General features: G+C 54.8%; 120 protein-coding genes and 1 tRNA gene (2 of these 121 cut by a window edge). 74 read left to right on the top strand and 47 right to left on the bottom strand.

Annotation, left to right across the window (positions count from 1 at the left end; genetic code table 11):
• Positions 1–242 carry the final stretch of an autotransporter assembly complex family protein gene (locus tag ACAM29_RS07860; RefSeq protein ID WP_369623781.1) on the top strand. Its footprint begins 1501 nt before the window's first position, so the window shows 242 of its 1743 coding nt (coding positions 1502–1743); its start codon lies beyond the left edge, outside the window; it ends in the stop codon at positions 240–242.
• On the top strand, positions 239–3466 hold the full coding sequence (locus ACAM29_RS07855; RefSeq protein ID WP_369623780.1) for a translocation/assembly module TamB domain-containing protein: 3228 nt from the start codon (positions 239–241) through the stop codon (positions 3464–3466). Before ACAM29_RS07860 ends, ACAM29_RS07855 begins: the two co-directional genes overlap by 4 nt.
• Before the next feature lie 61 nt (positions 3467–3527).
• Here the strand turns inward: ACAM29_RS07855 and ACAM29_RS07850 are convergent, their stop codons facing one another.
• Entirely contained in the window at positions 3528–4388 is an 861-nt protein-coding gene (locus ACAM29_RS07850; protein WP_369623779.1) for a universal stress protein, read from the bottom strand.
• A 12-nt stretch (positions 4389–4400) separates the two neighbouring features.
• The gene (locus tag ACAM29_RS07845) at positions 4401–5891 is read right to left on the bottom strand and encodes a SulP family inorganic anion transporter (protein WP_206840852.1); all 1491 of its coding nucleotides are present in this window, start codon (positions 5889–5891) and stop codon (positions 4401–4403) included.
• Between the two features lie 144 nt (positions 5892–6035).
• Here ACAM29_RS07845 and cysP point away from each other — a divergent pair, with 144 nt between their 5' ends.
• From cysP to ACAM29_RS07825, 4 genes are read left to right on the top strand one after another with little or no spacing between them, the layout of a single operon-like run.
• Positions 6036–7031, top strand: coding sequence for a thiosulfate ABC transporter substrate-binding protein CysP (gene cysP, locus ACAM29_RS07840; RefSeq protein WP_091827099.1), 996 nt, complete (start codon positions 6036–6038; stop codon positions 7029–7031).
• A gap of 9 nt (positions 7032–7040) precedes the next feature.
• Complete coding sequence (cysT, locus tag ACAM29_RS07835) at positions 7041–7931, top strand: sulfate/thiosulfate ABC transporter permease CysT (protein WP_091827100.1); 891 nt, start codon at positions 7041–7043, stop codon at positions 7929–7931.
• A gap of 6 nt (positions 7932–7937) precedes the next feature.
• On the top strand, positions 7938–8801 hold the full coding sequence (gene cysW / locus ACAM29_RS07830; protein WP_206840854.1) for a sulfate ABC transporter permease subunit CysW: 864 nt from the start codon (positions 7938–7940) through the stop codon (positions 8799–8801).
• On the top strand, positions 8798–9892 hold the full coding sequence (locus ACAM29_RS07825) for a sulfate/molybdate ABC transporter ATP-binding protein (RefSeq protein WP_091827101.1): 1095 nt from the start codon (positions 8798–8800) through the stop codon (positions 9890–9892). Before cysW ends, ACAM29_RS07825 begins: the two co-directional genes overlap by 4 nt.
• Here the strand turns inward: ACAM29_RS07825 and ACAM29_RS07820 are convergent.
• The 9 genes from ACAM29_RS07820 to ACAM29_RS07780 are packed head-to-tail and all read right to left on the bottom strand — an operon-like array spanning position 9886 to position 18204.
• On the bottom strand, positions 9886–10737 hold the full coding sequence (locus ACAM29_RS07820; protein WP_369623778.1) for a metallophosphoesterase: 852 nt from the start codon (positions 10735–10737) through the stop codon (positions 9886–9888). The genes ACAM29_RS07825 and ACAM29_RS07820 overlap by 7 nt on opposite strands.
• Positions 10734–12128, bottom strand: a complete 1395-nt coding sequence (locus ACAM29_RS07815; protein WP_369623777.1) for a sodium:proline symporter — start codon at positions 12126–12128, stop codon at positions 10734–10736. The genes ACAM29_RS07820 and ACAM29_RS07815 overlap by 4 nt, the downstream gene beginning before the upstream one ends.
• A gap of 1 nt (position 12129) precedes the next feature.
• Positions 12130–12930, bottom strand: coding sequence for a DUF3047 domain-containing protein (locus tag ACAM29_RS07810; RefSeq protein ID WP_369623776.1), 801 nt, complete (start codon positions 12928–12930; stop codon positions 12130–12132).
• Positions 12927–13553 (bottom strand): TIGR04282 family arsenosugar biosynthesis glycosyltransferase, encoded by a 627-nt coding sequence (locus tag ACAM29_RS07805; protein WP_369623775.1) that lies wholly within the window; start codon positions 13551–13553, stop codon positions 12927–12929. The genes ACAM29_RS07810 and ACAM29_RS07805 overlap by 4 nt, the downstream gene beginning before the upstream one ends.
• A complete protein-coding gene (locus ACAM29_RS07800) occupies positions 13550–14236 on the bottom strand; it encodes a TIGR04283 family arsenosugar biosynthesis glycosyltransferase (protein WP_369623774.1) in 687 nt (228 codons plus the stop codon). The genes ACAM29_RS07805 and ACAM29_RS07800 overlap by 4 nt, the downstream gene beginning before the upstream one ends.
• 1 nt (position 14237) lies before the next feature.
• Entirely contained in the window at positions 14238–16388 is a 2151-nt protein-coding gene (locus tag ACAM29_RS07795) for an FAD-dependent oxidoreductase (protein WP_369623773.1), read from the bottom strand.
• Positions 16385–17347 (bottom strand): arsenosugar biosynthesis radical SAM (seleno)protein ArsS, encoded by a 963-nt coding sequence (gene arsS / locus ACAM29_RS07790; RefSeq protein WP_369623772.1) that lies wholly within the window; start codon positions 17345–17347, stop codon positions 16385–16387. The genes ACAM29_RS07795 and arsS overlap by 4 nt, the downstream gene beginning before the upstream one ends.
• A 57-nt stretch (positions 17348–17404) precedes the next feature.
• Positions 17405–17611, bottom strand: a complete 207-nt coding sequence (locus ACAM29_RS07785) for a zf-HC2 domain-containing protein (protein WP_175527667.1) — start codon at positions 17609–17611, stop codon at positions 17405–17407.
• Entirely contained in the window at positions 17608–18204 is a 597-nt protein-coding gene (locus tag ACAM29_RS07780; RefSeq protein WP_369623771.1) for a sigma-70 family RNA polymerase sigma factor, read from the bottom strand. The genes ACAM29_RS07785 and ACAM29_RS07780 overlap by 4 nt, the downstream gene beginning before the upstream one ends.
• A gap of 192 nt (positions 18205–18396) precedes the next feature.
• Between ACAM29_RS07780 and ACAM29_RS07775 the strand changes: the two genes are divergently transcribed.
• The 7 genes from ACAM29_RS07775 (at position 18397) to ACAM29_RS07745 (ending at position 26815) form a co-directional block, all read left to right on the top strand.
• On the top strand, positions 18397–19185 hold the full coding sequence (locus tag ACAM29_RS07775) for a metalloregulator ArsR/SmtB family transcription factor (RefSeq protein WP_369623770.1): 789 nt from the start codon (positions 18397–18399) through the stop codon (positions 19183–19185).
• A gap of 26 nt (positions 19186–19211) precedes the next feature.
• Positions 19212–20537: a permease gene (locus tag ACAM29_RS07770; RefSeq protein WP_369623769.1), complete on the top strand. Its 1326-nt coding sequence runs from the start codon at positions 19212–19214 to the stop codon at positions 20535–20537.
• Positions 20538–20580: 43 nt separating this feature from the next.
• Complete coding sequence (locus ACAM29_RS07765; RefSeq protein WP_369623768.1) at positions 20581–20811, top strand: thioredoxin family protein; 231 nt, start codon at positions 20581–20583, stop codon at positions 20809–20811.
• A gap of 113 nt (positions 20812–20924) precedes the next feature.
• Positions 20925–21926: an ArsJ-associated glyceraldehyde-3-phosphate dehydrogenase gene (locus ACAM29_RS07760; RefSeq protein ID WP_369623767.1), complete on the top strand. Its 1002-nt coding sequence runs from the start codon at positions 20925–20927 to the stop codon at positions 21924–21926.
• Positions 21927–23168 (top strand): organoarsenical effux MFS transporter ArsJ, encoded by a 1242-nt coding sequence (arsJ, locus tag ACAM29_RS07755; protein ID WP_369623766.1) that lies wholly within the window; start codon positions 21927–21929, stop codon positions 23166–23168.
• 122 nt (positions 23169–23290) lie between these two features.
• Positions 23291–24907 carry a methyl-accepting chemotaxis protein gene (locus tag ACAM29_RS07750; RefSeq protein WP_369623765.1) on the top strand — a complete coding sequence of 539 codons (1617 nt, stop codon included), beginning with the start codon at positions 23291–23293 and terminating at the stop codon, positions 24905–24907.
• Positions 24908–25039: 132 nt separating this feature from the next.
• Complete coding sequence (locus tag ACAM29_RS07745; protein WP_369623764.1) at positions 25040–26815, top strand: SLC13 family permease; 1776 nt, start codon at positions 25040–25042, stop codon at positions 26813–26815.
• Positions 26816–26845: 30 nt separating this feature from the next.
• Here the strand turns inward: ACAM29_RS07745 and nhaB are convergent, their stop codons facing one another.
• Positions 26846–28357, bottom strand: coding sequence for a sodium/proton antiporter NhaB (gene nhaB / locus ACAM29_RS07740; RefSeq protein ID WP_091827115.1), 1512 nt, complete (start codon positions 28355–28357; stop codon positions 26846–26848).
• A gap of 195 nt (positions 28358–28552) precedes the next feature.
• Here nhaB and ACAM29_RS07735 point away from each other — a divergent pair, with 195 nt between their 5' ends.
• A complete protein-coding gene (locus tag ACAM29_RS07735) occupies positions 28553–29005 on the top strand; it encodes an NfeD family protein (RefSeq protein WP_206840995.1) in 453 nt (150 codons plus the stop codon).
• 60 nt (positions 29006–29065) lie between these two features.
• Positions 29066–29905, top strand: a complete 840-nt coding sequence (locus tag ACAM29_RS07730; protein WP_369623763.1) for an SPFH domain-containing protein — start codon at positions 29066–29068, stop codon at positions 29903–29905.
• 1 nt (position 29906) lies between these two features.
• On the opposite strand, the gene ACAM29_RS07725 is transcribed toward ACAM29_RS07730, so the two are convergent.
• Positions 29907–32165 (bottom strand): EAL domain-containing protein, encoded by a 2259-nt coding sequence (locus tag ACAM29_RS07725; RefSeq protein ID WP_369623762.1) that lies wholly within the window; start codon positions 32163–32165, stop codon positions 29907–29909.
• Positions 32166–32320: 155 nt separating this feature from the next.
• Here ACAM29_RS07725 and ACAM29_RS07720 point away from each other — a divergent pair, with 155 nt between their 5' ends.
• A complete protein-coding gene (locus ACAM29_RS07720) occupies positions 32321–33310 on the top strand; it encodes an amidoligase family protein (protein ID WP_369623761.1) in 990 nt (329 codons plus the stop codon).
• Positions 33283–33963, top strand: coding sequence for a gamma-glutamyl-gamma-aminobutyrate hydrolase family protein (locus tag ACAM29_RS07715; protein WP_369623760.1), 681 nt, complete (start codon positions 33283–33285; stop codon positions 33961–33963). Before ACAM29_RS07720 ends, ACAM29_RS07715 begins: the two co-directional genes overlap by 28 nt.
• 56 nt (positions 33964–34019) lie before the next feature.
• On the opposite strand, the gene ACAM29_RS07710 is transcribed toward ACAM29_RS07715, so the two are convergent.
• Positions 34020–34103, bottom strand: a tRNA-Tyr gene (locus ACAM29_RS07710).
• Positions 34104–34540: 437 nt separating this feature from the next.
• Here ACAM29_RS07710 and nrdA point away from each other — a divergent pair.
• The 3 genes from nrdA to yfaE all read left to right on the top strand — a co-directional run bounded on the left by nrdA (position 34541) and on the right by yfaE (position 38299).
• Positions 34541–36805, top strand: coding sequence for a class 1a ribonucleoside-diphosphate reductase subunit alpha (nrdA, locus tag ACAM29_RS07705; RefSeq protein WP_091827120.1), 2265 nt, complete (start codon positions 34541–34543; stop codon positions 36803–36805).
• Positions 36806–36890: 85 nt separating this feature from the next.
• Positions 36891–38021, top strand: a complete 1131-nt coding sequence (gene nrdB, locus ACAM29_RS07700; RefSeq protein WP_206841000.1) for a class Ia ribonucleoside-diphosphate reductase subunit beta — start codon at positions 36891–36893, stop codon at positions 38019–38021.
• A gap of 11 nt (positions 38022–38032) precedes the next feature.
• The gene (yfaE, locus tag ACAM29_RS07695; RefSeq protein ID WP_091827122.1) at positions 38033–38299 is read left to right on the top strand and encodes a class I ribonucleotide reductase maintenance protein YfaE; all 267 of its coding nucleotides are present in this window, start codon (positions 38033–38035) and stop codon (positions 38297–38299) included.
• Between the two features lie 288 nt (positions 38300–38587).
• On the opposite strand, the gene nth is transcribed toward yfaE, so the two are convergent.
• From nth to cysD, 11 genes are all read right to left on the bottom strand, one after another.
• On the bottom strand, positions 38588–39226 hold the full coding sequence (nth, locus tag ACAM29_RS07690; protein WP_369623759.1) for an endonuclease III: 639 nt from the start codon (positions 39224–39226) through the stop codon (positions 38588–38590).
• A gap of 32 nt (positions 39227–39258) precedes the next feature.
• Entirely contained in the window at positions 39259–40233 is a 975-nt protein-coding gene (locus tag ACAM29_RS07685) for a diguanylate cyclase (protein ID WP_369625126.1), read from the bottom strand.
• Positions 40233–41297 carry a response regulator gene (locus ACAM29_RS07680; protein WP_369623758.1) on the bottom strand — a complete coding sequence of 355 codons (1065 nt, stop codon included), beginning with the start codon at positions 41295–41297 and terminating at the stop codon, positions 40233–40235. The genes ACAM29_RS07685 and ACAM29_RS07680 overlap by 1 nt, the downstream gene beginning before the upstream one ends.
• Before the next feature lie 84 nt (positions 41298–41381).
• Entirely contained in the window at positions 41382–42083 is a 702-nt protein-coding gene (locus tag ACAM29_RS07675; RefSeq protein ID WP_206841004.1) for an electron transport complex subunit E, read from the bottom strand.
• Entirely contained in the window at positions 42080–42736 is a 657-nt protein-coding gene (rsxG, locus tag ACAM29_RS07670) for an electron transport complex subunit RsxG (protein WP_354411763.1), read from the bottom strand. The genes ACAM29_RS07675 and rsxG overlap by 4 nt, the downstream gene beginning before the upstream one ends.
• Positions 42733–43788 (bottom strand): electron transport complex subunit RsxD, encoded by a 1056-nt coding sequence (rsxD, locus tag ACAM29_RS07665; protein WP_369623757.1) that lies wholly within the window; start codon positions 43786–43788, stop codon positions 42733–42735. Before rsxD ends, rsxG begins: the two co-directional genes overlap by 4 nt.
• Before the next feature lie 34 nt (positions 43789–43822).
• Complete coding sequence (rsxC, locus tag ACAM29_RS07660) at positions 43823–45742, bottom strand: electron transport complex subunit RsxC (protein ID WP_369623756.1); 1920 nt, start codon at positions 45740–45742, stop codon at positions 43823–43825.
• Positions 45742–46338 carry an electron transport complex subunit RsxB gene (gene rsxB, locus ACAM29_RS07655; RefSeq protein ID WP_091827130.1) on the bottom strand — a complete coding sequence of 199 codons (597 nt, stop codon included), beginning with the start codon at positions 46336–46338 and terminating at the stop codon, positions 45742–45744. The genes rsxC and rsxB overlap by 1 nt, the downstream gene beginning before the upstream one ends.
• Positions 46339–46351: 13 nt before the next feature.
• Positions 46352–46933 (bottom strand): electron transport complex subunit RsxA, encoded by a 582-nt coding sequence (rsxA, locus tag ACAM29_RS07650; RefSeq protein WP_091827131.1) that lies wholly within the window; start codon positions 46931–46933, stop codon positions 46352–46354.
• A 129-nt stretch (positions 46934–47062) separates the two neighbouring features.
• Positions 47063–48718 carry a sulfate adenylyltransferase subunit CysN gene (gene cysN, locus ACAM29_RS07645; protein ID WP_369623755.1) on the bottom strand — a complete coding sequence of 552 codons (1656 nt, stop codon included), beginning with the start codon at positions 48716–48718 and terminating at the stop codon, positions 47063–47065.
• Between the two features lie 43 nt (positions 48719–48761).
• Positions 48762–49670 (bottom strand): sulfate adenylyltransferase subunit CysD, encoded by a 909-nt coding sequence (gene cysD, locus ACAM29_RS07640; RefSeq protein ID WP_217633015.1) that lies wholly within the window; start codon positions 49668–49670, stop codon positions 48762–48764.
• A 252-nt stretch (positions 49671–49922) separates the two neighbouring features.
• Here cysD and ACAM29_RS07635 point away from each other — a divergent pair, with 252 nt between their 5' ends.
• The 3 genes from ACAM29_RS07635 to ACAM29_RS07625 are packed head-to-tail and all read left to right on the top strand — an operon-like array spanning position 49923 to position 52686.
• A complete protein-coding gene (locus ACAM29_RS07635; RefSeq protein WP_369623754.1) occupies positions 49923–51581 on the top strand; it encodes a nitrite/sulfite reductase in 1659 nt (552 codons plus the stop codon).
• Positions 51565–52041 (top strand): DUF934 domain-containing protein, encoded by a 477-nt coding sequence (locus ACAM29_RS07630; protein WP_369623753.1) that lies wholly within the window; start codon positions 51565–51567, stop codon positions 52039–52041. The genes ACAM29_RS07635 and ACAM29_RS07630 overlap by 17 nt, the downstream gene beginning before the upstream one ends.
• A gap of 21 nt (positions 52042–52062) precedes the next feature.
• Positions 52063–52686 (top strand): phosphoadenosine phosphosulfate reductase family protein, encoded by a 624-nt coding sequence (locus tag ACAM29_RS07625; RefSeq protein WP_206841019.1) that lies wholly within the window; start codon positions 52063–52065, stop codon positions 52684–52686.
• A gap of 120 nt (positions 52687–52806) precedes the next feature.
• Here ACAM29_RS07625 and ACAM29_RS07620 read toward each other — a convergent pair whose 3' ends face one another.
• Positions 52807–53298 carry a phage integrase N-terminal SAM-like domain-containing protein gene (locus ACAM29_RS07620; RefSeq protein ID WP_369623752.1) on the bottom strand — a complete coding sequence of 164 codons (492 nt, stop codon included), beginning with the start codon at positions 53296–53298 and terminating at the stop codon, positions 52807–52809.
• 235 nt (positions 53299–53533) lie between these two features.
• Between ACAM29_RS07620 and ACAM29_RS07615 the strand changes: the two genes are divergently transcribed.
• The 16 genes from ACAM29_RS07615 to ACAM29_RS07540 all read left to right on the top strand — a co-directional run bounded on the left by ACAM29_RS07615 (position 53534) and on the right by ACAM29_RS07540 (position 64026).
• Positions 53534–55153, top strand: a complete 1620-nt coding sequence (locus tag ACAM29_RS07615) for a reverse transcriptase domain-containing protein (RefSeq protein WP_369623751.1) — start codon at positions 53534–53536, stop codon at positions 55151–55153.
• 523 nt (positions 55154–55676) lie between these two features.
• The gene (locus ACAM29_RS07610) at positions 55677–56000 is read left to right on the top strand and encodes a VOC family protein (RefSeq protein ID WP_369623750.1); all 324 of its coding nucleotides are present in this window, start codon (positions 55677–55679) and stop codon (positions 55998–56000) included.
• Positions 56001–56115: 115 nt separating this feature from the next.
• Positions 56116–56571 carry an NUDIX hydrolase gene (locus ACAM29_RS07605; protein ID WP_369623749.1) on the top strand — a complete coding sequence of 152 codons (456 nt, stop codon included), beginning with the start codon at positions 56116–56118 and terminating at the stop codon, positions 56569–56571.
• 92 nt (positions 56572–56663) lie between these two features.
• Positions 56664–57044 (top strand): hypothetical protein, encoded by a 381-nt coding sequence (locus ACAM29_RS07600; protein ID WP_369623748.1) that lies wholly within the window; start codon positions 56664–56666, stop codon positions 57042–57044.
• A 94-nt stretch (positions 57045–57138) separates the two neighbouring features.
• Positions 57139–57507, top strand: coding sequence for a hypothetical protein (locus tag ACAM29_RS07595; RefSeq protein WP_369623747.1), 369 nt, complete (start codon positions 57139–57141; stop codon positions 57505–57507).
• Between the two features lie 114 nt (positions 57508–57621).
• Positions 57622–58092, top strand: coding sequence for a hypothetical protein (locus tag ACAM29_RS07590; RefSeq protein ID WP_369623746.1), 471 nt, complete (start codon positions 57622–57624; stop codon positions 58090–58092).
• Between the two features lie 73 nt (positions 58093–58165).
• Positions 58166–58741 (top strand): hypothetical protein, encoded by a 576-nt coding sequence (locus tag ACAM29_RS07585; RefSeq protein ID WP_369623745.1) that lies wholly within the window; start codon positions 58166–58168, stop codon positions 58739–58741.
• Positions 58742–58938: 197 nt separating this feature from the next.
• Complete coding sequence (locus tag ACAM29_RS07580) at positions 58939–59586, top strand: class I SAM-dependent methyltransferase (RefSeq protein WP_369623744.1); 648 nt, start codon at positions 58939–58941, stop codon at positions 59584–59586.
• Between the two features lie 107 nt (positions 59587–59693).
• A complete protein-coding gene (locus tag ACAM29_RS07575) occupies positions 59694–60572 on the top strand; it encodes an alpha/beta fold hydrolase (RefSeq protein WP_369623743.1) in 879 nt (292 codons plus the stop codon).
• 103 nt (positions 60573–60675) lie between these two features.
• On the top strand, positions 60676–60918 hold the full coding sequence (locus ACAM29_RS07570; protein ID WP_354412235.1) for a type II toxin-antitoxin system Phd/YefM family antitoxin: 243 nt from the start codon (positions 60676–60678) through the stop codon (positions 60916–60918).
• Positions 60915–61178: a Txe/YoeB family addiction module toxin gene (locus ACAM29_RS07565; RefSeq protein ID WP_354412233.1), complete on the top strand. Its 264-nt coding sequence runs from the start codon at positions 60915–60917 to the stop codon at positions 61176–61178. The genes ACAM29_RS07570 and ACAM29_RS07565 overlap by 4 nt, the downstream gene beginning before the upstream one ends.
• Before the next feature lie 143 nt (positions 61179–61321).
• Positions 61322–61579, top strand: a complete 258-nt coding sequence (locus ACAM29_RS07560; protein ID WP_369623742.1) for a type II toxin-antitoxin system Phd/YefM family antitoxin — start codon at positions 61322–61324, stop codon at positions 61577–61579.
• On the top strand, positions 61567–61983 hold the full coding sequence (locus ACAM29_RS07555) for a type II toxin-antitoxin system RelE/ParE family toxin (RefSeq protein ID WP_369623741.1): 417 nt from the start codon (positions 61567–61569) through the stop codon (positions 61981–61983). Before ACAM29_RS07560 ends, ACAM29_RS07555 begins: the two co-directional genes overlap by 13 nt.
• Before the next feature lie 26 nt (positions 61984–62009).
• Entirely contained in the window at positions 62010–62333 is a 324-nt protein-coding gene (locus ACAM29_RS07550; protein ID WP_369623740.1) for a transposase, read from the top strand.
• A complete protein-coding gene (locus ACAM29_RS07545) occupies positions 62284–63165 on the top strand; it encodes an IS3 family transposase (protein WP_369623739.1) in 882 nt (293 codons plus the stop codon). The genes ACAM29_RS07550 and ACAM29_RS07545 overlap by 50 nt, the downstream gene beginning before the upstream one ends.
• A gap of 48 nt (positions 63166–63213) precedes the next feature.
• A complete protein-coding gene (locus tag ACAM29_RS07540; protein ID WP_369623738.1) occupies positions 63214–64026 on the top strand; it encodes a DUF4375 domain-containing protein in 813 nt (270 codons plus the stop codon).
• 87 nt (positions 64027–64113) lie between these two features.
• Here the strand turns inward: ACAM29_RS07540 and ACAM29_RS07535 are convergent, their stop codons facing one another.
• Complete coding sequence (locus tag ACAM29_RS07535) at positions 64114–64623, bottom strand: transposase (protein WP_369623737.1); 510 nt, start codon at positions 64621–64623, stop codon at positions 64114–64116.
• Positions 64624–64786: 163 nt separating this feature from the next.
• On the opposite strand from ACAM29_RS07535, the gene ACAM29_RS07530 reads away from it, so the two are divergent.
• The 18 genes from ACAM29_RS07530 to ACAM29_RS07445 all read left to right on the top strand — a co-directional run bounded on the left by ACAM29_RS07530 (position 64787) and on the right by ACAM29_RS07445 (position 75880).
• Positions 64787–65362 (top strand): hypothetical protein, encoded by a 576-nt coding sequence (locus tag ACAM29_RS07530; protein WP_369623736.1) that lies wholly within the window; start codon positions 64787–64789, stop codon positions 65360–65362.
• 95 nt (positions 65363–65457) lie between these two features.
• Entirely contained in the window at positions 65458–65616 is a 159-nt protein-coding gene (locus ACAM29_RS07525) for a hypothetical protein (protein ID WP_369623735.1), read from the top strand.
• A gap of 155 nt (positions 65617–65771) precedes the next feature.
• Positions 65772–66152, top strand: a complete 381-nt coding sequence (locus ACAM29_RS07520; RefSeq protein WP_369623734.1) for a hypothetical protein — start codon at positions 65772–65774, stop codon at positions 66150–66152.
• 600 nt (positions 66153–66752) lie between these two features.
• On the top strand, positions 66753–67076 hold the full coding sequence (locus ACAM29_RS07515) for a transposase (protein ID WP_369623733.1): 324 nt from the start codon (positions 66753–66755) through the stop codon (positions 67074–67076).
• On the top strand, positions 67027–67728 hold the full coding sequence (locus ACAM29_RS07510; RefSeq protein WP_369623732.1) for an IS3 family transposase: 702 nt from the start codon (positions 67027–67029) through the stop codon (positions 67726–67728). Before ACAM29_RS07515 ends, ACAM29_RS07510 begins: the two co-directional genes overlap by 50 nt.
• 10 nt (positions 67729–67738) lie before the next feature.
• Entirely contained in the window at positions 67739–68182 is a 444-nt protein-coding gene (locus ACAM29_RS07505; RefSeq protein ID WP_369623731.1) for a hypothetical protein, read from the top strand.
• Positions 68183–68266: 84 nt separating this feature from the next.
• Positions 68267–68686: a hypothetical protein gene (locus ACAM29_RS07500; RefSeq protein ID WP_369623730.1), complete on the top strand. Its 420-nt coding sequence runs from the start codon at positions 68267–68269 to the stop codon at positions 68684–68686.
• A gap of 74 nt (positions 68687–68760) precedes the next feature.
• Positions 68761–69354, top strand: coding sequence for a DUF4304 domain-containing protein (locus ACAM29_RS07495; RefSeq protein WP_369623729.1), 594 nt, complete (start codon positions 68761–68763; stop codon positions 69352–69354).
• A gap of 78 nt (positions 69355–69432) precedes the next feature.
• Positions 69433–69717, top strand: a complete 285-nt coding sequence (locus ACAM29_RS07490) for a hypothetical protein (RefSeq protein ID WP_369623728.1) — start codon at positions 69433–69435, stop codon at positions 69715–69717.
• A 91-nt stretch (positions 69718–69808) separates the two neighbouring features.
• Entirely contained in the window at positions 69809–70276 is a 468-nt protein-coding gene (locus ACAM29_RS07485) for a DUF4279 domain-containing protein (protein WP_369623727.1), read from the top strand.
• 102 nt (positions 70277–70378) lie between these two features.
• Positions 70379–71008: a LysE family translocator gene (locus ACAM29_RS07480; RefSeq protein WP_369623726.1), complete on the top strand. Its 630-nt coding sequence runs from the start codon at positions 70379–70381 to the stop codon at positions 71006–71008.
• Between the two features lie 272 nt (positions 71009–71280).
• A complete protein-coding gene (locus ACAM29_RS07475; protein WP_369623725.1) occupies positions 71281–71706 on the top strand; it encodes a DUF3995 domain-containing protein in 426 nt (141 codons plus the stop codon).
• Positions 71707–72303: 597 nt separating this feature from the next.
• Positions 72304–72783: a hypothetical protein gene (locus ACAM29_RS07470; RefSeq protein WP_369623724.1), complete on the top strand. Its 480-nt coding sequence runs from the start codon at positions 72304–72306 to the stop codon at positions 72781–72783.
• Between the two features lie 36 nt (positions 72784–72819).
• Positions 72820–73359, top strand: a complete 540-nt coding sequence (locus tag ACAM29_RS07465; protein ID WP_369623723.1) for a hypothetical protein — start codon at positions 72820–72822, stop codon at positions 73357–73359.
• A 182-nt stretch (positions 73360–73541) separates the two neighbouring features.
• Positions 73542–73901, top strand: a complete 360-nt coding sequence (locus ACAM29_RS07460) for a hypothetical protein (protein WP_369623722.1) — start codon at positions 73542–73544, stop codon at positions 73899–73901.
• Between the two features lie 73 nt (positions 73902–73974).
• Positions 73975–74466 carry a hypothetical protein gene (locus ACAM29_RS07455; RefSeq protein WP_369623721.1) on the top strand — a complete coding sequence of 164 codons (492 nt, stop codon included), beginning with the start codon at positions 73975–73977 and terminating at the stop codon, positions 74464–74466.
• An 89-nt stretch (positions 74467–74555) separates the two neighbouring features.
• Entirely contained in the window at positions 74556–75215 is a 660-nt protein-coding gene (locus tag ACAM29_RS07450) for a hypothetical protein (RefSeq protein WP_369623720.1), read from the top strand.
• A gap of 254 nt (positions 75216–75469) precedes the next feature.
• Positions 75470–75880 carry a VOC family protein gene (locus ACAM29_RS07445; protein ID WP_369623719.1) on the top strand — a complete coding sequence of 137 codons (411 nt, stop codon included), beginning with the start codon at positions 75470–75472 and terminating at the stop codon, positions 75878–75880.
• A gap of 34 nt (positions 75881–75914) precedes the next feature.
• Here ACAM29_RS07445 and ACAM29_RS07440 read toward each other — a convergent pair whose 3' ends face one another.
• Positions 75915–76301, bottom strand: a complete 387-nt coding sequence (locus ACAM29_RS07440) for a universal stress protein (RefSeq protein ID WP_369623718.1) — start codon at positions 76299–76301, stop codon at positions 75915–75917.
• 123 nt (positions 76302–76424) lie between these two features.
• Between ACAM29_RS07440 and ACAM29_RS07435 the strand changes: the two genes are divergently transcribed.
• The 3 genes from ACAM29_RS07435 to ACAM29_RS07425 all read left to right on the top strand — a co-directional run bounded on the left by ACAM29_RS07435 (position 76425) and on the right by ACAM29_RS07425 (position 78418).
• A complete protein-coding gene (locus tag ACAM29_RS07435; RefSeq protein ID WP_091827569.1) occupies positions 76425–77288 on the top strand; it encodes a PA4780 family RIO1-like protein kinase in 864 nt (287 codons plus the stop codon).
• Between the two features lie 92 nt (positions 77289–77380).
• Positions 77381–77698 carry a quaternary ammonium compound efflux SMR transporter SugE gene (gene sugE, locus ACAM29_RS07430; protein WP_091827570.1) on the top strand — a complete coding sequence of 106 codons (318 nt, stop codon included), beginning with the start codon at positions 77381–77383 and terminating at the stop codon, positions 77696–77698.
• 129 nt (positions 77699–77827) lie between these two features.
• Positions 77828–78418 carry a helix-turn-helix domain-containing protein gene (locus ACAM29_RS07425; protein ID WP_369623717.1) on the top strand — a complete coding sequence of 197 codons (591 nt, stop codon included), beginning with the start codon at positions 77828–77830 and terminating at the stop codon, positions 78416–78418.
• Here ACAM29_RS07425 and ACAM29_RS07420 read toward each other — a convergent pair.
• Positions 78396–78806 (bottom strand): VOC family protein, encoded by a 411-nt coding sequence (locus ACAM29_RS07420; protein ID WP_206841052.1) that lies wholly within the window; start codon positions 78804–78806, stop codon positions 78396–78398. The genes ACAM29_RS07425 and ACAM29_RS07420 overlap by 23 nt on opposite strands.
• A gap of 146 nt (positions 78807–78952) precedes the next feature.
• Between ACAM29_RS07420 and ACAM29_RS07415 the strand changes: the two genes are divergently transcribed.
• Positions 78953–79417: a hypothetical protein gene (locus tag ACAM29_RS07415; RefSeq protein ID WP_369623716.1), complete on the top strand. Its 465-nt coding sequence runs from the start codon at positions 78953–78955 to the stop codon at positions 79415–79417.
• 71 nt (positions 79418–79488) lie between these two features.
• On the opposite strand, the gene minE is transcribed toward ACAM29_RS07415, so the two are convergent.
• From minE to minC, 3 genes are read right to left on the bottom strand one after another with little or no spacing between them, the layout of a single operon-like run.
• Entirely contained in the window at positions 79489–79737 is a 249-nt protein-coding gene (gene minE / locus ACAM29_RS07410; RefSeq protein ID WP_091827573.1) for a cell division topological specificity factor MinE, read from the bottom strand.
• Positions 79737–80549, bottom strand: coding sequence for a septum site-determining protein MinD (gene minD, locus ACAM29_RS07405; protein ID WP_091827574.1), 813 nt, complete (start codon positions 80547–80549; stop codon positions 79737–79739). The genes minE and minD overlap by 1 nt, the downstream gene beginning before the upstream one ends.
• A gap of 33 nt (positions 80550–80582) precedes the next feature.
• Positions 80583–81338, bottom strand: coding sequence for a septum site-determining protein MinC (minC, locus tag ACAM29_RS07400; protein ID WP_369623715.1), 756 nt, complete (start codon positions 81336–81338; stop codon positions 80583–80585).
• Between the two features lie 176 nt (positions 81339–81514).
• On the opposite strand from minC, the gene ACAM29_RS07395 reads away from it, so the two are divergent.
• On the top strand, positions 81515–81886 hold the full coding sequence (locus ACAM29_RS07395) for a glutathione S-transferase N-terminal domain-containing protein (protein WP_354410693.1): 372 nt from the start codon (positions 81515–81517) through the stop codon (positions 81884–81886).
• Between the two features lie 102 nt (positions 81887–81988).
• Positions 81989–83392 (top strand): siroheme synthase CysG, encoded by a 1404-nt coding sequence (gene cysG, locus ACAM29_RS07390; RefSeq protein ID WP_369623714.1) that lies wholly within the window; start codon positions 81989–81991, stop codon positions 83390–83392.
• 21 nt (positions 83393–83413) lie between these two features.
• Here cysG and nhaD read toward each other — a convergent pair whose 3' ends face one another.
• Entirely contained in the window at positions 83414–84658 is a 1245-nt protein-coding gene (nhaD, locus tag ACAM29_RS07385) for a sodium:proton antiporter NhaD (RefSeq protein ID WP_369623713.1), read from the bottom strand.
• 109 nt (positions 84659–84767) lie between these two features.
• Between nhaD and ACAM29_RS07380 the strand changes: the two genes are divergently transcribed.
• On the top strand, positions 84768–85037 hold the full coding sequence (locus ACAM29_RS07380; protein WP_309546613.1) for a GIY-YIG nuclease family protein: 270 nt from the start codon (positions 84768–84770) through the stop codon (positions 85035–85037).
• On the opposite strand, the gene purT is transcribed toward ACAM29_RS07380, so the two are convergent.
• From purT to ACAM29_RS07365, 3 genes are all read right to left on the bottom strand, one after another.
• Positions 85038–86219 carry a formate-dependent phosphoribosylglycinamide formyltransferase gene (gene purT / locus ACAM29_RS07375; protein ID WP_369623712.1) on the bottom strand — a complete coding sequence of 394 codons (1182 nt, stop codon included), beginning with the start codon at positions 86217–86219 and terminating at the stop codon, positions 85038–85040. It abuts the gene before it with no gap.
• Between the two features lie 203 nt (positions 86220–86422).
• Positions 86423–88171 carry a DEAD/DEAH box helicase gene (locus ACAM29_RS07370; RefSeq protein ID WP_206841065.1) on the bottom strand — a complete coding sequence of 583 codons (1749 nt, stop codon included), beginning with the start codon at positions 88169–88171 and terminating at the stop codon, positions 86423–86425.
• A gap of 120 nt (positions 88172–88291) precedes the next feature.
• Positions 88292–89062 (bottom strand): hypothetical protein, encoded by a 771-nt coding sequence (locus ACAM29_RS07365; protein ID WP_369623711.1) that lies wholly within the window; start codon positions 89060–89062, stop codon positions 88292–88294.
• Positions 89063–89200: 138 nt separating this feature from the next.
• On the opposite strand from ACAM29_RS07365, the gene smrA reads away from it, so the two are divergent.
• The 3 genes from smrA (at position 89201) to ACAM29_RS07350 (ending at position 92667) form a co-directional block, all read left to right on the top strand.
• Positions 89201–89785, top strand: coding sequence for a DNA endonuclease SmrA (smrA, locus tag ACAM29_RS07360; RefSeq protein WP_206841069.1), 585 nt, complete (start codon positions 89201–89203; stop codon positions 89783–89785).
• Between the two features lie 78 nt (positions 89786–89863).
• Positions 89864–90577 (top strand): hypothetical protein, encoded by a 714-nt coding sequence (locus ACAM29_RS07355; RefSeq protein WP_091827583.1) that lies wholly within the window; start codon positions 89864–89866, stop codon positions 90575–90577.
• A complete protein-coding gene (locus ACAM29_RS07350) occupies positions 90574–92667 on the top strand; it encodes a tRNA(Met) cytidine acetyltransferase TmcA (protein WP_369623710.1) in 2094 nt (697 codons plus the stop codon). Before ACAM29_RS07355 ends, ACAM29_RS07350 begins: the two co-directional genes overlap by 4 nt.
• Here the strand turns inward: ACAM29_RS07350 and ACAM29_RS07345 are convergent.
• Positions 92637–94055: a methyltransferase gene (locus ACAM29_RS07345; RefSeq protein WP_369623709.1), complete on the bottom strand. Its 1419-nt coding sequence runs from the start codon at positions 94053–94055 to the stop codon at positions 92637–92639. The genes ACAM29_RS07350 and ACAM29_RS07345 overlap by 31 nt on opposite strands.
• A 101-nt stretch (positions 94056–94156) precedes the next feature.
• On the opposite strand from ACAM29_RS07345, the gene ACAM29_RS07340 reads away from it, so the two are divergent.
• A complete protein-coding gene (locus ACAM29_RS07340; protein ID WP_369623708.1) occupies positions 94157–94693 on the top strand; it encodes a hypothetical protein in 537 nt (178 codons plus the stop codon).
• Positions 94694–94766: 73 nt separating this feature from the next.
• On the opposite strand, the gene ACAM29_RS07335 is transcribed toward ACAM29_RS07340, so the two are convergent.
• The 4 genes from ACAM29_RS07335 to ACAM29_RS07320 form a co-directional block, all read right to left on the bottom strand.
• On the bottom strand, positions 94767–96167 hold the full coding sequence (locus ACAM29_RS07335; protein ID WP_091827587.1) for a sigma 54-interacting transcriptional regulator: 1401 nt from the start codon (positions 96165–96167) through the stop codon (positions 94767–94769).
• Between the two features lie 3 nt (positions 96168–96170).
• Positions 96171–96671, bottom strand: a complete 501-nt coding sequence (locus ACAM29_RS07330; RefSeq protein ID WP_369623707.1) for a hypothetical protein — start codon at positions 96669–96671, stop codon at positions 96171–96173.
• Positions 96672–96674: 3 nt separating this feature from the next.
• Positions 96675–98090: an ATP-binding protein gene (locus ACAM29_RS07325; protein ID WP_369623706.1), complete on the bottom strand. Its 1416-nt coding sequence runs from the start codon at positions 98088–98090 to the stop codon at positions 96675–96677.
• 155 nt (positions 98091–98245) lie between these two features.
• Positions 98246–98452, bottom strand: a complete 207-nt coding sequence (locus ACAM29_RS07320) for a dodecin (protein WP_091827590.1) — start codon at positions 98450–98452, stop codon at positions 98246–98248.
• Between the two features lie 146 nt (positions 98453–98598).
• Here ACAM29_RS07320 and ACAM29_RS07315 point away from each other — a divergent pair, with 146 nt between their 5' ends.
• Positions 98599–99594: a hypothetical protein gene (locus ACAM29_RS07315; protein ID WP_369623705.1), complete on the top strand. Its 996-nt coding sequence runs from the start codon at positions 98599–98601 to the stop codon at positions 99592–99594.
• On the opposite strand, the gene ACAM29_RS07310 is transcribed toward ACAM29_RS07315, so the two are convergent.
• Both ACAM29_RS07310 and ACAM29_RS07305 read right to left on the bottom strand, forming a co-directional pair.
• Complete coding sequence (locus ACAM29_RS07310; protein WP_091827592.1) at positions 99595–100071, bottom strand: hypothetical protein; 477 nt, start codon at positions 100069–100071, stop codon at positions 99595–99597.
• A 59-nt stretch (positions 100072–100130) separates the two neighbouring features.
• The gene (locus ACAM29_RS07305) at positions 100131–101861 is read right to left on the bottom strand and encodes a lysophospholipid acyltransferase family protein (protein WP_206841081.1); all 1731 of its coding nucleotides are present in this window, start codon (positions 101859–101861) and stop codon (positions 100131–100133) included.
• Between the two features lie 91 nt (positions 101862–101952).
• Here ACAM29_RS07305 and dinB point away from each other — a divergent pair, with 91 nt between their 5' ends.
• A complete protein-coding gene (gene dinB, locus ACAM29_RS07300) occupies positions 101953–103032 on the top strand; it encodes a DNA polymerase IV (protein ID WP_091827594.1) in 1080 nt (359 codons plus the stop codon).
• On the opposite strand, the gene ACAM29_RS07295 is transcribed toward dinB, so the two are convergent.
• The gene (locus ACAM29_RS07295) at positions 103033–103374 is read right to left on the bottom strand and encodes a HopJ type III effector protein (protein WP_369623704.1); all 342 of its coding nucleotides are present in this window, start codon (positions 103372–103374) and stop codon (positions 103033–103035) included.
• 36 nt (positions 103375–103410) lie between these two features.
• Positions 103411–104367 (bottom strand): ketopantoate reductase family protein, encoded by a 957-nt coding sequence (locus tag ACAM29_RS07290; protein ID WP_369623703.1) that lies wholly within the window; start codon positions 104365–104367, stop codon positions 103411–103413.
• 106 nt (positions 104368–104473) lie between these two features.
• On the opposite strand from ACAM29_RS07290, the gene ACAM29_RS07285 reads away from it, so the two are divergent.
• Complete coding sequence (locus tag ACAM29_RS07285) at positions 104474–104791, top strand: DUF6482 family protein (RefSeq protein ID WP_369623702.1); 318 nt, start codon at positions 104474–104476, stop codon at positions 104789–104791.
• 188 nt (positions 104792–104979) lie between these two features.
• Here the strand turns inward: ACAM29_RS07285 and metG are convergent, their stop codons facing one another.
• Positions 104980–107022, bottom strand: coding sequence for a methionine--tRNA ligase (gene metG, locus ACAM29_RS07280; RefSeq protein ID WP_091827598.1), 2043 nt, complete (start codon positions 107020–107022; stop codon positions 104980–104982).
• A 132-nt stretch (positions 107023–107154) separates the two neighbouring features.
• Between metG and trmA the strand changes: the two genes are divergently transcribed.
• From trmA to ACAM29_RS07265, 3 genes are all read left to right on the top strand, one after another.
• Positions 107155–108240: a tRNA (uridine(54)-C5)-methyltransferase TrmA gene (gene trmA, locus ACAM29_RS07275; RefSeq protein ID WP_091827599.1), complete on the top strand. Its 1086-nt coding sequence runs from the start codon at positions 107155–107157 to the stop codon at positions 108238–108240.
• A 25-nt stretch (positions 108241–108265) separates the two neighbouring features.
• Positions 108266–108709: a DMT family transporter gene (locus ACAM29_RS07270; RefSeq protein ID WP_354410648.1), complete on the top strand. Its 444-nt coding sequence runs from the start codon at positions 108266–108268 to the stop codon at positions 108707–108709.
• Between the two features lie 122 nt (positions 108710–108831).
• Positions 108832–110073 carry an OmpP1/FadL family transporter gene (locus ACAM29_RS07265; protein WP_369623701.1) on the top strand — a complete coding sequence of 414 codons (1242 nt, stop codon included), beginning with the start codon at positions 108832–108834 and terminating at the stop codon, positions 110071–110073.
• On the opposite strand, the gene ACAM29_RS07260 is transcribed toward ACAM29_RS07265, so the two are convergent.
• On the bottom strand, positions 110061–111098 hold the 3' portion of the coding sequence (locus tag ACAM29_RS07260) for an ABC transporter substrate-binding protein (RefSeq protein ID WP_369623700.1). 477 nt of this gene lie beyond the right edge of the window; only the last 1038 of its 1515 coding nucleotides appear in the window; its start codon lies off the right edge, out of view; the stop codon is at positions 110061–110063. The two genes, ACAM29_RS07265 and ACAM29_RS07260, sit on opposite strands and share 13 nt — an antisense overlap.

Here is a 111098-nt window from a genome sequence, read left to right as displayed (position 1 = left end):
TTGGCGGGCGCTATCTGGTGACCGGCAGCGTTGAAGTCGACTATCTAATTCGTGAAAACTGGCGCGTGGCGGCTTTTATCGATACTGGTAACGCCTTTGACGACGCCGATACAGAGCTCAAAACCGGCGCAGGTTTCGGTGCCCGCTGGCAGTCGCCGGTGGGGCCGGTGCGCCTTGATCTGGCCATGCCACTGGACGAGAGCGGCTGGCGCATACACTTTACTCTGGGGCCTGATTTGTGAGACCGCTGTTACGCTGGAGTCTGGGTACACTGCTGATTTTTCTGCTGGGCATCCTGCTGATGCTGGCGGCCATTTTGTTTCTGCCCTCCGGTACCCGTTTTGCGCTCAACCTGAGTGCCAATCTGCTGCCCCAGCTTGAACTCAGGGATATTGATGGCACCTTGACATCCGAGCTGCAGATTGGATACCTGCGTTTTGCTCAGGATGGGCTGGGCATCGAAATAGAGCAGCTGTCTCTGCACTGGCACCCCTGGTCGCTGCGCGAGCCACGCCTGAAAGTGTATGGGCTCAGTGCAGCGTCTGTGAACGTTGCCTTGCCGGCATCGGCTGAGGAAGAGGCTCCGGTGCAGGAAACAGGCACTTTCCAGCTGCCGGAACTGCCTACAGTGGAGTTGCCGCTGCAGCTTGAGTTGGATCAGGTTAGTGTAGGGCATATACGCATTATCCAGGGAGAGCAGCGGTTGCTGGACGAGCTGGGAGTGAGCCTCGCACTGCACAGTGATGGTCAGCTGCTTGTGATTGACTCACTGAAACTGGAACAGCCCGGCAGCCAGTTGCAGTTGAGCGGCTGGACCGAACCGGCGCGGCAGTTCCTGAGCTACTTTGAGTTGCAGGGCTCAACCGATCTGACCCGCTGGGTACAGCTTGATCACTGGCCGGAGTCACTGCCTCTGAGTGCTGATCTGGTACTGGATCTGGATGGCGCCCAGCGTCAGCTGGAGTTGCAGCTTCAGGCACAGCAGGGTGAAACAGTGTTGCGGTTGCAGTCACAGGTGGACGCCAGCGAAACGATCCAGCTTGATTATCAACTGAGCGCTGAAGGCATCAACCCGGCACTGGCAGCTGCTGACTGGCCGGGTCAGTTGGAGCTGTCGGCCAACGGCCGCGTTGAGCTGGGGGAGCAGCTGCCTCAGCTGTCGCTTCAGTTGCAGTCATTGCAGGGTCAATTGCGACAGCAGCCGATCAGTTTGAGCGCCAGCGTGGCGAGTGATACCCGGCAGTGGCAGATTGATGCGCTGGATCTTCGCTACGCGGGTGCGAGGGCACAGGCAAAGGGTGCGATCAACGATCGTCTGGATTTAAGCTGGGAGCTGCAGGCACCCAATCTGGCTCGGCTGCTGCCTGACGCGCGTGGGCAACTGTCACTCAGTGGGCAGTTGAAGGGCGCATTGCTGCAGCCTGCCGTGACGGCCCGTATTCGTGCCAGTGGGCTGGGCTATGCCGATCAGGCCAGCCTGGAGCGCTTGAGTGGAGACGTGTCGCTGGACCTGTCCGGTGGCAGCGACTGGAAGGCAGACCTGCAGCTGGATAATGCCGCTGCAGCTGGCCAGACCATTGAACAGGTCAATTTGAACCTCAATGGCAAACCGGAGCAACACCGCTTGAGCCTGTCTGCAAACGGCTCGCCGGGTCAGCTGGAGCTGACCGCCGCCGGTGGCTGGAGCCCGGATCAGCAGCGCTGGCAGGGGCAACTCAATCGACTGGAGCTGCTGCCCGAACCATTCAGCCAATGGCGCTCGGTGGCACCTGCGGGTCTCATGATCTCAATGAAAGACTATCGCCTGGAACGTTTCTGCCTCGATGAGCAAAGTGCCGGAGGGCGTTTGTGCCTGCAGGCAGACGGTGATTTTGCCGGCCGTACGCAGGCAAGGGCCGAGCTGGACGAGCTGGCACTGAGCATGTTGGAGCCACTGCTTAATGGCATGCAGCTGACCCCAACGCTCTCGCTGCAGGCAGACTTCACCCAGCAACCCGGTGGCCTGCCAAAACTTGATGCAACACTGACAACCACGGCCGGTGAGCTGACCCCGGCGCAGGCGGACCAATCAGTTGCTTTGGCGCCACTGACTGCGCGTATTGCCTTGGCTGAAGATCGGTTGCAGTTGACGGCAGATACGCTGCTGGAAATGGTAGCTGGTGAGTTGGCGCTTGAACTGGATGTCACGGGCCTGAGCCAGCAACAGCGATTACGTGGACAGCTGCGTCTCAGTGCAGATGATCTGAGTGATGTGCAGGTGCTGATACCGGATCTGCAAAACCTGAAGGGTTTTGTCCGTGGCGAGCTGAGCCTGGCGGGTACACTGGCAAAGCCGGAGCTGGCAGGAGAGATCAGCTATCGAGAGGGCAGTGTAGAGCTGCCGGCGATGGGGCTGCTGATCGCGCCGATTGAGCTGCAGTTGGCACAGGCCGAATACCCCGGTCTGATCCGCTTTACGGGGTCAGCGCGCTCCGGTGACGGAAAGCTGCAACTGGACGGGGAATATGATCTGGAACAGCGTACCGGTGAGCTGACGCTGAATGGCGAGCAATTTACCGCCATGAACACACAGGAGATTCATGCCCAGATCAGCCCCGACCTGACCCTGAACCTGTCACCTGAAGCGGTCCGTCTGGGAGGGACCCTGCGTGTGCCCCAGACGCTGATATCCACGCCCAAGTCCCGTGAAAGTGCCGTGCAGCCCTCATCTGATGTGGTTATTGTCAAGGATGGAGAAGTCGTCGAAAAAGACCCCGCCATTCCTGTGTATGCTGACATTCGCATCGAACTCGGTGACGATGTGCGGGTCGATGCGCTGGGCTTCAAGGGGCGTCTGCTGGGAGCACTGCAGATCGAGGAATCGCCGGGCCGGACCACGCGGGCAACTGGCAGCATCCAGGTGGAAAGCGGTCAGTACCAGCTTTATGGTCAGGATTTGCAGATCAGACGTGGCAGTCTGGTATATGCTGCCGGCCCGGTCGATAACCCGGGACTGGATCTGCGTATCGGCCGCCAGGTAGACGACGTGATCGTAGGTGCCAATGTCAGTGGCACCTTGCGTGAACCGCGCATGGACCTCTATGGTGAGCCGGCCATGCCGGACAGCAGCGTGCTGTCCTACCTGTTGCTGGGCAAGGCTCCTGGCGAAAGTTCCGCAGGTGAGCAGCAGGTGATGCTGCAGGCGGCATTGGCACTGGGCATGAACCAGGGCAACAAAATTACCGGTAACCTGCGTGAGGCCTTTGCTCTGGACGAGTTCGGCTTTGACAGCGATGCGAGCGGTGAATCGGCCTTTTTCATTGGCAAATACCTGTCACCCCGACTCTATTTGCGTTATGGCGTAGGCGTGATGGAGGCCGTCAACACACTTAGCCTGAAATACAAGTTGAGTGAAAAATGGCGTGTTGAAGCGCAAAGCAATGAACTGGGCAGTGGTGCAGATCTGCTCTATACCTTGGAACGTTGAATACTTTGAATCTGTTGAAAACGGGGCCCTGATACATAACAACAGGGCCCCGGCGCACTGATCAGCGCAACAGCAGCAGCGGAACCTTGCTGTTATGCAGCATCCAGTGGGTCATGCTGCCCAGCAGAAACTGGCGGATACGGGAGTGGCCCCAAGCCCCCATCACCAGCATGTCGATCTGCTGTTCTTCGACGTAAGCCAGTAATGCCGTACGCACCTCTTCCTGCTCCAGCTCGGCGGTTGTTACATCAAACCCCGCTCCTTCCAGCATGGTTTTGGCATTGGCCAGCTGCTCACGCTGACGCTCAAGGCGTTTGCCTGCCATTACCAGGTGGCAGGGAATGCCTTTGAACAGCGGGCTTTGGGCAACCATTTTCAGCGCCTTGTTGGCCGTTACACTGCCGTCATAGGCGAGCATAAAGCGTTCGGGGGCCTTGAAGTTGTCCAGTGCCACCAGAATCGGTTTTTGCAGCGTACGGGTGACATTTTCCAGATGGCTGCCGACGGCATCACTGGCGCTGTCATGGGCTTCACCCTGACGTCCCATCACCAGCAGGCGGGTATCCGGCTCGAACTCCAGCAGGGTATCGACCAGAAAATCGTGGCGTTGCAGCTCGCTGATCTGTTCATTGGATACACCGGCTTCTTCCACCTGCTTGCGGGCTTCGGCCAGCATGAAACGGCCCTGCTCCAGCATCAGGCGGCTGCGTTTGCCATCCAGCTCGGCCAGCTCTTCCAGCAGATGCTCACGAGTCCCAAGGCCAATGTTGCCGCTCATGTTGCCTTCGGCCGGGTAGTCGGTTTTTTCCAGCACATGCAGCAGCTCCAGCGGTGCGTTCAGTTGCTGCTGGGCCCAGGCGGAGGCTGCACACACGTTGATGGCGGCCCGTGAGCCATCGATACACGCAATAATCTTGCTCATGGTCAGTATCCCTTAATGCCCGGACATGAATTTTTCGACCGCTTCAGGCTTGTTGTGGATCGCCTGTTTGTCGACGATGGTGCGGCTGGCCTCATTGAGGCCAATAACGTCGACCTCAACACCTTCGCGGCGGAACTTGAGCACGACCTTGTCCAGTGAACCAACGGCCGTAATATCCCAGAAATGAGCCTGGCTCAGGTCGATTACGACCTTATCAAGCGCTTCCTTGAAATCAAAGGAAGTGATGAATTTTTCCGCCGAGGTGAAGAATACCTGTCCGACCACTGTGTACGTACGGGTGGCGCTGGCATCGTCCTTGTGTGAGCGGATTGCCATGTGCTGACCCACCTTGTTGGCGAAGAACAGCGACGCCAGCAGTACCCCAACGAACACACCGATTGCCAGGTTGTGTGTTGCAACCACTACGGCGACGGTGGCGATCATGACCACGTTGGTCGACATCGGGTGTTTCTTCAGATCCCGAATCGATGCCCAGGAGAAGGTGCCGATCGACACCATGATCATTACGGCTACCAGGGCCGCCATCGGGATCTGGCTGATCCACTCGTCCAGAAACACCACCAGAATGATCAGGAACAGACCCGCCACAAAAGTGGAGAGGCGTCCTCGACCACCGGATTTTACGTTGATGATCGACTGGCCAATCATGGCACAGCCGGCCATGCCGCCGAGCAGGCCCGAACCGATATTGGCGATGCCCTGACCCTTGCACTCACGGTTGCGGTCGCTGCTGGTGTCGGTCAGCTCATCGACGATGTTGGCGGTCATCAAGGACTCCAGCAGGCCGACAACGGCCAGGCCAAGGGAGTAGGGCAGGATGATCATCAGAGTTTCAAGGTTCAACGGCACTTCAGGCCAGAGGAAAATCGGCAGGGTGTCCGGTAACTCGCCCATGTCGCCAACGGTGCGAATATCGAGGCCGAAGATCATGGCCACAGCGGTCATGGAGATGATGCAGACCAGAGGGGAGGGCAGGTTCTTGCCCAGTACCGGCACATAGGGGAAAAGATAGATGATGCCCAGACCGGCGGCCGTCATGGCGTAGACATGCCAGGTCACGTTGGTCAGCTCGGGCAGCTGAGCCATGAAGATCAGGATGGCCAGCGCGTTGACGAAGCCGGTTACCACCGAGCGCGATACAAAGCGCATCAAGTCACCCAGCTTGAGAAAGCCCGCCAGAATCTGAATCACGCCCGTAAGCAGAGTCGCGGCAAGCAGATACTGCAGACCATGTTCCTTAACCAGCGTCACCATCAAAAGCGCCATGGCACCGGTGGCGGCCGAGATCATCCCGGGGCGACCGCCCACAAAGGCGATGATGACGGCGATACAGAAAGAGGCATAGAGGCCAACCTTGGGATCGACACCGGCAATGATGGAGAAGGCGATTGCCTCGGGAATCAGGGCCAGTGCCACAACCGTTCCCGCAAGCAAGTCGTTGCGGATATTGGAGAACCAGTCCTGTTTGATTTTTTGCAGCATTACAGCGCTCTCAAGATCGATGAATATTAGCAGGGGCGCGATTATAGCAAATTTCTATATGGCTATAAAATTATAAGATTTGGATTATTGATTTCCTTTTGTTATAAAGAATCCATTCTTAAGACCCTGACGAAAGGTGCAATGATGAAAAACTGGATCAAGGCGGCTGCTTTGGGCGCTGCCCTGCTGTCGCAGCCGGTACTGGCTGAAGAGCGTGAACTGCTTAACACATCATACGACATTGCCCGTGAGCTGTTCGCTGACTACAACGAGCATTTCAAGGCTCACTGGCAGGCAAAAACCGGTGAAACCGTTGCCATCAAACAGTCCCATGCGGGCTCTTCCAAGCAGGCCCAGGCCATTCTGCAGGGACTGCGTGCAGATGTCGTTACCTTTAACCAGGTGACTGATATCGACATCCTGCATGAGCGTGGCAATCTGATTCCGGCAGACTGGTCCGAGCGTTTGCCCAACGCCAGTTCTCCCTACTACTCCACCATGGCGTTTCTGGTTCGTGAAGGTAACCCGAAGAACATTCAGAACTGGGATGACCTGATTCGTGACGATGTGGCACTGGTAATGCCGAACCCGAAAACGTCCGGCAACGGTCGCTATACCTACTTGGCCGCACTGGGTTACGCCCAGAAAGTGTTCGGCGGTGATCAGGAAAAAATCGACCAGTTTCTGGCCAAGTTGCTGCGACAGGTAAAAGTGTTCGATACCGGCGGCCGCGGCGCCACCACCACTTTTGTTGAGCGTGGCATTGGTGACGTGCTGCTGACCTTCGAGAGCGAAATTCTGAACCTGGCCGACAGCCATAAGGGTGCCTATCAGGCGGTGACACCGAAAGTCAGCTTCCTGGCCGAATTCCCGGTGACCTGGCTGGAAAGCAATAACGAGCGCAATGGCACAACCGATCTGGCCAAGGCCTATCTGGAAGAGCTGTACTCCGAAGCGTCTCAGCGTCTGTTGGCCGGCTATAACTACCGTGTTCACAACGATGTCGTGAAAGCCGAAACAGCGGATCGTTTCCCTGAAGTTGAGCTGCTGCCGATTCAGGCCATTACCGGCAGCTGGCAGAAGGCGATGGACGAACATTTTGCCAGCGGTGGCAAGCTGGACCAGCTGCAGCGTCGCTAGGAGCCCCACGTGACCTCACGGCAACACTCAGTACCACAATCATCAGGCGCCCCCTTTGGGGGGCGTCTTTTTGGCAGCAGAAGCAAGCGGGTGCTGCCCGGCTTTGCACTGAGCCTTGGCATATCCCTGTTCTTCGTCAGCCTGGTGCTGTTGCTGCCCATCAGTGGACTGGTGATGGAAACCTCGGGGATGGGTTGGGCGCGTTTTTGGCAGGTCATAACCGACCCGCGCGTGATTGAGTCCTACAAGGTAACGCTCTGGACCGCCCTGGCGGCTTCACTTTTCAACGGCGCGTTTGGTCTGTTGCTGGCGTGGGTGCTGGTACGGTACGAGTTCCCGGGCAAGCGGCTGGTGGATGCGATGGTCGATCTGCCCTTCGCGTTGCCGACGGCGGTTGCCGGCATTACGCTGGCGGGCCTGTTCTCACAGAACGGCTGGTACGGTCAGTGGCTGGCACAGCTGGGGATCGATGTGGCCTTTACGCCGCTGGGTATTGTGGTCGCCATGTCGTTCACCAGTATCCCCTTTGTGGTGCGTACCGTTCAGCCCGTGCTGGAAGATATGGCCCCTGAGGATGAAGAGGCCGCCATTACACTGGGAGCCACCGATCTGCGCGTATTCAGACAGGTGGTGTTTCCGGCGATCTGGCCGGCACTGGTGACCGGTATTGCGCTCTCTTTTACCCGCAGTCTGGGTGAATTTGGCGCCATCATCTTTATTGCGGGCAACATGCCCTATGTGAGTGAAGTGACCAGCCTGATGATCTTCATTCGGCTGCAGGAGTTTGACTACGCCGCCGCCAGTGCCATCGCATCCGTGGTGCTGCTGGTATCGCTGGTCCTGCTGTTTTCAATCAACCTTTGGCAGGCGCGGTTTCTGCGCCGGCTGGCAGGTCGGTAATTGATCATGAGACGTGCACAACATAACCGCATTGGTGATCAGCCCTGGGTGAAGTGGCTGTTGGTCGGGTTGACCCTGACGCTGGCTGTACTGCTGTTACTGGTGCCGCTGGTGATGATCTTTGCCCAGGCGTTCAGTGCCGGTGTCGCCGGCTATATTGAAAACCTGAGCGACAGTATTACCCTGCACGCCATCGGCCTGACCTTGCTGGTAGCGGCACTGACCGTGCCGCTGAATCTGGTATTTGGTACCGCACTGGCCTGGGCCGTGACCCGGTTCAATTTTCCGGGTCGCAAGCTGTTGATCACGTTGATCGATATTCCCTTTGCGGTCTCCCCGGTGGTGGCAGGTTTGCTCTACCTGGTGCTATATGGCAACAACGGCTGGGTGGGCAGTTGGCTCAGTGACTACGATGTTCAGCTGATGTTTGCCTGGCCGGGCATTGTCATGGTGACCGTGTTCGTGACCTGTCCCTTTGTTGCCCGTGAGCTGATCCCGCTGATGCAGCAGCAGGGCAGTGAAGAGGAAGAGGCTGCAGTGGTGCTCGGTGCTTCGGGCTGGCGGCTGTTCCGCAAGATCACGTTGCCCAATATCAAATGGGCGCTGATTTACGGCGTGGTACTGACCAACGCACGGGCGGTGGGCGAATTCGGCGCCGTGTCGGTGGTGTCCGGCAATATCCGTGGCGAGACCAATACCTTGCCGCTGCATGTGGAGCTGCTGTATCAGGATTACAACATCGTGGGGGCCTTTGCCAGTGCCTCCCTGCTGGCGGGCATCGCGGTGCTGACGCTGGCGGTAAAAGGGTTTGTGGAGTGGCATCAAAGCCGCGAAACCGTGGAAACACCGAGTGACAGGACCGGCGCATGACCATCAGAATTGAACGGGTAAACAAGTTCTTCGGCAACTTTCAGGCGCTGCATGACGTGAATCTGGAGATTCCCGAAGGCCAGCTGACGGCCCTGCTGGGACCATCCGGTTCCGGCAAGACGACGTTGCTCCGCATCATTGCGGGACTTGAAAGCAATGATCAGGGCCGCATTCTGTTTGGTGATCAGGATGTGAGCAAACTGCATGTGCGCGATCGCAATATCGGTTTCGTATTCCAGCACTATGCCCTGTTTCGCAACCTGACGGTGGCGCAAAACATCGCCTTTGGTCTGGAATCGTTGCCGCGCCGCGAGCGGCCGGCAAAAGCTGAAATCGCCAAGCGGGTGAAGGAGCTGCTGGAGATGATTCAGCTGCCGCAGCTGGCGGATCGCTATCCCGCCCAGCTCTCCGGTGGACAGAAGCAGCGTGTGGCCCTGGCACGGGCGCTGGCCACTCGGCCGCGGATTCTGTTGCTGGATGAACCGTTCGGGGCGCTGGACGCGAAAGTGCGCAAGGACTTGCGCCGCTGGCTGCGCAGCCTGCATGACGAATTCCACTTTACCAGCATCTTCGTGACTCACGATCAGGAGGAGGCGCTGGAGCTGTCCGATCAGGTCGTGGTAATGAGTCATGGTCGGGTGGAGCAGGTCAATACACCCACAGAACTCTATGCCCGACCGGAAAGCCGCTTCGTGTTCGATTTTCTGGGGCATGTGAATGTACTCTCGGGACAGATCGAAAGCGATCGACTGAGTCAGGGGGACGCTTGGGTCAGGCTGCCGCAGGCCGCACAGCAAGGCGAGGCACAACTCTGTCTTCGTCCGCATGAGGTCAGGCTGGTCGAGCAGCCATCCGAACATGCCTACCTGCCGTTCAACATCGAGGCCGTCAGCCTGATCGGCTCTGAGGTTAGGGTTGAGCTGCGCCCTGATGGCTGGGCCGGTGACGAGATCTGGGAAGTGGGTATCAGCCACGCCGAATTCAACCGGCGTCAGCCCAAGCGTGGTGACCGCTGCTACGCGGTGCCCGATGTGGGGCACCTGTTTGTGGGAACCGACAGCAAACCCAGGACACTGGCCTGGGCTCAGTAACTCAGGCGCAGCGTCTGAGGCTTCAGCGGGGTGGCTGGCTCCAGTCGATCTGCCTCCGGCAGAATATCGGTACTGGGCCAGCGCCCGCTTGTCAGTGCCTGCGCGTATGCATCACACAAGTCCGCCTGTTGCATCCGTTGCCGGCTTGTCTGGGCCTGATACGGCAGTCGGTGCCAATGGGCCATGACGCCATCGCTGTCGGGTTCCAGCAGCAGATACCAGCCATCCCGAGTCCCGTCATTGGCGGGCATGCCGATCACACCGGCGTTAAGCCAGTAGCCACACTCAAGCCGCTCGCCAAACGGAATACCGCAATGTCCCCCGACCACTGCATCGGCAGTGGTGGCTGACAGACGTGCCTGCTTCAGTGACTGCGCAGTACCCGGGAAGATGAACTCGTTGATGCTTTGAGTGCTGCCGTGTACCACGCTGAATTGGAGCGGGCCCAGCTGAAAATCCAGCTGCCCCGGCAGCTCGGCCATCCAGCGCTGCTGCTCCGGGCTGACCCGTTGGCTGGCGTAGCGATACCACTCGATCGACAGCAGTGAGCAGCTGCTGTCGGCGTCAAATCCGCAGCCGCAGTCGGGCGCGCCGGCCCCCAATGACTGCTCACAGTTGCCCTGTACCACATGGATGCCCCAACGCCGGATCAGCTCAAGGGTTTCCACGGGCTCGGCGCAGTAGGCGATGATATCGCCGGTGCAGATGATCCGCTCGGGCGGAATTTGCAGCCGCTGTGCTTCGGCCTGCATCGCTTCGGTGGCGGCCAGGTTGCTGTAGGGACCACCAAACAGCAATACAGGCCCGTTCAACTGTTCCAGATCCCTCTTCCGATTGATCATCATGGCTGTACCTGCATCCGGCTGTCCGCTGGTCGGGGGCGGCGGGCACTCAGGCTGCCGATCTGGAACATCAGGCAGCCGATGATCAGCACGGCCAGTGAGATCCACAGCAGCTTGGTGTACTTGTGCGACTCGCCCAACAGAGCGCTGTAGCCCGAGGACTCGGTGAAATAGAGCACCGCGCCCCCAAGGGCTACAACAAAGCTGCCCAGATAGCTCCATAGCGGAATGTCGCGTTGATTGCCCCACAGGCTGAAAAAGATGACCGGGGCCAGGTACATGGACGCGGTACCGCTGACCGCCACGGCGCTGAACAGATCCTTGTTGCCCCAGAACACCAGCGCCAGCCCCAGCAGCATGAACAGCACCATGGCGATACGGCCGTTGTTCACCTGTGCCGGGACCAGCTTCATGTCCATCACTACCAGTTTGGCTGAACTGGACAGGGTGCTGTCCAGGGTCGACATGGCCGAAATTACCAGCGTGGCGCTGAACAGCAGCATGGGCCATTCACCCAACAATCGCGTCAGCGCCTGGTTCATGTCTTCACCACTAAAAGCACCGGCACCGGCAATAACGCCCAGTGAACCAAAGGCGAGAATGCACAGGGTGCTGATCCAGCCGGCATGGATGAAGCTGCGCCAGGTGGTGCGGCGGTCGGCAAGGAAGCCACGATCCATCATCACCGGGTCGTGCATCGGGTAGCTCCACACCTGCAGCAGGGCGACCAACAGCAAAATGGGGCCGGGATCACTGATCTCAAAGGGCTTGAAATCGAGCAGGGCGACAGAAAAGTGACCTCCGGCCACGGCAAAAATCAGCAGCAGCCCCAGCACTGCAAGGAACACCAGCATCTGGAACAGGTCGGTGCGCAGGCTGGCGTGCAGGCCACCGAGCATGGAATAGATCAGGGTCACAAGCGACACGGCCAGTACCGCCAGGGTATAGGCCTGAGAACCGGCCACACCGAACAGAATGCCGATTACCAGCAGGTTGGCGAACACCTCGCTGATCAGACGTACGCCGATCACCAAGTTGTAGCAGCGGGTGCCCCAGTGACCAAAGCGTTCATGCAGGAAGGCCTGAATGCTCGCGTGCCCCTGCCGAAAGCGCAAGTGGTCGATGATCAGGGCGCCGGTAAAAAACGACAGGTAATAGGCGGCGTAGGCAAGCGTGCCCCAAATACCGTAATAAAAGCCCAGAATGGCGGCATTAAGCAGCGAACGGGCAAAGATCCAGGTGGTGACCTGAGAGAAAATCAGCGTGATTAGCCCCGGTGCATCGCCTTCGGCAGAGCGGCCATGGAAAAAGCCGTTTTCCTGTGTCCTTTGGCGGGACAGATACAGCGAGAAGGCAGCCACGATCATAATCAAAACAGCCAGCGGAGTGTTCATCTCAGTTCCCGTTCGTGTCAGTCAGGTTGTTGGAGTTAGACGGTGAGGCTGCAGCGGCAGGAAACCGGCACGGCGCCTCGGCGGTAACCAGATGGAGATCCGCAAACAGGGCGCCGGTTTGAACACCGGTATTGTCGCTGTCAGACGCTATGGCCAGTTGCAGCGTGCGGGCCGAGTCGGCACCAAAGAGTTGCTGCAGATCTTTCAGCAGATTGCGACGCTCTTCCACCCAGCGGCCGGTGTCGTCCCTGCCGCTGCGCAGTACCAGCATCCGGGCGCGGTCGGTATAGGCGTTATCCGCCGTTGTGCCGATGGGATGGCGGTTGTCCCAGATATAGTTGATGGCGGCATCCGGCAGGTCATCGCCGTGCACCGTGCGGGCCAGGCCCAGCTTCATGCGTGTGCCGAGGCTCATGGCACTGTCGGGCAGGTCAAAGGTGACGTAGACACGGGCGGCATAATCATCGCCCGCCTTGGTGGTCATATCAGCCTGCTCGATGGGGCTGTCGACCCACCAGCGCCAGCAGAGCACTGGTGTTTGATCCAGGTCTGCTTGCAGTGGCCTCGCCAGCAGCGCCATGGCGGCTTCGGCACTGGCTTCAACAGCTGCAACCCCATGATGTTGGCGCAGGCCATATTGAGTTGCCGGGATGTTGTCCTCGAAACGTACCAGCTGCCAGGGTTCCTGCGGCAGGCTGCTGTAGCGGCTGAAATCACCCAGCATGACGACTTCAGCCCCCGACAGGGCTGGCGTACACAGCGATGCGCTCAAAACAGTGGCACACAGCAAGCAGCTTCTCATATCGAATGTCCTGACAGTGATGGATAGTGTTGCAGTCGCACCAGATCGTCGGGCTCGTCCAGATCCCAGAGCGGCTCACTTTCATGCCAGCGCCAGCCCAGTTGCCTGAGGCGATCACGGGTCAGCGTTGTTACCTGATCCGTACTCCATGGCATATCGCTGAACAGGGATGCATCAAATCGGCGCAGCCCCAGCAGGGAGTAGCCGCCATCCAGCACGGGGCAGAGGCAGGCATCTTGTTTCATCAGCGTGGTAGCCATGGCCTGCAGCTTTGGTGCTTCCAGCTGCGGGCAGTCGGTGCCGATCAGCATCACCGGCAGTCCTGATGCCAGCCCCCGTTGAGCGGCTGTGGCCATGCGCTGACCCAGATCACCATCGGATTGTTCGGTCAGTTCGATCCGGTCATTGTTATGCCAGTGGTGCCAATAGTCGGCATGCCGATCCGGAGTCACACACAGTTCCACCGGCCCCAGATCCGCCGCCAGTGCCTGTGTTACCGCGTGGTGTAATAGCCGGTCGGCCAGTTCGGCGGCCCCCTGCGCCCCCAATGCCGGAATCAGCCGGGTCTTGGCAAGGCCTGGCCGGGGTTCCTTGGCGATGATGATGATGCGTAGTGCGTTCATCGATAGCGCTCCGCCAGTTGTTGTGCCGGGGTGCCACGCCAGTAGGCCCAGCGCAGTTGCCACATCAGCAGGATGGTGCGCCAGCTGCCACGGCTGTCCCAGCGCCGGCCGGAGGTGATGACGGTCTGGCGCAAACAGATGGGGGCGACGACCGACTTCAGGCGTTTGCTGATCTCGATGTCTTCCATCAACGGCTGCTCGGGGAAGCCGCCGACCCGCTCGAACAGCTCACGGCTCATGAACAGTGCCTGATCGCCTGTGGCGATGCCGCTCAGGCGGGAGCGCAGGTTCATCAGGCGGGCGATCAGCGGCAACATGCGTGAACGTCCTTCAATTTGCACATCGAAGCGACCCCAGGCATGAGGGAGATTGGCAAGCGCAGCCAGTACCGCTTGATCCGCCCCGTCCGGCAGGCGGGTATCGGCATGCAGGAACAGCAGATTGTTGGCCGTGCAGGCTCGTGCGCCGCTGTTCATTTGAGTGGCGCGACCGCGCGCGGCATCCAGTACTCTGAAGTCCAATGCCCGAGCGGTTTCGGCGGTGTGATCACGACTGCCGCCATCGACCAGCAGCACCTCGACACCGCGCTGCTGCCAGTGACGCAGATGCTCCAACAACAGGGGCAGTGTCTCGATCTCGTTCAAGACCGGCACCACGATCGCCAGATCGGCCCGGGAGGACATCTCAGCCCCTCCTCCAGCTGTGGTAGCGCTGCAGCCATTTCATGGCGGCTTCGGGGGCGTGTGCTTTTTTCCATTCACCGGCCGCATACTTGTTGGCTTCGGCCCAGGTGGGGTAGGTATGAATGGTGCCCAATACCTTGTTCAGGCCCAGCCCGTGTTTCATCGCCAGCACAAATTCGGCCAGCAGTTCACCAGAATGGCTGCCGGCGATACAGACGCCGAGAATGCGATCCTTGCCCGGTGCCGTGAGCACCTTGACGAAGCCGGTGCGTTCGCTCTCGGCAATGGCGCGATCCAGGTCATCCAGATCGTAACGGGTCACCTCATAGGCGATGCCCTGTTCAATCGCTTCCTGCTCGCTCAGACCCACCCGTGCCACTTCAGGGTCGGTGAAGGTCGTCCAGGGGATCACGCGGTAGTCGGCGCGAAAGCGCTTGAACTGCCCGAACAGGGCATTGACGGCGGCGTACCACGCCTGATGGGCCGCCGTATGGGTGAATTGATAGGGTCCGGCCACATCGCCGACGGCATAGATATTGGGGTAGAGGGTTTCCAGATAGTCGTTGGTGACGACCGTGCGCCGGGTTTCAATCCCCAGTGTCTCCAGCCCATAGCCTGTGAGGCGTGGCTGTCGGCCGACGGCGATCAGCAGCTCGTCGAATTCCAGCGCGGTCTCCTGTTCCTGGTGCTCACAGATCAGGAACTTGCGACCTTCTCGCCACTCGGTGCGCAGGGCGGCGTGTTCGGTCAGAACCTGAACGCCGTCGGCCTGCATGGACGCTTGCACCAGCTGGGCCACCTCTTCATCCTCACGCGGCAGCAGGCGTGCGCCACGCTGTACCTGTGTCACGTCTGATCCCAGACGCGCAAAGCCTTGTGCCAGCTCACAGCCGATGGGGCCGCCACCCAACACGATCAGCCGCTGCGGTGGGGTATCCAGTTCAGCAAACCTGTCCCACAGGGTATCGCTGGTGACATAGCCGGTCTCGTCCAGTCCCGGCAGTGGCGGCACGACCGGGCTGGCGCCGGTGGCGAGAATGATGCTGCGGGCAGTCAGACGCTGGCGGCTGCCATCGTGCAGGCGGATCTCCACCGTCCAGGGATCAATCAGGCTGGCATGCCCCTGAAGGACTTCGACACCCAGCCCGGTATAGCGCTCAACGCTGTCATGAGGCTCTACCTGACGGATCACCTCATGGATACGTGCCATGACGGTACGGAAGGAAAAACTCGGGTTGGTCGCTTCAAGACCATAGCGCTCGGCGTGCTTCATCTGATGGGCGACACGGGCGCTCTTGATCAGCGCCTTGCTGGGGACGCAGCCGTAGTTGAGGCAGTCGCCGCCCATTTTGTGGGCTTCGATCAGGGTCACTTTGGCGTTCACGGCGGCCGCGATGTAGGACGACACCAACCCCCCGGCGCCCGCGCCGATCACGATCAGGTTACGGTCAAAGCGCGCCGGTTTTTTCCAGCGGGCATAAACCCGGCGGCGCTGAATCAATCCAGTCACCTTCTTCGCCAGCAGCGGGAACAGGCCCAGCAGCGCGAAGGAGATCAGCAGATCAGGCGAGAGAATGCCGGACAGGCTTTCAAGCTGGGCAATCTGGGTGCCGGCATTCACGTAGACCAGCGTGCCGGCCAGCATGCCGATCTGGCTGACCCAGTAGAAGGTCCAGGCCTTGATCGGCGTGAGGCCCATCAGCAGGTTGATCAGGAAAAAGGGAAATGCCGGTACCAGCCTCAGGGTGAACAGGTAGAACGCCCCGTCTCGCTCAATACCGCGATTGATGGCTGCCAGTCGTGAACCGAAACGTTGCTGTACCGCATCACGCAGCAGATAGCGCGACACCAGGAACGCCAGGGTGGCGCCGATGGTGGATGCAAAGGATACCAGCAGTGTGCCTTGAAGCAGGCCGAACAGAGCGCCGGCAGCAACGGTCATGACGGCGGCACCGGGCAGTGACAGCGCGGTCACGACCACATACAGAAGAAAGAAACCGCCGGCCATCAACAGCGGAAACTGACTGCGCCACTGTTCAAACTGGCCCAGACCCGACTTGAGCCCTTCCAGTGTCAGCCAGTGGTGCAGGTCCAGCATAAAGAAGGCACCGGCAACGGCTGCAAGGATGGCCAGTATCAGCAGCTTTTTCATCCCTTGTCTCCGATAGCGCCACCACAGCTGCTGCCCTGACCCGCCGTGCAACCATAGCAGTGATCGCCGGTACAGATCGGGTTGTGGATCAGATCGGTGTCGAGCAGTTCCTTAAGGCTGCGCCGCTTGCCCGGTATGGGCATCTCCAGTTGCTGGTTGAAGTCGCAGTCATACAACCGGCCCTGCCAGTCCACGCTGATGGTGCTGCGGCACATCAGGTTATCCAGATTGGTCTGGCTGAAGTTGTCCTTCAACAGTTGCATGTAGGGTTCAAACTGGCCTTTGGATAACAGCATTGAGCCGAATCGCTTGATCGGCATGTTGGTGATGGTAAACAGCTGATTGAAGACAATACCGAAGTGTTCGGCCAGCTCACGTGTGTAGTCGGCCTCCAGTGCCTGCTGCGGCGGCGGCAGCGAAGGGCCCTGCGGGTTGTAGACCAGGTTGAGCACCAAACCGGAACCGGGCTGGCCATAACCAAGTGCGTTCAGTTTCTGCAGCCCTGCAATGCTCAGGTCAAACACTCCCTTGCCGCGCTGTTTGTCCACGTTTTCAACCGAGTAGCAGGGCAGGGAGGCCACGATCTCCACCTGCTGTTCGGCGAGAAACTCGGCCAGGCCGGTCTGATCATCTTCAAACAGAATGGTCAGGTTGCAGCGGTCGATCACCTTCACGCCCAGCGCACGCGCAGCGCGTACCAGTTCGCGAAAGCGCGGGTGCATTTCCGGTGCGCCGCCGGTCAGATCCAGAGTGTCGATTTTGCGTGTTTTCAGTACCTGAGGGATCAGGTCAATCAACGCATCGCTCATCATCTCGGTACGATTGGGGCCGGCATTGACGTGGCAATGCACACAGGTCTGGTTACAGCGATAGCCCAAATTGACCTGCAGGGTCTGTGTTCTGTCGCGGCGTATCGTGGGAAAGTTGGTCACTTCCAGCAGTTCTATGGTCGACAGCATGTGTCAGCCCCCTTTAAAAGGTGTGTTTTGATATTAGTCGCGGCTCGGGCTGGAATATTACAGCTCGTCATCACAGTTTTTTTCAGTGGAGCTGCCCTTTGCGTACAGTCGAGTGATGTCGCGCAGTTCATGCATCTGTTGTCCAAAATTGCGGCAACCGGAACACATCATCAGGTGGACTTTCAGCTCGGCACGTTCTGCAAGGGTCAGCTCTCGATCCAGTGCCTGTGACAGCAGTGCAGTAGCCTGTCTGCAGTTCATCATGGTGTGTCTCCTTTCTGAAACCAGCCGTTATCGAGACATTGACGCAGCTTCATGCGCGCCCGATAGAGTGTTACGTTCAGGTTGTTTTCGCTGATTGACTCGGTGTGACAGATTTCGGTCGTGGACAGTTCAAGAAATTCGCGCATCATGAAAAAACGGGCAGAGTGCTCGGGCAAGGCGTTCAGGCAGATGTCGAATACCCGCCAGAAGTGGCTTCTCTCAATGTCCAGGTCAGGCTGCTGCCATTTAACCGGCCGCTGGGCGCGATGCCAGTGCCCGCGAGCGTTGAACAGGCTATCCATCCAAGCCTCATCGTTTGTATCGGTATCCTTGTCCTGACTGACATAGCGCTGTTGCTGCCGCAGCAGATCAACAATCTTGTGCTTGAGAACGGCAAACACCCAGGTTTTGAGGGCGGCCTGACGCTTGAAGGCCGAACCATTCTTGAGTGCGCCGAGCATGGCTTCCTGCACCGCATCCTCAGCCAATATCACGTCCTTCAATTGCAGAGTGGCAAATTTCAGCATCTGAAGGCGCAACTCTGCGAGGAATTCGGGATCTTGCAGCCCCAACAGGGCACTTTCATCTGACATGTCGGTATCGGCTCAATTAAACAACCTGCGTTTACGGTCTTTAGTCGTGCAGTAGTCGAAAAACTTACACATTATTTGAGATTAGCATGGCTGGTGATGCGGTTTCCCGTGACAATCCTCCCTATTGCCATATGAAACTTTACATATCCGTTTTTTCATATATTATGTTTTTTAAATGAAGACGGGGTAGATATGAAAACACGTGTCCTTTTCCTTTGCTCGGCCAACTCCGCCCGCTCACAGATGGCTGAAGTGCTGCTGCGTCATTTCGGCGGTGATCGATTTGACGTATTCAGTGCCGGCACAGAGCCCTCAACGGTCGATCCCCGTACCCTGGAGGCGCTGAAGGGCTTCGGACTGGAGGCTCAGGGGCTTGTCTCAAAGTCGGTTGAGAGCCTTGGAGATCAGCATTTCGATTATGTGATCAGCCTGTGCGACAAGGCGCATCGTGAGTGTCGATACTGGCCCGGCGGTGGTGTGGTGATGGCCTGGGATTTCCCGGATCCCAAGGCGAGCAATGATCCGAAAGCGTTTGAACGTACCCTGCAGGAGATCAGCGAGCGAATCCGTCTGTTCATGCTGGTGAACAGCAAGGACGTGAACTCGCAGGTGAAGGTGTTGCAGCCGCTGGAGTTCTACAAGTCACTGGCGGATGAAACGCGCCTGCTCAGCCTGCTGCTGATCGAGCAGGAAGGGGAGCTGTGTGTCTGCGAGCTGATGACTGCCCTGGACCTGCCACAGCCGAAAATTTCACGCCATCTTGGCCAGCTGCGCAAGGCAGGGCTACTGCTGGATCGCCGCCAGGGTCAATGGGTGTTTTACCGGTTGCATCCCCTGCTGCATGACTGGATGCGGGATGTGCTGCGCCAGACACGTGAGCACGGCACTCGCATGCTGCAGCAGCCACTGGCGCGTCTGGAGGCGATGGGAGATCGCCCAAGCAAGGGTGGCAATGTCTGCGGTACGGCGTTGGCCGGTTAATACATCTGAATACAGAGGTACCTGTCGTGTACAAGCAACTGTTAGGGCTCTATGACAGTAACCGGCGCGAGGGCAATCTGCTGTTTCTCATGCTGGCGGCCTTTCTTGCCATCTATTTTGTACCGGCGGGTACCGCGCGCTTTGACAACGCCGTACTTGAGGCAGTGCGTCTGACCAACTGGTATGCGCGTGAGCATGTCATCCTCTGTCTGCTCCCCGCGTTTCTGATCGCCGGCGCCATGGCGGTCTATATCAGTCAGGGTGCCGTGATGCGTTACCTCGGGCCTGATGCATCCAAGCCGGTCGCGTTCAGCGTGGCCTCCGTTTCGGGCACCTTGCTGGCGGTGTGCTCCTGTACGGTACTGCCGCTGTTCGGCGGCATCTACAAGCGGGGCGCGGGTCTTGGGGCCGCGATCGCCTTTCTCTATTCCGGCCCGGCAATCAATGTGATGGCGGTGGTGGTGACGGCCAAGGTACTCGGTGCCGAGATCGGTATCGCCCGTGCTGTGGGTGCCATTCTGTTTGCGCTGGTGATCGGCACCATCATGCATCTGATTTACCGCAGGGAAGAAGCCGAGCGCTCAGTGAAGAGCAGCCGAGGTTTTGAGGGCGAATCGAGCGATCGCCCTATGGGGGTTATTGTCGGCTTCTTTGCCCTGATGGTCGGTATTCTGGTCTTTGCCAACTGGGCGGCGGCCGACAGTGAGGCCTGGATGGCGGTGTATGAATGGAAGTGGCCGATCACCGCCGTACTGGCATCACTGCTGGCGGCTCTGCTGGTCTGGCGTTGGCACTGGCCGGCTCATCAGTTGCTGCTGTTGGGGGGCGTGGTCGTGACGGCGGCCTGGCTGGTGCCCGCGGCTCCCGAGCTGCCGTTTGCCATCGGTATTGCCGGCTTGATGATCATTGCAAGCCTGCGTGAGCAGGATCGGGAGTGGGCCGCACAAAGCTGGGACTTTGCCAAACAGATTTTGCCCCTGCTGCTGGCCGGGGTGTTTGTCGCCGGCTTTGCGCTGGGACGCCCGGGCAGTGAAGGCATCATCCCGTCACAATGGGTGGCGGCCGCCGTGGGTGACAACAGCTTGATGTCTACCATTCTCGCCTCTTTCCTTGGTGCCCTGATGTACTTCTCGACACTGACTGAAGTGCCGATTGTGGAGGCGTTGATGGGGGCCGGAATGGGCAAGGGGCCGGCGTTGGCACTTCTGCTGGCCGGTCCGGCATTGTCACTGCCCAACATGCTGGTGATCCGCACCATTCTGGGCACCGAGAAAACACTGGTCTACTGTGCACTGGTTGTCGTGATGGCCACCATCACCGGTTATGTATACGGCAATCTCTGGCATGCCTGAACAGGTCAGGTTGATCTGAAACGTTGAATATGAGGAAGACAGGATGAAATTCACCATTTACGGCAGTGGTTGTGCCAAATGCAAACAGTTGACCGAGAATGCCGAGCAGGCGGCGAACGCCAAGGGAATCCACTTCGAGATCGAAAAGGTCACCGATACCAATGCCATCATTGACGCAGGGATCATGCGTACCCCGGCATTGGCGATTGACGATGAAATTCTGGTCGAGGGCAAGGTGGCCAGCGCGGACGAGATTCAGAAACTGTTGGGATAAGCAAAAACGAAATGGGCATTTTTGAACGCTACATGACCCTTTGGGTCGGCCTTTGCCTTCTCGCTGGTAGTGCTGGGCAACCTTAAACCGATTTTCAATGAGGGAGTTACACCATGACCATGAAGGTGGGGATCAATGGTTTTGGGCGCATGGGGCGCCTGACCATGCGGGTGCTGTTTGAGCACAGCGACATCGAAATCGTACAGGTCAACGATCCGGCCGGTGATGCCACAACCCTGGCTCATTTGATGAACTTTGATTCAGTGCACGGACGTTGGCAGCACGAGGCGCTGGCCGAAAACGACGCCATGCTGATCGGTACGCAGCGTATTGCGATCAGCCGTAACAAGAGCATCGAAGAGACCGACTGGTCCGGCTGCGATCTGGTGATCGAAGCGTCCGGCAAGATGAAAAAGAAAGAGGTACTGCAGGCCTATCTGGATCAGGGCGTGAAGCGGGTAGTAGTCACCGCGCCGGTGAAGCAGGAGGGTGTGCTCGATCTGGTGATGGGGGTGAACGATCACCTGTTTGACCCGGCACAGCACCGGATCGTGACGGCCGCGTCCTGCACCACCAACTGTCTGGCGCCGGTGGTGAAGGTGGTTCACGAGCAGTTGGGGATCAAGCACGGCTCCATGACCACCATCCACGACATCACCAACACCCAGACCGTTCTCGACGCGCCGCACAAGGATCTGCGCCGTGCTCGTGCCTGCGGCATGAGCCTGATCCCGACCACAACTGGCTCCGCCACCGCGATCACCCATATCTTCCCGGAGCTGAAGGGCAAGCTGAATGGTCACGCCATTCGTGTGCCGCTGGCCAACGCCTCCATCACCGACTGTGTTTTTGAAGTCGCCCGCGAGACAACGGTGGAAGAGGTCAACGAGATATTGAAAGCCGCTGCCGAAGGTGAGCTGAAAGGCATTCTGGGTTATGAAGAACGTCCGCTGGTGTCGATCGATTACAAGACCGATCCACGCTCAGGCATCATCGATGCGCTCTCGACCATGGTGGTGAACGGTACTCAGGTGAAGCTCTATGTCTGGTACGACAACGAGTGGGGTTACGCCAACCGCACCGCCGAACTGGCGCTGAAGGTAGGACGCGCGTAAATGCTGAGCCGGCTTTCCCCCGCCATCCGCCAGTATCTGGTGGTCACCGGCAACTACTGGGCCTTTACCCTGACCGACGGTGCCCTGCGCATGCTGGTGGTGCTGCACTTTCACGGTCTGGGCTATTCGCCGCTGGAGATCGCGCTGCTGTTTCTGTTCTACGAAATCTTCGGCGTGATCACCAATCTGGTGGGGGGCTGGCTCGGAGCCCACCTGGGTCTCAACCGCACCATGAATATCGGTCTGGCGCTGCAGGTGATCGCCCTGACGATGCTGCTGGTGCCGGCCGCCTGGTTCACCGTGCCCTGGGTGATGGCGGCGCAGGCGCTGTCCGGCATCGCCAAGGATCTGAACAAGATGAGCGCCAAAAGCTCGATCAAGCTGCTGGTACCGGCGGATGCGCAGGGCACACTCTACAAATGGGTGGCGCTGCTGACCGGCTCGAAGAATGCGCTCAAGGGCGTGGGCTTTTTCCTCGGTGGTGCGCTGCTGATGTGGCTGGGTTTTGCCGGTGCCGTGGCGGCAATGGCCGTTGCGCTGGCCCTGGTGTGGCTATTGAGTCTGGTGCTGCTGAAGCAGGATCTGGGCAAGGCGAAACACAAGCCGAAGTTTCGCGACATCTTTTCCAAAAGCCGCGCCATCAACATACTGTCAGCGGCACGGATGTTCCTGTTTGGGGCTCGTGATGTCTGGTTTGTGGTCGCCCTGCCGGTGTTTCTGTCGCAGACACTGGGCTGGAATCACAGCCAGACCGGTGGCTTTCTGGCGCTCTGGGTGATCGGTTACGGCATGGTGCAGGCGCTTGCTCCCCGGCTGACCGGCAAGGCGGCCGGGAAGGTGCCTGACGGCGCTGCGGCGGTTGTCTGGGTCGCACTGCTGGCGCTTTTGCCGGCCATGATAGCGTTGGGACTCCTGTACGAACTGAATCCTGATGCCGTGCTGATCGGCGGCCTGTTGCTGTTCGGTGCAGTCTTTGCCGTCAATTCGTCGCTGCACAGTTATCTGATTGTGAGTTACGCAGGCAGTGACGGCGTATCGCTGGACGTGGGTTTTTACTACATGGCTAATGCCATGGGGCGTCTGATCGGTACGCTGCTGTCCGGCTGGGTATTCCAGTTGGCAGGTATGGGTAGCAGCGGTTTGCAGGCTTGCCTCTGGATTTCGACCGCCATGCTGGTCACGACGCTATTGATCTCCCTTGGTTTGCCACGGTTAAAAGGGCCTGACCTCGCACGCCGTTGAGCGTTATCAAGTACTGATTGAGCGCTGCAGCCGGTGAGTTAATAGACCCGTCGGTGGTGCTGTCATCAAACAGTCATCCCTCAGACATATCCTGCCGAGCGTAGTATGCATTTGGAGTCATTATGCTTGGCACAGTCCGTTTTCGTATTCTGTTTTTTGCCTTCCTCTGCGTGCTTGCGCTGGCCGGTCTGGCTACGCTGGCCTGGAGTATCATTATCAAGGCTGAAGAAGCCTCCAATAACCTGATCCACACCAGCTTGGAGGAAACCTGGCTGCTGGTGGATCTTGAGCAGGATCACCGCAAGCTGCAGGACCTGTCCTATAAAACCAAGGCCCAGCTGTTGCTGTGGGATGAAATTGAACCAATCCATGCCGAGTTGAAGCAGGCGCTACCTAGCCATTGGAAACGTATCGAAGACAATGCCGGGCTCAATGACTGGGCTCAAGCGCATCAGGCCGAGTTTGATCGGGTAATGTCCTACCTGGACTCCATGGCCAAGGGCATCGGTGAAAAAAGCTACTACCGCGTCGGACAGGTGGTGGACTTTGATCTGGTACCGGCACTGGAGCCCATGCTCAAGGCGATTGCTGAGCGCCAGCAAACCAGTCGCGATGGACTGTCCCTGGCCGCAGAGGAACTGTTGACGTTTCTTGCAAGTCAGCAGAATTATCTGTTTGGGGGCTCAATTCTGTTTCTGGTGATCGTTGCCAGCATGACGCTTTGGCTGCGTCATACCGTCATTCTGCGGCTGCAGCGCATGGAGCGGGACCTGAGCGCCATGGATCGCAACAGTGACTTGAGCGGTGTGCCAATGGTCGATGGCAATGATGAAGTGGCCGGCGTGAATCGGGCGTTAAGTGGTTTGGTACAACGCTTTGAGCACTTTGTTGGTGACGTCAGAACGGCTGCCAGCGGTTTGACCGAACGCTCCGCCCAGCTGGATCGAGAGGCGGAAACCCTGCACAGCACGTCAACGCAAACGCGTCGATTGATTGATGATGTAAACCAGTCCATGAACAACATTGCGAATCAGTCCACCGCCATCGAAGCGGCCAGCGAGCAGTCCGCCAATACAGTCCGTGAAGCACTGGCAGCCAATACGGAAGCACAGCAGGGCATCCTCAGCAGCGAGCAGGCAGCAGATCACGCGGTCAGTATTATCAACCGGGTCAGCGAGTCGATTACGACCCTGACCGAATCCAGTGGCCGAATCAGCCAAGTGATCAGCATCATTGCAGATGTTGCCGAGCAGACTAACCTGCTGGCCTTGAACGCTGCCATTGAGGCTGCTCGTGCCGGTGAGCATGGGCGAGGCTTCGCCGTGGTTGCAGATGAAGTCCGGGTACTGTCACAGCGCACCTCGGATTCCACCCGTGACATACGTCAGTGGGTTGAAGAGCTGGTGGCCGGTGTAAAAGAGGTTGAGCAACAATTGGGTGGCATGCGTGATGCCGGTAGTCAAAACCGATCCCATATTACGGCTCTGCGCGCGTTCCTGGAACGGCTGCAGGAGCAGTTTGTTGAACTGGAGAGTCACAGCTCCGGTATCAGTGATGCAATCGCGACTCAGCGTGATGAAACCGGCCGTGTAGGTCGCCGGGCACAGGCGCTGGAAGAGAGTGCCGATTCACTGGTGGCAAGCGTTGGCAGCGCACGGGAAGTCAGTAATGCCCTGCGTCAGGAATCGGACTCCATGCGTGGCCTGATCGCTCGTTTCAAGACGTCGGTAGATGCTTGAGATGCGTTACAGGCAGCGCGGGAAGTTGATAATTTATATTCTTTAAACGAATAAATTTGTTATTTATTATTCTTTTATAGAATCAAAATAACCCTGTATCTTGGTGGTTTTTAACGGATACGGGTTATCGCTGTGGAGTGGCAGGGCTGGTTTGCACTGAGTTTGATGGTTACGGCACTGGCCGTACTGATACTGACGCGCATAGGGCCGCACATCGTGATGATGGCGGTGCTGGCACTGCTCAGTATCAGCGGCGTGCTGAGTCCCAATGAAGCGCTGTCCGGTTTTTCCAACTCTGGCTTGATAACCGTTGCCTGCATGTTTGTAGTAGCGGCCGGAATTCACTCTTCCGGCGGTGTCGACATGCTGGTCAACCGTGTACTGGGCAAACCGAAAGGGGTGCGTGGTGCATTGGCCCGCATCTTTGCGCCGGTGGTGCTGCTCAGCGGCTTTCTCAACAACACCCCCGTAGTAGCGACCATGATTCCGGCGATCCATGCCTGGTCGCGCAAGATCAATATTCCCGCATCCAAGTTGATGATTCCGCTCAGCTACAGTGCCATTCTGGGCGGTACGCTGACGCTGATCGGAACCAGCACCAATCTGGTCGTGAACGGTCAGTACCAGGAGCTGACCGGTGAAGCCGGCCTGTCGCTGTTCTCGATTACCGCCGTTGCGCTGCCGGTGGTACTGGTTGGCCTGGCATTTATCTGGCTGGTGTTTCCGCGTCTGCTGCCGGATCGCAGTGAAAAACGCGCTTTTGCCAATCTGCGTGAGTTCACCCTTGAGGTGGCCGTGGCGCCCGGTGGGCCGCTGGTGGGCCAAAGCGTGGAGCAGGCGGGGTTGCGCAGTCTGGATAGGGTCTATCTGGTCGAAATTGAGCGCAACGGCAATATCGTGACCGCAGTGCCGTCCGAAGAAAAGCTGCGCGACGGTGACAGACTGGTGTTTGCTGGCGATACCGAGGCCATTTCAGACCTGCTGCGCATCAATGGAATCATCCCCTCGCCGGAAAACGGCCACTCCGATACGCTCAACCTGGACCGTGCCGAACGCAGTCTGGTTGAAGCGGTGGTGTCACCTCACTGTGACGCCGTCGGTCACGCAATCCGTGATGCCCGTTTTCGGGATCGCTACGGTGCTGTTGTGTTGGCAGTAGCACGCAATGGGGAACGGGTACAGGGCAACCTGGGCAATATCGTTCTGGAAGCTGGGGATACTCTTCTGCTTGAAGCACGTCCGGCCTTTGTGAGTCGCCAGCGCTACAACAAGGATTTCCTGTTGATTAACGACCTGGACAAGTCCCAGCCACGCCATGAGCGTGCCTGGCTGGCCTGGGGTATTCTGGCCGCGATTGTGCTTGCCGCCGGTACAGGTGCGACCAGTATGCTCAATGCGGCGCTGGTGGGCGCCGGTTTAATGGTAGTGACCGGTTGCTGCAGTGTATCTCAGGCAGAAAAGAGCCTCGATCTGACCGTGATTTTGACCATCGCAGCGTCCTTTGCACTGGGGGCTGCGCTGCAGAAAACCGGTGTGTCAGGCTGGATCGCCCATGCGATTGTCGACCTGAGTGCAGGAACGCCTTGGCTATTGTTGTTGCTGACTTATCTGGCTGTTTCCATCCTGACTGAAATCATCACCAATAATGCTGCTGCCGTTCTGATGTTACCGATCGTACTGGAGGTGACTGAACGTGCCGGTCTGCAACATGAGCCGTTCATTTTTGCCATCATGATTGCCGCTTCAGCCAGTTTTGCGACCCCGCTTGGGTATCAGACCAACCTCATGGTGTATGGTCCCGGTGGCTATCGGTTCAGTGATTTTCTCAAAGTTGGAGTGCCCATGAACCTGCTGATCGGTGCGGTTACGCTGACCACATTGCTGCTGGGCTGGCCGCTGGTGCGTTGATGCGCTCGCCTCAGGGCGAGCGCAAAGCCTTCAAGCCTTGATGAACAGCATCACCGACAGCAGTCCTACCCCGCCCAACACCACAGTGTAAGGCAGAGCCATGATCACCATGCGACCATATGATAACCGTACCAGTGGTGCGATGGCCGAGGTCAACAGGAACAGGAAGGCGGCCTGGCCGTTGGGCGTGGCAACGCTGGGCAGGTTGGTGCCGGTATTGATAGCAACTGCCAGACGATCAAAATGCTCGCGGCTGATAGCGCCGTTATCCAGTGCCTGCTTGATTTCGCTGATATAAACCGTGGCGACAAACACGTTGTCGGAGATCATCGACAATACGCCGTTGGCGAGGAAGAACATGCCGGGCTGTTGCTCTGGCGGCAGTGCCAGTACTGCCGCGATAATTGGACTGAACAGGTGCTGCTCGTGAATGACTGCCACAATGGCGAAGAAGACCACCAGCAGTGATGTGAAGGGCAGTGCTTCCTGAAAGGCCTTGCCGATCTGATGCTCGTCGGTTACGCCGTTAAAAGAGGTGATCAGGATGATCACCAGCAGGCCGATAAGGCCTACTTCCGCCAAGTGCAGGGCCAGTCCGACGACCAGTATGGCGGCAGCAACTGCCTGAACGATCAGTGCGGCTTTTTGGCTCTGGGTACGCTTGGCGCGCTCGGCATCGGCAAACTCCTTCAGCACCTGCAGAACGGGACGGGGCAGCTTGACGCCGTAGCCGAACAGCTTAAATTTCTCCAGCAGCACGCAAGTGATCAGCCCGGCCGCCAGTACCGGCATGGAGATAGGGGCCATCTTAATAAAGAAGTCGGCAAAATCCCAGCCGGCTGTTTTGGCAATCAGCAGGTTCTGTGGCTCGCCGACCAGCGTACATACGCCCCCCAGGGCGGTACCAATGGCACTGTGCATTAGCAGGCTGCGCAGAAAGGCGCGAAAGCCTTCCAGATCATCCCGATGCAGGTCAACCACTTCCTGATCGCTGCCGTGGTCGTGTGTATTGTGCTGATGTCCCTTGCCGGAAGCTACCTTGTGGTAAACGGAGTAGAAGCCCACCGCTACGCTGATGATGACGGCCGTGACGGTGAGTGCGTCAAGAAATGCGGAGAGCAGGGCGGCGGTCATGCTGAACATTAGCGCCAACAGGTACTTGGAGCGCACATGCAGCAGAATATTGGTAAAGGTCACCAGCAACAGGCTCTTCATGAAATAGATCCCGGCCACCATGAACATCAGCAGTAGAATGACCGGCAGATTGGTCTGAATCTCTGCATAGAGGGTTTCAGGTGAGGTCATGCCCAACAGCAGGGCCTCGGTGGCGAGCAATCCGCCAGGCAACAGCGGGTAGCACTTGAGTGCCATGGCCAGTGTGAAAATAAATTCAGCGATAAGCAGCCAGCCGGTCGCCTGAGGGCCAAACAGCCAGAGACAAACCGGATTGATGATCAGGAAGAGTACAATTGTCTGCTTGTACCAGGCAGGGGCATTGCCCAGAAAATTGTGCGCCAGCGCACCGGGTGTGCTCGTCGACATGGCAGGTTTCTCTCTCAGCCGTAAGGGCTGTCATGCAGTTTGAGTTGTTTTTATCGCGGCGAATTATACGCCGGGTTTAATAATATTGCTGCACCTGCGTAATATCAGAGCATCCTCAATTAGTGCTAATCATATCGACCTGCTATGGCAGGCGTTGCATAATCCCTTTTACCTCTTTCCATACAAGGACGCATCATGGAGTTTCAGATCGAATACTGGCACTGGGTCGTGTTTGGCATGCTGCTGATATTGGCCGAGTTGGTGGTGCCCAGCTTTACCATTTTCTGGTTTGGGCTTGGTGCTCTGCTGATGGCGCTGATGGTCTGGTTGCTGCCTGAGCTTACACTGAACCTGCAGCTGGTACTGTGGGCGATCGGGTCGGGTCTGTTTGCGCTGGCCTGGTTTCGACTGTTGCGACCCATGATGCGAGACCGAACCAAAGCCGGTATTTCACGTGAGGCGGTACTGGGTGAAACCGGGCAGGTGATAGAAGCCCCGCAAGCCGAGCGGCGAGGGCGAGTCAGATTTACCACACCGGTACTGGGTGATGATGAATGGGAGTTCATCTGTGAGCAGCCGGTCGAAGTGGGTGATCGAGTGGTGATAACGGAAATTTCCGGCAACACTCTGATTGTCAGAAAACGCTGATACAACCAAACCTTCAAGTGATTGCATGAGGATAAACGGATGCTGATCGATGGATTGACAATGGCTGGAGTATTTCTGGCTCTGGTAGTAATCACCCTGTTTCTGGGTGTCAAAATCGTGCCTCAGGGCAGTAAGCATGTGGTGCAGCGGCTGGGCAAGTACCACAAGACGCTGGGACCAGGGCTGAACATCATTTTCCCCTATATTGATACCGTGGCCTACAAGGTGACGACCAAGGATATCGTGCTGGATATTCCTTCACAGGATGTGATCACGCTCGATAATGCGGTGATCATCGCCAATGCTGTGGCCTACATTAATATCGTGTCGCCGGAAAAGGCGGTCTACGGTGTTGAGGACTACCGCTTTGCGATCCAGAATCTGGTGCAGACGTCGCTGCGCTCCATTGTAGGCGAGATGAATCTGGACGAGGCTCTGTCCAATCGTGACAGTATCAAGGCCAAGCTCAAGGGCGCGATCTCCGACGATATTGCTGACTGGGGCATTACCCTGAAAACGGTCGAAATTCAGGATATCAATCCGTCCCAGACCATGCAGACAGCGATGGAAGAGCAGGCGGCAGCCGAACGTCAGCGCCGCGCCACTGTCACCCGAGCCGGAGGCGAAAAGGCCGCCGCCATACTGGAAGCGGAAGGACGACTGGAAGCATCGCGTCGTGATGCCGAGGCCAAGGTGGTATTGGCGGAAGCCAGTCAGGCTGCCATCGAAAAGGTGACCTCAGCGATCCAGGGCAACGAATTGCCGGTGATGTTCCTGCTTGGTGAAAAGTATGTGGATGCGATCAAGGAGATGTCAGCGGGTGAGAATGCCAAGATCGTACTGCTGCCCGGCGACATCCCGGCCGCTGTCCGAGGCATTATGGGTGGCATGAGCAAATAGCTCAGATCTGGTAGTTCCACCGCTCCGGCTGCTCGGTATTGTCAAACAGATCAGGAATCTGTTCTGCCGGTACCGGGCGACTGAAAAAGTAGCCCTGATACTGATGGCAGCCAAACTCGGCCAGCATGGCCAGCTGATCGGCATCTTCAACCCCCTCGGCAATGACTGTCAGGTTGAGGTTGTCTGCCATGGAGATGATGGTGCGACAGATGGTGGCATCATCAGGATCAACACAGATTTCACGCACGAAGGACTGATCAATCTTGAGCTTGTTAAGCGGGAAACGCTTGAGGTAGCTCAGGCTTGAGTAGCCGGTACCGAAATCATCTACGCTCAGGTGAACCCCCATTTGATCCAGTTGCTCCAGCAGTCGGATGGTCTGGTCCACATGTTTCATGATGATACTTTCGGTCAGTTCCAGCTCAAGTTGGCTGGGGTCAAGACGGTAGCGTTTGAGGCAGCGTGCTACCTTGTCACAAAAATGGGCATCATCCAGCTGGGGCGCCGACAGGTTGACCGACACTCGCAGGTCCAGCCCTTGCTGTTGCCACTGCTGCAGCTGGGCACAGGCGCGCTCCAGTACCCAACTGCCGATCTCCGTGATCAGTCCGTTCTCTTCAGCCAGCGGAATGAAATTCGCGGGTGATACCATGCCGTGGCCTGGCCGTTGCCAGCGAATCAATGCCTCAACGCCGATAATGCGACCGCTCTGAATTTCGATTTGAGGCTGATAGTGCAGCTCAAATTCCTCGTGGCGCAGGGCCTGGAACAACGCATTTTCCAGCTCAACGCGTTCACTCTGCTCATTATCGAGTCGGTGATTGTAAAAGTGGTACCGGTTGCGGCCGTTCGCCTTGGCACGATACATGGCGGCATCGGCATGCTGAATCAGTGCCTGAGGCGTATGGCCGTCTTCCGGGTAAACCGCCACACCGATGCTGGAAGAAATTCTGAACTCCTGTACCCCCACCCGAAAAACCGGCACCAGTGCCGCCTGGATGCGCATGATCAGCTGTTCAATGCGGCTGCGCGGTTTGATGTCATTGAGCATGATGACAAACTCATCACCACCAATGCGTGACAGGGTACCCTGCTGCCCCACTGCCTGCCGCAGTCGCTCGGCCAGGCTGCGCAAGAGCATATCGCCTTCGTGATGACCGAGGGAGTCGTTGATGTGCTTGAAGCGATCCAGATCTACGAATAGGACTGCCAACGCGTCTTGACGGGTGTGGGCCTGTACAATTTGTTCCTCTAGCCGGCTCTCGAACAGGCCTCGGTTTGGCAGGCCTGTGAGGCTATCGTGCTGAGCCAGATGGCGGATGCGCTCTTCCGCAATCTTGCGCTCCTCTATCTCGCGGTGCAGGCTGGAGACCACCTGTTCCAGCTCACGAGTGCGTTCCTCAACTCGCTGCTCCAGCTGCTGGCGAGCGGTGACCAAAGCCGTCTCGGTCGCCTTGCGGTCGGAAATATCCATGATGATCCAGATGGCGCCCTTGCTCAGGTCGCTCGGGTCTACCGCCTTGCTGCGAACGTCACACCAGAACCGGGTACCATCCTTGCGGATCAGTTCCATCTCTGCTTCAAAGGCGCGGCCTGAAGACAGCACCGCATTGTAACGCTCTCCCGCCGCTTGCCAGATCGACTTGTCGGCGTACCAGAGCTGGGAACTGACGCTGATCAATTCGTCAGTTTCATAGCCCAGAAGCTCGGCAAAACGCCGGTTACAGCTGGCGACATGACGGTTGTGCAGGAAGACGATGCCCACCATGGCATGGTCCAGAATTAACTGTTGTTGACGCGTAATCTGTTCCAGTGAATCTGCCGCATGACGCTGCTGATCGATATCGTCAACGATCCAGATGGAGCCCTGTTCGGGACTGGAAGGGTCGATCATTTTGCCGGTAACGCGGCACCAGAACGGTTTGCCGCTGGCGCGGCGCATCTGCAGTTCGGTACTGAAACGCTTGCCTCGGGCAAGAGAGGGATAGGCTTCAACGCCGAGCTTGCGAAAACTGAGGTTATCTGGATACAGCTGTTCGCTGCTGGTGCCAACCAGTTGGTCGGCGCTGTCGTAGCCGTAAATTTCGGCAAAGCGCTGATTGCAGCGCTGAATCTGGCGCTGCAGGATAAAACAGATGCCAACACTGGCGTTGTCCAGTATGACACGCTGTTCGTTCAGAATCCTCATCAACTCCTGCTGGCTTGGCAGAGTGAGGTTGTTGCGGCTGTCGTGTGTAGGCTTGTTGTTATCGTTTGTCATTACCGTTTCAAACCGGTCCTGAATTACCTGTTAGTGCAAGACTAGCACGAAGCTGGCAGATACTGCATAGCACTAAAGCCGATTACAGAGTCTTTGCATGGAGCAATACTTGCGTTAGGGTGAAATGAACACTGCCTGACAACTGGAGGTAGCCCATGCCAACGGCGTTTCGCATGCCAGCGGTGATTAACAGGGATGACGGCCAGATGCGCCGAATCGGGTTTGAGCTTGAGTTTACCGGGCTCAATGTGGATGAAGCGCTGGTGGCGATGCAGCGGGTGCTGAAGGCCGAGGTGGAACAGGTCTCGGCTGCCGAGCGCAAGCTGAAAGCGGATTCGGGCAGCTATAATCTGGAGTTGGATTGGGCGTTGCTCAAGCGCACGGCCGCCGAGGCGCAGCAGGCCACTGATTCGGATCAGCCCGAACCCGAATGGGTCGGAATGGTTAGTCAGGCAGCTGCATTGCTGGTTCCGGTCGAGGTTGTTTGCCCCCCCTTGCCACTGGATAAGCTGGACGAGCTGGATGCACTGGTTGATATGCTGCGCCGCTCCGGAGCAAAGGGAACCAGTGACTCGCTTGTGGCGGCTTTGGGTGTGCATATTAACGCGGAACTGCCCGCGCTGGATGCCGAAACCATCACGGCCTATATTGTGGCCTATAGCCTGCTGCAATGGTGGCTGGTTGAGTCTCATGCGGTCAATATTGCCCGCAAGATCTCCCCTTATGTTGACCTGTACCCTGAAGCTTTCATTCGTGAGCTGCTGGAGGCTCCAGATACTGACCTTGACTGGCTGTTCGAGCATTACCTTACGCATAACGCTACCCGCAATCGGGCGCTTGACCTGCTGCCCCTGCTGTCGCATCTCGACGCTGATCGAGTGCAGGCGAAAGTGCCGGATGATCGCATCAAGTCTCGGCCAGCATTTCACTACCGCCTGCCCAACTGTGAGATTGAAAACCCGGCCTGGTCGTTGGCAAACGAATGGAACAAGTGGTGGGTGGTTGAGCAGTTGGCGGCGGACGCTGAAGCGAGAGCCGAGCTGAGTCAGGCCTGGTTGCAGGCTTACAGGCCTCTGCTGGGAGTCAATCGAAAACAGTGGGTTCTACAGGTGGATGGATGGCTGCAGCAACGCGGGTGGCAGTAACCGGTAACAGTCGGCGCTGGTCGCCCTCTTGGTGGTGCACCCGATTGGCGCTGCGTCTGGCAGGCGCTGAGGCGGTGCGGGTCAGTGTACGCCATGAGGTACCCGAAACTGCTGTCGATGCCCTGATCATCGGGGGCGGTGATGACATCAGCCCCGAGCATTATGGTGGTGAGCTGAGTGAGCCGGTGCGACTCGATCCGGAGCGGGATGAGCTGGAGATGCGCTGGATTCATCATGCGCTGGATACCGGTTTGCCGATGTTGGGCATCTGCCGTGGCTCTCAGCTGATCAACGTGGTGCTGGGGGGGCAGTTGTATCAGGACATTCGTCACCTGCGCCGTTTGACCTATAACCGTCCCGGGCTGTTGCCCACCAAGCAAGTACGGCTGGAACAGGGCTCGGCACTGGCGCGTATCTGCGAGCGCGAAAAGCTGCGTGTGAACAGTCTGCATCATCAGGCGGTACGCGTACCCGGAGATGGGCTCCGTGTGGTAGGGCACGATCTGGATGAGTTGACACAGGCGGTAGAGTCAACGTCAGGACAGCCGATTATCGGCGTGCAGTGGCACCCGGAGTATCTGTTTTACCTGCCGTCACAACTGCGCCTGTTTCGTTGGCTGGTTGAGATGGCACAGGTGGAAAAACAAAATTGACGGCGAAAACAAAAAAGCCCCACCGGTTAGGGCAGGGCTCTTTCGTTTGAATCAGATGGTGGTGGGAGGTGGATTCGAACCACCGAAGCTCGCGCGTCAGATTTACAGTCTGATCCCTTTGGCCACTCGGGAACCCCACCAAAGAGCTGCGCATTCTAATGATCACGCCGGTGCTTGTAAAGCCGCACTTTCCTGAGATTGATCAGGCTTTTTAGGCTATGCAGTTTTTTCTTGATGATGGTTTTTCATATGAAAAAAACTCATTTTCGAGCTCGCTCCCCTGTAGCCCCTGCCATACCGCATTTGTGGCCGCCAGCCGGCGCTGGCTACACTCCAAACGTCTGAAAATCAAGATTGAAATCTTTCCTCTAATATCTATATTTAGTGCCCTGTAAGCAGTGCCACACTATATATAGTGCTTTCCGTCTAAAAAGTGATCAGGCGTTCTCATAGAGTGCGTACTGATAGCGACACATGCTGTCACAGCCACGGGCCGGGCTGGGCGGGCTGCTTCAGGGAATACAGGCAAGCATCACGCCTGAACGACAACACTGACTGAAACTGGGATGAGCGTCATATGCAGCAGAATCTGATGGTTACCAAACGTGATGGACGCCGCGAGCCGATCGACCTGGAGAAGATCCATCGCGTGATAATCTGGGCTGCCGAAGGGCTCGAAAACGTTTCGGTTTCTCAGGTTGAGCTCAGTGCTCACCTTCAGTTTTACGAGGGCATCAAAACCTCGGATATTCATGAAACGCTGATCAAGTCAGCTGCCGATCTGATTTCGGAAGAGGCTCCCGACTATCAGTACCTGGCTGCACGTCTGGCGATTTTCCATCTGCGCAAACGGGCCTTCAACGACTTTGAGCCGCCGCATCTCTATGACCACGTTGTGCGCATGGTCGAAGATAACCGTTACGACCGTCACCTGCTTGAAGATTACAGCCGTGAAGAATTTGACGAGCTGAACGCCTATCTTGACCACAGCCGTGACATGAACTTCAGCTATGCGGCCGTGAAACAGCTTGAAGGCAAGTATCTGGTCCAAAACCGTGTCAGTGGCAAGATTTTCGAAAGCCCGCAGCAGCTGTACATGCTGGTATCGGCCTGCCTGTTCTCCAATTATCCGCGTGAAACACGGCTGGGTTACGTTAAGCGGTTCTATGACGCGACATCCCTGTTCAAGCTGTCGTTGCCGACGCCGATCATGGCTGGGGTGCGTACTCCAACACGCCAGTTCAGCTCCTGCGTATTGATTGAAGCCGATGACAGCCTTGACTCCATCAATGCCACAGCCGCGGCTATCGTCAAGTATGTGTCCCAGCGTGCCGGAATCGGTATCAATGCGGGCCGCATTCGCGCCATTGGAAGCCCGATCCGTAACGGTGAAGCATTCCATACCGGCTGCATACCGTTCTACAAGCACTTCCAGACTGCCGTCAAATCCTGCTCTCAGGGTGGGGTGCGTGGTGGTGCAGCCACATTGTTCTATCCGATCTGGCACCTGGAGGTTGAATCCCTGCTGGTGTTGAAGAACAACCGAGGTGTTGAAGAGAACCGCGTACGTCACATCGACTATGGGGTGCAGATCAACAAGCTGATGTATCAACGCCTGATTAAGGGTGGCAATATCACCCTGTTCAGTCCGCATGAAGTACCGGGGCTGTATGAAGCATTCTTTGCTGATCAGGACGAGTTTGAACGTCTCTATGTGCAGTACGAGCAGGATGAGTCGATTCGTAAGAAGACCATCAAGGCGGTTGAGCTGTTTGGGCTGATGATGTCCGAGCGTGCCTCTACCGGTCGTATCTACGTGCAGAATGTAGACCATTGCAACACGCACAGCCCGTTTGACCCGGCCGTGGCGCCGGTGAAGCAGTCCAACCTCTGTCTGGAGATTGCACTGCCGACCAAACCGCTGAAAGACGTGAATGACCCCGATGGCGAGATCGCACTCTGCACCCTGTCAGCATTCAACCTGGGTGCGCTGGCCAACCTGGATGAGCTGGAAGACCTGGCGGATCTGATCGTGCGTGCGCTGGACAGTCTGCTGGACTACCAGGACTACCCGATCCCGGCCGCCCGCAACGCTACGATGTCACGACGTACGCTGGGTGTGGGCGTTACCAACTTTGCCTACTACCTGGCCAAAAACGGTGTGCGTTACTCTGATGGCAGTGCCAACGGCCTTGTGCACCGTACGTTCGAGGCGATTCAGTACTATCTGCTCAAGGCATCCAACCAGCTGGCCAAGGAGATGGGGCCTTGCCCGAAATTCAACGAGACCACCTACGCCAAGGGGCTGCTGCCGACTGATACCTACAAGCGTGATGTCGATGACTACTGTCAGGAGCCGTTGCACTACTTCTGGGAGACGCTGCGCGAGGACATTCGCGAGTTCGGTCTGCGTAACAGCACACTGACGGCGTTGATGCCATGCGAAACCTCCTCCCAGATCACCAACTCCACCAACGGTATCGAGCCGCCACGTGGTTTTGTATCGGTGAAGGCGAGCAAGGACGGCATCATGAAACAGGTGGTGCCCGAGTATCTTGAGCTGAAAAACCAGTACGAACTGCTCTGGAGCATCCCGAACAACACTGGCTATCTGCAGCTGGTGGGTATCATGCAGAAGTTTGTTGACCAGTCGATCTCGGCCAACACCAACTACGACCCGTCCAAGTTCCCGGGCGACAAGGTGCCGATGAAGCAGCTGCTTCAGGATCTGCTGACAGCCTACAAGAACGGTGTAAAGACCCTTTACTACCACAACACCCGTGACGGTGCCTCTGATCAGGCTGACGACGGTGGTTGTGAAGGCGGAGCCTGCAAGCTCTGATCAGACCCTCTGATGTTCATGTTTCAACAGGCGCTCACAACCGGTGAGCGCCTGATCAGGTTTTGTTTTTTTCAGGAAAGCACCGATGTCATATTCCACTTTCAGTCCGAGTAACCACGACGCCACACGTGAACCGATGTTTTTCGGTCGCCCGGTCAATGTGGCGCGATATGACAAACAGAAATACCCGATCTTCGAAAAGTTGATCGAAAAACAGCTCTCTTTCTTCTGGCGTCCCGAAGAGGTCGATCTGACCAACGATCGCAAGGACTTCATGGACATGCCGGACCATGAGAAGCACATCTTTCTCAGCAACCTGAAGTACCAGACTCTGCTGGACTCGGTTCAGGGGCGCTCGCCCAACGTGGCGTTTCTGCCGGTAGTGTCTCTGCCGGAGCTTGAAACCTGGTTTGAAACCTGGGCATTCAGCGAGACCATTCACAGCCGCTCCTATACCCATATCATCCGCAACATTATTACCGAGCCGTCTGAGGTGTTTGACACCATCGTGACCAATCCGGAAATCATCAAGCGGGCCGAAACGGTTACCCGACTGTATGACGAATTTATTCAGCTGGTCAGTGTCTACTCCGTGCATGGTGCTGGTGTACACCAGATCAACGGCGTCAGCTACGATGCTTCACTGTACAACTTGAAGAGAAAACTTTATCTGACGCTGGTTTCGGTGAATGTACTGGAAGCGATCCGCTTCTACGTCAGCTTTGCCTGCTCCTTTGCCTTTGCCGAACGTGCCCTGATGGAAGGCAATGCCAAGATCATCAAGCTGATTGCGCGTGATGAGGCACTGCATCTGACCGGTACCCAGCACATGCTTAATCTGATGGCATCAGGGGCGGAAGACGCGGACTTCAAACAGATCGCGGTTGAGTGTGAGGAACAGGTTTACGCCATTTTCCGTGAGGCGGCGCAGCAGGAGAAGGAGTGGGCCGAGTATCTGTTCAGTGAAGGCTCCATGATCGGTTTGAACGCACGTATTCTGGGCGACTATGTCGAGTACATCACCAACGTACGCATGAAGGCGCTGGGCTTGAATGAAATCTTCCCGGCGCGGCAGAATCCGCTGCCCTGGATGAATGGCTGGCTGGTCAGTGACAACGTGCAGGTGGCGCCTCAGGAAGCGGAAATCAGTTCCTATCTGGTCGGACAGATCGACAATGATGTCGGCAGTGACGATTTTGACGGCTTTGACCTGTAAGCGAGGGATGCATGTCAGGTATTCCACGAATCAAGGTCAGCAATTACCACACATTCTTCTATCAGTATGAGTTTTCTCTGCTGGATGCGCTTGAGTCACAGGAGATTCCTGCCCCCTACAACTGCCGGGGTGGTTACTGTGGCTGCTGTAAAGTGCGCCTGCTGGATGGTGAAGTGGAGTATGTGCAGGATAGTCTGGTAGATCTTCAGGGCGATGAAATACTCACCTGTTGTTGCCGACCGAAGACACATATCGAGATTGAATTGCCCGAAGATTGAACCGGGTCACAAAATCGACATGAAGTGAAAGAAGCGCCTTGACAGGGCGCTTTTTTTTTGAACTTGTGCACATGCTTGAGGCACACTGACTGAGGCCGGTGCATAACCCGTTTCAGCGAAGACGTATTGCTCTATTGACATATGTAAGCTATTGTTTTTTATGGATTTGATCGAAAGCTGACGTTTTTCTTACCAATTTGCTGAAGGCCTCGAATTACGCTGGATTGAGCCATTCTTCCCAATAGTACTAACAGTTTTATCCACAGAAATTGTGGGTAACGAAAGGGGCTATTCGAGCTCCGTTTTCTGCTTGTATTCACATAAATCTTCAATCACGCAGGCACTGCAACGAGGCTTGCGTGCCGTGCAGACATAGCGTCCGTGCAGGATCAGCCAGTGGTGTGCATCCACCAGAAAGGGTTTGGGGACATGGCGCAGCAGTTTTCGTTCGACTTCCAGTACGGTCTTGCCTGGGGCGATACGAGTGCGGTTGGCGACGCGAAAAATATGGGTGTCTACCGCCATGGCGGGCTGGCCAAACGCCGTGTTGAGGACCACGTTGGCAGTCTTGCGGCCAACACCGGGCAGCTTCTCCAGCTCGGCGCGTGTCTGAGGGACTTCGCTGTTATGCTCTTCAATCAGGATGCGGCAGGTCTTGATGACGTTTTCGGCCTTGGTGTTGAACAGACCGATGGTCTTGATGTACTGCTTCACACCATCCACTCCGAGGGCCAGAATGGCTTCAGGCGTATTGGCGATGGGATAAAGCTTGCGGGTAGCCTTGTTGACGCTGACATCGGTTGCCTGTGCCGACAGCATGACGGCAATCAGCAGCTCAAAGGCGTTGCTGTATTCGAGTTCGGTTTCAGGGTTGGGGTTTTCGGCCTGCAGGCGGCTGAAAATCTGGTATCGCTTGTCGGCATTCATCGCGGTCTGTCCGGTTACGGGCAAAGCTGCGATTATTCCAGATCCTCGGCCAGGGTGGTACGGTTGCGGCCATTTTCCTTGGAGTAATACAGCGCCGTGTCGGCATCTCGCATCCACTCTTCATGGGATTGATGCTGGTTGCCAAGCTGAGAAATGCCAAGGCTGGCGGTAAACTGTATACGGTTGGGGCCGTGCCTTACTTCCAGCATCTCGATTGCACGGCGAACCCGTTCGGCGAACACCATGGCGTTGGTGGCTGTGGTGTTGACCAGCAGAACGCCAAACTCCTCGCCGCCATAACGGCCCGGCGTATCCGTGGCACGTGCATGGTGGCGCAGGGTTTCGGACAGGATACGGATGACCTCGTCACCGGCCTGGTGGCCGTAAGTGTCGTTGATCGTCTTGAAGTGGTCCACATCCATCATGACCAGGCTTGAGGGGGTCTGAGTTCGGCGGAAGCGCTCATACTCCTGTCGCAGGCACTCTTCCCAGTAGCCTCGGTTTGCAAGACCACTGAGTCTGTCTGTGCGACTCAGCAGTGCGAGCTCGGCGTTGGCATCACGCAGCCCCAACTGGCTCATGGCGGCGGCCGTCATGTCATAGATCATAATGCCGACATGGTCGATCTGGCCACTGGGAGAGGAGAGCGGAATCAATGTCACGTTCTGATACATGAACTCAGCCAGTCCCGTAATAGGGTGGTACGGCTTGAAGCGGAACAGGTAAGGGCGCTCTTCCCAGGTGATAAAGGCACGATTGCGAAGCATGAAGACGCTTTCAAGCTTGCGCTGAAACCATTGTCCAGGGAAGTCATCGAACAGGTCTTCCAGTCGTTTGCCGTAAGCAATGGCATCACGTACACCGGAATGGTTGGTCATGAAATTGTTCCAAAGGTGAACGCGGTGGTCGGCATCCAACACAATCAGGCCCACATCCAAGTGTTGCAGGAGTCCCAGTTGCCAATGGAACTCATCCACGCTCAGTATGTGCTCCGGCGGGTTGATCATCACAGATGCCTCACTAATTCATTCATGGCCGGAAGTGAATCTTCGGTAAACAGCAGCAGCAGGTCACAACTCAAATCGCGCCCCTCGATCCGGTAACCGATGTCGATGCTTAGTGTTCGCGTCCAGCGGCTGTTCTGTTGCAGGTTCGGTATACTGCAGTGCTGGCCCAGAATCAGTGGCGAGCCCTGGCCAAAACTCAGATCTAGCTGTGATCCAAGCCCGTTCAAGAAGGCACCGATCAAGAGGTTGGCGATATCCATCATCAATTCGCGTTCGACCTGGTCGGTGATTTCACCTTCATGGCCGAGCATATAAGCCAGATCCTGACTGCTGGAGTCACTGAACATCAGCAAGGCTTCACCGGCGATGCCTGGAGCGATAAAGCCCTGACAAATAGTGGTGATCGGATTGTCTCCAGTCGCCTGATGCAACGCCATGTCGAATTCACACAGCTCAACCAACTGTACGTGGGGGATTGGCAATTCGATAAAGACCTTCAACAGCCGTGCAAGGCGGTCGGCTGCCTGGCCCATAGCGACGTTAGCCAGCTCCTGGTAGCTCTCGGTCAGTTCAAATGCCTGCGATACCGGGTCGAGGCCCAGGCCGCGAGTGCGGTTCAGTGGCTGTGGACGTGCACCTTCGAGATCGGCTTCAACTGCATCATTTACGGTGTCGGCGGGGCGTTCGGCAAGTTCTTCGAGCAGGCCGTATGAGCGCAGGGATGGGGTCAGCAGGTCGGTATCCAGCGGTTTGTGGATGAAATCAAGTGCGCCGAGTTGAATCACACGCTCACGGGCTTCCGGCTGAATATCGCCGGATACAACGATGGTAAGAGTGGGCAGGTCATTGGCACGGATGCGTTCCAGTACCTGGTAGCCATCCAGCAACGGCATGTTAAGGTCGAGAAACAGCAGCTCACCCTTGCCGGCTCTGATCGCCTCAAGTGCCTCCAGGCCATGGCTGGCGTGTGTAATGTCCACATTCCATTGTTTCAGCGCTCGCTCCATCTGCTTGCGAGCGAGGCGGGAATCATCACAGATTACGACGGATAGCGGTTTGCCCACCTTGGCTCCTGTTGATCGAAAATGATGCAGGTTTGGCCGAGGTTAATGAAAAAGGGTTTGGGTTTCAATGAGTAAAAAGTGTCATCAACCGGTAACGCGTACCCTTTTGCTACCCGTCAAGGTTTTGGGAGTCTGTTGCTTGCGGCGTTCTTCCAGGCGCGCATCGATTATGTTCTTCAGCGCAATCAGCAGTCCAAGGCCAACAAAGGCACCCGGTGGCAGAATGGCAAACAGGAAGCCTGGGTAGTCCTCGAACATCAGCCACTTCCAGTTGCGTGCGGCTTCGCCGAACAGCAGGTGCATGTCACTGAACAGCGCGCCGGTGCCCAGCAACTCGCGCATACCGCCCAGCAGGACCAATACGGCGGTGAAGCCGACGCCCATCATCAGGCCGTCCAATACTGAGGCGCGCACCGGGTTTTTGCTGGCAAAGGCATCGGCACGGCCCATGATGGCGCAGTTGGTCACAATCAATGGAATGAAGATGCCCAAAATCAGGTAAAGCTCATAGGTGAATGCCTGCATCAGCAGTTCGATCGCCGTCACGAAAGAGGCAATGATCATTACGAAGATCGGCAGGCGTACGGTTTCCGGCACCAGTTTGCGGAAAGCGGATACAGTCAGGTTTGAGCTGACCAGTACCAATGTGCTTGCAAGGCCAAGGCCAAGGGCGTTCACTACGGAGGCGGTGACGGCCAGCAGGGGGCAAAGGCCCAGTAGTTGAACCAGTGCCGGATTGTTGGTCCAAAGGCCGTCCAATGTAATCTTGCGGTAGTCGACGCTCATTGTGTGACTCCTGCCGCAGAAGCGGCGTCAGCAGTAACGGGTTGCAGCAACTGTGCGCGGTGAGCCCGGAAAAACTCGATTGTGCGGGCGGTGGCGTTTACGATCGCACGTGGCGTGATAGTCGCACCGGTGAACTGATCAAATCTGCCACCGTCTTTTTTTACCGCCCAGTTCTCGTCACGATTAACCGCCATGTGAGCCCCCTCAAAAGCCAGAATCCAGTCGGATTTGGCCAGCTCGATCTTGTCACCCAGCCCCGGTGTTTCCTTGTGGCTTAGGACGCGTACACCGGCGAGCGAACTGTCGGCATTCACACCGATCAGCAGCTCGATGTTGCCGCTGTAGCCATCCGGTGCAATCACCGGAAGCAGTACAGTTACCACCTCGCCGGAATTGATTGCCTGCCAGCCTGTGCTGCCGGAAGGGTAGCCCAGCTCAGGCGCGGCACTGAGCTGAATCTCATGCGACAGCAGATCGGGATCTATCTCGCGAGGCACGATTTCATACAAGGCACGGGCCTGAAATTCGGCCTTGTTGTGCGCGATTCTTTCGCGTGTACTCAGCTGAGTGAAGGCGATGACAGCCGCTGTTACGATCGCGAAAATGCCGATGGCCAGGGCGTTATTGCGAATGGCCTGAAAGACTTCGTTCATGCCTTGCCTCCCTGTCCCTTTTTGGCTCTGTTATGGCCATAGCTGCGTGGCTGGGTATAGATATCGATAAAGGGCGCCGCCAGATTCATCAGTAAAACCGCGAAGGCCACACCATCGGGGTAGTTACCCCAGGTACGGATAATGAAAATCAGGATGCCAATACTGGCACCGAACACTATCCGTCCACGGTTACTGGTCGCGCTGGAGACCGGGTCGGTAATGATGAAGAACGCCGCCAGCATGGTGGCACCGGTGCTGAGGTGGAAGAAGGGGTCAGCATAGTTGTCGGGATCAAAACCGAAAAACATGCTTGAACACAGGGCCAGTGCCAGCAGCATGGAGATGGGTGCGTGCCAGGTGATCACCTTGCGGTACAGCAGAAAGATGCCGCCCATCAGCCAGGCGGCACTGACTGCGTGCCAGGCGCCGATGCCTTGTGACAATACGGTGGACTGGCGCCAGGCTTCTTCGGTGGTCAGGCCGCCACGATGGCGGATTTCATCCAGAGGGGTCGCTCCGGTAAAACTGTCATACCAGAGGTTGTCGGCGGCGGCGAAGATGGCCTTCAGCGTGTCGAGGAACGGCGCTATCTGCCAGCCGTCGCCATTGAGTACGAAGGGGGCGGTCCAGCGTGTCATTTCCACCGGGAACGAGATCAGCAGGAGGGCATAGGCCACCATGGCGGGATTGAACGGGTTCTGTCCCAAACCGCCGTAAAGGTGCTTGCCCAATACAATGGCAACAAACACGCCGACCAGTGTCATCCACCAGGGCGCGAAGGGAGGAATTGCCACGGCCAGCAGCATGGCCGTGACAATGGCGCTGCCATCGCTGAGGTGAAACAGCACCGGGCGCTTGCGCAGCATGAGTATTACGGCTTCAAATCCCAGTGCCAGCAGGCCGGCCCAGATAATCTGGATTACAGTGCCCCAGCCGAAAAAGACGGTCATGGCCAGAATGCCGGGCAGCATGGCCAGCATTACCAGTCGCATCACATTGGCGGTGCTGTTGGCCTTGTAGACATGAGGTGAACTCAGTCGGATCAGTGACATCGGTGTGCGATCCTGTCTTAAGTATCAGTTGGGTTTAGGCCGGCGAGTGCTCGCTCAGGCTCTGGTTCAGTGCGTCGGATTTCTTGCGGGCTTCCACCAGTTCGGTTTCCATCTCCCGACGTGCCTGTTCGTCTTCCGTCTTGGTCAGTGCGCGTTCCAGTTTGGTCACCGCTGCGCGGGCCATGGCGGCATCAATCTTGAGCTGCTTGAGATCTACGCCCTTTTCGGCGGCGGCAGCGGCTTCTGCCTGCTCAGCTGCCTTAAAGGCCTGCTCGGCTTCTTCTGATTTCTGCTCCAGGTCAGTCAGGGTGACGCGCAGGGCATCGATGCCATCAAGCCCCTTGTCTTCAGCGTTCTTGAGAGCGTCACGGGCCTTTTTCAGCTTGGTACGGGCAACCGCTGCAGCGGTTTTCAGTTGCTTCAGGTCTGGTGCTACACTGGCTGCAGGAGCGGTGTTGCCGGGTTCGGCCTGTGCCTTGTCCGCTTCGGTACTCTTGCGAGACTGTTGTGCCCGTGCGGCCTCTTCGGCCCGCGCCTTACGGCGTGCCTCCTTCTCGGCCTGTTCGCGTTCGAGCCGCGCCTGACGGGCTTCAAAACGCTGACGCGCATGATCAGCCTTGCGTTGTTCGGCTTCTTCGGTACGAATCTCAGATTTGGCAAAGCGATAGTACTGCACCAGCGGAATGCTGCTGGGGCAGACATAGGCACAGGCGCCGCACTCGATGCAGTCGAACAGGTTGTGATTACGCGCCTTGTCGAACTCACGCCCTTTGGAGAACCAGTACAGCTGCTGCGGCAGCAGCGTAACGGGGCAAACCTGCTCACACATATTGCAACGGATGCAGGGCTGCTCAGGTGGTGCCTGTGGCATTTCCTCATCGCTGGCGGCAATGATGCAGTTGGTGGTCTTGATCACAGGGATCTGATCATGCGCGACCGTGACCCCCATCATCGGCCCGCCCATCACCAGCCTGAACAGACGGCCTTCGTACAGGCTGGCAGCATCCAGCAGGTCGGCGAAGGGGGTACCAATCAGGGCTTCAAAATTCTGCGGCTTGGCCACGGCGTCGCCGGTGACGGTCACAATGCGGGAAATCAGCGGCTCGCCAAAATGTACCGCACGATGGATGGCGGTTGTCGTGCCCACATTCTGGCACACAATGCCGATATCGGCAGGGATGCGACCACTTGGTACTTCCAGTCCGGTGAGCAGCTGGATCAGCTGGCGTTCACCGCCCGAAGGGTATTTGGTGGGCACGACGCGGATATCAATATTCAGCTCGCAACCCTTGAGTACCGCTTCCAATGCGTGGATTGCCTGCGGCTTGTTGTCCTCGATGCCGATCATGATATGGCTCGGGCGCAACAGGTGGCTGATGATGCGAATACCGCTGAGAATGTCGGCGGCACGCTCACGCATCAGCATGTCATCAGCCGTGATATAGGGTTCGCACTCGGCGGCGTTGATGATCAGAGTATTGACGATATGGTCATCACCCAGATGCAGCTTCACATCGGTTGGGAAGCCAGCACCGCCCATGCCGGCGATGCCGCACTGGCGGATATGCTCGATCAGAACCGAGGGCTCCAGCCGGGTGTAATCCTGCAGGCCCTGGTGTTCAATCCACTCATCCTGACCGTCGGTTTCCAGCGTGATGCAGTCAGACTCAAGGCCTGATGCATGCGGCACCGGGTGTGGCCCGATGGAGCGCACAATGCCTGAGGTAGGCGCGTGCAGCGATGCGCTGATACGGCCGACCGGTTCGGCAATCAACTGTCCCTTGAGTACACGATCGCCCACATTGACCACCGGGTTGGCGGCAATGCCGATATGCTGCTGCAGTGGGATATAGAGCATCTTCGGCAGCGGTGCATGGGCAATCGGGGTTCGGGTGGACTGCTTCTTGTTTTCCGGCGGGTGCACGCCACCGTGGAACGCAAATACCTTGCCCATCAGTGTGCCTCCTGCTGTTCGGCGCCGCGACCACGGTCGGTCGCGATCAGGCTGGAGGACTCGGTTGGCGAGGGCCATTTCCAGTTGGTAATGGTGGTTTCCACCGGAATCATATCAATACAGTCCACGGGGCAGGGTTCAACACAGAGATCGCAGCCGGTGCACTCATCGACGATGACGGTATGCATCTGTTTGGCGGCGCCCAGAATCGCATCCACGGGGCAGGCCTGAATGCACTTGGTGCAGCCGATGCATTCATCTTCGCGGATAAAGGCAACCTTTTTGACCTGTTCTTCACCGTGTTCGGCATCCAGCGGCACCGCTTCCACATCGAGCAGGTCAGCCAGCGCTTCGATGGTGCTTTGACCACCGGGCGGGCACTTGTTGATCGCCTCACCATTGGCGATCGCTTCCGCGTAGGGGCGACAGCCCGGGTAGCCGCACTGGCCACACTGCGTTTGTGGCAACAGGGAATCGATCTGATCCACGATCGGGTTGCCCTCGACACGAAAGCGTACCGAGGCATAACCCAGAATCACGCCGAACACGACGGCGAGGCAAAACAGGATAAGAATAGCGGTAATAACGGTCGTCATCGTCGCCTCCGCCTCAGAACTGCACGAGGCCGGCAAAGCCCATGAAGGCCAGCGACATCAGACCGGCGGTGACCATGCCGATGGCCGCACCGCGAAAGGGAACGGGCACATCCGCGACGGCGATCCGCTCACGAATGGCCGAGAACAGCACCAGCGCCATCGAGAAGCCGACGGCAGCACCAAAACCATAGGCGATCGACTCAAGGAAGCCGTTTTGCTTCTTGATGTTGAGCAGGGCAACGCCGAGTACCGCACAGTTGGTGGTGATCAGCGGCAGGAAGATGCCGAGCAGCTTGTACAACAGCGGACTGGTTTTGTGCACCACCATTTCGGTGAACTGAACCACTACCGCAATCACCAGAATAAAGGCGATGGTTTGCAGGTATTCCAGCTCGAAGGGGACCAGCAGGGTCGAGTACACCAGATAGCTGCACACCGACGACAGCGTCAGCACGAAGGTGGTGGCCAGGGACATGCCCATGGCCGTTTCCAGCTTGTTGGAAACACCCATGAACGGACACAGCCCGAGGAACTGGACCAGTACGAAGTTATTCACCAGTACGGTGCTGATCAGGATGAGCAGAAATTCAGTCATAGCCCCTGTCAATGCCTCAAGCCCTGCCGGCATGACCGGGCAGGGCGTATTAGATTCCGCTGAATTTTACCGGATTTATAACCTTAGGGTATAGATCCGCAGGCCGAGCGCAAGCGCCCGATCCCCGACTCAGATCAGATCTGCCTGCTGAATTTTCTGCAACAGTGCCTTGACCTGTGCAGTTGGAGGCAGTTCTGCGTCGGCCTCAAGCACCAGATCTGCCTCAAAATCATCACGCTGAGTCAGCAGCAACAGACCGGCAGCCTTGAGTGCGGCAACCTGCTCAGTGTTCTGGAAGGTCAGTGCCAGCGGCAGGCGGCCACGATTGAACAGTTGTTGCTCAAGTGTATACAGCAGCGTTGCACCCTGAGTCGCGTCAGTGGCCTTGATCTGAACCAGTGCCGCTTTCTGACCAAAGCGCTCGGCACGCTGCTGAGTGCTGATGATGGACTCGGCGTGCAGCTCAATCGCACTGTCATCTTCAGCTTCGGCCTGAATCATGCCGGCTGCCACGGTGGCGTTGGTCAACCGATCAACGATAATGAACGAGCCGGTGCCCTTGTGACGACGGTAGTCATCCGCCACTACGGCGCGTTCCAGACTGATCTCGACCTGAGCGATCTCGTTTAGTCCCAGTGTCGCTGCCGGGCTTTGTTCCAGCGTATTCACATCGATGCGGTGACGAATCGCGCTGACACGCCCTGCCGTGCGGGTGCTGGCCAGCTTGATTTCGTAGCTGCGCCCCGGAATCAGCTCCTGTTCCGACATCCATACCAGATGCGCTGCGAAGCGGTTAGTCACTTCCGGTACCTGATCACTGTGTACGATCAGGTCGCCACGGGAGATATCGATTTCGTCTTCCAGTGTCAGCGTCACCGCCATGGGCGCAAACGCCTCGGCCAGCTCGCCATCGAAGGTTACGATCGATTTCACCTTGCTGGATTTGCCGGAGGGCAATACCGTCACCGCATCCCCCGGGCGCACGATACCCGCACTTAGGGTACCGCAGTAGCCGCGGAAGTTCAGGTTCGGACGGTTGACGTACTGTACCGGGAAGCGCAGTTCATCAAAATTGGCGTCTCCGGCGATCTCCACGTTTTCCAGTGTCTGCATCAGCGAATCGCCGCTGTACCAGGGCATGTTCTCTGACGGGTTGACCACGTTGTCGCCCTTCAGGGCGGAAATCGGTGCGAAGTGGATATCCTTCAGTCCCAGCCCCTGAGCAAAGTTCAGGTAGTCCTGCTTGATCTGTTCAAAGCGTTCTTCGCTGAAGTCCACCAGATCCATCTTGTTGATCGCCACCACGGTGTGCTTGATGCCCAGCAGGGACACGATGAAGCTGTGACGGCGGGTCTGCACCTGTACCCCGTGACGGGCGTCGATCAGGATGATCGCCAGATCACAGGTGGACGCACCGGTGGCCATGTTGCGGGTGTACTGCTCGTGCCCCGGCGTATCGGCGATGATGAACTTGCGCTTGGCGGTGGAGAAGTAGCGGTAGGCCACATCAATGGTGATGCCCTGTTCGCGCTCGGCCTGCAGGCCGTCGACCAGCAGTGCCAGATCGATCTCGTCTCCGGTGGTGCCGACTTTCTTGCTGTCGTTCTGAATCGCGGCCAGCTGATCTTCATAGATCATCTTGGAGTCGTGCAGCAGACGACCGATCAGGGTGGATTTGCCGTCGTCTACGCTGCCGCAGGTGAGAAAGCGCAGCAGCTCCTTGTTCTCGTGCTGGTCCAGGTAGGCGTCGATGTCAGTGGCGATCAGATCAGATTGATGACTCATAATGCTGTACTCAAATATCCGTTAACGAGATGGCGGTGGCGGCTCAGAAATACCCTTCGATCTTCTTCTGCTCCATGGAACCGGCGCTGTCGTGGTCGATGGCGCGGCCCTGGCGCTCTGACGTAGTGGTCAGCAGCATCTCCTGAATGATCTCGGGCAGGGTGTCGGCATCGGATTCCACGGCGCCGGTCAGCGGGTAGCAGCCCAGCGTACGGAAACGGATATTCTTCATCATCGGCACTTCGCCATCCGCCAGCGGCAGGCGCTCGTCGTCGACCATGATCAGCATGCCATCGCGCTCGACCACCGGACGCACTGCCGAGAAATACAGCGGAACGATGGGGATCTGCTCCAGATGGATGTACTGCCAAATGTCCAGCTCGGTCCAGTTCGACAGCGGGAATACGCGGATGCTCTCGCCCTTGTCGACACGGGTGTTAAAGGTGTTCCACAGCTCCGGGCGCTGGTTTTTCGGGTCCCAACGGTGGTGCTTGTCGCGGAAGGAGAACACGCGCTCCTTGGCGCGGGATTTCTCTTCGTCGCGGCGGGCACCGCCAAAGGCGGCGTCGAACTTGTACTGGTTCAGCGCCTGCTTCAGCCCCTGGGTTTTCATGATGTCGGTGTGCTTGGACGAGCCGTGGGTGAACGGGCTGATGCCCATCTCAACGCCTTCCGGGTTGATGTGGACGATCAGATCCATGCCGGCCTCCTTCGCCATATGGTCACGGAACTGGATCATCTCCTTGAACTTCCAGGTGGTGTCTACGTGCAGCAGCGGGAAGGGCGGCTTGCCCGGGAAGAACGCCTTGCGTGCCAGATGCAGCATCACGGAAGAGTCCTTGCCGACAGAATAGAGCATGACCGGATTGTCGAACTCGGCAGCCACTTCACGGATGATGTGGATGCTCTCGGCTTCGAGCTGTTTGAGATGGGTCAGGCGGTGTTCCGGCAACAGATTCATCATTCGACTCTTTCACTTGGTTGCGACACGAAAGCCCCGGAGGGCTAATAACTGGATGGCATTATGTCGAAGCGCCAATAAAATAAAAAAGAATATATAAGCATTTTTATATTCCGTCTGGTGATATGGGCGGTATCGACTAATGGTTATAACAAAATTATCAATTAGTATTTTACGTTATAAAAACGACTGGGTAACATGGCGACCTGTTTCAATGACGCTCAGTAGAAAGGTTGAACTGACATGTACCAGTACACCGAAGTGGATCAGAAGCTGGTAGACGAACGGGTGGCGCAGTACCGCGACCAGACCCGCCGCTACCTTGCAGGCGAGCTGCCGGACGAAGAGTTCCGTGCATTGCGCCTGATGAACGGCCTTTATATACAGCGTCAGGCACCGATGCTGCGCGTGGCGGTTCCCTATGGTCTGATGTCTTCGACCCAGATGCGCAAGCTGGCGCACATCGCCCGCACCTATGACAAGGGCTACGGTCACTTCACCACCCGTACCAATATTCAGTACAACTGGCCCACACTGGAGTCGGTACCGGATATTCTGGCCGAGCTGGCCGAAGTGCAGATGCACGCCATCCAGACTTCGGGCAACTGTATTCGCAACACCACCACTGACCCCTACGCCGGCGTCATCGCCAGTGAGCTGGAAGATCCGCGTCCCTGGTGCGAGATCATCCGTCAGTGGTCCACGCTGCACCCGGAATTCGCCTACCTGCCGCGCAAGTTCAAGATCGCCGTCACCGGTGGTCCCGAAGACCGTGCCGCTTCGCAGGTCCATGACATCGGCCTGCATCTGGTCAAGAACGAACAGGGCGAGATCGGCTTTGAAGTGCTGGTCGGTGGCGGCCTCGGCCGTACCCCAGTGATCGGCAAGCAGATCCGTCCCTTCCTGGAAGGGCGTGACCTGCTTTCCTATCTGGAAGCGATTATCCGCGTCTACAACCTGAACGGTCGTCGTGACAACAAGTACAAGGCGCGCATCAAGATTCTGGTGAACGCCATGGGCATTGATGCCTTCCGCGAGCAGGTCGAAGCCGAGTGGGCCGAGATCCGCGAGTCGGACCTGCGCCTGTCGCAGGACGAGATCGACAGGGTCAAGGCCCAGTTTGCACCGCCGGCCTACGCGGCGGATGCGGCCAACAATGACTTGAGCGCCCAGCTGGCTGAGAACGATGACTTCCGCGTCTGGTTTGAGCGTAACACCGTTGAGCACAAGGTGCCGGGCTACCGCATCGTTGTGGTATCGCTCAAGCCTTACCTGAAGGCGCCGGGCGATATCACCGACGTGCAGATGGATATCGTCGCCGATCTGGCGGACAGCTTCTCGTTTGGCGAGATTCGCGCCACCCATCACCAGAACCTGGTGCTGGCCGACGTGAAGCAGGGCGATCTGCTGCAGGTATGGAAGATCCTCAACGCCAACAACCTGGCGCGGCCCAATATCGGCACCCTGACCGACATGATCGTCTGCCCTGGCTTTGACTTCTGCGGTCTGGCCAACGCCCATACCCTGAACATTGCCGAACAGATCAACGAGAAGTTTGAGCAGGTCGATTTCCTGCATGACGTAGGCAACGTTCGCCTGAACATGTCCGGCTGCATCAACGCCTGTGCGCACCACCATGTGGGGCACATCGGTATCCTCGGCGTCGACAAGAAGGGCGAGGACTGGTACCAGTTCACCCTGGGCGGTTCGTCCGAGGCAGATGCGGCACTGGGCAAGGCACTGGGCAAGGCGATTGCCGCCGACGAGGTGGCCAACACCATCGAAAAGATTTTGCTGACCTACATTGAACAGCGTGAATCCGAAGAGGAAAGCTTCCTCGATCTGGTACGCCGTGTGGGTGTAGACCCCTTCAAGGAGGCTGTATATGGCGCTGATCATTGATCGCACACCGGTAACCGAAGATCGCTGGCAGTGGCTGGCGGATGATCAGGCGCTGCCCGCCGAAGGCCCGGTCGTATTGCCGCTGGCACGCTGGCTGGACGAAGCCGATGCTCTGGCAGGCCGTGAAACCGGTGTGCAGGTGAACGGTGACGACGACCTGCAGCAGGTTCTGGCACTGCAGGACCGTGTCAGCCTGTTTGCAGTGGAGTTCCCGGCCTTTACCGATGGCAGGGGCTTCAGCATCGCACGCCTGCTGCGTCGCGGCGGCTTCAAGGGTGAAATCCGCGCCATTGGCGACGTGACCCGGGACCGTTTGGCGCATCTGGAGCGCTGCGGCTTCAACGCCCTGCAGGTACCGGACGAGCGCTACAGCCCGGACGTGTTGCAGGCGTTTGACGAAATCGGCGTCCATTACCAGGGCGGTGCGTCACTGGCACGCCCGGCCTATCCTCAGAGCTGAACCGGAATCAGGAGACAACCAATGAGCATCGATCTGGCTGCCGCCAACGCGGAACTGGCGGGCAAAACCCCGCAGGAGATCATCGCCTGGGCCATCGCCCACAGCGACAAGCCGCTGGTCACGACCAACTTCCGTCCCTATGAGTCGGTGATTCTGCACATGGCCGTGCAGGTCAAGCCGGACATTGAGGTGCTGTGGGTCGATTCCGGTTACAACACCTCGGCCACCTACCGCTTCGCGGAAAAGCTGATCAAGGACCTGAACCTGAACATCCACACCTTCATCCCGCAGATGAGCGCAGCCCGTCGCAACGTGCTGATGGGCGGCATCCCCGATGTGGACGATCCGCAGCATGACGAGTTCACCCGTCAGGTGAAACTGGAACCCTTCCAGCGCGCACTGGCCGAACTCAAGCCAGACCTGTGGCTGAACGCGATCCGCAAGGACCAGACCGAATTCCGCCAGTCACTGGATATCGTGACGGCTAGCAAGGACGGCATCATCAAGGTGGCGCCGCTGTTCAACTGGACCGAAGCCGACATGGACGCCTACCTGGCCGAACACAACTTGCCCAACGAGCACGACTACTTCGACCCGACCAAAGCGCTCGAAACGCGCGAGTGCGGACTGCATACGCAGCTGTAAGCGTGTAAGGCCTCGCCGCTCGGCGGGGCCTCAATTCACATCCTTTCTGCCACTTTTCTTATCAGACCGTTCAGGTTAATCTCAAGCTACTGATGTCAGCAGGGAGTACGCTGGCCGTGATTAACCCCAAAAAGGCAGGGATGTCGCATGCCAACTGGCTATCTCCCCAATACCCTTATCACTTACTCGAACTCGCGCAATAGACCGCAATCCCGAGCCATACAGCATGGCAGCCATCAGATAGTGGACTCCGGTCAGTTGGCTGAGCAGTGCGGCCACTTCCTTACTGGTCAGCACGATGGGCAACTTGCGGGGCTTTCGAGCAGGGCTGAAGCTCGACAGGTCACCTACCGTTTGACCCAGGAATTTGGTTTTAAGAAAAACGATGGCATTCAGGGCAAGCGCCTGAGTCCCGGCAGAAACATTATGCTCAACGGCCAGGAAAGTCAGAAAGCGGATAATGTCTTCATCATGCAATTGGCTGGGGTGGCGCTTACCGCTGTACAGAATGAAGTACTTGATCCAGTAAAGATATGTGCTGATCGTCCGGCGACTGTAGCGCTGGACCAACATGAAGTCCTCAACGGACTTGAGAAAAGGAGATTTCGACATGTACCACACCTCATCCATGAAATGTATGCAGACCGTTATACCCGTTGGGTGACGTGATGTCGAGAAAAGTACCTTTTTGACAGTTCGACTTGGTGTTAAGTCATTGTATATCAATGGGTTATGAAGCTTCGATCAGAATTAAAAGGTATACCCGCTAATAATTATTATGAGGTCGCAGACCTCATTAACAGACTGTTATGCAACCGAGTTAAGTAAAACAAAAAAGAAATACATTATGAATAAGCTACTGAAAGAACTACTAGATAAGTTAGATTTTGAAGGTGTAATTTCGAATGCATCTATTCCTAATGATCTGCTACCCTCGAGATATGAAGATAAAGTTGGCGGTGAGCTTGGTAAAGAGTTCGTGGCAAGTCTTGTTAAAATCATAAATGAAGAAAAGTATTCTCCGGCTGAGGCCTCTTTCATACATGTTCCCAAGCCAGGTTTCACCACGAGGCCTGCGGCGCTTCTCACGTTGGCGGATAGATTAGTTTACGAAGCATTAATCGATTCCATAAAACCAGCAATAGAGAAAAAGCTAATAAGCGATGTGTACGTTATGTGGCCTCGAGCCAACTACGTACCAAAAAGGTGGGGTGAATTTGAAAGAGCTCCAATTTCTACGGGTGAGGAGTACGTCGTAAATGTCGATATAACCGCATTTTATGATTCTATAGACCATTCGGTTTTAGAGGGTAAGATTGTTGATATAATTGGTGAGAATACTTTTGCGCGAGCTATAAGTTTGTTCCTTACTGAGATTATGGGTTCAAATCGAGGAGTCCCCCAAGGAATTTTAGCTTCTGACACGCTGGCTACTCTTTATCTTCAGTCAGTCGATTCTGCAATGCTTAGATCTGGATTTAATTACTGGCGCCATGGAGATGACATAAGAATGAGCGCTGAGAATATATCTTTAGCTAGACAGGCAATAGCTATTGCTGAAATTGAATTGAGAAAAATTGGATTAGTTTTAAACTCATCTAAGTGTGTAATCCAACGAACGGAACACTACGATTCTAATCTTCAAGAAACTAGCAAGGTATATGAGCTTATAAAACAAAGGCTGTATGAGGAAAAAGTTGAGGATGTAAGTACAGACACAGACGTTTTACAGGATCTCATGGATGAAGCAGAACTAGATGACCAAATGAAGTGGGATTTGTTCTACCATGAGTCAATATCTATTGAGGATGTAATTGAAGAAATTAGAGAGCAGTTACAGCCAGATGAGCTAGAGATAGCAAAAACTCTATTTAAAGAAACGATGGAAGGTATTCCAGATGGTGAAAATCCTTTGCCTAAAGATCGTTTTCACGTTCAGATTAAAAAATCAATGCTGCGATTAGCGGCTGGCAAATCAGATATAGCTATTGACAATTGCTCCAGCCTAATTGCCAAGTTCCCAGACAAAACAGAGCTGGTATGTAACTATCTAATATCCTTGTCGTCTATTCGCCCTCGCGATGTCGCATCTCAAGCAGAAGATATTATTAACTCTGACTTGTTTTTGACTGCATGGCAAAAAGCATGGATATATCGAGTACTTGGTGAGTGCAGCGAAGAATTATCTGAAAAAGCCAAGGAAACTATCAGTAAAAATTGCAATGATCAATACGCCCACTGGTTAGAACGGGTTGAAGGGTTTAAGGTTCTATCTAAGATTGGTGAACTTCCCTTTAAATTGGTGATGCAAAGTTGGGAAGTTGCGCCAATAGCATACAAGCCTGACTTGATCGCGTCAGCGGTATATTTATCGAAGAGCTGCGAAAAGTCTAAAAGGTTTTTAGAGGGAATAAAGCAATCTCCTATCGAGAGGGTTGTTGCAAGACATTGTATTGCTAAATCGTAGATGAGTGTATTTATCAATGCATAACAAGTGTGTGATGTTCGCCGCTATCGCGGCTGGGACCTCCACTTCGCTGGCGCTACGTTCCGGCCCCATACACAGGCGTTATGTAAATCGGCCAGTTTGTGGTTTTATGGGTGCCATCGCAGGTTAAGGTGGCAGTATAGAAATCGTGCCGGCGTTCTCGGTGCGGTCGAAGGCTTGGGCAGTGGCCGGGGCTTTGGGAGGTTTCGGCCTTGAGTGCTTCGGTTCGGCTTCAATGGTTGCTGCCGCTGGGTCATATTAATCCTGGTGCCATCGGTTGGCACGCCGGGCTTGGCGGTAGCGTGCCGGTTGGCATGGGGCCGTTTGAAACAGGAAGAGTGCAGGCGGTATGGTTTCCAGCTCTTTTCCTCTATTGTTCGGGTCTTGTGTGGAATTTGATTTCCATAACAAGGCGCTCAAGATCGTTCGTTTCACTCACTGGGACCTCCGCAGCTACGCTGCCACGGCCCCTTAGCACGGCGTTATGGTCTTTAGGTGAATCATGGAAATCAACTTGCTCGTCTTGCGGTGCGGAGAATTGGAAGCGAGTAAGCGGTTTTACGAACTGCTAGGGTTTGGCTTCGTCAGGGAGAAACATGGCGATGGACCTCTGCACTATTCGTCGCAAGATGCCGGCTTTGTGTTTGAGCTTTATCCGTTGCGGGAGAATGAGCAAGCTTGCAACTCTAGGGTAGGCTTCTCGGTGAAAGACATACAGCAGGTTCTCTCCCAAGTGGCAATTACGAGCCAGCATGAATTCAATGGCAAGCAGATCTACATCGTTCGAGATCCTGATGGACGAAGTGTCGAGCTTCGTGAGCAATGACCATAACAATACGCGTAACACGGATGCCCTTTACGCCGCTCCGCTCTGTAAAGGTCACCGGTGCGCTCTGCGTTAGGCCAATCCAATCAAGGTACTTAGTTCACTTGGAGCAGAAATGGAAGTCAGAAAATCTTCTAGATTATTTATCGTAGATAGCGAAGGACGCCTTTTGCTATTTTTATACAAGGACGAGCATCAAGCACCATTCTGGGCGACCGCTGGCGGCGAGCTTAAATCAGGAGAAAGCTACACTGATGCTGCCGCACGGGAGCTATACGAGGAAACCGGACTTACTCTAAAAATTGGACATCTCCTGAAAGAGCGAGATGAAGTATATGCCGTAGCACGCTCAACACCTGCGCGCTGGCTAGAAAAATACTATCTAGTAGAGTGCCCAATAAATACAAATATATTCGCGGCAGAATGGACCGACGAAGAAAAGTGCACCATTCAAAAATGGAAATGGTGGAGTATAAAAGAAATGCAAAATGAGAATCCAACGATATTCAAACCCGAGTGGATTCCTGAGCTTTTGAGCGCAGTATTGAGCCAGCGCCAACATTGCGCCTAACAACTGGTTCAAACCGTTCGCTACTCTCACTGGAACGGGCTAAAGCCCGCCCCTTAACCAAACGTTAATGTGCAAAAAGAAAGGAGGCATTAATGAAATACGGACTTTTTCTTCTAACGGCGCTAGCTTTTTCTATTCCGGTAGCTGCTGGTCCTCTGACATTTGATGAGGCAAAAGTTAGGGCAGACTCTTCGGAAAGTGCTTTGTCTTCTCCCGATATCCAGAAGTTGGTAAACGCTCAAGGGGAGCTTGCATCACGTGCCTTCCCGGTTTGTGTCCAACGAACAAGCTCAAATCCCACCGACTTCACTGTGGTGGTTCAAATAGATATACGAGGGTCTGTAGTACATTCTTGGCGCGAAGGTGAATCTAGATTCGCTCAGTGCTTCCAAGAAATTATGGAAAAATCGTTTTCATATAGGCCGCAAGCAGAGCCGTTTTTCACAGCATTTGAGTACACAAATGAACATTAACAAGGCACTGAAAATCGGTCGCTACGCTCCCTGGGACCTCAATAGCTTCGCTATTTCGGCCCTTTAGTGCGGCGTTATATTTCACGGAGGTAATGTGCAAAGGAGAAGGATTGTCATTCTAGGCTCTATCGGAGTAACTGTAATAATTAGCTTGGCTGTAGCTGTATACTTTTCGATAGCAATTGATAATCGAAAACAAATGGCAATAGACCTTTTAACTAAGCCAGACGGGAGTCTCAATTACAACAATTTAGAAATCCTGCTTAACGAAAAATATATGTCGAGTTCGGGTTTTGAAGGTGTTGTAGAGTTTGTAAAAAATTATGGTGGGGTCTGCACTGAGCATGTTTGCAGGTTGCCCGTAGCTGGTACTTTCTGTGTCATTGAAAACGCTATAATTACGTTACAAGCCACAGAGCATTCAAAATATTTAAACGTGGAGAGGCGCCTAGATGGGTGCTAAAAAATATAACAATCACATCAAAAATCGCTCCACTGCGTTTCGCTGGACGTCGCTGACGCTCCGCCTTTTATGTGAGCGTTATATTTTTCAAGACAACATGCCTTGGAGTAAGAAATGGAAATAGTTCTAGGCTGGTTGGTTAATGTTCTAACCTTCGGATGGAAGAAAAGAAGGGAAGCCGATATTGAATTATTCAATAGACTGTATTCCCAGCTCAAATTTAATAGTGATTCTTGTATTCTTTTGAGGGATCAGGACTTTCATAATTCATTCTCATTTAGCTACCTAAAACCATTGAATAACATTGTCGAAGATTGGGAATATCCAGATGCCAAGTTTCATTCATGGCTCGTAGAGAGAAAGAAGAAAGCTTTCCTACAAAATCTTCGTGAATTTCTTAACGAACTTGAGCTACACACTGCTATGGAAGCCAATGGCCAAATTTCAATTGGGCTGAAGGATAATGATATGCGTGGAAATTCTGAGAAAAAGGAAATAATTAAAAATCTCAACAGCCTTAAAGACCAAACCTATAAATCTTATGTAAAGCTATTTAAGAAGTTTAAACGTGAGTTAAATGCATAAATATAACAATCGTCGGCATCCGACGCATACTGCGCGGCTGCTTTAGGCGTTATATTTTACAAGGAGTTAAAAATTGTATTCCCTAGAAATTGTAAGCCGAAGAGCAAGGCTATATAGAAAGCTTGCTTTTTCATTTGTTGCTTTCGTTGTGTTAATTATTGCTGCACTCTCTGCCTTTCTTCTTACATACACGAACACAACTACACATACTTGGGAAGAACTAATGCCTAATGTTTACATTAGTCCTCTGGATATTAATGAAAAAGAAATTCCTGAGGAAATACACTCTGAAATAAGAAATGTAAAAGGTTCAATAGGTTTGCTCGAAACCAAATTTAAAGAATTTGTCGATTTTAAAACATCAACATATTTTGACTTGATATTTATCGGAATCACTCGAATAGGGGCTATTCTACTTATCTTATACTTGGTTAAGCTTATTGTTTCATTTACTAGATATTTATTTAGAGTGGCTGATCACTATGATTATGTCGCAGACATTATGTATCTGTCAGAAAATAACGACTCAATACCAAAGGATAAGCTCATAGAGTTAATGAGCCCTAAGCATATTGTTTTTGATGGTATGCCATCAGATTTTCAGGATAAAACCATGGATATTCTAAAAGAGCTAGTTGCCAAAAAGTAGAATATAACAAGCGGCTGTAGCATCGGCCGCAAAAAAGCGCGGCCTGGACGCTCACTGCGTTCGCGCCGCTAAGCCGAGCGTTAACCGTCCGAGTTACCCACGAACAGTAGACACCTTCTATAGTAAGGTGGACTTACCCCGGTGCGGACGGTGGCATCGCTGGCCGTCAGTTACGAACAACAACGAGAGAAAGGCAGATGAGCGAGCACGATGCACGGTTTTGGGACCGGGCCGCCAAAAAATACGCAGCCTCTCCAATTGATGACGAGGCGGGGTTCGAGATGACGCTGGCGCGCACGCGTGCGTTGATGCCGCCCGACGCACGGGTGCTGGAACTTGGCTGTGGCACCGGTACGGCAGCCCTGTGTCTGGCTGATTCTGTGAAAAGCTACGTTGGCACGGACATTTCAGCGGGCATGATCGCCATTGCACAGGATAAGCTGGAAACAGCCCACCAAAGCGGCTTGAATGCGACGTTGGCGTTCCGCCGGGCAACCGCCGATACCTTGGCCCGTGAGGGTGTACAGTATGATGTGGTGCAGGGGTTTAACTACCTGCATTTGGCAGGCAGTCTGCCTGTCGTGCTCGCTCAGATTCACTCGATGCTTGTGCCGGGTGGGCTGTTCATCGCCAAAACCCCTTGTGTCGGTGATATGAATCCCCTTATCCGTCTTGCCATCCCGGTTATGCGTCTCGTGGGCAAGGCCCCGAGCGTCGTGACCATATGCTCCTCGGGTTCATTGGTACAAGCGATCGGTGAAGCGGGGTTTGAAATACTTGAAAACGAACGGCACGGCACGAAGAAAAGTGACTACTGTCCCTTTATTGTCGCTCGGGCGACCTGACTCTGCCTGACCTCAGGCATGCGGGAGTGCGCGCTCCCCGTGCCGCTGCGGGTTTAAGGGTGTATCCCTGACGCGAAATCAAAAATGGTCATGAACAGGAAAAGAACATGAAAAAACAGCTGCTGGTCTTGCTGATACCCTTCCTGCTATTGGCAGGATGTGCGACTGGCCCGTCTGCTCTCCGACATGATGTCGCCGTGTCGTATGACGCCGAGCGTATTGCCTATGATGTGGCCGGAGAGGGCGAAACAGCGCTGATTTTCGTTCACGGCTGGAGTTGTGACGGGCGCTACTGGCAAGAGCAGGTCCCGGTATTCGCGAAGGACTATCAGGTCATTACGGTCGACCTGGCAGGGCATGGGCATTCCTCACTGGAGCGATCCGATTATTCAATGTTGTCCTTCGCGCAGGATGTAAAAGCCGTTATGGACAGGGAAAACATTGGTCGCGCGGTTCTGATCGGGCACTCGATGGGAGGTGGCGTGATTGCCGAGGCAGCCAGACTCATGCCGAAGAGGGTTGTGGGTATTGTCGGGGTCGATACCCTGCAAAACGTTGGGGAACTTACACCTGAGAGCGTCATTGAGGAGATGGTAACGCCATTTGAGTCTGATTTCAGAACGGCGACACAGGGTTTTGTTTCACAAATGTTCCCGGCAGGCACCGATCAACAGCTGATGAACTGGATAATGGAAGACATGTCATCAGCGCCCAAGGCGCCAGCCTTGAGTGCCTTTCGTAATTACCTGGGGCAGTATGTCAGCGGAGACGCCGCCGCTGTCTTCAAGGATGTCAGCGTTCCTGTGGTCTCAATAAATGCACGACTATGGCCGACCGCATTTGAAGACAACCAAAAGCATATTAAAGACTATCAGCTTCTCTATATTGAGGATTCAGGCCACTTTCCCATGCTGGAAAGGCCCGACGCCTTTAATGCGCTGTTACAACAGGCCATTGAAGCAATTGAAACGCGCAATGGCATCTAGCCTTTGCATCACATGCGTGTCGGTGTCTCCGCTGGCGTTCGTCTTGACGTACGTACTCGAAAGCGTACACTTGGTGAAAAGTTGAACACGCAAGAGGTGCGTCATGACCGGAATTACAGCCACTGAGGCGCGCAGCAACCTTTATCGGTTGATTGACGAGACCGCCGAATCCCACCAGCCAATCGTCATCATGGGTAAGCGGAATAAAGCCGTCCTGGTTTCCGAGGAAGACTGGTCTGCAATTCAGGAAACACTTTACCTGCTCTCCGTGCCCGGTATGCGGGAGTCTATTCGTGAGGGTATGGTTACTCCCGTGGATGAATGCGATGAGGAGCTGAACTGGTGACATGGAAGTTGGTTTACACCAAACAAGCCCAGAAGGACGCAAAGAAGCTGGCCTCCAGCGGCCTCAAACCAAAAGCCGAAGAGTTATTGGCACTCATTGCAGAAGATCCGTACCGCAAGCCACCCCCGTTCGAGAAGTTGATTGGTGATCTTGCGGGTGCCTATTCACGCCGAATCAATATCCAGCACCGTCTGGTATACCAAGTGCTTGAAGACGAGAAAGTGGTAAAAGTCCTCCGTCTCTGGAGCCACTACGAATGATGCATAACCAGTCGCTGTTGCCGGACAATTTCTCCACCGCTTCGCGGCTACAAAATTGCCGCAAAGCTCTATGTTAGCTGTGATTTCCTCGCTCGCAAAAGTGATACTATAGTGCCACTATCCGTCTGATTCAGGGTGCTCCTATGAAAGTTGAGCTTGTTACAAACCTTAAGCGCCAAGCCACAAAAATCCTGGCTGACCTGCACCAGTCTAAAGAGCCGGTACTGATCACCGAGCATGGTAGGCCATCCGCATACCTTGTCGATGTGCAGGATTACGAGTTCATGCAACGTCGCCTTGAGTTGCTTGAAGGGCTCTCGCGGGGAGAGCGTGCTGTACTTGAAGGAAGAACGTACAGCCAAACTGAGGCCAGGGAGAAAATGAGTAAATGGCTGAAGTAATCTGGACGGAGCCTGCGCTTCAAGAACTGGATGCCATCGCTGAGTACATTGCTCTGGATAATCCTGTTGCTGCAGGTCATCTGGTTCAGAACGTTCTCGATAAGACCGGGCGTTTGGAAGAATTTCCCCAATCTGGACGGATTCCTCCAGAACTCCCTGATTCGGTCTACAGAGAAGTCGTGGTTCTACCGTGCCGTATTTTTTATCGTGAGGATGAGCAGCAGGTTCTCGTCCTCTATGTCATGCGAGAAGAGCGGCAGCTTCGTGCATACATGCTTGGGAAACAGCTAACCAGGCGCGTCACTCGGATGCCTTTGTCTCCGCTTCGTTATGCCAAAATCACCGGTGGCTTCGGCGTTAACAATCCGAGTTACCCACGAACAGTAGACACCTTCTATAGTTAGGTTTACCCCTGACGCGGAGGTGCAAGATGGCCAGGAAAAAGTACCAGCACTATACCGATGAGTTTCGCCGTGAGGCCGTAATACGTGCTGATCAACCCGGACATACGGCTTCATCAGTGGCGAAGGAACTGGGGATACATCCCGGGCAGATCTACAACTGGAGACGCCAGTTTACCCGGTTGTCTGAGAAACAGTTCAACAGTCTGAATGGGGTGGATTACTCCAAGCCGGAGAGTGATGAGGTCCGGCAGCTGAAACGCGAACGAGATGCCTTGAAAAAGGAGCTTGAGTTCGTACAAAATGCAGCTGACGGATGGCCGCCCCCGTACTTTGCAAGTCAGCACGATTAAAGTACGCTCTGATTCAGGAGTATCGAGGGCAGTATGCGATACGGTTGATGTGCCGATTTCTGGATGTATCGGCTTCAGGATTGTCAGCGCTCGTGTGCGCAGGCGACAGATCATGGAAGAGCAGGTTATGGATACCTTTGCCACCTACAAAGCCCGTTACGGGGCACCTAGAATCGCTCAGGAGCTGAATGCTCTGGGTGTTGACTGCTCTGTTAATTATGTCGCCAAAATCCTGAAACATAACGGTATCCGGGCGCGTAATGGTAAAGCCTTCAAGTACTCGCCGAACACCGAAGCGATGACGGGCGTCGCCGATAATCTTCTCAAGCGTCGTTTCAACGCAGACGGTCCGAACCAGAAGTGGACCACCGATATCACCTATATCTGGGTCAGGGATCGTTGGCTGTACCTGGCGACGGTGATGGACCTGTATTCCCGCAGCATCGTCGGTTGGGCGCTGGATACCAGCATGACCGAACAACTGATCACGGATGCCCTACAAATGGCGTTTAAGCGCCGTGATATCGAGCCTGGTTTAATCATCCACTCAGATAGGGGCGTCCAGTACCGCTCCAACCGCTATCAAGCCTTGATGGAGCGTCATGGCTGTCGGCCCAGTATGAGCCGCAAAGGGAACTGTTGGGATAATGCGGTGATGGAGTCGTTTTTCAGCCGACTTAAGGTAGAGCTGATCTATGCTGAACACTATCGAACGGTTGAAGAAGCGAAATCAGGGATTTTCGAATACATCGAAGTATTTTATAACCGCATACGTAGGCACTCGGCTTTGGGCTATGTCAGTCCGGCGGAGTATGAGCGCAAATGCGCATAACTAAAGTGTCTACTTTTTGTGGGTAGGACCAGCGAAAAGGATAGCGAGATGATTCTAAAGCAAGTAACTATCACTAAAGAGAGCATGGAAGATGAAGATCCATATGGAGTAATTCTTTCAAATATCGACATCATTAATGACTTACTTAGTAACCATGTTCGCCATGATGAAATCTGCATTCAATCATTAAAGAGCTACTATGTTGATTATTACTTAGCCCAATTAAACAACGGAGGATTTTCTCAGTTTGTTTACAACTCCAATTGGAATGAATCAATGATCAGCCTAATACTTGATGGATTGAAAGATATTGGGGCTGTAAAGAACCTAAAGCTTTTCCGCAAGTCGGCTAAAATCGTTTCTGGGATGTCGAAGAAGAACTTTGAAAGGTTCTTGGAAGGAGAATACTTCGGAAACTTTCTTCAAATTAATCATTTAAATAAGTTCGACGACAATTTTTTTACCCTGCAAGAGACAGAAAACCTACTTCAGTTAAATTCAGATTGGTTGAAATCTCTGCCTTCCCTCAAAGTAGTAGAACAAAGTGAAAGGGAAGCATATATAAAAAAATTAATTTCTTTAGTCCCCGATTTGGAAGAGCGAAGTAAAGCCGCGTTAGAAGCAGAGCCTAGATACAAGAAAATTATGCGTGCTCTCTGTGAAGCAGCAAACCAGACACTCGAACATGAAACTGCAGCTAGCCATAAAGAAATTGATGGGCAGACAACTTGGGCATTTCATTTCATAACTAATGAAGGACATCATCATATGATTGATTTCAATGGCAAGGGTGTCATGTTCAAGGGGCATACGGAAGAAGTAGTTGTAGAAATAGATGCAAATGAAGAATACGGCACCTAACAAATGACTGTGGTGTCTAGTTAAATATTTAAGCCATGTTTTCGCCCCATCGTGTTTCATTCTTGAGCATGGTGTTGAGCACCACGATCAGTTTGCGCATGCAGGCAATATAGAACCGTGCAGGGCTTTGGGTAAGATCTGGAGGCGATTTTTCCCCATGGTCTGCATTTCGAGCAACTGAGTACGCCGAACAAGTAAGTCTTTGATCAGTCGAGACTTTTTGTCCTCGATAGGTTTGATTTTAGGCTGGATAGTTGCAGCATAATGGGCGATGAGATTAGCATCGACCTTATCTGTTTTGGCAAGTATGCCGATGACCTGAGCGTAGCGTCTGACACTGATGGGGTTAACGACAACAATAGGAAAATTGGCCTGGTCACAGGCGAACACGAAGGCGTACCCATAGTGCCCTGTGGCTTCGACCACAATGCGTTTGATATTGCGCTTTTTAAGTACGTGAATGACCTTGAGAATGTTTTCCTCGTCGTTCGGAATTTGGAAATGGAGGTCCAGCGGATGCAGGACGATATCGAGTTTGGATTTGCCGACATCAACGCCGACGTTGATTTCAATTTGGCTTTCTGTATGTATGGTCATAAGCTAACTCTGCCTTGCTATGCGGGCTCGGGACCTGTGATGCCCTTTGGGTGCCGATGACTGTTCGAGTTATCGCTAACGAGTCATGCAGCGCTACGCACTTGTTATCGGTCTCTCGCAAGAGGAGCCGGCGCTACACCGAACTGCTGCATGAAGGCCCTCAATGGCCGTTGAGGGTGGGTCCCAATTTACCCGGAACACGCAGAGAATTATCCATACAAGTTTGTCAACAGGAAATTTCTTCTACGCTCAGTTTTCCGGTGGCTTCGCCAATTTAAAGAAAAGATCCAATACAAAAAAATACCTGTTACAAAAGCGTTATACATACCTAAACTATCGAGGAAACCTTATGATTCCTAAAAATCTAGCATTCGTGTTTTTTATAGCCATCACAATGAGCGGCTGTGCATCTGTATCGTCGTCTTCCGTTCCGGAGGTCGCTTTGTCTGAACAAACTATTGGTCCCATATTCATAACGCAGACTGAATTGCCGCCTGAAGTTGAGTATGAGGTCATTGGTCAGGTAAAAGCTAACGCACGGAAAGGCTATGATAGTGTTGTCACTTTGTATCCTCTGCTTGCCAAGGAGGCGAGAAAAATCGGCGCAAATGCCGTCATTGGTGTATATGGTGGCAGAACGGTTTCGGCTTTTTCGTGGGCATCACCCTATACGGGCGGGATGGCAGTAAAGGTTAAAAACACTGATTCTCTAAGATCTCTTGAAGGAAAGTTCTTTTAGATGCATAACAAATTGCAGTATTACGCTGCCTGCGGCGCCGGACACCCGTACCTCGCGCCGCTGTGTAAAGGTTTACGATTCGTAGGGAGATCAAAGTGATAAGGAAAGCCGAAGCAAGGGATGCAGAAGAATTCTGCAATGTTATTCGCACTTCAATTATTGAGCTTTGCGCGCTTGACCACCATGGGCGTAAAGGAGAGTTGGAAGCGTGGTTGAATAAAAAACAACCGAAAATTGTAAGAAATGGATTTTAAATGAAGGCTAAAATACATTCGTAGCTGAGAAAAATGGGAAATAGTTGGTGTTTCCCATATAGGTCACAATAGGACACCTATTTCTCTGTTATGTTATACCTGAAGTAAAGGGGTTAGGGATCGGTGGGCAGTTGCTATCTGAGTCTGAGAATAGTGTGACCCGTCTAGGAATTCAATCGTTTAGTCTTGAGAGTACTATTGCTGCTAAAGGTTTTATAAACATTATGGCTACATTTCTAATAATAAAACATAAAGCTGTCTTGAATATACTAAGTCAATTAAATCATAACCAGGCCAAGCAGAGCGACCCACTTTCCGTTCCGCCTTTGGCTGAAAAAAATGGTCGCCTGTTGGCGGAGTTGAATGTAATCTATGAAAAGAAGAGTAAATTTTTTATCAATGATAAGTCTGTTGGTTATCCCTCTTGTGATATTATCGGCAGATGTGATCTGGGGGTGGGAAGCGGCCCTTATTGGGTTCGTTGTATCAGCGATAGTGCTCATGTTTCTTCAGGTTATCTTGCTCAGGTGCCCTAGCTGTAAGCACAATATATTGAAGACAAAAAGCGGTTATTACCTTTGGTACTCAAAAAAATGCAGGTACTGCGGTCATGACTTGGAAAATTAACTATTTAAAAAAATAATTGTAGTTGTCGCGCAAGCTGTCTGGTAACTACACAGCTGGGGCTATTAAATAAGGCGTTAAGGCACATAAAAGGAAATAAAATGAAGCTAGGGATTGCTAAGGTTATTGAAGTCTCAGGAGCTATACTCCTTGGGCTCTTTTTATATGCGGTAATCTACCCCAGTATTCCTCCTTCCAGCTCCTCGGAAATAAACGTACAAGGTGTAGCATGGGGTGCGGGTATCGTGTCTCTAGTAGTATTGGTGATTCAACCCAGGATCAGGCTACTAAAAATTCTTGCATGGCTTGCCCTTTGCGGGCTTACAGCAATGGTGTTTGCATGAGCCACAGCCTTAACAAGCAAAGCAGCACCGCCCACTATGGGGGCTGGGCCTACATTTCAGGGCTTCGCCCCTACTTCATGGCGGTTGTTTGTGGCGTTAGTTTCCCGAGTCACCCACGAACAGTAGACACCTTCTATAGTTAGGTTACCCCTGACGAGGAGGTGCAAGATGGCCAGGAAAAAGTATCAGCACTATACCGATGAATTTCGCCGTGAGGCCGTAATACGTGCTGATCAACCCGGACATACGGCTTCATCAGTGGCGAAGGAACTGGGGATACATCCCGGGCAGATCTACAACTGGAGACGCCAGTTTACCCGGTTGTCTGAGAAACAGTTCAACAGTCTGAATGGGGTGGATTACTCCAAGCCGGAGAATGATGAAATCCGACAGCTGAAGCGCGAGCGTGATGCGTTGAAGAAGGAGCTTGAGTTCGTACAAAATGCAGTTGACGGATGGCCGCCCCCGTACTTTGCAAGTCAGCACGATTAAAGTACGCTCTGATACAGGAGTATCGAGGGCAGTATGCGATACGGTTGATGTGCCGATTTCTGGATGTATCGGCTTCAGGATTGTCAGCGCTCGTGTGCGCAGGCGACAGATCATGGAAGAGCAGGTTATGGATACCTTTGCCACCTACAAAGCCCGTTACGGGGCACCTAGAATCGCTCAGGAGCTGAATGCTCTGGGTGTCGACTGCTCTGTTAACTATGTCGCCCACATCTTGAAACATAACGGTATACGGGCGCGTAATGGTAAAGCCTTTAAGTACTCGCCGAACACCGAAGCGATGACAGGCGTCGCTGAAAACCTTCTCAAGCGTCGTTTCAACGCAGACGGTCCGAATCAGAAATGGACGACCGATATCACCTATATCTGGGTCCGGGATCGCTGGTTATACCTGGCGACGGTGATGGACCTGTACTCACGCAGCATCGTCGGCTGGGCACTGGATACCCACATGACCGAGCAGTTGAATACCGATGCGCTGCAAATGGCGTTCAAGCGCCGGGCTATTGAAAACGGTTTGATTATTCACTCTGACCGGGGTGTTCAGTACCGCTCCAATCGTTATCAGGCATTGATAGAGCGGCATGGTTGTAAACCAAGCATGAGCCGTAAAGGAAACTGTCAAATAAACTAAAAGGATACTTATGAAATTAAAAATTTTGATATCTACTATTTTATTCCTTGTTTCTTTTGAATCTTTTGCCTATCAAAAAGAGATAGATAAGTTTTTCAAACTTTACGAAGAAGGAAAAATCGTTGAGGCAGTAGACTCTATTTACTCAACGAATAAATGGATGGGCAATAAGAGTGATGAGATTCAAAATGTCAAAACTCAGATGCAAAATTTGCAAAATCTCGTCGGCGAGTATCATGGTAAAGTAAAGTTGGGTGAAGAATCATTAGAAGACAGACTTACTTACATATCATATTTAACAATGTTCGAGCGTCAGCCAGTTAGGCTGGAATTTGTTTTTTACCGCCCTAAAGATAAATGGATAATTTACTCCTACTCGTTTGACGACAATATAGATGAAGAGTTGATTGATTTCTCTAGGAAAAAAATAGTTGGTAGGATGGAAGGCAGCTAACAATTGGTTCAAACCAGCTAGCTGGGACGGGATAAAGCTAGCTTTTTCACCAAACTTTATGTTTCTTAAAACGAGAGTAAGAATATGAGTTGGGATATTTTGATCATGAATTATAGAGGGAACCCCCCTCGTGTTGAGAATATGACCGATGATGATCGACCATTCTGCATAGGAAATGCGGGCCATGTGCGTGAATTAATTAACAAACAACTCTCAGGAGTTGATTGGTCAGATCCATCATGGGGTATATACAAAGGAGAAGGGTTTTCTTTAGAGTTCAGTATCGGAGCGGAAGATGAAAAAGATTCTTTTATGGTTCATGTTCGTGGAGGTGGAGATCCTGTGGCAACACTCATGAAAATTTCGAACCCAAATGATTGGTCTTTATTAGATTGTTCCTCTGGTGATTTTATTGATCCTAACCGTCCAGAAAAGTCAGCATGGGGTGACTTCCAAAAATACCGTGATCAAATTATTTCAACAGAATCAGATAATAAAACATAACAAGAGGCAGCAGCAACGCTCACTGCGCGTGCTGGAAAGGCTGCCGCTGTTCCTGGCGTTTAGATACAGAAAGTATGAGTGAAATATACAAAAAAATTGATGAAGTTATTAAGCTCGGTCTCGCTAGCTTTATGAAATCCGAGGGCTTCAAAAAATCAGCACGCAACTGGCATAAGCAAGAAGGCGATAACTGGTTGGTCGTCAATGTGCAATCGAGCAGCGGAAACATAGGTGCTGAGGGGGCATTCACCATAAATCTTGGCGTTTACAATGCTGAGATATCCTCTCTAGCCGGGAAAGCCCCTCTCACTGGAAAGCCAAAGGAATACGAGGCCACCGTACGTGAGCGTGTTGGGGTACTGGCACACGGTGTTGACCACTGGTGGAAAATAGAAAAAGAGTCTGAACTTAGCCATATAGCACAGGAAGTAGTGGAGGAAATGAAGAACTATGGTGTCCCTTGGCTCAATACTCATCAATCCGTCTCTGCCATAGCAGAGAGTCTTGAACAACAGCCTTCTTTAGAATCACTTTCGGCAGCGTTTTTATCGGGTGGCGAGGCAGCTGCAGTTTTAAGATTGAAAAAAGCAATTGAGTCACGTCCAAGAGCAAAAAACAGGTATGTTTCTTGGGCAAAGAAAGTAGGTCTTAACAATGATCTGGGCTAACAATTTGCTCAATTTCGTTCGTGTAGTTCCCCAATTTAGTGGACACCCCGATTTAATTAAGACCTTATGAGTGCTGATATGAAACATCGATACTCTGCGTTCGATACTATAATTATAACTGGCTTTGTTCTTATAATGGTCGCAATGGCAATGGCCATTTTTATCAAGAATACTGAACTTTTTGAAATTCTCATCTCTCTGGGCATGTGGGTCATCATATCTTTTTTAATTTTGGTTTTTGTTCATAGCGCCATCAAAGGGGTTCCAAGAAATAAAATAAAGATACCCAAGGGGTTAGCCGTGCTCACATTTAGCATCAGTGGGGTATTGTTTTTTTCTGCCTGGCTGGTGGGCAGTACATGACCAGTACAAGCAATGCGACGCCCACAATATTGCGCTTTCACTCCATTCCGTGGGCGTGGATGCTACAAGCGTTAGACTCATAGGAAGCCCAATGCAGTTGCACGAAATTGACGATCATTACATGACTTGTACAGGCACCTACGCCACTCTTCGGATTACGTCCGAAAGAAAGGGCCCTGATGCTATCTCTGTTCTAATAGGTTGTGAGCCAACTCGTAGTTTCGAAAAAGGTGAGCAGAGAACGAGGCGAACCGATGTGAAGAATAGATACTATCCGTGGCACGGGTGGTTTTTTTCGACTAAAGGACTTAGCGAATCCAGGGATTGCCGGCGCCACCTTGAAATTCTGCTTGCTGGACCGCTTAAGGACACTGGGATGTTGGAATATCTTAGAGATCGTGGTTGTGAGATGTCTGTGGCGATTATGTATTGTTACACTCAAGGTGGTCCTACTATCTCTCCCGATCAGATGCGCGGATTGGCAGCAGCGGGGGTAGATGTCTGGTGGGATTTGTATCACGAACCGGAGATTCAAGGCGATGAATCCGGCTGCTGTTAAATGGCCTAACCAGTGCACGCACGGTGAGGCCCACTACATTGTGCCTTCGGCTTCATTCCGTAGGCGCGCATGCTGCAAGCGTTAGCGTTTACGAGACGTCTCATGGCAATTGAATCCTGGTTTGCATTCGTCGTCGCATCGGCGGTCCTGTTGGTGATTCCCGGCCCGACAATTTTGGCCGTCATCAGCTATTCAGTTACTCACGGTCGTCGCGCGAATATTCCTTTGGTGGCAGCTGTTGCGCTTGGTGACTCCACCGCATTGTTTGCCTCACTCGTGGGGTTGGGGGCATTGCTTGCGGTATCTGCTTTTTGGTTTACAGCTGTGAAAGTGGTTGGTGGCTTGTACCTGCTTTACCTTGGGGTTAAGTTGTTTCGGGCGGGGTTTTCAGCCATCGATATGGCGGAGCCGGCACCTGATTCCTCACGCTTGAAGTTATTCGCCAACACGTATTTGGTGACCGCGCTTAATCCAAAGGGTATTGTTTTTTTCATGGCCTTTTTACCTCAATTCATTACGCCGGGTGAAAACGGGGTGTTTCAAATGTGGCTACTTGCCGTCACATTTGTTGCTTTGGCGACCCTTAATGCCACGCTTTACACGGTTTTCGCATTATCCGCTCGTCGGCTGCTTGTCTCGCCCAAAGCACAGCGTAGATTTAATCTTGCTGGTGGTACCCTGCTTTCAGCAGCAGGCGTGTGGGCATTGCTGGCCAAGCGTCCGACCGTGTAGAAGCAAAAAATGGCTGTTGTCAGACGCTTTGCTAGCAGGGCCTTCCAAGGCCTCGCTCTTTCGGCCCTTTACGGCGGCTTTAGATTGAGAATGTGACGGTATTACTAGTGTCAGTCACTATCCGGGGTATTGTTGAGTTACTGGCACATCTTTGGAGTGGGAAGGGGCTTCCAACCTAACCAATGCAGGCACAGAAACGCCCACAACATTGCATCTTCGGCTCCGCGCCTTGATTGTGTATGCTGCAAGCGTTATATCCAATGGAGGGAACTATGGAAACAATAGCGATCCTACTCGTCGTATCGTTCGCCGGATTGGCGGCATTGCATTTGTATTGGGCGCTCGGCGGAAAGTTCGGCATGTCAGCTGCTCTCCCTGAGATAGATGGAGCACCAGCCTTCATGCCTGGAGCAGCGGCAACGATTGCGGTTGCATTCGTGCTCACTGGCTTCGCCCTAATCGCGCTGGTCCTCGGGTTTGGAGCCAGTAACGCCGCTACGCTCACTCCTTATGCTGTCTTTCTCGGCTTCGCAGTCGGGGGCGTGCTCGTCCTGCGAGCGATAGGAGAATTCAAGTATGTTGGTTTCTTCAAACGTGTGAAAGGCTCGAAGTTTGCAACGTATGACAGCTGGCTGTTTTCGCCTTTCTGTCTGTTGGCTGGAGGGGCATTCTTAACACTGGCGGCAGGTAGTCTATAAATGACAGTTAACTTTCTGGGCTATCCACGAGCAGTAGACACCTTCTATCAATAGGTTTACCCCTGACGAGGTGCAAGATGGCCAGGATAAATATCAGCATTGCATCGAGGAGCCTCGCCGCGAGGCATTCAGACATGCGGTAGTTGACGCCTGTACGAGAAGACTTGAAGACGGAGCGTGAATTTGTAAAAAAGCAGCTGCGTACTTTGCGAGCCAACACGAATTAAAGTACGCTCTGATACAGTCGTATCGAGGGCAGTATACGATACGGTTAATGTGCCGGTTCGGGATGTATCGGCCTCAAGACTTTACCCCTGGTTGGACCGGGCTTCAGTGCCTGTGTGCACAGGTGACAGATCATGGAAGATAAGCTATGGATACATTTGCCACCTATCAAGCCCGTTACAGGGCGCCTGGAATCACTCAGAAGCGCAATGCTCTGGGTGTCTACAGTTCTCAGTACTTTTCCAATCGCTATCAGGCATTGATAGAACGCTATGCATCTAAACCAAACATTAGCTGTAAAGGAAACGGCTGGGATAATACCGTAATAGAATCAATTATCAGCCGACTTAAGGTCAGCATATAAGGTGATTTATGTCAGCCCATTATAATTTATTGTTATCACTGCCACTGGAAATATCTTTAGCTGCTGATAATTCTTCTGTGCTGGATTTTGTTTTCAATGATAATAGTTCTGAGCCAACTGATTTTCCAGATCATCCGTTCTTTGAAAACTTTAATCCAATAGATCGTTTTCATAATTCTTACAAAAACTTTGTATCAGGCGCATGGAAATCAGATTTTTGGATACAGAAGGATCCAAGCGGCAATGTGTGCAATGCAGGTATTAATCTTTGCTTGCCTGGAAATAAGCTAGAAGGCGTTTGGCAAGATACCCTTCCTCTTGTTCATTGGTTGGCTTCAATGTCATCAGCAAAAGGAGCTGTCGGTATCGTCGTTGCGGAAGATTTTAGCGATGATGAACCTATGGTACTAATTGTGTGTGACAGGAAATTATTTATTTCTGCATCTAAGCATGAAGAATTGTACAATTTTGATGGTGCGCTATTTTAACCATTTTTTTAATTAAAAATTAATATGGAGGTTTAAATGGATAATTTACCCGGTTTTGTAAAGGATTATATTGAATATTTGGAAAGATTAGATTTGGATAAAAGAAGTCTTGAAGAAATAAAAAATGATGTTACTGGTCAAAATCAGTCTAAGGTTCCGTGTTTTGAAATGTCTCGATTTATGAGATTTAGCTGGCATGGTGTTATCAGTCCATCTATGAAAAGTGGCTGGCTAGAGCGAACTATAAAACCAAAGCTTGATTTGGAAGACCTTCATCAAGGAGTTCTTGATTTCTATGACGAGTCTGATTTGGATGGTACCTTGAAATCACTCAAAAACCTTTATGATAAAGGTATTGATGAAGACGATCTTTTTAGAGTTATACGAGAGTCCCAGAAAAGTATATTAGGAAGCTTGTTTATGACGATAGATGGAACAACAGATAGTTGTGCAGGTAGCTTTTTTGAAACTAAAATTGAAGATGATGAGATAGTTCCCAAGCGTCGTTTTTATAATATGGAAGATTTTTTTCTCGACTATGACCCTATAAAATTAAAAAATAAAATACCTGACTAATAAAATAAGGCTGGTACGCGTGGAAGCTGATACTGAAACGAAGCAGAAGTCGTTGCCATCCGGATGGATGCTTGAGTCCAGCAGACATTTGTACGTAGCAGACTATATAGCTTCTTAGGTGTTAGCCGTACGATACCTCAGCCTTGGAAAATGCTGAGAATCCCATTCAAGGAGAGAGTAATATGCAAGAGATAATCAAAAAAACCTTTGGTGGACTTTCCACGCAATACTACATACGTCAATTATTTTTCGGCTCCCTATTTGCCGTACTGATATTTTACGTAGTTATCACTGGCGGTAGATCGATTCAAATCAGCATGATTGCACTGCTTGCAATCAACACACTTCTTTATCCATACTCGCGTTTTGTATATGAGAGTATTGTCAACTTCGTCATGGGAAATAATGTTTTCTTTTTGAATGCCGTACTCATGATTGTCGCGAAAATATTCACAATGATGCTTTGCTGGGGCTTTGCAGTATTTATAGCTCCTGTTGGCTTAGCGTATCTTTACTACCATCACAGTAAAACTTCCAGTTAGAAAATAGACTGGATTTTTTCTCTGCACTTGCTGGCAAGATTTGAAACCAAACGTCAAAAAATTAAGGGTCTATATGATGAAAGAAAAATTTAATTCGCTACGGGATAAATTCCCAGAGATCTCAACGCTGCTGCGACCACCCACTACAGATTCTACTTTGTTAGTTAAGGCAAAGTCTCTAGACTTACCAAATGATTACTATGATATTTACTCAATGTTTGATGGGGAAGAAGACAACTCCAATGGTGTGTTCGGGCTACATAAGCTATTACCACTTAGTGAGTCTCTTGCAAAACAAATTACTGATAAAGATGAACTGAAAGATATACCCAATAAATATCAGTATGATCTATTCGTTCCAGTATTTAAAACCCCCGGGAGACAAATGATTGGATATGCAAAACATGGAGATGAATGGGACTTTGCGGAGTATGATATTTGGTTGAGCAAGCACCAGGAAGAGTCAGTGAATGGCTTTCTCCATGTTTTTTTTGATAAGCTAGAAAAAGATGGTTATACAACTGAAGACGGCATTAATGGTTTAATCGATATAGACGAAATGTAAAAAGCAGGAAGCACTTCCGTCACGACGGGACTTTATTTAAAGGGCGGAATGACCATTGAAGGTTTTTAATATAAAGAGGAGTTATAATTATGGGGTTTGATGTTACATTTCATTCAATTTCAGAAGCTGAATTAGAAAAATATGTTTTTGATGTTTTGAATGATCCAAGTTGTGCAGAGCATAGAGCCAAAGAGATTTCTCAGGGCAATAATGATAAGTTTGAAGATATGTTTAGGATATATGATAATGCCTTGCTCTATTGGTATCGTGAAAGAAAAGATTCTGAATCTCAAGAAATTGGGGTTGAAAATTTTTCGAGTACATTTTCTTTAGGGATAGCTGCCTTATCCGGTTATTTACACCCGTTTTGGTATTCTCGAGATGGTGCACTTTCGCTTTTGGCTAATGAAAGGCCGGAGTTGAAAAGTTTTTTTAATGGTTATACCAAGATGGAAAAATCACCTCTCGGTTCATTCAATGAAGGTGAAGACTTCACTTTCAAGTCTAATTATTCAGCATCTAGTGTTATAAATGATGTGCCAAGTCTAAAAGAATGGTTAGAAAATAATAAAGATTTTGTATCTCATAGATTCGAAGCGGATGGACTGGATTCACTATGCAGATCAGTTGATTACTGTATGGAAAATGATCTTCTCTTTCTGGAGGCATCAGATGTGGTTGTACCATTTAAAGATCAGAGCTTTAGTGACTTAGATAACTTTAAAGCGCACTTTCTTAAAAACATATAAATTCCAATAACTTATATTGCTCTTTTAAGCGGACTAGAGCCTGAAAAGCTATGCTTTTAGGTTCTATGACCGAAAATAATGATCAATATACATAAATACATTATCTTTATTGGTGGGATAAACATATATGTCAGCGGAGACGCCGCTGTTACAACAGGCCATTAATGCAATTGAAACTAGCAATGACATCTAGCCTTTGCATCACATACGTGCCGGTGTCTCCGCTGTTTGAGATACCGGCACTGGAGGAACCGATGGACATTAAATGCATTTCAGGATTTGCCACGATAACCCGAAACCCTGCTGCAAGTGCCTCGCTGTATGAAGGACTGCTGGGGTTGCCGCTGGAGAAGATTGATAATTATCGCTTCATGGATAAATTCCCCGGGGCAAACCATTTTGGTGTCTGGCCGCTTGCCATGGCCGCCCAGTCCTGTTTTGGGCAGGATGAATGGCCCGAAGGGGTTCCTGTGCCTACCGCCACGGTTGAATTTGAGCTGGCGGATGCGGCATCTGTCGAGGCGGCTGTAGACGAGTTAAAGGCGAAAGGGCAAGCATTCGTTCATACCGCCCGAACTGAACCCTGGGGGCAGACCGTTGCCCGGTTCATGAGCCCCGAGGGGGTATTGGTGGGGCTGAGTTATGCGCCGTGGCTCCACGAGTGAACGCCTGACCATCGCTTCAGTCCGACCCCGGTCATCAACCCAGATTGACGACTAACAGGTCAGCTTTAACAGTGTTAACCAGCTTGGGTACGGCGCTGAAAAAGCGGCTGACCAGGTTGTGGTGGTGGCCACAGACGACCAGGTCGATATCGCTGTTCTCGACTAAGCCCGCGACCTTCATATGCAGGTCGCCAATGACCGTTATAATCTCGTTCACGGGGTAGCCACAGTCATCGGCAAGCGTTTGCAGCTGCGCCTTCAGGCGCTCTTCATCATCTGGATATGATCTCAGGTGGTCTGTTTCCACATACACAATTGAAAGTTTGCTGTTGGCCGGTTGGGCTTGCTCGATGGCTTTGTCGATCAGCGTCTTGCTGACTTCAGACAGGTCCACGGTAACCAGAACATGTTGGTAGCTCATCATTTTTCTCCCAGTCAATGGGTTCGGCATCTGTCATAAGCTTAGCAGCTCAGGGTCATGGTGGCCGTTGACCCTTTAACGGTACAATGAGGCTTTTTACCGACCCATACCGGCAGGCGCTATTTGAAAATCCCCGCACGTTTACAACCTCTCTTCAATGATGGCCTGATCGATGAAGTCATCAGCCGCCTCATGAGCGGCAAAGAGGCCGACATCTACATTGTTCGGTGTGGCGATACCATTCGCTGTGCCAAGGTCTATAAGGATGCGGTCAAACGCAGCTTTAAAAAGGCAGCGCAGTATCAGGAAGGGCGCAAGGTGCGCAGCGGACGACAGGCGCGCGCTATGGAGAAGCGTTCAAACTATGGGCGCAAGCAGCAGGAAGAGGTCTGGCAGAACGCCGAAATCAACGCGCTCTCGACACTGGCCAGAGCCGGTGTACGGGTACCTGAAACCTATGGTTGCTTTGATGGCGTGCTGTTGATGGAGCTGGTTACGGACGATGCCGGCGATGTCGCACCGCGACTGGCGGATGTATCGATGTCAGAAGAGCAGGCCATTGAAGATCATGCCCTGATGATGCATTACATCACGCTCATGCTGTGTGAGGGCATAGTGCATGGTGACCTGTCGGAGTTCAACGTGCTGGTGGATGATTACGGCCCGGTGATCATCGACCTGCCGCAGGCGGTCAACGCGGCGTCCAACAACAGCGCGCAGGCCATGTTCGCCCGCGACGTGAATAATATGCGTCGCTATTACGGCCAGTACGCGCCGGATTTGCTGAATACACAGTACGCGAACGAAATCTGGGCGCTGTTTGAGGAAGGTGAGTTGACCCCGGATTCTGAACTGAGCGGTGAGTTTGAGGATGAGGGTGATGACTCCGATGTGGATGCCGTGCTGGAAGAGATAAAAGCGGTGCTGCAGGAAGACCAGCAGCGCCGTGAGCGTTTGCGTGAGGCGGCTGACACCTCGGACCTGTAAACCTTTATAATGAGCCAAAATCAAACAGATGTGGGGACGACCCCACCTCTCTGCATTCCATTGGGGACGGCCCCACGCAAGAGAGGTGTTGTATGAGCTGGTTGATTCTGTGTCTGGCAGGCTTGTTGGAAATAGGCTGGGCCATCGGCTTGAAGTATACCGAGGGCTTTACTCGGTTCTGGCCCAGTGTGGCGACGGTTGTCTCACTGCTGGTGAGTTTTGCGCTGCTCGGCATTGCCATGCGCTCCCTCCCGGTAGGGACCGCCTATGCGGTGTGGGTCGGTATCGGGGCTGTCGGTACAGCCGTGCTGGGCATGTTGCTGTTTGGCGAACCCACTGAGCCGCTCAGGCTGGTCAGCCTTGGGCTGATCTGTGCCGGTATTGTGGGGCTGAAGCTGGCACATGGCTGAGCCTTACTGCTAAGAGGATCTATGGACAGCATCATATATCAATGGAGTGTACAGTGCGGCAAAGGGGAAATGTCTGTGCTGCCGGACGGCTGTCGCGACTTGATTGCCATCAGTTCTCAAGGAGGGCCTGTGAGTTTTATCTGCACAGGGCTGGATGCAAGCCCCAGACATGTGGTTTGTGAGGGCGAGACCCGGTTTGTGGGGATACGTTTGGCGCCTGGTGTTTCATTTCCCTGGGAGCGCGCTGAGTCGAGTGCAAAGTATAGTGACCAGCCGTTGCTTGATGCTGCCGCGAGGCTGGACCATGAGGCAGAGCCGGCCGATATGCAGCAGTGTCTTTTGGACGTAATGGAGTACGCGCAACTGCCACCCCAATGGCTGGCAGATTGCCTGCAGGAGTTGAATGAGGGACGATCCATTAGCCATCCCCGCAGCGAACGCAGTATCCGCCGCGGGGTTCTGGATCTTACCGGAGCATCACCTCGCTTCTGGAAAGGGCTTGGTCGAGTAAGGCGTGCTGGCCTTGCGATTGTGCAGTCGGACCTGCCATTGGCAGACATTGCTTTGGCCCATGGTTACGCTGATCAGGCACATCTGTGCCGGGACGTGCGCCGCTGGCTCGGAGTCACTCCAGCCAGACTGCGGCAGCAGCCAGAGGCCGAATGGGTCGGCTTGGCGTCACCGGATGCGTTTTCAATTATTGCGAATCGTCAAGAATGAAACGCTGAAAGGATTCATCTGGCGCAATTGGATGGTAGCAATAGATCATGGTTCCGGCCGGATCCTTGAGGCCAAAACCGCGATCTCCCCATGGGTGGTCTTCAAGTGGGATCTCCACGGGTAGTCCAGCGGTTCGGTGCAGACGTTCATGGACGCTATCAGCGTCAGAAACCCTCAGATTAAGGCACACACCACCGGTAAACGTGGTCATGCCGTCCTGCGGTAGCATAATACAGAGTTCAACATCAGAGTCGGTTGTGCCAAGACGCAATACCACATACCAGCCACAGTCGAAGACCGGACGTGCGTTAAAATGCGTTTCGTAAAAGTGGCGAGTCTCTTCCAGGGCGGGCGTTACGAGAGTCATGCTGGCTGATCGAATATCCATATCTGTACCTGTATAAATTAAAATGATGCAGTGTGTGCCGAAGGCTGCACACAAAAATAGGACAAGGGCTTTGTCCCGTATTGAATATATTGGCCAAATCGGAGCAGCACACAGTTGCGCGGTAGGCTAGCTGACGAGGAGTAAGTGTGGGCGTGAACTGGAGCGTGAATGAGGGTCGGAATCCTTATGTGGCGGAAGAGTCGGCGGTTGGGTTGGTGTTTCACGCCGCCGAATCAAGCGCGGTCGACGATGTGGCAGTGAAGGACGTTGTTGAAGCGGCACTTGAGCGAGCGGTGGCGTGTCTCGATGCGAACGTCAAAAACGAGTCACTTTATTTCATGGTAGAGTGGGCGCCTTCATGTTCCGTTTTGCGGCTGGCGGTTACGGATGCAGGTAAGGTACAGGACTCGCGAGAGGTGGTCGTCTGTCAATTTCCGGCGTTGAATACGGTGCTGCAACAGGCGGAAGATGGGCCGGCAAGGCTTGAAGCCTTTTCTGACAAGGTCAGCTTCTGGGCCAAGGACTATCTCTCGACCAGTACCGAATTCATGAACTATTCGCTGGTTGCACTGTACGCCACGACGGTACGGGCAGAGGCGGTTCTGCTCTAGACGGAGACCCTCAACCTTTGGTTTAAAAAGCCCGCAGATGCGGGCTTTTTAAACCAGGATAGGTGCAGGCGTCAGCTCTTTTCCGGCAGGGTGACGTTCAGCTCCAGGATGGAGCAGTCTTCATCCAGATTGACCTGTACGTCCTGCGGCGATACATCCACATACTTGGCAATCACGGCCAGAATTTCCTGCTGCATCTGTGGCAAGTAGTCAGGCTGGCTGCGCTGCGAGCGTTCGTATGCGACCAGTACCTGCAGCCGCTCTTTGGCAACGCTGGCCGAAGACTGCTTCTTTTGTCGAAAATAACTCAGAATACCCATCAGCCCTTCCGTCCAAATACCCGGCTCAGGAAGCCTTTACGCTGTACATCGAGGAAGCGGTGCTCCCGGTCCTCGCCGAGGAAGCGTGCAATTGCATCGTCATAGGCCTGCCCGGCATCACTGTCGTCGTCCATGATAACCGGAACGCCCTGGTTGGATGCCTTGAGCACGGCTTCTGATTCTGGAATAACACCCAGCAGCGGGATCGCCAGAATGTCTTTCACGTCTTCAACGCTGAGCATTTCACCCGCCATAACCCGCCCCGGGTTGTAGCGAGTCAGCAGCAAGTGCTCTTTTACACTGCCACCCTGTTCGGCCTTGCGGGACTTGCTCTGCAGTACACCCAGAATGCGGTCGGAGTCACGTACCGAGCTGACTTCGGGGTTGGTGACGACAACAGCGGTATCGGCGAAATAGAGTGCCAGTTGGGCACCTTTTTCAATACCGGCAGGCGAGTCGCAGACGATGTAGTCAAAGGTCTTGGCCAACTCGTTCAGCACCGTTTCCACGCCCTCAACGCTGAGCGCGTCCTTGTCACGGGTTTGTGAAGCGGGCAGGATGAACAGGTTATCGGTGCGCTTGTCCTTGATCAGAGCCTGATTGAGGGTGGCTTCCTGATTGATCACGTTGACAAAGTCGTAGACCACGCGGCGCTCGCATCCCATGATCAGGTCGAGGTTGCGAAGACCCACGTCAAAGTCGATCAGAACGGTTTTGAATCCGCGCAGGGCAAGGCCGGTACCGATAGCGGCACTGCTGGTGGTCTTGCCAACGCCTCCCTTGCCTGAGGTGACTACGATGATTTCAGCCATGCGTGTGTGTCCGTGTAAATGGATCGATGTTAATTAAAGTGCGACTGTATCCAGTCGTGAACCGCTGAGCAATGCCTGAGCAGGTTTCTGCCAGTGCTCGGTCTGCAGATCTTCGCTGGTCTTGAAATAGCCGGCGATGGAGATCAGTTCGGCCTCAAGGCTCTGGCAGAAAATGCGTGTGTTTTCGTCACCGCTGACCCCGGCCATGGCACGACCGCGCAGAGGGCCGTAAACATGGATATGACCGTCGGCCATCACCTCGGCGCCGGCGCCCACAGATGACAGAATCACCAGATCGCAGCCGCGGGCATAGATCTGCTGGCCGGAGCGTACCGGCGTGGTCACGATTTTGGCAGCGCGGGCCGGAGCAGGTTCTGGTGCCGTTTCAGCTTCTGCAGCGGGCTGTCTGGGCGATGGTTCAGTGGCTGGCACCGGTGCCGGCTCGGCCACCCGGCGCTGCTGGCTGAAGTCGGCCATTTGCAGCTGTGCACAGAGTTCGGTGGCGCTGCCCGGTTCGGCCTTGATTCCCACCGGCATGAGTGTCTGTTCGCGGCACAGCTCAATCAATGCCTGTACCTCAGCGGCACTGGGCAGCTGTGGCAGCTGCTGAAGATTCAGCACTACCGGCATACCGTTGAACAGCATCGGGACGCGTGCAGCGTGAGCTGCCAGCTGGGGAGCCAGCAGAGCCGGGTCTGATTCAAGCAGGATCAGTTCGTTCAGGGCCGCACGGGTACTCTTGAATTGGAAACCGGTGCTGGCGGTAGATTTGGATTCAGCCTGGGCCATAGTCTGTAACGCTTCACTTTCGCTGGTTGCGCTGGGGTGTCAACGTGGTGTCAAAGGCGCTAACAATACCATGGAGCGCGGGGTGGCTGACAGGGGGCAAATGGCGACGGCGGTTTTTTGATCTCGGTCAATGGTGTAATATGCGCCATCACTTCTAAACAGGAATCGATGTCACGATGAAAGCCGTCCGCTGGATTCTGGGCCTGATTGTTATGGCTCTGCATTTTCTGACTTTGCCACGTCGTGGCAAGCGCACCCCGCAGCACCAGCAGCAGGTTGAAGAAGCGCTGGGCAGCCATTCTCTGTATCAGCTGCCAACCTGCCCGTTTTGCGTCAAGGTGCGCCGTGCCATGCGTCGCCTGAACCTGCCGATCGAGCTGCGTGACGTACGCGCCGACGGTCGTCACCGCCAGGACTTGATCAATGGCGGCGGTAAAATGAAAGTGCCTTGCCTGCGCATTGATCATGAAGATGGCCACAGTGAATGGATGTACGAGTCTGACGAAATTGTCGCTTACCTGCAGCGTCGTTTTCCGCTGGAGCCCTGAATTCTCAGGGCTTTTCAATAAAGTTATAAAAAACTTATTTTTTATTCCATCGATTCTGGCTATAGTTGTGGGCAGAGATTGGCCTGATTGAGGAGCCCCGCGATGGATTACCTACCGCTGTTTTTTGACCTGCGCGAGCGTGACGTGCTGCTGATTGGCGGTGGTGATGTGGCCTTGCGCAAGGCGCGCCTTCTGGTACGCGCCGGAGCCCGCATTACGTTGGTGTCGCACCGTGTCCTGCCAGAGCTGGAATCTTTGCTGGAGCTCAATCGGGGGCTGGTGATTATCGGCGAATACCATCCTGAGCTGCTGGACGGCAAGGTGCTGGTGCTGGCAGCTACCGATGATGATCAGCTTAATGAACGTGTGCATTACGATGCTGTAGCTCAGAACGTGCCGGTCAACGTTGTCGACAGTCCTGCGCTCTGCACCTTCGTGTTTCCGGCCATCGTTGACCGTTCACCCATCGTGATTGGCATCAGCTCCGGTGGTCAATCGCCCGTGCTGGCACGGCTGCTGCGCGCCAAACTCGAAACCTGGATACCTAACGGCTACAGCCGTCTGGGTCAGCTGGTAGGGCGTTTTCGTGACAAGGTGAAGGCACGCTTTGGCAGTGTAAATGAACGCCGAGTCTTTTGGGAATCGGTGCTACAGGGACAGGTGGCAGAGCGGGTATTTGCCGGTCAGGATAGTGCTGCCGAAACGCTGCTTGAACAGCAGATCGAGCAGGGCAATGCTCAGCATCAGGTGGGGGAGGTGTATCTGGTGGGGGCCGGCCCCGGTGATCCTGAGTTGCTGACTTTCAAGGCGTTGCGGCTGATGCAGCAGGCGGATGTGGTGCTGTATGACCGTTTGGTCTCGCCTGACGTGCTGGACTTGTGTCGCCGTGATGCCGACCTGGTATTTGTCGGCAAGCAGCGGGACAACCATGCAGTACCTCAGGAAGGAATTAACCAGCTGCTGATTGACCATGCCCGTGCCGGTAAGCGGGTGGTGCGTCTGAAAGGCGGTGATCCGTTCATTTTCGGTCGCGGTGGTGAAGAGCTGGAGCGGTTGAAACAGGAGGGCATTCCCTTTCAGGTAGTGCCCGGCATTACCGCTGCCAGCGCTTGTTCAACCTATGCCGGTATTCCGCTGACCCATCGTGACTATGCTCAGTCGGTCAAGTTCGTCACCGGTCAGTTGAAAAATCGCACCTCTGAGCTGGATTTTGCCGAACTGGTGCATCCCAATCAAACCATCGTGTTCTATATGGGGCTGCATACGCTTGATAAGCTGTGCGATGGCCTGGTCCGCCATGGCAAGCCTGTTGATACACCGGTTGCGATTGTGTCCAGAGGTACGGCGCAGGACCAGCGTGTTCTTACCGGAACGCTGAACACCATTGTGTCACAGCAGGCTGAGGCGCAGCTGCCGGCACCCTCGTTGGTAATAGTTGGCGAAGTGGTGGCATTACAGCCGCAGCTGTCCTGGTTTGGTGCGGCGGAAGCCGAGAACCGCATTTGAGCGGTTCTCGCCGAACTGACATCAGCCGTGCAGCATCTGACCGACCAGATAGCTGCCGGCAAACCCCACACTGTATGCGATCAGAATCAACCCCGAATAACGCATGAAGCTGATAAAGGTGATCGCTTCCACCTTGCTCATGGCCACGATTCCGGCTGCCGAGCCGATTACCAGCAATGAGCCGCCCACGCCTACCGCGTAGGTCAGCGTCAGCCAGCTGGCGGTACTCATGGCGATTTCAGACTTGAGCAATGCGGCGGTCAGCGGCACGTTGTCCACCAGTGAGGACAGTAGTCCCATGACGTAGTTGGCCGCTGTAGTCGGCATCACTTCGTACACCCGCACCAGCGAATCCAGCACACCGATCTCTTTCATCATGCCGACCAGCAGCAGAATGCCGAGGAAGAACAGCAGAGTATCGAACTCGATGACGCGGATGTAGTCGAGCAGACTCTCACGCTCGTCTTCCTCATAGCAGAGGCGACCCACCAGAAACATGATCGACAGGCCGAACAGGAAGGTCAGCAGCGGTGGTACCCCCGCGATCACGTTGAGGATAATGGTAGAAAAAATGGTGAGCAGAAAGATCATGGCGATCATCTTGCCCACCCGGTCATCACGGCGTGGAGAGGGGATGATCTCGACTTCGCCCTTAAGCTTGAGTGACAGCAGGGTTGCCAGCAGCAGTACGCTGGTCAGTGCCGGCAAGCTGAGCCAGAGCAGGTCGTCAATTTCCACTTTGTGCTGCATGAAGATCATCAGCGTGGTGACATCGCCGGTGATCAGGGCAACGCCGCCCGAGTTGACCGCAAATACTACCAGTACGGCGAAGCGAACTGTTTTCTTTACCTCCATTCGCAGCGACAGTACCAGTGCAATCGAGATCAATGTGGCGGTGATATTGTCCGACAGGGACGAGAAGAAGAAGGCAAAACCGGCTACCAGAAACATCAGCTTGCGTTCGCTGAGTCGGCGCGGCAACACCTTGTAAATCAAGGTTTCGATCAAGCCTTGATGGTTGAGAAAGGCCACAAAGGTCATGGCGGCCATCAGGAACAGCCAGAGGCTGGCGATTTCAAGAATATTTTCATTCAGCTGCTCCTGCACCATGGCCGCATCGGCACCGTGTTGAGGAAACAGAAACAGTAGTATCCAGGCAAGTGTGCCGAGGAAAAGTGTGGTTTTCGCCTTGTTGATGTGCACCACATCTTCGAGCACGATCAGCAGGAAGGCGATACCTGCCATCGTGATTAATAGTGTTTGCATCGGTCTGACCGAGCCCCCAGAATTGTTAGAAAGCGGAATTCTACGCCTCTGTCCGTTTCGGCAACAGGGGCAATAAGCCGCAGCAGGCGAATTTGGTTCGGAAGTACAGGTGCAAGAGAATCAGGAAAAGGATGGCTGGTGGGTCTATATGCTGCGGTGTGCCGATGGCAGCCTCTATACGGGCGTGACCACAGACCCGCAGCGGCGGCTGGCACAACATAATGGCGAGCGTGCTGGTGGTGCCCGCTATACCCGTTGTCGGCGCCCGGTGGCACTGGTCTGGCAGGAATCGGGGCACGACCGCAGCAGTGCCCACAGACGGGAGGCGGCACTCAAGCGCCTGCCCCGTAATCGAAAGCTGGCGCTGGTGAATACCTGATCAGAACTCTACACGCACGCTCTGGGCGCAGTTGCGAGCTTTCTCGCGGGCTTCTTCAACGTTTTCACCACGGGCCAGTGCAACCCCCATGCGGCGGCGGCCATGAATCTCTGGCTTGCCGAAGAGGCGCAGGTCGGTATCCGGTGCAGCCAATGCCGCCTGCAGATGGCCGAAACTGGTCTGAGTGGATTCTCCCTGTGGCAGGATGACGGCTGAAGCCGATGGGCCATGCTGGCGGATCACCGGAATCGGCAAGCCAAGTATGGCGCGGGCATGCAGCGCAAACTCGGACAGGTCCTGCGCAATCAGTGTCACCATGCCGGTATCATGCGGACGCGGCGAAACTTCACTGAACAACACCTCGTCACCGCGGATGAACAGCTCCACCCCGAACAGACCATGTCCACCCAGTGCTCCGGTTACTTGCTCGGCAACCGTCTGTGCGGCTTTCAGTGCAGAATCTGTCATTGCCTGTGGCTGCCAGGATTCGCGATAGTCACCATCCACCTGAATGTGGCCAATCGGCTCGCAGAAACTGGTGCCGCCGATATGACGTACCGTCAGCAGAGTGATTTCATAATCGAACTCGACAAAGCCTTCCACAATGACACGACCACCGCCGGCGCGACCGCCTTCCTGGGCGTAGTGCCAGGCAGCCTCGATCTGATCCGTTTCACGCAGGGTGCTCTGGCCCTTGCCGGATGAACTCATGATCGGTTTGACCACGCAGGGCAGACCGATTTCCGTTACCGCCTGGCGGAACTCTTCCAGTGTGCCGGCAAATCGATAGGGAGAAGTGGCAAGGCCAAGTTCTTCTGCAGCAAGGCGGCGAATGCCTTCGCGGTTCATGGTGAGCTGAGTAGCGCGGGCGGTCGGGATGACAGTGAACCCTTCTTGTTCCAGTTCGGCCAGAGTGTCGGTGGCGATGGCCTCGATTTCGGGCACGATCAGGTGAGGCTTTTCCTGCTCGATGACAGCACGGAGAGCAGCGCCGTCCAGCATGGAGATGACATGCGAGCGGTGAGCGACCTGCATCGCGGGCGCGTTGGCATAACGGTCTACCACAATCACTTCAACCCCGAGGCGCTGCAGTTCGATCACGACTTCCTTGCCCAGTTCACCACCACCGCACATCAATACGCGGGTGGCCGTGGCGGAAAGAGGGGTCCCCAGAGTGGTCATGACATACTCCTGAATGAAAAAGTTTCACGCATTATAGAGCCGGGCAGACTTGTTAGGCCACCGGATTGACTATACTGGGAGGAAAGTTGGTTGCTGTGTCTCGTTATCACCATGCCCGCTGGGTATGGCCATCAGCCGGAATCTTTTCCGGCCCTGTGAGGCTGCCTCCGTTGCGGAGGCAGCCTTTCTTTTTCTACAGGCTATCAGTTGGCGCGAGCGGCGCGGCGTGATGGCTTGTTGCTGTTACTGGTGCTGCTGTTACTGCTGCGTGAGCGGCGCGGAGCAGATGCATCGGTCCAGGGGCGCAAGTCCAGTTTCTGGCCACACACGCGTGCACGCTTGAGCTTCTGAATTTGCTCACTGCTCAGGTTGGCTGGCAGGTCGATGCAGCTGAACTCATCAGCGATGTTGATACGACCGATCAGGCGGCTTTCCAGGTTGGCTTCATTGGCAACGGCACCCACAATATTGCCCGGCTTGACGCCGTGCAGGTGACCAACGCCGATCCAGTAGCGTTCCATGCCTTCGGCAACAGGATCGTTACGGCCCGGTTTGCCTCGGCCACGTTCAGGGCGTTCGCCACGCTCAGGGCGCTCACGTACTGGCCGGTTGGGATCGGGTTCGTTTTCGTTCATCCACAACGGCTTGTCACTGTGCATCAGCGCCAGTGTTGCGGCCAGCATCTGCTCGTGAGTCAGTTCGGAATTCTGCTGCAGGGAATCGATCACCGGCTGGTACTGGCTGAGGTCGGCCGATTCGGCGGCGGCCAGAATCTTCTTCTGCAGACGTTCGGCGCGCAGCGCATTGATCTCCTTGGCGCTCGGCATCTGCAATGTTTCCAGCGGCTGGCGCGTAGTACGCTCCAGCTGCTTGAGCAGACGCTGCTCGCGCGGTGCAACGAACAGAATGGCATCGCCGTTGCGCCCGGCACGACCGGTACGGCCGATACGGTGGATATAGGACTCGTTATCGTACGGAATGTCGTAGTTGATAACGTGGCTGATGCGCTCAACGTCCAAGCCACGGGCAACCACGTCAGTAGCTATCACTACATCCAGCTCGCCTTTTTTCAGCTTGCTGACGATGCGTTCACGCTGAACCTGAGCGATATCGCCGTGCAGTGCAGCCGCCGGGAAACCTGCACGGGTCAGTTCATCCGCCAGGCTTTCGGTTGAGGTTTTGGTGCGTACGAACACCAGAGCGGCTTCATGCTCATGCATTTCAAGTACGCGGGTCAGGGCCTGAGTCTTGCTCATGCCGCGAACCGTCCACACGCGCTGGCGAATGGTGCTGGCCGTTGCGGTCTGTGACTGGATTTTGATTACGGCCGGGTTGTTCAGGTAGTTTTCCGCGATGTTGCGGATCGCTTGCGGCATGGTGGCCGAGAACAACGCGATTTGACGCTGTGCCGGTGTGTGCTGCAGTACCCACTCCACATCGTCGATGAAGCCCATGCGCAGCATTTCGTCAGCTTCGTCGAGAACCAGTGCCTGCAGCTTGTCCAGCTGCAGCGTGCCGCGACGGATATGGTCCATCACGCGCCCCGGGGTGCCGATGATGATCTGGGCGCCACGGCGCAGGCCACGGATCTGGGTGTCGTAACCCTGTCCACCGTAGATCGACAGGGTACGCAGCCCTGGCAGATGGTGGGCGTATTTCTCACAGGCAGTCGCAACCTGCAGAGCCAGCTCACGGGTCGGTGCCAGAATCAGAACCTGAGGGTGAGTGGCGGCTGCGTCAATACGCTGCAGCAGCGGCAATGCAAATGCGGCGGTCTTGCCGGTACCGGTCTGAGCCATGCCAAGCAGGTCCCGTCCCTCCAGCAGCGGCGGGATACTCCTGGCCTGAATCGGCGAAGGGGTTTCGTAGCCAACGTCAGTCAGAGCGTTGAGAATAGGAGCGGACAGTCCCAAATCGCCAAAGCTGGCGGGGCTGGTTTCAGTGTTGGACATGCTGTGAGTATTACCTGGGTCATAGAAGAGGAGGAAAGCCGCGGGAGTGTGTTGCTCAGGTGCCGCCTTCCTGAAATAAGGTCATAATTGTACGCACTTCGGCGGCAGGAGTCCACCGCCTCAGCGTGTGGACTCACTGAAATGGTTATAGATGCTGATCAGTTCGTCTTCGCTGAAACGTACGATCACCAGCTGTTGGCCGGGGTGAATCACATCAGGGTTCTGTCCCAGCAGTCCCTGCTGGTGGTTGTAGACCCAGGTCTGCTCAACCTTGTCGTGCAGCAACCGCCCCAGCCATGAACTGCTGCGGTCTTCCTGCAGCGTGTCCGCATCTTCAGGAATGGCAACACTCAGGACTCGAGAACGGTCATTGACGCGAATGCCGCGGGCAAAGGTTTCGATCAGTCCCTGGCGCATGATTCCCCACAGGCCATGTCGGTCGGCGGGCTGAACAGCGTGGATATAGAACACCTCGTTGGCCGAACGGTCAGGGTCTTGCAGCAGCTCCTGCAGTCTTAGACGATCAAGTGCCAGTTCAGGTGCAGGCTGGCTGGTGCTGCCTGCAGCACGCGCAGGCATATCCACGGCGAAGCTGCTGGCGTTGCCGTCCTGCTCCAATGTCTCTTGTTCGGCCTTGAGCGCCTCTCTGTGCGGAAGGCTAAGCAGCTGTTCGCCGGTAACAAAATGGCGTGCCTTGTCCATCTCGATCACGTCCGAGGATGCCTGTCGGGTCAGGCTATCAATATGGGCCTGTGCTTCCGAGCGGGTTTGTTCCGACACTTCAGGCGGCTGGTCAGGGTGTGGTGCGGGTGTGGAGGTGTCAGGCTGTAGAAACAGGTACACAGCCGTACTTAATATCACAATGATCAAGGCGATCATGAAGCGCTGCATCGGTCATACTCCTGCTGAGGCTTTATCTAACCATAGATGAGAAGCGGATTCGGTAAAAGCGTTCAATTTTGTTGCGGCTGCTGTCACAATTGGCAGCTGCAGGGCTGAAGTGCCCGGCTGTTGAGAGGAGGGTTCGTCATGCGATCTGATAACCACGATGAATTCATGCAGCAGATGCTGGCTGAGGGTGTCAGTCGACACCATTATGCCGATACCACGCGTGACCATGCTGCCGTTCGCCCCTTGCGTGTTGACCCGAACAAAAGCATTCGACGTCAGCTGGCTGAAGGTGCCCCCGAGGGGCTGACCTTGGCGCCGCTGGAATGGTTGCATCCGGCTGATCCGATCAGCTGGAAGCGTGATGGGGTACAGGAGGGTGTGTTTCGAAATCTGCGTCTTGGCCGTTACAGCACGGATGCCTGTTTGAATCTTCAGCACTGCACACTTGCCCAGGCGCGTGATGAAGTGGCGGGTTTTGTACGCCAGAGTGCTGAGCTGAATATTCGGTGTGTATTGATTCAACAGGGGCGTGCGCGGCGCTCGGATGAGCATGCCAATCAGTTAAAAACCTACCTTAATCAGTGGCTGCCTGAACTGGAGCAGGTCATGGCATTTCACTCGGCTCCGTCGCATCATGGCGGTACCGGCGCGGTGTATTTGATGCTGCGAAAAAGCGAGCAGGCACGGCAGGAAAACCGGGAAAAGCACCAGAAGCGACGTTGATCGGATGTAGTCGATTGCATCGCGAGTCAAAAGTCGCTTTACTGAGTGACAAATCGAGATGATCAAGGAACTCGGAACATGGACTCGATGTTCGTTCAGCAGCTTAGACGCAGCCGCCATCTTGTGGTGCTGTTGCTGCTGCTCAACATGCTGACACTGGCGCTGCTGGCCGGTGGTGAATACGGGGCAGGAGTGGTTGCACTGCAAATTGTGCTGCTGATTGGTACCGCTGCACTGCTGTTTATGCTGCGCAATCGCAGTATGACGGCTGCGGTAACGTACGCTCAGGAGCCGGTGCTGGCACTTGATCCCAACACCGGTATCGCCACCGAAAACTGGTTCCGGCACATGCTGGCGCTGGAGTGTCGGCGTGCAGTGAGGGAGTTTGCCCCTCTGACCGTGATGCGCATCAGCCTGGGCGAGCACACAAAGCGTAAGCACCTGCTGGAGGTGATTCGGGTGTTGAGCGAAGAGCTGTCTCGACCGGGCGACCTGATCGGTTGGGAAACCAACTCAGACCTGGGGGCCGTGCTGCCCTGTACCAATGAGCATGCCGAGCAACTGACCGAGCGTTGCTACCGCTACATTCGGGAAAATTCGTCCAACCCTGACCTGCCGGTTTGGCTGGTAGCTCAGACCTATCAGCCAAGAGGCGATCTTAATCTCAGCAAGGTCAGCCAACATCTGGAACAGAAAATGCAGGAAGCCAGGCAGGATGCACCGGGGGTGTTCTATGCTGCCGAAGCGGCTACAGACCCCGCAACTCCCAGCATGACCTATACTGACGGATGAACTCACAGCCGCTGCTGGAGCGGCTGCAGCGTCAGCTGAAACAGTCGCGTCAACGATTGCTGGTCTGGGTGCAGGGTGAACAGGCATGGTGTCACCGCCAGCTTGAAACTGCATTGTCGCCCCTGTGCTCTGGTCAGGGTGTGCTGCTGGGACAGCCACTGACTGCGGCTGCTCATGCCATTCCCTCCCTAAAAGCCGCTGAGCTGCACCGTGTTCTGGGTACAACGCTCGACTTTGCCGTTGTTGATGCGTACGCCGGTTTCAATCCCAATGCCTTTGGCCAGCTGTGTGGCACTGTCCGAGGGGGCGGCGTGCTGTTGCTGCTTACACCCGCTGCCGATCAATGGCGCTGCTATGATGACCCTGAATATGCATCTCTGTGTGTGGAACCCCATACTCCTGCTGACATGAATGGCCACTTTCTTCAGTACCTGTGCAGCACTCTTGAGGGTAGCGATCAGTTGCTGTGCTGGAGTGAAGCCGGAGCCGCTTGGCCTCGGTTGCCTCAGACTGCAGATCCTGAGCCTGCAGAGCAGCCCTGTCTGAGTCTGGACCAGGCTGAAGCTGTTAAACGTGTGCTGGCGGTGGCTGAGCAGCGCCGTGCTGCACTGGTACTGACGGCCGACCGGGGTCGGGGCAAGAGTGCGGCTCTGGGAATAGCAGCGACTCGTCTTTTGCAGCAGGGAAAGCGAATCATACTGACAGCCCCTTCTCGTGCCGCGACAGGTGCCGTGTTTGAGCGGGTGCAGGCGCTTGCGCCTGATTGTATGTCGCAGCTGCTGTTTGCCAGCCCTGACGATTTGCTGCATCAGCCAGTGCAGGCTGACTTGCTGCTGGTTGATGAAGCCGCCGCCATTCCAACCCCCGTATTGGTTGAACTGCTGAATTGTTGTCCGCGGATCGTATTCTCCACCACGCTGCATGGCTATGAGGGCAATGGCCAGGGTTTTGCTCTGCGTTTTCGGCATCACCTTGAGCTGCACCGGCCCAATACAGCAGAGTATCGACTTGAAACACCGATTCGCTGGGCCGGGCCTGACCCGCTGGAGCAGCTGAGTAATCGAATGCTGTTGCTGGATGTGGATACACAGCCCCTTCCATCTCCGGATCAATCACTGCTGCTGGAAACCATTGATCAGGCGCAATTGAGTCAAGACCCGGCACTGCTGCGTGATTTGTTCGCTCTGCTGCTGCTGGCTCACTACCGAACGACGCCGGGAGATCTGCGGATTCTGCTCGACAGCCCCAACCTTCAGATCCATGTCCTGATGCAGCAGGGACAGCCGCTGGCCTGTGTGCTGGTGGCAGAAGAGGGGGAGCTGCCGGATGCGCTGGCACAGACGGTGTGGGAGGGGCGGCGCCGGCCACGAGGCCATCTGTTGCCACAAACCCTGATCGCGCAGGAGGGCTGGGGTGAGGTGGCCTCCTGGCGAGCCTGGCGTATTATGCGCATTGCTGTGCACCCTTTGTTGCAACAGCAGGGACTGGGGGCTCAGCTGCTGAATGAACTGGAATGTATGGCGGTCGCGGCCGGGGTTGACTATCTGGGTGCAAGTTTCGCGGCTTCAGAATCTTTGTTGGCCTTTTGGCATCACTGTGGCTATCGGCCGGTACGTCTGGGCGAGCAACGTGATCCGGTTGCCGGTACCCATGCACTGCTGGTGGTCCGGCCTGTCAGCGATCAGGTGAGGCAGTGGCTGCCCAGGGCGCAACACTGGTATGGTCAGAGTGTCCTGCGGCGGCTGCCGGGAGCGCTGCAGGATCTTGAACCTGAGCGCCTGACGTTGCTGTTGGACGGCCTCTGGCAACCGGATGCTGCCGACCTGGACACGCTGAAGCGCCTTAGGGGGTTTGCTCAGGATCAGAGAACGCTGGAGAGCAGCCTGCTGCCACTGAGCTGGCTGCTGGAGCAGACGTTGCCTCTATGGGGTCAGGCAGGCATTGGCTGTGATGATCAGCGTTTGTTGTGCGAACGTATTTTGCGCCAGCAGCCGGCAACGGCCGTTGCCGAACCCGCGGGCAAGCGCGCCCAGCTGCAGCGGTTGCGCAATCTGTGTGATCAACTGCTGGCGTTGTTGCCCTCGGCCTGACTCGGGCGCTCAAGCACCACCATTAGACCGGTCAGCTGCCGCTGATGTTCCAGCCGCAGCGGAAAGGTTGCGCAGTACTTCACGTGAAGCCCGGCAACAGCTGCAGCCGCTTCAATATGAGACTGGCTGTGGCGGAAGCGCCCCGATGATTGGAGACTGACCGCCTGATCATCTTCGGCCGCTTCAACGGTAAAGGCAAAGTTGCCACCCGCTCGCAGGGCTCTGGCGGCTGCCTGACAAACGGGGTGCAGGTCGCCGGTGTAGATCAGTACATCGGTGGCGGTAATCAGATCAACCGGGCCTGATTGTGCCAGCGCACTCTGTAGATCGTGGCATTCGAGCTGGTCATAGCACTTTTTGGCGGCAGCCAACTCAAGCATGCTGTGCGACAGGTCACAGCCATATAGCCGATGAATCGGCAGTACCGCTTTCAGGGCCTGTCCACACAGACCTGTGCCACACCCCAAGTCCAGCATCTCAAGCTCTGCATTGTCGGGCTCAATCAGTTGTGTCAGCAGCTCGGCCAGCAGTTGGGGGGCGCGATATTCAAGCCGTTTTTGCAAACGATTTTCAAACTCTTCGGCGTGGGTATCGTACAGCGCCTGCACATAACCCTTTGGTGCTTCGGCAGAACAGTACCCGCCCGCTGCATTCAACATATGCTGTGCATGAGCGTTATCAGGTTGCTGCTTAACCACTTCTTCGTATAACTGAACAGCCACCTCAGGGTCGCTTTCTTCGGCAATGTAATCCGCCAGCTCCAACAGCCGTGTCGGTGAGCAATCCTGCTGGCGCAACTGCGCCAACAGCCTGTCACTTTGTTGGCACAGGCAAAGGTTCAAGGCCCATTCAGACTCGGCTTCTATACTGAAGTCAGGTGATACCAACAGGGTTTGCAGCAGATTCAGGGCTTCAGGGCTTTTATGCTGGTGGCGCAGCGCTACTGCAAGGGTCAGCCGGGCATCGGTGTAGTGCATAAGTTGAGGCTGAACTGTGAAAAGCTGCTCAATTGTCTGCCAGCGGCCAAGCTGTTCCAGCAGGGCGAGTCGGTTGAGCTGGAATGCCGATTCGTCGGGGAGCAGGGTGATGGCGTGCTCTATTGCCCTGTACGCGTCTTCAGATCGGCCCCTTGCCTGCAATGCGAGTGAGAGATTGCTGAGAGCCTGAGCCTTAAAGCGCGCCTGTACGGGTAATTCGGTGGCACGTTGCAGTTCACGGCAGGCGGCAATGGCATTGCCGGACTTGAGCTGAATCAGTCCCAGCAGGTGGCGAGCGTTGAAGTCGTCGGGCTTGTGGGCAAGGTACTGCTGGCAGATGGAACGGGCAGCGGCAAAAGCTTGCTGGTTCATTAATGCCAAGGCTTCATTGAGGCTGGGGAGAGAGGACATTAGAAACTCGTCTACAGGGAATAAAGGCACAGCGATACTATAAAAATGGGCAATAAAATCCAACACCGGTCCGGAAGGACTTCTGAAGACCAGAGGTAGCCATGAAAAAACTGACCTTGATACTGTCAGCCTGCCTGATGTCTATGCCGGCCATGGCAGACAAGCCTTCGTGGGCAGGACCTGATGGGAAACCTCAGAAGGAGTGGCCCGAGCGGATACATCAACCTCAGCAACGTGATGAACGTCGCTCTGATGACCGAGTTGACGGTTTTTTACCCCTGTCCGAGCGTGAACGGCGCTTGCTGCGCGACCATGTGCTGGAAGAGCGCTATGGTGTTCGTTCTGAACCGGGCAGGATGAAGTCCTTGCCACCGGGTTTGCAGAAAAAACTTGCCCGCGGGGGCGAGCTGCCGCCGGGGTGGCGTGACAAGGTGCGTCAGGGTGAAGTGCTGGACTCGGATCTCTATCGCAGAGGAGAGCGTCTGCCGCGGCATTATCTTGAGCGGCTCGGATACGATTCTGAAGCGGCCGAGTTGATTCTGTTGGGCGACAGCGTGGTGCGCGTTGTTCAGGGCCGCGGTACGGTATTGGATGTTATTGACTTGACCGACAAGGCGCTGGAGATGCTGGGCCGATAAACGGCGCATTCAAACACAAAAAACCGCGCCTACCAAAAGCAAGCGCGGTTTTTTTGTGCCGAGTTCGGTAGGATCAGCCGACTTTGCGCTGCTCGGTAGCCTGTTTCAGTGCTTCCTGTTGAGCAGCCAAAGCAGCCTTGGCATCAGCCTTGAACTGAGCCGCTTCCAGCTGGTGCTTGTTCAGCAGCTTGTAGAAGTCGGTCCGGTTGCGCTGGGCAATACGGGCAGCATGGGTGACATTGCCCTCCGTAATCTGCAGCACCTTGATCAGATAGCGTCGCTCAAAGTCAGCGCGCGCTTCATTGAACGAAGGAATGACACGCTCCTGATTGGTCAGTGCCTTGGATATCAACCCTTCGGGAATGATGGGAGAAGGGCTCAGGGCAACCACCTGCTCCATCACGTTTTCCAACTGACGGACGTTGCCTGGCCAAGCCGCTTGGGCAAGCAGATGAAGTGCACCGGGAGAGATGCCACGAACCTTGCGGTTGTGTTTATGAGCTGCCTGAGTAAGGAAATGACGAGCAAGCAGCGGGATGTCTTCGGGCCGCTCGCGCAGTGGCGGCAGTTCCAGGTTGACCACATTGAGACGGTAATAGAGATCCTCACGGAACTCTTGGCTCAGCATCGCGGCTTCGAGATCGCGGTGAGTCGCTGAGATGATACGTACGTCTACCGGCGTGCTCTGGGTCGAGCCAACCGGGCGGATGGTTCGATCCTGCAGTACGCGCAACAGTTTTACCTGCAGTGCTACCGGCATATCACCGATCTCATCCAGAAACAGGGTGCCGCCCTGTGCCGCACGGAACAAGCCTTCGTGTTGGTTAACCGCACCGGTGAACGCACCTTTGGTGTGGCCAAACAGTTCGGACTCCAGCAGTTGCTCGGGCAGAGCGCCACAATTGATGGCAATGAACGGTTGGTCCGCACGAGCGCTGGCCTGATGGATCGCACGGGCAACCAGCTCCTTGCCGCTCCCACTGGGGCCGGTTATCAGTACGCTTACATCAGAAGCCGCTACACGCTGAGCTTGATCCAGCAGCTGCTCCATACGTGCGCTGTGGCTGATGATACCTGCGCGCCAGCTTTGGTCACGGTGACGCTGAGACGTGTTAAGTGCCGCACGAACAGTATCAAGCAAATGGTCCTTGTCAATGGGTTTTGACAGGAAACCGAATACGCCTTTCTGAGTTGCTTCCACAGCCTCAGGGATGGATCCGTGGGCGGTGATAATGATCACGGGCAAGTCTGGCTGCTCCTGCTGGATGCAGGAGAAGAGCATCAGGCCATCCATGCCATCCATCCGCAGATCGGTAAGAACCAGGTCAAAGCTGTGCTGGCGAATCATCTCCAGGGCTTCTTCGCCGCTTTCGGCACAGCTGATGTCGTAGCCCGACGCCTGCAGGCGCATTTCAAGCAGGCGCAGCAGGGCGGTATCGTCATCGACCAGCAGGATACGGGGGGTTGACGTCATCTGTCAGTGCTCCTCACGCTGTCGCGTTATTTGTCGTTCCAAATCCGTCAGGGCATCGACCTGACGCTTGAGTTCCTGATTGTCCAGCTCCAGTTGTTCAAGCTGTTGCAGGGTATTCAGCTGCTGTTGCAGTTGGCGCAAACGCAGCTGCAGAAACTGATCGGCACCGCAGTCAACCTCGACAGGTTGCAGCTGTAGTGCTGTGAGCATTTCCAGAGCCCGGGCTACATGCTGTGGAGATTGTCCGGGTGTGCTCAGTAACAGAGGGTAGAGAGTTTTTGGCTGTCTTGCTTCTGCGTCGATCAGTAGCTGTTGTTTGTCGTTAAGTGTAGACGAAGTATAACGATGTTCATATTTTAACCAACCAAGCAGCTGATCGTTATCAATATGGCATTTCTGCGCCATGCTTGAAGTCGACTCGACGCCCGAGTCGGGTGGCAGTGTTGGCAGGCAACCTGTCAGCAACAAAAGTGGAAGCAGCGCAGCTAAGGCTCGCGATAACATGGTTCAGGCATCCTCAGGCGGCAGCGTCAGGGTGAAGGCTACCCGTGCATTTTCATTTTCACTCAACACCAGCTTCGCTCCCAGCGCCCGGCTGGCCTGCTGTGCAATGCTCAGCCCAATACCTGAGCCTTTCAAGGGCCCGCGGCGACGATTTTTGCCCTGATAGAAGGGCTCGAACAGCATTGGAACATCCTCGTTCGGTATCAGAGGGCCGCTATTGGCAACTTTTAGTTCGAGTGCGTTGCCATTGCGACAGGCTGAAATCGATAAAGTGCCCTGTTGGTCTGAATAATGCACGGCATTTGAGATCAGATTGGACAGAACTCGCTGTAACATCTGGGCATCGGTGTGGCAGCTCTCGAACTCGAAACGGGTACTGACCTGCAGCTGCTTTTGCTCGATTTGCAGCTTGAAAGGCCTCATTATACGCTGCACCAGCGGTGGTATCACCACATTCTCCAGCTGGACCTGTCCCGGTTGCTGCAGACGGTTATAGTCGAGCAGTTGCTCGATGAGTTCCTGTAGCGTCAGGCTGTTCTGTTGCAGCAGTTGGATGATTTCGTGCTGGTCGGCAGTAAGCGGCCCGGCCAGCTCTTCTGCCAACAGATCTGCGCCTTCTCGCAGCGTTGTCAGGGGAGTCTTGAGCTCATGTGACACATGCTGCAGGAATCGTACCTTGTCCTGCTCCAGTGATTCGAGATGTTGCGCCAGCCAGTTCAGCTGGGTGTTAACCTGTGCCAGTTCTTCAGGACCGCTGAGATCAGCCTGCGGTGTGCGTTCACCCTCGCCGATGTTGCGAATATGGCGAATCAGCTGTTGTACCGGGCGGTTGATTCGCCCGCTGAAAAACAGAATCAGGGCCGTGGACGTGGCAATAAGCAGTACAGCAAACCAGCCGGTACGAAGCTGCTCCTGTTGTACGCGCTGCTCCAGCAATTCAAGCCTGTCATTGAAGCCGGCATCATTCGCTCTGATCAGCTGCTGAGTTTCATGCATCAGCTGCTCCAGGCGGCCACTGGCAAAACGGGGTGGTTGTTCGAGTGTGGACAGCCCTCGCAGCTCAGTCAGCAACTGGTGCAGATCGGATCGTGGCAGGGTGGGAGCCGCAGAACTGTCAGCCAGATCCAGCAAGGCGGCATAATCATTCAGATTCTGTTCCAGCCGCTGGCGTACCTCGGCACGGTTGACGATATCGTACTGCCGTGCAGCGCGAATGATATCTTCGGTCAGAGTGCGTAGCTGTTCATTACGCTGGCTGCTTTCCAGCATTTCTCTCGCCAGCAGGCGTGCCTGCGCTGACTGTGTAACCAGCGCATTGCCTGACTGGTACACCAGCACCGCCAATGGTACCGCTGCCAGAAAGAAGGCGAGCAGAACCAGCTGCTTGAGAGAATGGGTATGCCAGGGCAAAGTGGTCATCCTTCCAGGATAGGCTTGTTGCAGATAGGCAACGTTAGAGATTAACGGAGTGCATTATAAAGCAGACAGATATGAACCTTGGGTGAACGAAGGCAGACTCACTCGGACACGGCAGGCGTGGGCAGCCTCCGAGTGAGCCGTGCATGGAAGGTCATTTATTCGAGCCTGAATCCTACCCGAATGACAACTTGGTAGTGGGCTATTTTGCCGTCTGCGATATGCCCGCGCATCTCTTTTACCTCATACCAGTTGAGGTGACCTATGGTCTCGGCTGCTTTGGCAACCGCGTTGCGAATGGCATCATCGTGACTTTCGGCGGAGGAGCCTGCAATTTCGATAATCTTGTAGACATGATCCGACATGACGAATCTCCTTGCTGAAGTAGAGTGATGTCAGTGTAGGCCAAAATCCATAGCGGGCCAGATTATGGGATAGATCATATCGCCCCTGGCTAGAAGGTATTATTCTTAAGTTGATGATTTCGTTGTTGAGAACAAGGATGCACGCCGTGAGCGATATACTCAGACGACCCATGTTATTGCTGTTTAGCCTGCTGCTGACCGGCTGTGCAGGTGTGGCCAATCAGTCTGCCGAGCCTCGTACTTTCTTGCGAGGGATGCTGGTTCAGAATGCTGAAGGGTACTGGTTTGAGCCTTGTGGCCTGACAATGCGTCACCCGATTGCCTTGATGGGTGAACCACTGGAACGCGAGTATGCGCGTCAGAGCTTGGGTGATGGTTGGCCCGTATATATCGAGGCATTTGGTCGTGTATCGATCAAGGGTGTAGAGCTGACCCAGCCGTTGCTGGTCGGCGGGTCGCTTAAAGCCTGTGATGTTGATCTGCCTGATATCAAGCTGTGGGCTGTTGCCATGCGTGGCAATACCGTTTTCGAGTTGCGTGAACGGCAGATTCGAGTGCATTACCGTGACAGTTTGCGCCAGCTGGGATTCAAGCGCCCTGAAGGTGAGCGACTCGGGGCCGTGCGGCGCTGGCAGCAGACGATGGCCACTGGTGGTGGTCGCAGCAGCCATCAGCTGCTGATGGAGGTCGAAAAACGCGATTGCGAAGGGCCTCGTGGAGGGTGGTATGCCTTGACCCTTTCAGCCGAGGTGGATGGTCTTTTTTACAATGGCTGTGCGCGTTTGGGTGATTTGCAGCAGTGGCGACTGTTTACCCGCTACCGAACTGCAGACACACTCCTGACGCGCCGGTTGAGCCTGCAACTGGATTCAGACGGTAAGGCGCAGCTGCTTGAGGATTATCTGAATGAGCAGCCGGTGATCGAGTACAGCGGCCGCTGGCAGCAGGCCGACTCTGGAAGGCTGCAGCTGTGGCTGGATTCAGAGGAGGCTGCAGGCAGTGATTCGAAGCTGGTATTTCAGCTCGATCTGGAAGGGCGGCTGAAGCTCACTCACTTCCATCCTGCCTATGGTAGCGAGCTGGAACTGCTGCCCTCAGGAAAGCCCATGATGGAGCATCATGAGCTTGACTGGTGGCACTAGTCATTCCAACAGGCGGTCGCGGGCCTCGTTGATGCGCGCAGCCAGATAGGCACTGCCGTCCCGGTCCGGGTGCAGTTTCTGGATCAGGCGACGGTGGGCCTGAATGACATCATCGCGGTTGGCGTCCGGCTTGAGCCCAAGAATCTCCAGTGCCTCGTCACGGCTCATCTGTTTGTTGGGGCGGTTCGACCGCTGCTGTTTTTTCTGCTGGCGCTTGCGATTCAGAGTACCTGCCAGTGAGGGCAGGAAGCGTAGCAGCAGTGGCAGCAGTTTTTGCAGAAATGGCAGCACCAGTGCAATCAGGGCGCCGAGCCAGTGCATGCGTCCGGTGATCGCCATCGCCAGCAAGCCGATGGTGACGAAAATCAGAATCAGTTTGAGGGTGGCGCTGCCTCGCTTGTCGTCAGGCTGTCGCTGCCACCAGTACCAGCTACCCAGTATGATCAGGGCAAAAAGTACCAGTCCCAGTGGATGCATCCAGTTCTCCCGAAAAGGGTGTGGACTGATACTTTAACAAAACCCTGTCAAAATTACGCTCAGCGGTTGGTGGCGTCAGTTGTGCCGATATAGCGTTCGCGTTTGCGCAGCTTGACCTGTTCGGTATCCACCAGTACCAGCCCATCGATACAGTAGTTGAAGTCGGGGTCGATGCCGAAGTCGAGAAAACTGACCCCGCCGGGCTCACAGAGTTCCGAATACTGCTTATAGAGCGTCGGCACGGTTACGCCAAGGAATTCCAGCTGCTGGCGCAGACGACTGAAATCTTCACGATAGTCGTTGCCACAGAAAATGTCCGCGATGGCATTTTCGGTATCCTTGTCGATCAGGTAGGGGCTGCGTGAGCGTGCCAGCCAGGCATGATCAGGGAAGTAGTGACGGTAGAACCAGACCAGCAGGTCACGCGCCCGTTTCGGATAGCTGTGGCTCAGGCTGACTGGGCCGAACAGGTAGCGAACGTTCGGGTGACGACGCAGGTAGGCACCGATGCCGTACCAGAGATAGTCCAGTGAGCGCTTGCCCCAGTACCGTGGCTGAACGAAGCTGCGTCCCAGCTCGATCCCGGCGGCAAAAATCGGTTCCATCTGTTCGCTGTAGTGGAACAGTGATTCGCTGTATAGCGGGTATCCGGACTCGTTGTGGCGCTGGTGGCCCTCGCCGATACGGTAGGCACCGGCAATCTCCAGATCGTCTTCGTCCCAAAGGATCAGGTGACGATAATGCTGGTCATAATGGTCAAGATCGCGCTTTTCGCCGGTCCCTTCACCCACGGTGCGAAAGGCAATTTCACGCAGACGCCCGATCTCCTGCATGACAACCGAATCGGGATGGTAGTCGAACAGGTAGATCTTCTTGCCATCCGCGGTTTCGCCCAGCAGCTCAGCCTGTTTCAACTCCAGTTTGAGCGCCTGTCGGTTCTGCGGGTGGGCGATGGTCTTTTCGGTCAGGAACAGTGGCGGCTTGTTGCGGGCGATGCGATACAGATGTTTTTTAAGCAGTTTGGCCTTGTCCCGGTTTGATACCGGCAGTGCATCCAGCTGACTGAAGGCGATCGGCTCGCCCACCCGCACAGGCAGTGTCACCGAGTGCTTGTTGAACATTTCACGCGCCAGCAACAGGGTCGACATGGAACGGTTGATGTATGACAGGCTGTAGAACAACGTCGAATTCTTGCCGCCCAGATAGACAGGCAAAATAGGGGCATTGGCACGACGAGCAAAGTGCAGGAAGCCACTGTTCCAGCGCCCATCCTTGATACCGGTCAGACCCGCACGGGATACTTCGCCGGCAGGAAAGACGATAATGGCCTCATCATTTTGCAGCGCTTCCACAATACGGTTGATGTTGTCTTTGCGGGTGTTGCCACCCAGATTATCGACTGGCAGGAACAGGTTGTGCAGTGCATCGAAGTGCATCAGTACATCGTTGGCGATGATGCGCACATCACGGCGTACCTCTCCTACCAATTTTAGCAGCGCCAGACCGTCGAGTGCCCCCAGTGGATGGTTGGCTACAATCACGACGCGGCCTGAAGAAGGGATGTTCATTCGCTCCTTGTGGCTGATGGCGTAACTGAAATTAAAGTAGTCCAGAACCTGATCCACAAACTCGAAGCCACGCACGCCGCGATGGGTTTCGAGGAAGTGGTTGATCTCCTGTTCACGCACCAGGCGGCGCAGGCAGAACAGGGTGGAGCGGCGCACGGGAGCCGGTTTTTCTGCAAAAGCGGGGTACTTGTTGACCAGTACCTGTTCGACATCGATCTGCATGTTGGGTCACCTCAGTTCACTGCCTGTACACTATGGCGGTGATCTGACACTGAAGTGACAGTCAGATGAATGCTGGATGACAGGTGGGCGAATGTCAGGCAATACACGCAAAATAATACATCTGGATTGCGACTGTTTTTTTGCCGCAGTTGAGATGCTGGATCATCCAGAGTGGTGTGAGGTTCCTCTTGCAGTAGGAGGGGCGGCCGAGAGGCGTGGAGTAATTGCAACCTGCAACTACCCCGCACGGCGCTTTGGTGTGCATTCCGCCATGTCGACCGCCCGGGCGCTGCAGCTTTGCCCCCAATTGAAACTGGTGTCCGGCAACATGGCGCGTTACCGCGAGGTAGCGGAGCGAATCTTTGATATCTATCGTCGTTACAGCGATACGATCGAGCCGGTTTCCATCGACGAAGCCTATCTGGATGTGACGGGCAGCCCACTGTTCGATGGCAGTGCGACGCGGATTGCGCAGGCCATTCGTCAGCAGGTGCGGGAAGAGACTGGTATTACCGTATCGGCCGGTGTGGCGCAGAACAAGTTTCTGGCCAAGGTGGCAAGCGACTGGAACAAGCCGGATGGTCTCTGTGTGGTCGATCCGATGCGACAGGCCGAATTTGTGGCGCAGCTGCCGGTGAAGAAAATTCCGGGTGTGGGGCCGCGGACGCAGGAGAAGCTATTGGGACTAGGGGTCGAGACTTGTGACCAGTTGCAACAGCTGTCACAGCAGCAACTGACCGAGCTGTTTGGACGCTTTGGTGAGCGCCTGTGGCAGCTGGCAAGAGGGCAGGACAACCGGGAGGTACGCCTGAGCCGCGAGCGCAAGTCAGTTAGTACTGAGCATACCTTCAGCCGTGATCTGCCTGATCTGGCAGCCTGTCAGGCCCAGCTGGATGAGTTGTTGGCCGATCTTGAGCGGCGCTATGAAAAGCATCGTGAGCAGCGGCGCATTATCGGCGCGGTTGCCAAACTCAAGTTTAAGGACTTCAGCCAGACTACGGCCGAAACCCGCAGCAGTCGTCCCGACAAGGCGCTGTTCATGGCCCTGATTGAAGAGGCCTGGCAGCGGGGCCAGAAGCCGGTACGGCTGGTAGGGGTGGGGTATCGGCTTGATACGGCTGAAGGCGACGCGGAAGCGGTACAGCTTCCGCTGTTTGACTCTGATGCCTGATCAGCTTTTGCGGCGCAGTGGTTCGCCTTCAAACTGAATGCCGGCCCAGCCGGATTGCATGAAATTGCGAATATTGCCGTGATCAGTGCCGTCAGGGGTAGCAAGGACATCGCGGTAGAAGCGGCCAAAACAGGCCAGTGTCTGAGCCTCATCCAGCTCCATCAGTTTGCCAAAACCGAAGATCTTGCAGGAGCCCTCGTTCTGGCCCGCTTCGTTGAAGATTTCGCCGTTGTTGAAGGCGCAGGGCGCGTAGTCGAAATGCTCGCTGATTACCGCCATGGTGTCTTCAAAATCGATGCTGTCATCGGTGCCCAAACGGGCGGCAAAGGCTTCAGGTGTCATCGGCGTATCCTCAGGTTGACGATTCAAAAGGCGGCATTATGCGGGCTGCGGTCGCCATTGCAAGGGGCGGATTTCAAGGCGCAGCAAACGCTCGGTCATCTCGGTCCATGGGGCGTCTTCGCCCAGCGCCTTGCAGCGGCGGATCACGGCGCCGCTGATCTCGTCCAGCTCCAGCGGGCGTCCCTTTTCGCGATCGACCAGCATGGAGGTCTTGATCGCGTCAAAGTTGCTGATCAACTCGAACATCTCGTCTACATCGGCAGCGGTCAGTTCAACCTCATCAGCCCGCGCCGCAATGGCGACCTCCTGCATCATGCGGTAGACCGTTTTGCCCAATACAGGGTCGGCGGTCAGGCTGCGTGTATCCAAGCCAGTCAGGGCGCTGAGCGGATTGACACCGTTGTTGATCAGCAGCTTTTTCCACAACTCATAACGGATATTGGCCGTGACGCGGGTGGGGATGCTGGCGGCGTTCAGGGTGTCGGCCAAGTCAGCCAGCCGAGAGTCGTCGTCCGCGGTGGCAGGCCAGCAGCCCATGACCACCTGTGCAGGGCCTTTTGCTTCAATATGTCCCGGGGCAATGATATGCCCACCGATCCGTACCGCCAGCCCGCCAAGGGTGCGTTCAGCACCGATCCGGTCTGCGATCAGAGGCTCATTGTCGACGCCGTTCTGCAGTGACAGTACCGGCGTGTCGGCAGTGCTCAGCCAGTCACCGCTTTGTTCAAGCCAGTCGGCGGTTGCACCGGCCTTCAGTGCCAGCATGATCAGGTCATAGTCGGCGCAGTCACGTTCGGTCAGCAGCTGCTCCATTGAAACAGCATCAACGGGTGCGTGAAATTTCAAGGCTTCATGCTCAACCGTTAGTCCTTGTTGCTGCATCGCCTCAAGGTGCGTACCACGGGCAACAAAGGTCACCTCATGTTTAGCCTCAAGCAGCCTGGCGCCGTAATAACAGCCGATCCCGCCGGCCCCGATAATCAGACACTTCATCCTGTACCTCCATCAAGCAGGAGGGATGTTTTACCTTAAATACGAACACAGTTAAACCGTCTGTAACGGGCCTGCGTAAATGCAGTAATGAAACAGGAGGGTATCAATGAAGATTTCGCTCGAAGAAGTTAAAAAGCAGATCGGCCAGATCGAACAACTGGTCGTGCGCGCATTTGAAAGCAGCATGTACCTGGTTCAGGTCAAACTGAAGAAGGGTGAAGAGCTGCTAAACGTGTGCGATGACAAGGGCACGATAATGCGCTTCAATAGCCAGCTCGATGCCAAGTTTCAGTTCAAGGGGCTGGGGATTACCGACACCGCGCTGGTGCATGAAAGCCCGTACAACGAAATGATCGGTATGCCGGGTGGGAAGATGGAACCGCTGCAGGTGAAACTGGCGAATCCGGATGACGACTACTCCTAAAAGCCCCCTTGTGAGCAGTCGAGCATCGCAGCGGCAACAGGGAAAAATGTTTGGATTGTCTGAGCCACGCAGTGGCGAGTTTTCCAAACATCCCTGTTGACGCGAGACGCGCAGAGAAGCCGAAGGCCTGCTTTTAGGGGTGTGCTTTCTTTGTTACTTTCTTTACACAAGTAAAGAAAGTAAAGACATCACTTTATTCTCATCCCCGGCTGAGCCCCTTCGTGCGGCTCCAGAATCCACAGATCCTCACCACCTGGTCCAGCCGCGAGCACCATGCCTTCCGACATGCCGAACTTCATCTTGCGAGGGGCCAGGTTGGCGACCATGACGGTCAGCTTGCCTTCCAGGTCTTCCGGCCTGTAGGCGGACTTGATGCCGGCGAAGACGTTGCGGGTTTCGCCGCCCAGGTCCAGCGTCAGACGCAGCAGCTTGTCGGCGCCTTCAACGTGCTCCGCCTTGGCGATTTTGGCGACGCGCAGGTCGATCTTGGCGAAGTCGGGGAACTCGATGGTGTCGGCGATCGGTTCCATGTTCTGCGTCACTTCAGCCTTCGGTTGTGCCGCCTGAACCTGTGGTTGGGCTTCCAGGCTCTGGCGAGAATCTTCAATCAGCTTCTCGATGGTAGCTTCATCCACGCGCTGCATCAGCGGCTTGAACTTGTTGATTTTGTGGCTCAGCAGCGGTTTCTCGATTGCATCCCAGGCCAGGGTGTCGATGTTGAGGAACGCACAGGCTTCTTTGGCCACTTCCGGCAGTACCGGGGCCAGGTAGCTGATGATCACGCGGAACAGATTGATGCCCAGCGTGCAGCTGGCCTGTACCTCGGCTTCCTTGCCTTCCTGTTTGGCCAGTACCCAGGGCTCTGCATTATCAATGTACTGGTTGGCCTTGTCGGCGATGTGCATGATTTCACGCATGGCGCGGGCGTATTCACGCTTTTCGTACGCCTCGGCAATGCCGTGACCGGCGGCAACTGCTTCATGGTACAGCGACGCGTAGGTCAGCTCGGAGTCAAGCATGCCGTCGAACTTCTTCTGAATGAAGCCGGCGCAACGGCTGGCAATGTTGACCACCTTGTTGACCAGGTCGGCATTGACGCGGTAACGGAAGTCTTCAAGGCTCAGGTCGATATCATCAATGCCGGAGCCCAGCTTGGCCGCGAAGTAGTAGCGCAGGTATTCCGGGCGCAGGTGCTTCAGGTAGGTTTCGGCCATGATGAAGGTGCCTCGGGACTTGGACATCTTCTGACCATTGACGGTCAAGAAACCGTGGCAGAACACGCCCGTTGGGGTGCGGAAGCCCGCACCTTTCAGCTCGGCCGGCCAGAACAGGGTGTGGAAGTAGGCGATATCCTTGCCGATGAAGTGATACAACTCGGCATCGGAATCCTGTTTCCAGTATTCATCGAAGTCGACGCCGTTCTTGTCACACCAGTTCTTGAAGCTGGCCATATAGCCGATCGGTGCATCCATCCAGACGTAGAAGTACTTGCCCGGCGCGTCGGGGATTTCGAAGCCCCAGTAGGGCGCATCGCGGGAGATGTCCCACTCCTGCAGACCAGACTCGAACCACTCGTTGAGCTTGTGGATCATCTGGCTCTGAACGTGCTCATTAACCCAGGTGCGCAGGAAGTCTTCAAAGTCACCCAGCTTGAAGAAGAAGTGCTCGGACTCCTTCTCGATCGGGGTAGCACCGGAAACGGCCGAGTAGGCGTTCTTCAGCTCGGTCGGCTGATAAGTGGCGCCACAGGCTTCGCAGGAGTCGCCGTACTGGTCTTTGGCACCGCATTTCGGGCAGTCGCCCTTGATAAAGCGGTCCGGCAGGAACATGTTCTTCACCGGGTCGTAGGCCTGGGTGATGGTGCGGCGGGTGATATGACCGGCATCGCGCAGGCGCTCGTAGATCAGCGCGGAGAAGTGGCGGTTCTCTTCCGAGTGGGTAGAGTAGTAGTTGTCGAAGTTGACCATGAAGCCGGCGAAGTCGCGCTGGTGCTCGGCGCTGACCTGGTCGATCAGTTCCTGCGGGCTCTTGCCCAGCTGGTCGGCCTTGAGCATGATCGGCGTACCGTGGGCGTCATCGGCACAGACGTAGGTACACTGATGGCCACGCTGCTTCTGGAAACGAACCCAGATATCAGTCTGGATATACTCCACCAGATGGCCCAGATGGATGGGACCGTTGGCGTAGGGCAGGGCACTGGTGACGAGAATCTTGCGCTTGCTGTCGGACATCGTTGGCTCTGAGTCGGTTGAAGACAAATGAAGCCCTGCATTCTACGCTGGATTGATCTCTGAATGAAGGCTGGGGGTGGCTGTGCTAAAATCCGCCGCCCGTCCCGAGCAACAGAACACAGAGGTTAGCCGATGGCCCTTCCCCGCGTGGAGCCTGATCAGTACGACGCCTTGCTGGCGACCAAGAAAGCCCGTATCGAAGCACAATTTGCCGAATTCGATCTGCCCGCGATCGAGGTGTTTACCTCTGAACCCGAGCATTACCGCCTGCGCGCCGAGTTCCGCACCTGGCATGAGGGCGATGACCTCTATTACGTCATGTTCGACGGTGACAAGCGCACGCCGGTACGGTTGGACAGCTGTCCAATGGTAGCCGAACGCATCCATGACGTGATGTTCGAGCTGATCGAGGTAATTCGCCTCGACCCGGTACTGCGCTTCAAAATGTTTCAGGTCGACTTTCTCAGCACCCTGTCCGGTGAGTTGCTGGTCAGCCTTATCTACCATCGCAAACTGGATGACGAGTGGGTCGAGCGGGTCAAGCCGCTGCGTGAACAGTTCAACATCGGCATTATCGGACGTTCACGCAAGCAGAAGATCGTGCTGGATAACGACTTCGTGGTCGAAACCCTGAACATCAACGGCCGCGCCTACCGTTATCAGCAGACCGAAAACGGATTTACCCAGCCCAACGGCCATGTCTGCGAAAAGATGATCGAGTGGGCGATTGATGCCAGTGCCCACGCTGGCGGTGATCTGGTGGAATTCTATTGCGGTAACGGAAACTTTACCCTGCCACTGGCGCAGAATTTCCGCCGCGTGGTGGCCACCGAGATCTCCAAGGTATCGGTGCGTTCCGCCGAGTGGAACATTCAGGAAAACGGTATCGATAATATTGACGTACTGCGCATGCCCTCGGAAGATCTGTCACTGATCCTCAAGGGCGAGAAAACCAGTCGTAAGGTGCAGGGGCTGGCGCTGGATGAGTGTGACTTTACCACTGTACTGGTGGACCCGCCGCGTGCTGGTCTGGATGAGCATACGGTGGAGCAGATCTGCGAATACCCGCATATCCTGTATATCTCCTGCAACCCCGAGACGCTGCACGAAAATCTGCAACAGATCAGCAAAACCCACAAACTGGAGCGGTTTGCGATCTTCGACCAGTTTCCCTACACCGACCATCTGGAGTGCGGTGTCTATCTGACCCGCCGTTGAGTGAATGATGAAGAAAGGAGGCTCCATGCTGTTTTTCTGGCTCTCGCTAGCGTTTGTGGCCGGCATGATGATGCCCCTGCAGGCCGGTGTGAACAGCACGTTGGCGCTGCACAGCCAAGGAGCGATATGGGCGTCCTTTATCTCGTTCCTGATTGGTACACTGGCGCTGTTTGTGATCGTCGTAGGGATGCGGTTTGAATGGCCGTTGCTGAGTGATCTCAGGCAGGCGCCCTGGTGGGCCTGGACAGGCGGTTTCATGGGGGCGCTGTTTGTCTCTACCGGTGTCTTTCTTGCGCCGCGTATCGGTGCTGCCACCATGATCGCCCTGTTTGTAGCCGGTCAGCTGATTACCTCGGTGATTCTCGATCATCTCGGCTGGGCGACCTTTCCCCAGTTCGATATCACGTTGGGGCGGGTGCTGGGCGTGGCGTTTCTGCTGGTGGGCGTGGTGCTGATTCGGTTCTATTGAACGGGCAGGCGTTCGCTTATAACCACCTTGCATATATCTTAAGCATCAAAGTTATTTTTCTTATATAACTTTTAATAATATGATGACGTTCTTAATTAGACACTGTTTTAACGGAGAGCGTCGTGAACAAACTGCATCCCCTTGCCGCGGCCATTGCGCTGGCAACCCTGCCGCTGACTGCTGAAGCAACCAACGGTTACTTCACCCACGGTAACAGCATCAAGGCCCAGGGGATGGCCGGTGTCAGCTATGCGATGGCGCACGACAGTATTTCGGCCGCAAGCAATCCGGCTGCGCTTACGGTATTGGGAGATCAGTTTGATCTGGGTGTCACCTGGTTCAAGCCGGAACGCGATGCGCGTATCAGCGGCAACCCGGCATTCAATGGTCAGTATGACGGCAACGGTGACAAAAGCTTCTGGATACCTGAGCTGGGCTTCAGTCGCCAGCATTCGGAGCGCCTGGCCTACGGTGTGGCCATGTATGCCAATGGTGGCATGAATACTTCCTATGCCAACAACCCCTATGCAGGCGCTGGCGCAACTGGCGATGCAGGGGTGGATCTTTCCCAGCTGTTTGTCACCTCATCCGTGGGCTATCGACTGACCGAGCGCCACAGTGTGGGTGTCGGCCTGACCTATGTGTATCAGATGTTTGAAGCCCGAGGCGTCAATGGTCCAGCCTTCGAAAGCATGTCTTCAAATCCTGCCGCCTTGAGTGACAATGGCCACGACAGCTCAGACGGTTTCGGTCTTAAGCTCGGCTGGCAGGGGCAGGTGACCGATACTCTGACACTGGCTGCCAGCTGGTCATCCAAAATCAAGACCGACAGCTTCAGCGATTACCGTGGTCTGTTTGCTGAACAGGGTGGCTTTGATGTACCGGAAACTTATGGTCTCGGCTTTGCCTGGCAGATGAATCCGCAGTGGACCCTGGCGGGTGATTGGCAGCGCATCAACTACAGTGACGTGGCCTCAGTGGGCAACCCGCTGATTCCGATTACACAGTTGGGGCAGGATAACGGCTCGGGTTTTGGCTGGCAGGATATCAATGTCTACAAGCTGGGTGTCAGCTATGACTGGTCAAGCCGCCTGACGTTTAGGGCCGGTTACAGCTACGCGGACCAGCCGGTGCCGAGCAGTGAGACCTTTTTCAATATTCTGGCACCAGGTGTGGTACAGGAACATGTCAGTCTGGGTGCCAGCTGGCGGCCGTCTCCAGCGCAGGAACTGACATTCGCCTATACACGAGCACTTGAGGAGTCTGTCGAAGGTAACGGTTCTCTTGCCGCATTTGGTGGCGGTGAGGCGGACCTGAGCATGAGTCAGGATATTCTGGGGTTGGCCTGGTCCTACCGCTTCTGATCTTTCCAGCGGATATCTTCCAGCACGAAGGAGGGGATGGGGCTCTTTTCCCACATCCCTTCCAGGTCCCGGTGCATCAAGTTCTGTTCCGGGCGCATGAACAGATACACATTCACTGCATCTTCAGTGATGCGGCGCTGGGCCTCACCAAGAAGTCGGTGTAGTTCATCTTCAGTACGTGCATTCAGTACCCGCTCCCAAATCGCTTTGAACGCGGCGTTGTCATAATTGAAGTAGTAGTCGTCACGAGCATAGATGTTCAGATCCATGGGCTCGACATGCATGATAAGCGTCAGTTCGTAATCCTTCTTCCGGAATACCCGCTCCATCCATGTGCTCCAGTCCACCTGCTCCAGCTTGACTCTGAACCCGACCGCTTCCAGATCATCCGCAATCATCAAGCCACCGTAACGGCCATAATCGGTCGGGGGAATTGTCAGTGTGAGTGTCTGGCCTTCAGGTACTTCGGCCGCACTCAGTAGCTGACGGGCCAGTAACCGGTCGAAGGGGTAGCGGTCTACCAGATCCACATAGGCAGGGTGTGAAGGCGGGAAATGCGTACCAATAAGTTCCGGCTCGAATTGAGCACCGTACAGTTTGCTGACGCGGTTGCGGTCAATGGCGTGTGACAGAGCACGGCGCACGCGCAAATCGTTGAATGGCGGGAGCGCATTGTTGATCGCCAGAATCATCTTGCTCTGCAGTTTGCGTGCGCTCATGCGGTAATCGGGTCGAATCATGAAACGGTTGCCAACTCGGGTAACGCTCAGCAGTCCATCGACCAGCCCTTCGGCCAGAATGTTTTCGGTGCCTACTGTGGTCTGCATGAACAGAAACTGTGCCTGGTGCAGGTAAGGTGGCTTGCCCCAGTAATCAATGTTGCGTTTCAGGGTGACGGAGTGCCCTTTCTCCCAGCGGTCGAAGCGGAAGGGACCGGTGCCGACTGGGTGTTCGCTGTTGTTTGCAACGGTGTTCGGGTGAACCATGACGGCTGCAGGCAGTGACAGGGCGAAGGGCAGCATGGC

It is taken from the genome of Marinobacterium sp. BA1 (genome assembly GCF_041155135.1).
GTDB lineage: Bacteria > Pseudomonadota > Gammaproteobacteria > Pseudomonadales > Balneatricaceae > Marinobacterium > Marinobacterium iners.
This window is presented reverse-complemented; position numbering and strand designations above follow the sequence as displayed.

What these genes read in the sequence shown, in the direction of transcription:
- ACAM29_RS07850 (WP_369623779.1), bottom strand. Translation starts at nt 4,388, where the DNA reads ATGAGCAAGATTATTGCGTGTATCGATGGCTCACGGGCCGCCATCAAC.
- ACAM29_RS07845 (WP_206840852.1), bottom strand. Translation starts at nt 5,891, where the DNA reads ATGCTGCAAAAAATCAAACAGGACTGGTTCTCCAATATCCGCAACGAC.
- cysP (WP_091827099.1), top strand. Translation starts at nt 6,036, where the DNA reads ATGAAAAACTGGATCAAGGCGGCTGCTTTGGGCGCTGCCCTGCTGTCG.
- cysW (WP_206840854.1), top strand. Translation starts at nt 7,938, where the DNA reads ATGAGACGTGCACAACATAACCGCATTGGTGATCAGCCCTGGGTGAAG.
- ACAM29_RS07825 (WP_091827101.1), top strand. Translation starts at nt 8,798, where the DNA reads ATGACCATCAGAATTGAACGGGTAAACAAGTTCTTCGGCAACTTTCAG.
- ACAM29_RS07820 (WP_369623778.1), bottom strand. Translation starts at nt 10,737, where the DNA reads ATGATGATCAATCGGAAGAGGGATCTGGAACAGTTGAACGGGCCTGTA.
- ACAM29_RS07815 (WP_369623777.1), bottom strand. Translation starts at nt 12,128, where the DNA reads ATGAACACTCCGCTGGCTGTTTTGATTATGATCGTGGCTGCCTTCTCG.
- ACAM29_RS07810 (WP_369623776.1), bottom strand. Translation starts at nt 12,930, where the DNA reads ATGAGAAGCTGCTTGCTGTGTGCCACTGTTTTGAGCGCATCGCTGTGT.
- ACAM29_RS07805 (WP_369623775.1), bottom strand. Translation starts at nt 13,553, where the DNA reads ATGAACGCACTACGCATCATCATCATCGCCAAGGAACCCCGGCCAGGC.
- ACAM29_RS07800 (WP_369623774.1), bottom strand. Translation starts at nt 14,236, where the DNA reads ATGTCCTCCCGGGCCGATCTGGCGATCGTGGTGCCGGTCTTGAACGAG.
- ACAM29_RS07795 (WP_369623773.1), bottom strand. Translation starts at nt 16,388, where the DNA reads ATGAAAAAGCTGCTGATACTGGCCATCCTTGCAGCCGTTGCCGGTGCC.
- arsS (WP_369623772.1), bottom strand. Translation starts at nt 17,347, where the DNA reads ATGCTGTCGACCATAGAACTGCTGGAAGTGACCAACTTTCCCACGATA.
- ACAM29_RS07785 (WP_175527667.1), bottom strand. Translation starts at nt 17,611, where the DNA reads ATGATGAACTGCAGACAGGCTACTGCACTGCTGTCACAGGCACTGGAT.
- ACAM29_RS07780 (WP_369623771.1), bottom strand. Translation starts at nt 18,204, where the DNA reads ATGTCAGATGAAAGTGCCCTGTTGGGGCTGCAAGATCCCGAATTCCTC.
- ACAM29_RS07775 (WP_369623770.1), top strand. Translation starts at nt 18,397, where the DNA reads ATGAAAACACGTGTCCTTTTCCTTTGCTCGGCCAACTCCGCCCGCTCA.
- ACAM29_RS07765 (WP_369623768.1), top strand. Translation starts at nt 20,581, where the DNA reads ATGAAATTCACCATTTACGGCAGTGGTTGTGCCAAATGCAAACAGTTG.
- ACAM29_RS07760 (WP_369623767.1), top strand. Translation starts at nt 20,925, where the DNA reads ATGACCATGAAGGTGGGGATCAATGGTTTTGGGCGCATGGGGCGCCTG.
- arsJ (WP_369623766.1), top strand. Translation starts at nt 21,927, where the DNA reads ATGCTGAGCCGGCTTTCCCCCGCCATCCGCCAGTATCTGGTGGTCACC.
- ACAM29_RS07750 (WP_369623765.1), top strand. Translation starts at nt 23,291, where the DNA reads ATGCTTGGCACAGTCCGTTTTCGTATTCTGTTTTTTGCCTTCCTCTGC.
- nhaB (WP_091827115.1), bottom strand. Translation starts at nt 28,357, where the DNA reads ATGTCGACGAGCACACCCGGTGCGCTGGCGCACAATTTTCTGGGCAAT.
- ACAM29_RS07735 (WP_206840995.1), top strand. Translation starts at nt 28,553, where the DNA reads ATGGAGTTTCAGATCGAATACTGGCACTGGGTCGTGTTTGGCATGCTG.
- ACAM29_RS07730 (WP_369623763.1), top strand. Translation starts at nt 29,066, where the DNA reads ATGGCTGGAGTATTTCTGGCTCTGGTAGTAATCACCCTGTTTCTGGGT.
- ACAM29_RS07725 (WP_369623762.1), bottom strand. Translation starts at nt 32,165, where the DNA reads ATGACAAACGATAACAACAAGCCTACACACGACAGCCGCAACAACCTC.
- ACAM29_RS07720 (WP_369623761.1), top strand. Translation starts at nt 32,321, where the DNA reads ATGCCAACGGCGTTTCGCATGCCAGCGGTGATTAACAGGGATGACGGC.
- ACAM29_RS07715 (WP_369623760.1), top strand. Translation starts at nt 33,283, where the DNA reads ATGGCTGCAGCAACGCGGGTGGCAGTAACCGGTAACAGTCGGCGCTGG.
- nrdA (WP_091827120.1), top strand. Translation starts at nt 34,541, where the DNA reads ATGCAGCAGAATCTGATGGTTACCAAACGTGATGGACGCCGCGAGCCG.
- nrdB (WP_206841000.1), top strand. Translation starts at nt 36,891, where the DNA reads ATGTCATATTCCACTTTCAGTCCGAGTAACCACGACGCCACACGTGAA.
- yfaE (WP_091827122.1), top strand. Translation starts at nt 38,033, where the DNA reads ATGTCAGGTATTCCACGAATCAAGGTCAGCAATTACCACACATTCTTC.
- nth (WP_369623759.1), bottom strand. Translation starts at nt 39,226, where the DNA reads ATGAATGCCGACAAGCGATACCAGATTTTCAGCCGCCTGCAGGCCGAA.
- ACAM29_RS07685 (WP_369625126.1), bottom strand. Translation starts at nt 40,233, where the DNA reads ATGATCAACCCGCCGGAGCACATACTGAGCGTGGATGAGTTCCATTGG.
- ACAM29_RS07675 (WP_206841004.1), bottom strand. Translation starts at nt 42,083, where the DNA reads ATGAGCGTCGACTACCGCAAGATTACATTGGACGGCCTTTGGACCAAC.
- rsxG (WP_354411763.1), bottom strand. Translation starts at nt 42,736, where the DNA reads ATGAACGAAGTCTTTCAGGCCATTCGCAATAACGCCCTGGCCATCGGC.
- rsxD (WP_369623757.1), bottom strand. Translation starts at nt 43,788, where the DNA reads ATGTCACTGATCCGACTGAGTTCACCTCATGTCTACAAGGCCAACAGC.
- rsxC (WP_369623756.1), bottom strand. Translation starts at nt 45,742, where the DNA reads ATGGGCAAGGTATTTGCGTTCCACGGTGGCGTGCACCCGCCGGAAAAC.
- rsxB (WP_091827130.1), bottom strand. Translation starts at nt 46,338, where the DNA reads ATGACGACCGTTATTACCGCTATTCTTATCCTGTTTTGCCTCGCCGTC.
- rsxA (WP_091827131.1), bottom strand. Translation starts at nt 46,933, where the DNA reads ATGACTGAATTTCTGCTCATCCTGATCAGCACCGTACTGGTGAATAAC.
- cysN (WP_369623755.1), bottom strand. Translation starts at nt 48,718, where the DNA reads ATGAGTCATCAATCTGATCTGATCGCCACTGACATCGACGCCTACCTG.
- ACAM29_RS07635 (WP_369623754.1), top strand. Translation starts at nt 49,923, where the DNA reads ATGTACCAGTACACCGAAGTGGATCAGAAGCTGGTAGACGAACGGGTG.
- ACAM29_RS07630 (WP_369623753.1), top strand. Translation starts at nt 51,565, where the DNA reads ATGGCGCTGATCATTGATCGCACACCGGTAACCGAAGATCGCTGGCAG.
- ACAM29_RS07625 (WP_206841019.1), top strand. Translation starts at nt 52,063, where the DNA reads ATGAGCATCGATCTGGCTGCCGCCAACGCGGAACTGGCGGGCAAAACC.
- ACAM29_RS07620 (WP_369623752.1), bottom strand. Translation starts at nt 53,298, where the DNA reads ATGTCGAAATCTCCTTTTCTCAAGTCCGTTGAGGACTTCATGTTGGTC.
- ACAM29_RS07615 (WP_369623751.1), top strand. Translation starts at nt 53,534, where the DNA reads ATGAATAAGCTACTGAAAGAACTACTAGATAAGTTAGATTTTGAAGGT.
- ACAM29_RS07610 (WP_369623750.1), top strand. Translation starts at nt 55,677, where the DNA reads ATGGAAATCAACTTGCTCGTCTTGCGGTGCGGAGAATTGGAAGCGAGT.
- ACAM29_RS07605 (WP_369623749.1), top strand. Translation starts at nt 56,116, where the DNA reads ATGGAAGTCAGAAAATCTTCTAGATTATTTATCGTAGATAGCGAAGGA.
- ACAM29_RS07600 (WP_369623748.1), top strand. Translation starts at nt 56,664, where the DNA reads ATGAAATACGGACTTTTTCTTCTAACGGCGCTAGCTTTTTCTATTCCG.
- ACAM29_RS07590 (WP_369623746.1), top strand. Translation starts at nt 57,622, where the DNA reads ATGGAAATAGTTCTAGGCTGGTTGGTTAATGTTCTAACCTTCGGATGG.
- ACAM29_RS07580 (WP_369623744.1), top strand. Translation starts at nt 58,939, where the DNA reads ATGAGCGAGCACGATGCACGGTTTTGGGACCGGGCCGCCAAAAAATAC.
- ACAM29_RS07575 (WP_369623743.1), top strand. Translation starts at nt 59,694, where the DNA reads ATGAAAAAACAGCTGCTGGTCTTGCTGATACCCTTCCTGCTATTGGCA.
- ACAM29_RS07570 (WP_354412235.1), top strand. Translation starts at nt 60,676, where the DNA reads ATGACCGGAATTACAGCCACTGAGGCGCGCAGCAACCTTTATCGGTTG.
- ACAM29_RS07560 (WP_369623742.1), top strand. Translation starts at nt 61,322, where the DNA reads ATGAAAGTTGAGCTTGTTACAAACCTTAAGCGCCAAGCCACAAAAATC.
- ACAM29_RS07555 (WP_369623741.1), top strand. Translation starts at nt 61,567, where the DNA reads ATGGCTGAAGTAATCTGGACGGAGCCTGCGCTTCAAGAACTGGATGCC.
- ACAM29_RS07550 (WP_369623740.1), top strand. Translation starts at nt 62,010, where the DNA reads ATGGCCAGGAAAAAGTACCAGCACTATACCGATGAGTTTCGCCGTGAG.
- ACAM29_RS07545 (WP_369623739.1), top strand. Translation starts at nt 62,284, where the DNA reads ATGCAGCTGACGGATGGCCGCCCCCGTACTTTGCAAGTCAGCACGATT.
- ACAM29_RS07540 (WP_369623738.1), top strand. Translation starts at nt 63,214, where the DNA reads ATGATTCTAAAGCAAGTAACTATCACTAAAGAGAGCATGGAAGATGAA.
- ACAM29_RS07535 (WP_369623737.1), bottom strand. Translation starts at nt 64,623, where the DNA reads ATGACCATACATACAGAAAGCCAAATTGAAATCAACGTCGGCGTTGAT.
- ACAM29_RS07530 (WP_369623736.1), top strand. Translation starts at nt 64,787, where the DNA reads ATGGCCGTTGAGGGTGGGTCCCAATTTACCCGGAACACGCAGAGAATT.
- ACAM29_RS07515 (WP_369623733.1), top strand. Translation starts at nt 66,753, where the DNA reads ATGGCCAGGAAAAAGTATCAGCACTATACCGATGAATTTCGCCGTGAG.
- ACAM29_RS07510 (WP_369623732.1), top strand. Translation starts at nt 67,027, where the DNA reads ATGCAGTTGACGGATGGCCGCCCCCGTACTTTGCAAGTCAGCACGATT.
- ACAM29_RS07505 (WP_369623731.1), top strand. Translation starts at nt 67,739, where the DNA reads ATGAAATTAAAAATTTTGATATCTACTATTTTATTCCTTGTTTCTTTT.
- ACAM29_RS07500 (WP_369623730.1), top strand. Translation starts at nt 68,267, where the DNA reads ATGAGTTGGGATATTTTGATCATGAATTATAGAGGGAACCCCCCTCGT.
- ACAM29_RS07495 (WP_369623729.1), top strand. Translation starts at nt 68,761, where the DNA reads ATGAGTGAAATATACAAAAAAATTGATGAAGTTATTAAGCTCGGTCTC.
- ACAM29_RS07490 (WP_369623728.1), top strand. Translation starts at nt 69,433, where the DNA reads ATGAAACATCGATACTCTGCGTTCGATACTATAATTATAACTGGCTTT.
- ACAM29_RS07485 (WP_369623727.1), top strand. Translation starts at nt 69,809, where the DNA reads ATGCAGTTGCACGAAATTGACGATCATTACATGACTTGTACAGGCACC.
- ACAM29_RS07480 (WP_369623726.1), top strand. Translation starts at nt 70,379, where the DNA reads ATGGCAATTGAATCCTGGTTTGCATTCGTCGTCGCATCGGCGGTCCTG.
- ACAM29_RS07475 (WP_369623725.1), top strand. Translation starts at nt 71,281, where the DNA reads ATGGAAACAATAGCGATCCTACTCGTCGTATCGTTCGCCGGATTGGCG.
- ACAM29_RS07470 (WP_369623724.1), top strand. Translation starts at nt 72,304, where the DNA reads ATGTCAGCCCATTATAATTTATTGTTATCACTGCCACTGGAAATATCT.
- ACAM29_RS07465 (WP_369623723.1), top strand. Translation starts at nt 72,820, where the DNA reads ATGGATAATTTACCCGGTTTTGTAAAGGATTATATTGAATATTTGGAA.
- ACAM29_RS07460 (WP_369623722.1), top strand. Translation starts at nt 73,542, where the DNA reads ATGCAAGAGATAATCAAAAAAACCTTTGGTGGACTTTCCACGCAATAC.
- ACAM29_RS07455 (WP_369623721.1), top strand. Translation starts at nt 73,975, where the DNA reads ATGATGAAAGAAAAATTTAATTCGCTACGGGATAAATTCCCAGAGATC.
- ACAM29_RS07450 (WP_369623720.1), top strand. Translation starts at nt 74,556, where the DNA reads ATGGGGTTTGATGTTACATTTCATTCAATTTCAGAAGCTGAATTAGAA.
- ACAM29_RS07445 (WP_369623719.1), top strand. Translation starts at nt 75,470, where the DNA reads ATGGACATTAAATGCATTTCAGGATTTGCCACGATAACCCGAAACCCT.
- ACAM29_RS07440 (WP_369623718.1), bottom strand. Translation starts at nt 76,301, where the DNA reads ATGAGCTACCAACATGTTCTGGTTACCGTGGACCTGTCTGAAGTCAGC.
- sugE (WP_091827570.1), top strand. Translation starts at nt 77,381, where the DNA reads ATGAGCTGGTTGATTCTGTGTCTGGCAGGCTTGTTGGAAATAGGCTGG.
- ACAM29_RS07420 (WP_206841052.1), bottom strand. Translation starts at nt 78,806, where the DNA reads ATGGATATTCGATCAGCCAGCATGACTCTCGTAACGCCCGCCCTGGAA.
- minE (WP_091827573.1), bottom strand. Translation starts at nt 79,737, where the DNA reads ATGGGTATTCTGAGTTATTTTCGACAAAAGAAGCAGTCTTCGGCCAGC.
- minD (WP_091827574.1), bottom strand. Translation starts at nt 80,549, where the DNA reads ATGGCTGAAATCATCGTAGTCACCTCAGGCAAGGGAGGCGTTGGCAAG.
- minC (WP_369623715.1), bottom strand. Translation starts at nt 81,338, where the DNA reads ATGGCCCAGGCTGAATCCAAATCTACCGCCAGCACCGGTTTCCAATTC.
- ACAM29_RS07395 (WP_354410693.1), top strand. Translation starts at nt 81,515, where the DNA reads ATGAAAGCCGTCCGCTGGATTCTGGGCCTGATTGTTATGGCTCTGCAT.
- cysG (WP_369623714.1), top strand. Translation starts at nt 81,989, where the DNA reads ATGGATTACCTACCGCTGTTTTTTGACCTGCGCGAGCGTGACGTGCTG.
- nhaD (WP_369623713.1), bottom strand. Translation starts at nt 84,658, where the DNA reads ATGCAAACACTATTAATCACGATGGCAGGTATCGCCTTCCTGCTGATC.
- purT (WP_369623712.1), bottom strand. Translation starts at nt 86,219, where the DNA reads ATGACCACTCTGGGGACCCCTCTTTCCGCCACGGCCACCCGCGTATTG.
- ACAM29_RS07370 (WP_206841065.1), bottom strand. Translation starts at nt 88,171, where the DNA reads ATGTCCAACACTGAAACCAGCCCCGCCAGCTTTGGCGATTTGGGACTG.
- ACAM29_RS07365 (WP_369623711.1), bottom strand. Translation starts at nt 89,062, where the DNA reads ATGCAGCGCTTCATGATCGCCTTGATCATTGTGATATTAAGTACGGCT.
- smrA (WP_206841069.1), top strand. Translation starts at nt 89,201, where the DNA reads ATGCGATCTGATAACCACGATGAATTCATGCAGCAGATGCTGGCTGAG.
- ACAM29_RS07355 (WP_091827583.1), top strand. Translation starts at nt 89,864, where the DNA reads ATGGACTCGATGTTCGTTCAGCAGCTTAGACGCAGCCGCCATCTTGTG.
- ACAM29_RS07350 (WP_369623710.1), top strand. Translation starts at nt 90,574, where the DNA reads ATGAACTCACAGCCGCTGCTGGAGCGGCTGCAGCGTCAGCTGAAACAG.
- ACAM29_RS07345 (WP_369623709.1), bottom strand. Translation starts at nt 94,055, where the DNA reads ATGTCCTCTCTCCCCAGCCTCAATGAAGCCTTGGCATTAATGAACCAG.
- ACAM29_RS07340 (WP_369623708.1), top strand. Translation starts at nt 94,157, where the DNA reads ATGAAAAAACTGACCTTGATACTGTCAGCCTGCCTGATGTCTATGCCG.
- ACAM29_RS07335 (WP_091827587.1), bottom strand. Translation starts at nt 96,167, where the DNA reads ATGACGTCAACCCCCCGTATCCTGCTGGTCGATGACGATACCGCCCTG.
- ACAM29_RS07330 (WP_369623707.1), bottom strand. Translation starts at nt 96,671, where the DNA reads ATGTTATCGCGAGCCTTAGCTGCGCTGCTTCCACTTTTGTTGCTGACA.
- ACAM29_RS07325 (WP_369623706.1), bottom strand. Translation starts at nt 98,090, where the DNA reads ATGACCACTTTGCCCTGGCATACCCATTCTCTCAAGCAGCTGGTTCTG.
- ACAM29_RS07320 (WP_091827590.1), bottom strand. Translation starts at nt 98,452, where the DNA reads ATGTCGGATCATGTCTACAAGATTATCGAAATTGCAGGCTCCTCCGCC.
- ACAM29_RS07310 (WP_091827592.1), bottom strand. Translation starts at nt 100,071, where the DNA reads ATGCATCCACTGGGACTGGTACTTTTTGCCCTGATCATACTGGGTAGC.
- ACAM29_RS07305 (WP_206841081.1), bottom strand. Translation starts at nt 101,861, where the DNA reads ATGCAGATCGATGTCGAACAGGTACTGGTCAACAAGTACCCCGCTTTT.
- dinB (WP_091827594.1), top strand. Translation starts at nt 101,953, where the DNA reads ATGTCAGGCAATACACGCAAAATAATACATCTGGATTGCGACTGTTTT.
- ACAM29_RS07295 (WP_369623704.1), bottom strand. Translation starts at nt 103,374, where the DNA reads ATGACACCTGAAGCCTTTGCCGCCCGTTTGGGCACCGATGACAGCATC.
- ACAM29_RS07290 (WP_369623703.1), bottom strand. Translation starts at nt 104,367, where the DNA reads ATGAAGTGTCTGATTATCGGGGCCGGCGGGATCGGCTGTTATTACGGC.
- ACAM29_RS07285 (WP_369623702.1), top strand. Translation starts at nt 104,474, where the DNA reads ATGAAGATTTCGCTCGAAGAAGTTAAAAAGCAGATCGGCCAGATCGAA.
- metG (WP_091827598.1), bottom strand. Translation starts at nt 107,022, where the DNA reads ATGTCCGACAGCAAGCGCAAGATTCTCGTCACCAGTGCCCTGCCCTAC.
- trmA (WP_091827599.1), top strand. Translation starts at nt 107,155, where the DNA reads ATGGCCCTTCCCCGCGTGGAGCCTGATCAGTACGACGCCTTGCTGGCG.
- ACAM29_RS07270 (WP_354410648.1), top strand. Translation starts at nt 108,266, where the DNA reads ATGCTGTTTTTCTGGCTCTCGCTAGCGTTTGTGGCCGGCATGATGATG.